The organism is Trinickia soli (assembly GCF_002879855.1).
In the GTDB taxonomy this organism is placed as follows: Bacteria; Pseudomonadota; Gammaproteobacteria; order Burkholderiales; family Burkholderiaceae; genus Trinickia; species Trinickia soli.
In genome coordinates this window covers 1-115,343 of record NZ_PNYB01000006.1, presented here as the reverse complement: position 1 = coordinate 115,343, position 115,343 = coordinate 1, and the positions used below count along the sequence as shown (strand labels likewise).

General features: G+C 64.7%; 94 protein-coding genes, 1 tRNA gene and 1 pseudogene. 51 read left to right on the top strand and 45 right to left on the bottom strand.

What is annotated here, in order from left to right; all coding sequences use genetic code 11:
- Positions 1-84: 84 nt before the first annotated feature.
- The 3 genes from yajC to queA all read right to left on the bottom strand — a co-directional run bounded on the left by yajC (position 85) and on the right by queA (position 2,994).
- Positions 85-414, bottom strand: a complete 330-nt coding sequence (gene yajC, locus C0Z19_RS08935) for a preprotein translocase subunit YajC (RefSeq protein ID WP_102609604.1) — start codon at positions 412-414, stop codon at positions 85-87.
- Positions 415-582: 168 nt separating this feature from the next.
- A complete protein-coding gene (gene tgt, locus C0Z19_RS08930) occupies positions 583-1,767 on the bottom strand; it encodes a tRNA guanosine(34) transglycosylase Tgt (RefSeq protein ID WP_102609455.1) in 1,185 nt (394 codons plus the stop codon).
- 177 nt (positions 1,768-1,944) lie between these two features.
- Positions 1,945-2,994 (bottom strand): tRNA preQ1(34) S-adenosylmethionine ribosyltransferase-isomerase QueA, encoded by a 1,050-nt coding sequence (queA, locus tag C0Z19_RS08925; RefSeq protein WP_102609454.1) that lies wholly within the window; start codon positions 2,992-2,994, stop codon positions 1,945-1,947.
- Between the two features lie 147 nt (positions 2,995-3,141).
- Here queA and recG point away from each other — a divergent pair, with 147 nt between their 5' ends.
- The 6 genes from recG to ubiA all read left to right on the top strand — a co-directional run bounded on the left by recG (position 3,142) and on the right by ubiA (position 9,980).
- The gene (recG, locus tag C0Z19_RS08920) at positions 3,142-5,352 is read left to right on the top strand and encodes an ATP-dependent DNA helicase RecG (RefSeq protein ID WP_102609453.1); all 2,211 of its coding nucleotides are present in this window, start codon (positions 3,142-3,144) and stop codon (positions 5,350-5,352) included.
- Positions 5,353-5,478: 126 nt separating this feature from the next.
- Positions 5,479-6,438 (top strand): hydrogen peroxide-inducible genes activator, encoded by a 960-nt coding sequence (locus tag C0Z19_RS08915; protein ID WP_102609452.1) that lies wholly within the window; start codon positions 5,479-5,481, stop codon positions 6,436-6,438.
- A 142-nt stretch (positions 6,439-6,580) separates the two neighbouring features.
- Positions 6,581-6,712, top strand: a complete 132-nt coding sequence (locus C0Z19_RS28900; protein WP_269844821.1) for a hypothetical protein — start codon at positions 6,581-6,583, stop codon at positions 6,710-6,712.
- Positions 6,713-6,835: 123 nt separating this feature from the next.
- Complete coding sequence (locus C0Z19_RS08910; RefSeq protein WP_102609451.1) at positions 6,836-8,287, top strand: catalase; 1,452 nt, start codon at positions 6,836-6,838, stop codon at positions 8,285-8,287.
- A gap of 205 nt (positions 8,288-8,492) precedes the next feature.
- A complete protein-coding gene (locus tag C0Z19_RS08905; RefSeq protein WP_102609450.1) occupies positions 8,493-8,981 on the top strand; it encodes a Dps family protein in 489 nt (162 codons plus the stop codon).
- Positions 8,982-9,116: 135 nt separating this feature from the next.
- The gene (ubiA, locus tag C0Z19_RS08900) at positions 9,117-9,980 is read left to right on the top strand and encodes a 4-hydroxybenzoate octaprenyltransferase (protein ID WP_102609603.1); all 864 of its coding nucleotides are present in this window, start codon (positions 9,117-9,119) and stop codon (positions 9,978-9,980) included.
- Between the two features lie 46 nt (positions 9,981-10,026).
- Here ubiA and proC read toward each other — a convergent pair whose 3' ends face one another.
- From proC to C0Z19_RS08870, 6 genes are all read right to left on the bottom strand, one after another.
- The gene (proC, locus tag C0Z19_RS08895) at positions 10,027-10,839 is read right to left on the bottom strand and encodes a pyrroline-5-carboxylate reductase (RefSeq protein WP_102609449.1); all 813 of its coding nucleotides are present in this window, start codon (positions 10,837-10,839) and stop codon (positions 10,027-10,029) included.
- Positions 10,840-10,942: 103 nt separating this feature from the next.
- Positions 10,943-11,641, bottom strand: coding sequence for a YggS family pyridoxal phosphate-dependent enzyme (locus C0Z19_RS08890; protein ID WP_102609448.1), 699 nt, complete (start codon positions 11,639-11,641; stop codon positions 10,943-10,945).
- Between the two features lie 132 nt (positions 11,642-11,773).
- A complete protein-coding gene (gene glcF, locus C0Z19_RS08885) occupies positions 11,774-13,057 on the bottom strand; it encodes a glycolate oxidase subunit GlcF (protein ID WP_102609447.1) in 1,284 nt (427 codons plus the stop codon).
- A gap of 78 nt (positions 13,058-13,135) precedes the next feature.
- Entirely contained in the window at positions 13,136-14,224 is a 1,089-nt protein-coding gene (glcE, locus tag C0Z19_RS08880; protein WP_102609602.1) for a glycolate oxidase subunit GlcE, read from the bottom strand.
- A gap of 201 nt (positions 14,225-14,425) precedes the next feature.
- Positions 14,426-15,919, bottom strand: a complete 1,494-nt coding sequence (locus C0Z19_RS08875; protein ID WP_102609446.1) for an FAD-linked oxidase C-terminal domain-containing protein — start codon at positions 15,917-15,919, stop codon at positions 14,426-14,428.
- Positions 15,920-15,940: 21 nt separating this feature from the next.
- Entirely contained in the window at positions 15,941-17,362 is a 1,422-nt protein-coding gene (locus C0Z19_RS08870) for an FAD-binding oxidoreductase (RefSeq protein ID WP_102609445.1), read from the bottom strand.
- Positions 17,363-17,660: 298 nt separating this feature from the next.
- Here C0Z19_RS08870 and C0Z19_RS08865 point away from each other — a divergent pair, with 298 nt between their 5' ends.
- Together C0Z19_RS08865 and hmpA are read left to right on the top strand one after the other, a co-directional pair.
- Positions 17,661-18,215, top strand: coding sequence for a cob(I)yrinic acid a,c-diamide adenosyltransferase (locus C0Z19_RS08865; protein WP_102609444.1), 555 nt, complete (start codon positions 17,661-17,663; stop codon positions 18,213-18,215).
- A 150-nt stretch (positions 18,216-18,365) separates the two neighbouring features.
- On the top strand, positions 18,366-19,574 hold the full coding sequence (gene hmpA / locus C0Z19_RS08860; protein WP_102609443.1) for an NO-inducible flavohemoprotein: 1,209 nt from the start codon (positions 18,366-18,368) through the stop codon (positions 19,572-19,574).
- Between the two features lie 159 nt (positions 19,575-19,733).
- On the opposite strand, the gene aroG is transcribed toward hmpA, so the two are convergent.
- The 4 genes from aroG to C0Z19_RS08835 all read right to left on the bottom strand — a co-directional run bounded on the left by aroG (position 19,734) and on the right by C0Z19_RS08835 (position 27,806).
- Positions 19,734-20,807 carry a 3-deoxy-7-phosphoheptulonate synthase AroG gene (gene aroG, locus C0Z19_RS08855; protein ID WP_102609442.1) on the bottom strand — a complete coding sequence of 358 codons (1,074 nt, stop codon included), beginning with the start codon at positions 20,805-20,807 and terminating at the stop codon, positions 19,734-19,736.
- Between the two features lie 326 nt (positions 20,808-21,133).
- Complete coding sequence (tldD, locus tag C0Z19_RS08845) at positions 21,134-22,600, bottom strand: metalloprotease TldD (RefSeq protein ID WP_102609441.1); 1,467 nt, start codon at positions 22,598-22,600, stop codon at positions 21,134-21,136.
- A 39-nt stretch (positions 22,601-22,639) separates the two neighbouring features.
- Positions 22,640-23,479, bottom strand: a complete 840-nt coding sequence (locus C0Z19_RS08840) for a carbon-nitrogen hydrolase family protein (protein ID WP_102609440.1) — start codon at positions 23,477-23,479, stop codon at positions 22,640-22,642.
- A gap of 55 nt (positions 23,480-23,534) precedes the next feature.
- Positions 23,535-27,806 (bottom strand): YhdP family phospholipid transporter, encoded by a 4,272-nt coding sequence (locus C0Z19_RS08835; protein ID WP_102609439.1) that lies wholly within the window; start codon positions 27,804-27,806, stop codon positions 23,535-23,537.
- A 200-nt stretch (positions 27,807-28,006) separates the two neighbouring features.
- Here C0Z19_RS08835 and glnE point away from each other — a divergent pair, with 200 nt between their 5' ends.
- A complete protein-coding gene (gene glnE, locus C0Z19_RS08830; protein WP_102609438.1) occupies positions 28,007-30,796 on the top strand; it encodes a bifunctional [glutamate--ammonia ligase]-adenylyl-L-tyrosine phosphorylase/[glutamate--ammonia-ligase] adenylyltransferase in 2,790 nt (929 codons plus the stop codon).
- 11 nt (positions 30,797-30,807) lie between these two features.
- Here glnE and recN read toward each other — a convergent pair whose 3' ends face one another.
- Both recN and C0Z19_RS08820 read right to left on the bottom strand, forming a co-directional pair.
- On the bottom strand, positions 30,808-32,478 hold the full coding sequence (gene recN / locus C0Z19_RS08825) for a DNA repair protein RecN (RefSeq protein WP_102609437.1): 1,671 nt from the start codon (positions 32,476-32,478) through the stop codon (positions 30,808-30,810).
- Positions 32,479-32,534: 56 nt separating this feature from the next.
- A complete protein-coding gene (locus tag C0Z19_RS08820) occupies positions 32,535-33,446 on the bottom strand; it encodes an NAD kinase (protein WP_102609436.1) in 912 nt (303 codons plus the stop codon).
- A gap of 259 nt (positions 33,447-33,705) precedes the next feature.
- On the opposite strand from C0Z19_RS08820, the gene hrcA reads away from it, so the two are divergent.
- The 3 genes from hrcA (at position 33,706) to C0Z19_RS08805 (ending at position 36,664) form a co-directional block, all read left to right on the top strand.
- Positions 33,706-34,725, top strand: coding sequence for a heat-inducible transcriptional repressor HrcA (gene hrcA / locus C0Z19_RS08815; RefSeq protein ID WP_233196066.1), 1,020 nt, complete (start codon positions 33,706-33,708; stop codon positions 34,723-34,725).
- 259 nt (positions 34,726-34,984) lie between these two features.
- Positions 34,985-36,052, top strand: a complete 1,068-nt coding sequence (gene hemH / locus C0Z19_RS08810; RefSeq protein ID WP_102609434.1) for a ferrochelatase — start codon at positions 34,985-34,987, stop codon at positions 36,050-36,052.
- Between the two features lie 204 nt (positions 36,053-36,256).
- The gene (locus C0Z19_RS08805) at positions 36,257-36,664 is read left to right on the top strand and encodes an RNA-binding S4 domain-containing protein (protein ID WP_102609433.1); all 408 of its coding nucleotides are present in this window, start codon (positions 36,257-36,259) and stop codon (positions 36,662-36,664) included.
- Here the strand turns inward: C0Z19_RS08805 and C0Z19_RS28455 are convergent.
- Positions 36,636-36,797, bottom strand: a complete 162-nt coding sequence (locus tag C0Z19_RS28455) for a hypothetical protein (RefSeq protein ID WP_175083930.1) — start codon at positions 36,795-36,797, stop codon at positions 36,636-36,638. The genes C0Z19_RS08805 and C0Z19_RS28455 overlap by 29 nt on opposite strands.
- A gap of 412 nt (positions 36,798-37,209) precedes the next feature.
- Between C0Z19_RS28455 and grpE the strand changes: the two genes are divergently transcribed.
- From grpE to pabB, 5 genes are all read left to right on the top strand, one after another.
- Entirely contained in the window at positions 37,210-37,794 is a 585-nt protein-coding gene (grpE, locus tag C0Z19_RS08800) for a nucleotide exchange factor GrpE (protein WP_102609432.1), read from the top strand.
- 31 nt (positions 37,795-37,825) lie between these two features.
- Positions 37,826-38,203 (top strand): thioredoxin family protein, encoded by a 378-nt coding sequence (locus C0Z19_RS08795; protein WP_102609431.1) that lies wholly within the window; start codon positions 37,826-37,828, stop codon positions 38,201-38,203.
- Between the two features lie 132 nt (positions 38,204-38,335).
- Positions 38,336-40,300 carry a molecular chaperone DnaK gene (gene dnaK, locus C0Z19_RS08790; protein ID WP_102609430.1) on the top strand — a complete coding sequence of 655 codons (1,965 nt, stop codon included), beginning with the start codon at positions 38,336-38,338 and terminating at the stop codon, positions 40,298-40,300.
- 238 nt (positions 40,301-40,538) lie between these two features.
- Positions 40,539-41,672 carry a molecular chaperone DnaJ gene (gene dnaJ, locus C0Z19_RS08785; protein ID WP_102609429.1) on the top strand — a complete coding sequence of 378 codons (1,134 nt, stop codon included), beginning with the start codon at positions 40,539-40,541 and terminating at the stop codon, positions 41,670-41,672.
- A gap of 88 nt (positions 41,673-41,760) precedes the next feature.
- Complete coding sequence (pabB, locus tag C0Z19_RS08780; RefSeq protein ID WP_102609428.1) at positions 41,761-43,791, top strand: aminodeoxychorismate synthase component I; 2,031 nt, start codon at positions 41,761-41,763, stop codon at positions 43,789-43,791.
- A gap of 137 nt (positions 43,792-43,928) precedes the next feature.
- On the opposite strand, the gene panB is transcribed toward pabB, so the two are convergent.
- From panB to C0Z19_RS08745, 7 genes are read right to left on the bottom strand one after another with little or no spacing between them, the layout of a single operon-like run.
- Positions 43,929-44,744, bottom strand: a complete 816-nt coding sequence (gene panB, locus C0Z19_RS08775) for a 3-methyl-2-oxobutanoate hydroxymethyltransferase (protein ID WP_102609427.1) — start codon at positions 44,742-44,744, stop codon at positions 43,929-43,931.
- Positions 44,745-44,801: 57 nt separating this feature from the next.
- On the bottom strand, positions 44,802-45,479 hold the full coding sequence (locus C0Z19_RS08770) for a deoxynucleoside kinase (RefSeq protein WP_102609600.1): 678 nt from the start codon (positions 45,477-45,479) through the stop codon (positions 44,802-44,804).
- Between the two features lie 5 nt (positions 45,480-45,484).
- Positions 45,485-46,084: a 2-amino-4-hydroxy-6-hydroxymethyldihydropteridine diphosphokinase gene (folK, locus tag C0Z19_RS08765; RefSeq protein ID WP_102609426.1), complete on the bottom strand. Its 600-nt coding sequence runs from the start codon at positions 46,082-46,084 to the stop codon at positions 45,485-45,487.
- Positions 46,085-46,138: 54 nt separating this feature from the next.
- On the bottom strand, positions 46,139-47,713 hold the full coding sequence (gene pcnB / locus C0Z19_RS08760) for a polynucleotide adenylyltransferase PcnB (protein ID WP_175083929.1): 1,575 nt from the start codon (positions 47,711-47,713) through the stop codon (positions 46,139-46,141).
- A complete protein-coding gene (locus C0Z19_RS08755) occupies positions 47,710-48,396 on the bottom strand; it encodes a histidinol-phosphatase (protein ID WP_102609425.1) in 687 nt (228 codons plus the stop codon). The genes pcnB and C0Z19_RS08755 overlap by 4 nt, the downstream gene beginning before the upstream one ends.
- 11 nt (positions 48,397-48,407) lie before the next feature.
- Complete coding sequence (gene hda, locus C0Z19_RS08750) at positions 48,408-49,151, bottom strand: DnaA regulatory inactivator Hda (RefSeq protein ID WP_175083928.1); 744 nt, start codon at positions 49,149-49,151, stop codon at positions 48,408-48,410.
- Positions 49,152-49,191: 40 nt separating this feature from the next.
- Positions 49,192-50,268: an AI-2E family transporter gene (locus tag C0Z19_RS08745; protein WP_102609423.1), complete on the bottom strand. Its 1,077-nt coding sequence runs from the start codon at positions 50,266-50,268 to the stop codon at positions 49,192-49,194.
- A 171-nt stretch (positions 50,269-50,439) separates the two neighbouring features.
- On the opposite strand from C0Z19_RS08745, the gene purM reads away from it, so the two are divergent.
- Positions 50,440-51,507 (top strand): phosphoribosylformylglycinamidine cyclo-ligase, encoded by a 1,068-nt coding sequence (purM, locus tag C0Z19_RS08740; RefSeq protein ID WP_102609422.1) that lies wholly within the window; start codon positions 50,440-50,442, stop codon positions 51,505-51,507.
- 148 nt (positions 51,508-51,655) lie between these two features.
- On the opposite strand, the gene miaA is transcribed toward purM, so the two are convergent.
- Complete coding sequence (gene miaA, locus C0Z19_RS08735) at positions 51,656-52,621, bottom strand: tRNA (adenosine(37)-N6)-dimethylallyltransferase MiaA (protein WP_102609421.1); 966 nt, start codon at positions 52,619-52,621, stop codon at positions 51,656-51,658.
- A 4-nt stretch (positions 52,622-52,625) separates the two neighbouring features.
- The gene (gene mutL, locus C0Z19_RS08730; RefSeq protein WP_102609420.1) at positions 52,626-54,659 is read right to left on the bottom strand and encodes a DNA mismatch repair endonuclease MutL; all 2,034 of its coding nucleotides are present in this window, start codon (positions 54,657-54,659) and stop codon (positions 52,626-52,628) included.
- Between the two features lie 180 nt (positions 54,660-54,839).
- Between mutL and C0Z19_RS08725 the strand changes: the two genes are divergently transcribed.
- The 5 genes from C0Z19_RS08725 (at position 54,840) to C0Z19_RS28635 (ending at position 58,503) form a co-directional block, all read left to right on the top strand.
- Positions 54,840-55,523 carry a VTT domain-containing protein gene (locus tag C0Z19_RS08725; protein WP_102609598.1) on the top strand — a complete coding sequence of 228 codons (684 nt, stop codon included), beginning with the start codon at positions 54,840-54,842 and terminating at the stop codon, positions 55,521-55,523.
- Between the two features lie 51 nt (positions 55,524-55,574).
- Positions 55,575-56,075: a ParB-like protein gene (locus C0Z19_RS08720; RefSeq protein ID WP_102609419.1), complete on the top strand. Its 501-nt coding sequence runs from the start codon at positions 55,575-55,577 to the stop codon at positions 56,073-56,075.
- A 14-nt stretch (positions 56,076-56,089) separates the two neighbouring features.
- Positions 56,090-57,799 (top strand): SulP family inorganic anion transporter, encoded by a 1,710-nt coding sequence (locus tag C0Z19_RS08715; protein ID WP_102609418.1) that lies wholly within the window; start codon positions 56,090-56,092, stop codon positions 57,797-57,799.
- A 118-nt stretch (positions 57,800-57,917) separates the two neighbouring features.
- Positions 57,918-58,247 carry a DHCW motif cupin fold protein gene (locus tag C0Z19_RS08710; RefSeq protein ID WP_102609417.1) on the top strand — a complete coding sequence of 110 codons (330 nt, stop codon included), beginning with the start codon at positions 57,918-57,920 and terminating at the stop codon, positions 58,245-58,247.
- An 88-nt stretch (positions 58,248-58,335) separates the two neighbouring features.
- Positions 58,336-58,503, top strand: a complete 168-nt coding sequence (locus C0Z19_RS28635; RefSeq protein WP_233196065.1) for a hypothetical protein — start codon at positions 58,336-58,338, stop codon at positions 58,501-58,503.
- A gap of 60 nt (positions 58,504-58,563) precedes the next feature.
- Here C0Z19_RS28635 and icmH read toward each other — a convergent pair whose 3' ends face one another.
- From icmH to tssJ, 3 genes are all read right to left on the bottom strand, one after another.
- Positions 58,564-59,343, bottom strand: a complete 780-nt coding sequence (gene icmH, locus C0Z19_RS08700) for a type IVB secretion system protein IcmH/DotU (RefSeq protein WP_102609416.1) — start codon at positions 59,341-59,343, stop codon at positions 58,564-58,566.
- The gene (gene tssK, locus C0Z19_RS08695; RefSeq protein WP_102609415.1) at positions 59,340-60,686 is read right to left on the bottom strand and encodes a type VI secretion system baseplate subunit TssK; all 1,347 of its coding nucleotides are present in this window, start codon (positions 60,684-60,686) and stop codon (positions 59,340-59,342) included. The genes icmH and tssK overlap by 4 nt, the downstream gene beginning before the upstream one ends.
- A 90-nt stretch (positions 60,687-60,776) precedes the next feature.
- Positions 60,777-61,379, bottom strand: coding sequence for a type VI secretion system lipoprotein TssJ (gene tssJ, locus C0Z19_RS08690; protein WP_233196072.1), 603 nt, complete (start codon positions 61,377-61,379; stop codon positions 60,777-60,779).
- Between the two features lie 373 nt (positions 61,380-61,752).
- Here tssJ and C0Z19_RS08685 point away from each other — a divergent pair, with 373 nt between their 5' ends.
- From C0Z19_RS08685 to tssA, 9 genes are all read left to right on the top strand, one after another.
- Complete coding sequence (locus tag C0Z19_RS08685) at positions 61,753-62,409, top strand: tetratricopeptide repeat protein (RefSeq protein ID WP_102609413.1); 657 nt, start codon at positions 61,753-61,755, stop codon at positions 62,407-62,409.
- A gap of 37 nt (positions 62,410-62,446) precedes the next feature.
- Positions 62,447-62,977 (top strand): type VI secretion system contractile sheath small subunit, encoded by a 531-nt coding sequence (tssB, locus tag C0Z19_RS08680; protein ID WP_102609412.1) that lies wholly within the window; start codon positions 62,447-62,449, stop codon positions 62,975-62,977.
- A gap of 18 nt (positions 62,978-62,995) precedes the next feature.
- Entirely contained in the window at positions 62,996-64,483 is a 1,488-nt protein-coding gene (tssC, locus tag C0Z19_RS08675) for a type VI secretion system contractile sheath large subunit (RefSeq protein ID WP_102609411.1), read from the top strand.
- Positions 64,484-64,558: 75 nt separating this feature from the next.
- Positions 64,559-65,062 carry an Hcp family type VI secretion system effector gene (locus C0Z19_RS08670; protein WP_102609410.1) on the top strand — a complete coding sequence of 168 codons (504 nt, stop codon included), beginning with the start codon at positions 64,559-64,561 and terminating at the stop codon, positions 65,060-65,062.
- A 90-nt stretch (positions 65,063-65,152) separates the two neighbouring features.
- Entirely contained in the window at positions 65,153-65,671 is a 519-nt protein-coding gene (gene tssE, locus C0Z19_RS08665) for a type VI secretion system baseplate subunit TssE (protein WP_102609409.1), read from the top strand.
- A gap of 33 nt (positions 65,672-65,704) precedes the next feature.
- Positions 65,705-67,543, top strand: coding sequence for a type VI secretion system baseplate subunit TssF (gene tssF, locus C0Z19_RS08660; protein ID WP_102609408.1), 1,839 nt, complete (start codon positions 65,705-65,707; stop codon positions 67,541-67,543).
- Complete coding sequence (gene tssG / locus C0Z19_RS08655; protein WP_102609407.1) at positions 67,507-68,610, top strand: type VI secretion system baseplate subunit TssG; 1,104 nt, start codon at positions 67,507-67,509, stop codon at positions 68,608-68,610. Before tssF ends, tssG begins: the two co-directional genes overlap by 37 nt.
- A gap of 58 nt (positions 68,611-68,668) precedes the next feature.
- Entirely contained in the window at positions 68,669-71,347 is a 2,679-nt protein-coding gene (gene tssH, locus C0Z19_RS08650) for a type VI secretion system ATPase TssH (RefSeq protein WP_102609406.1), read from the top strand.
- A gap of 1 nt (position 71,348) precedes the next feature.
- Positions 71,349-72,464, top strand: coding sequence for a type VI secretion system protein TssA (tssA, locus tag C0Z19_RS08645; protein ID WP_102609405.1), 1,116 nt, complete (start codon positions 71,349-71,351; stop codon positions 72,462-72,464).
- 64 nt (positions 72,465-72,528) lie between these two features.
- On the opposite strand, the gene C0Z19_RS08640 is transcribed toward tssA, so the two are convergent.
- The 4 genes from C0Z19_RS08640 to C0Z19_RS08625 all read right to left on the bottom strand — a co-directional run bounded on the left by C0Z19_RS08640 (position 72,529) and on the right by C0Z19_RS08625 (position 79,402).
- Complete coding sequence (locus C0Z19_RS08640; protein ID WP_233196071.1) at positions 72,529-73,443, bottom strand: OmpA family protein; 915 nt, start codon at positions 73,441-73,443, stop codon at positions 72,529-72,531.
- 85 nt (positions 73,444-73,528) lie between these two features.
- Complete coding sequence (tagF, locus tag C0Z19_RS08635; RefSeq protein ID WP_102609403.1) at positions 73,529-74,515, bottom strand: type VI secretion system-associated protein TagF; 987 nt, start codon at positions 74,513-74,515, stop codon at positions 73,529-73,531.
- Positions 74,512-78,420, bottom strand: coding sequence for a type VI secretion system membrane subunit TssM (gene tssM / locus C0Z19_RS08630; RefSeq protein ID WP_102609402.1), 3,909 nt, complete (start codon positions 78,418-78,420; stop codon positions 74,512-74,514). The genes tagF and tssM overlap by 4 nt, the downstream gene beginning before the upstream one ends.
- A gap of 118 nt (positions 78,421-78,538) precedes the next feature.
- Positions 78,539-79,402: a M15 family metallopeptidase gene (locus C0Z19_RS08625; RefSeq protein ID WP_102609401.1), complete on the bottom strand. Its 864-nt coding sequence runs from the start codon at positions 79,400-79,402 to the stop codon at positions 78,539-78,541.
- 167 nt (positions 79,403-79,569) lie between these two features.
- Between C0Z19_RS08625 and C0Z19_RS08620 the strand changes: the two genes are divergently transcribed.
- The 14 genes from C0Z19_RS08620 to C0Z19_RS08555 all read left to right on the top strand — a co-directional run bounded on the left by C0Z19_RS08620 (position 79,570) and on the right by C0Z19_RS08555 (position 99,697).
- On the top strand, positions 79,570-80,553 hold the full coding sequence (locus tag C0Z19_RS08620; protein WP_233196064.1) for a hypothetical protein: 984 nt from the start codon (positions 79,570-79,572) through the stop codon (positions 80,551-80,553).
- Between the two features lie 78 nt (positions 80,554-80,631).
- Positions 80,632-81,210: a thiamine phosphate synthase gene (locus C0Z19_RS08615; RefSeq protein ID WP_102609399.1), complete on the top strand. Its 579-nt coding sequence runs from the start codon at positions 80,632-80,634 to the stop codon at positions 81,208-81,210.
- Positions 81,211-81,442: 232 nt separating this feature from the next.
- Positions 81,443-81,937: a YciE/YciF ferroxidase family protein gene (locus C0Z19_RS08610; RefSeq protein WP_102609398.1), complete on the top strand. Its 495-nt coding sequence runs from the start codon at positions 81,443-81,445 to the stop codon at positions 81,935-81,937.
- A 49-nt stretch (positions 81,938-81,986) separates the two neighbouring features.
- Positions 81,987-82,520 (top strand): phasin family protein, encoded by a 534-nt coding sequence (locus tag C0Z19_RS08605; RefSeq protein ID WP_158242956.1) that lies wholly within the window; start codon positions 81,987-81,989, stop codon positions 82,518-82,520.
- A 370-nt stretch (positions 82,521-82,890) separates the two neighbouring features.
- On the top strand, positions 82,891-83,481 hold the full coding sequence (locus C0Z19_RS08600; RefSeq protein ID WP_158242955.1) for a GNAT family N-acetyltransferase: 591 nt from the start codon (positions 82,891-82,893) through the stop codon (positions 83,479-83,481).
- A gap of 132 nt (positions 83,482-83,613) precedes the next feature.
- The gene (locus C0Z19_RS08595) at positions 83,614-83,955 is read left to right on the top strand and encodes a DUF6916 family protein (protein ID WP_102609395.1); all 342 of its coding nucleotides are present in this window, start codon (positions 83,614-83,616) and stop codon (positions 83,953-83,955) included.
- Positions 83,956-83,987: 32 nt separating this feature from the next.
- Entirely contained in the window at positions 83,988-84,605 is a 618-nt protein-coding gene (locus tag C0Z19_RS08590) for a phage tail protein (RefSeq protein WP_102609394.1), read from the top strand.
- 50 nt (positions 84,606-84,655) lie between these two features.
- On the top strand, positions 84,656-92,674 hold the full coding sequence (locus tag C0Z19_RS08585) for a DUF4347 domain-containing protein (RefSeq protein WP_102609393.1): 8,019 nt from the start codon (positions 84,656-84,658) through the stop codon (positions 92,672-92,674).
- Between the two features lie 23 nt (positions 92,675-92,697).
- Entirely contained in the window at positions 92,698-94,302 is a 1,605-nt protein-coding gene (locus C0Z19_RS08580; protein ID WP_233196063.1) for a TolC family protein, read from the top strand.
- Positions 94,299-95,147, top strand: coding sequence for an efflux RND transporter periplasmic adaptor subunit (locus tag C0Z19_RS08575; RefSeq protein ID WP_102609392.1), 849 nt, complete (start codon positions 94,299-94,301; stop codon positions 95,145-95,147). The genes C0Z19_RS08580 and C0Z19_RS08575 overlap by 4 nt, the downstream gene beginning before the upstream one ends.
- A 9-nt stretch (positions 95,148-95,156) precedes the next feature.
- Positions 95,157-96,638: an efflux RND transporter periplasmic adaptor subunit gene (locus tag C0Z19_RS08570; RefSeq protein WP_102609391.1), complete on the top strand. Its 1,482-nt coding sequence runs from the start codon at positions 95,157-95,159 to the stop codon at positions 96,636-96,638.
- Positions 96,639-96,678: 40 nt separating this feature from the next.
- On the top strand, positions 96,679-98,790 hold the full coding sequence (locus C0Z19_RS08565; RefSeq protein WP_102609390.1) for an HlyD family efflux transporter periplasmic adaptor subunit: 2,112 nt from the start codon (positions 96,679-96,681) through the stop codon (positions 98,788-98,790).
- A gap of 206 nt (positions 98,791-98,996) precedes the next feature.
- Positions 98,997-99,200, top strand: a complete 204-nt coding sequence (locus C0Z19_RS28205) for a hypothetical protein (RefSeq protein ID WP_102609389.1) — start codon at positions 98,997-98,999, stop codon at positions 99,198-99,200.
- The gene (locus C0Z19_RS08555; protein WP_102609388.1) at positions 99,197-99,697 is read left to right on the top strand and encodes a hypothetical protein; all 501 of its coding nucleotides are present in this window, start codon (positions 99,197-99,199) and stop codon (positions 99,695-99,697) included. Before C0Z19_RS28205 ends, C0Z19_RS08555 begins: the two co-directional genes overlap by 4 nt.
- 34 nt (positions 99,698-99,731) lie before the next feature.
- Here the strand turns inward: C0Z19_RS08555 and C0Z19_RS08550 are convergent, their stop codons facing one another.
- Positions 99,732-100,652 carry a LysR family transcriptional regulator gene (locus C0Z19_RS08550; protein ID WP_175083926.1) on the bottom strand — a complete coding sequence of 307 codons (921 nt, stop codon included), beginning with the start codon at positions 100,650-100,652 and terminating at the stop codon, positions 99,732-99,734.
- 102 nt (positions 100,653-100,754) lie between these two features.
- On the opposite strand from C0Z19_RS08550, the gene C0Z19_RS08545 reads away from it, so the two are divergent.
- Positions 100,755-101,849 carry a zinc-binding dehydrogenase gene (locus tag C0Z19_RS08545; RefSeq protein ID WP_332882209.1) on the top strand — a complete coding sequence of 365 codons (1,095 nt, stop codon included), beginning with the start codon at positions 100,755-100,757 and terminating at the stop codon, positions 101,847-101,849.
- A gap of 85 nt (positions 101,850-101,934) precedes the next feature.
- On the opposite strand, the gene C0Z19_RS08540 is transcribed toward C0Z19_RS08545, so the two are convergent.
- The 3 genes from C0Z19_RS08540 to C0Z19_RS08530 are packed head-to-tail and all read right to left on the bottom strand — an operon-like array spanning position 101,935 to position 104,983.
- Complete coding sequence (locus C0Z19_RS08540) at positions 101,935-103,380, bottom strand: LutB/LldF family L-lactate oxidation iron-sulfur protein (RefSeq protein ID WP_102609386.1); 1,446 nt, start codon at positions 103,378-103,380, stop codon at positions 101,935-101,937.
- 2 nt (positions 103,381-103,382) lie between these two features.
- Positions 103,383-104,081, bottom strand: a complete 699-nt coding sequence (locus tag C0Z19_RS08535) for a LutC/YkgG family protein (RefSeq protein WP_175083925.1) — start codon at positions 104,079-104,081, stop codon at positions 103,383-103,385.
- On the bottom strand, positions 104,078-104,983 hold the full coding sequence (locus tag C0Z19_RS08530; protein WP_102609385.1) for a (Fe-S)-binding protein: 906 nt from the start codon (positions 104,981-104,983) through the stop codon (positions 104,078-104,080). Before C0Z19_RS08530 ends, C0Z19_RS08535 begins: the two co-directional genes overlap by 4 nt.
- A 165-nt stretch (positions 104,984-105,148) precedes the next feature.
- Here C0Z19_RS08530 and C0Z19_RS08525 point away from each other — a divergent pair, with 165 nt between their 5' ends.
- Positions 105,149-105,865, top strand: a complete 717-nt coding sequence (locus C0Z19_RS08525) for a FadR/GntR family transcriptional regulator (RefSeq protein WP_233196062.1) — start codon at positions 105,149-105,151, stop codon at positions 105,863-105,865.
- On the opposite strand, the gene C0Z19_RS08520 is transcribed toward C0Z19_RS08525, so the two are convergent.
- Entirely contained in the window at positions 105,862-107,088 is a 1,227-nt protein-coding gene (locus tag C0Z19_RS08520; protein ID WP_102609384.1) for a multidrug effflux MFS transporter, read from the bottom strand. The two genes, C0Z19_RS08525 and C0Z19_RS08520, sit on opposite strands and share 4 nt — an antisense overlap.
- A gap of 189 nt (positions 107,089-107,277) precedes the next feature.
- Here C0Z19_RS08520 and C0Z19_RS08515 point away from each other — a divergent pair, with 189 nt between their 5' ends.
- Both C0Z19_RS08515 and C0Z19_RS27925 read left to right on the top strand, forming a co-directional pair.
- Entirely contained in the window at positions 107,278-108,201 is a 924-nt protein-coding gene (locus tag C0Z19_RS08515; protein ID WP_102609383.1) for a LysR substrate-binding domain-containing protein, read from the top strand.
- An 11-nt stretch (positions 108,202-108,212) separates the two neighbouring features.
- On the top strand, positions 108,213-108,476 hold the full coding sequence (locus tag C0Z19_RS27925; RefSeq protein ID WP_146012024.1) for a hypothetical protein: 264 nt from the start codon (positions 108,213-108,215) through the stop codon (positions 108,474-108,476).
- On the opposite strand, the gene C0Z19_RS08505 is transcribed toward C0Z19_RS27925, so the two are convergent.
- The 3 genes from C0Z19_RS08505 to C0Z19_RS08495 form a co-directional block, all read right to left on the bottom strand.
- Positions 108,422-109,912, bottom strand: a complete 1,491-nt coding sequence (locus tag C0Z19_RS08505) for an amidase (protein ID WP_102609381.1) — start codon at positions 109,910-109,912, stop codon at positions 108,422-108,424. The two genes, C0Z19_RS27925 and C0Z19_RS08505, sit on opposite strands and share 55 nt — an antisense overlap.
- A 281-nt stretch (positions 109,913-110,193) precedes the next feature.
- A complete protein-coding gene (locus tag C0Z19_RS08500) occupies positions 110,194-110,943 on the bottom strand; it encodes an SGNH/GDSL hydrolase family protein (RefSeq protein WP_102609380.1) in 750 nt (249 codons plus the stop codon).
- A 44-nt stretch (positions 110,944-110,987) separates the two neighbouring features.
- A complete protein-coding gene (locus C0Z19_RS08495; protein WP_102609379.1) occupies positions 110,988-111,272 on the bottom strand; it encodes an alpha/beta hydrolase in 285 nt (94 codons plus the stop codon).
- Here C0Z19_RS08495 and C0Z19_RS29215 point away from each other — a divergent pair.
- Positions 111,247-111,360 (top strand): annotated as a pseudogene (locus C0Z19_RS29215) (AcrVA2 family anti-CRISPR protein); the annotation flags it as partial. The gene C0Z19_RS08495 and the pseudogene C0Z19_RS29215 overlap by 26 nt on opposite strands.
- A 325-nt stretch (positions 111,361-111,685) precedes the next feature.
- Here the strand turns inward: C0Z19_RS29215 and C0Z19_RS08490 are convergent.
- From C0Z19_RS08490 to tolA, 5 genes are all read right to left on the bottom strand, one after another.
- Positions 111,686-111,761: transfer RNA gene (locus tag C0Z19_RS08490), tRNA-Lys, on the bottom strand.
- A gap of 74 nt (positions 111,762-111,835) precedes the next feature.
- Positions 111,836-112,585 carry a tol-pal system protein YbgF gene (gene ybgF / locus C0Z19_RS08485; protein WP_102609378.1) on the bottom strand — a complete coding sequence of 250 codons (750 nt, stop codon included), beginning with the start codon at positions 112,583-112,585 and terminating at the stop codon, positions 111,836-111,838.
- Between the two features lie 22 nt (positions 112,586-112,607).
- Positions 112,608-113,111, bottom strand: a complete 504-nt coding sequence (pal, locus tag C0Z19_RS08480) for a peptidoglycan-associated lipoprotein Pal (RefSeq protein ID WP_102609377.1) — start codon at positions 113,109-113,111, stop codon at positions 112,608-112,610.
- Between the two features lie 19 nt (positions 113,112-113,130).
- A complete protein-coding gene (gene tolB, locus C0Z19_RS08475) occupies positions 113,131-114,423 on the bottom strand; it encodes a Tol-Pal system beta propeller repeat protein TolB (RefSeq protein WP_102609376.1) in 1,293 nt (430 codons plus the stop codon).
- Between the two features lie 118 nt (positions 114,424-114,541).
- A partial coding sequence (gene tolA / locus C0Z19_RS08470) for a cell envelope integrity protein TolA (protein ID WP_102609375.1) occupies positions 114,542-115,343 on the bottom strand: 802 nt, incomplete at its 5' end.

Here is a 115,343-nt window from a genome sequence, read left to right as displayed (position 1 = left end):
CGCCCGCCGGGCCGAAGGCGGCGCGCGAAGCGCCAGGCGCGCCGCGCCGCATCGGGCCAGGCAGGTCAGGGCGGCCGGGCCGCGTCAGAGCGACTTGATCGTGCCCTTCGGGAGAATCGTCGTGACGGCAGACTTTTGCACGGTGATCTCGGTGCCTTCGGCGATTTCGATGCCGACATACGCTTCGCCGACCTTGGTCACCTTGCCGACCATGCCGCCGTTCGTCACGACTTCATCGCCCTTGGCCATCGCGGCAAGCATATTACGATGCTCCTTTTGACGCTTCATCTGCGGGCGAATCATGATGAAGTACAGCACCGCGAACATGAGGATGAGCGGCAAAAAGCTCATCAGGCTCGACTCGGCGCCGCCGCCGGTTGCGCCTTGCGCGAATGCGTTGGGGATCAGCGACACGTTGGTTTCTCCGTAAATGGCGATCGGAATGATCTGAAGCGATCGAAAAATAGCCGCGTATTTTACCACCGAGACTCGCCGCGACGGCTGAGCGACCTCGGCGCGCGCTCGCCAAGGCCGCGACAGGCCCGCTGAGCGTGGCGGGAAGCGCGATTTGTGCGAGCGCCGCTATTCGACGCCGCGGGCGCGTTCGTCTCGAAAACGCTGACGAAATGCCTCGAATGCGCCCGTTTCGATCGCTTCGCGGATCTCGCCCATGAGTTCGAGGTAGTAATGCAGGTTGTGAATGGTATTGAGTTGGGCGCCGAGAATTTCGCCGACCCGATGCAGGTGATGCAGATAACCACGCGTGAAATGCCGGCAGGTGTAGCAGCCGCAGGTTTCGTCGAGCGGACGCAGCGAATTCTTATGCGTCGCGTTGCGGATCTTGATGTCGCCAAAGCGCGTGAAGAGCCAGCCGTTGCGTGCGTTGCGGGTGGGCATGACGCAGTCGAACATGTCGATGCCCGCGGCGACGCCGGCCACCAGATCTTCGGGCGTGCCCACGCCCATCAGGTAGTGCGGCTTGTGGGCCGGCAGTTTCGGGCCGATGTGCTCGAGCACGCGCAGCATGTCTTCCTTCGGCTCGCCCACGGAGAGCCCGCCGACCGCAAGGCCGTGAAAGTCGAGTTCCGACAGGCCGGCGAGCGATTCGTCACGCAGATCCTCGAACATGCCGCCCTGGACGATGCCGAACAGCGCGTTCGGATTGCCGAGCCGGTTGAACTCGTCGATCGAGCGTTTGGCCCAGCGCATCGACATGCGCATGGAGGCGGCGGCGTCGTCGTGCGAGGTCGGCACGCCGTCGGTCGCGTACGGCGTGCATTCGTCGAATTGCATGACGATATCGGAGTTCAGCACCTTCTGGATCTGCATCGATACTTCCGGCGACAGGAACAGCTTGTCGCCGTTCACGGGCGAGGCGAAGGTCACGCCGTCCTCGGTGATCTTGCGCAGGTCGCCGAGCGAGAACACCTGAAAGCCGCCCGAATCGGTCAGGATCGGCCGCCGCCAGCCCATGAAGCCGTGCAGCCCGCCGTGCGCGGCGACGGTTTCGAGACCGGGCCGCAGCCAGAGGTGAAACGTGTTGCCGAGGATGATCTGCGCGCGGATTTCTTCGAGCTCGCGCGGCTGGATCGCCTTGACGGTGCCGTAGGTGCCCACCGGCATGAAGATCGGCGTTTCGACGACGCCGTGGTTCAGCGTCAAGCGGCCGCGGCGCGCGCGTCCGTCGGTCTTGAGCAATTCGAATTTAAGGCCGTTCAGCCCCGCTGCGGCGGCTGTGGCGGGTTCGTGGGCATGACCTTCGGTCATCTTCAACTCCTATCGCTGCCGGAATGGGCCCGGCATGAGGCCCGGGTAGGCGCTCGAGCGCCAACGCTGCATCGCGCGTCCGGCGCGGGGGAAAGAAACGCCGACGGTCGGAACCGACGGCGCGTGAAATAAAGCGAAGCGCGAGGCAATCTGCTCGCCCGGCGCGGCCATGCAGCCTCAGCGCTCGGCCCGCGTCAGCAGCATCGCGTCGCCGTAGCTGAAAAAACGGTAACGCTGCTCGATCGCGTGCCGGTAGGCGTCGCGAATCGTCTCCATGCCGGCGAACGCGCTGACGAGCATGAGCAGCGTCGACTTCGGCAAATGGAAGTTCGTCACGAGCCGGTCGACGATGCGAAAGCGATAACCCGGCGTGATGAAGATGTCGGTTTCGGCGCTCGTTGCGGCGAGCGGCCGGCCGGCGTCCTCGGCGTCGCGCGCCGCCGATTCGAGCGCGCGCATCGAGGTCGTGCCGACGGCAATCACGCGACCGCCCCGCGCACGCGTGGCGGCGATTTTATCGACGAGCGTTTGCGGCAGCCGGTACCACTCGCTGTGCATCTTGTGCTCGGCGATGTTCTCGACGCGCACCGGTTGGAACGTGCCTGCGCCGACATGCAGCGTCAGCGTCGCGCGCTCCACGCCGTGCGCATCGAGGCGCGCCAGCAGCGCTTCGTCGAAATGCAGGCCGGCTGTGGGCGCGGCGACGGCGCCCGGGTTTTGCGCGAACACGGTTTGATAGCGCGTTTCGTCGGTTGCGTCGGCGTCGTGCTCGATGTAGGGCGGCAGCGGCAACCGGCCGTGGCGCTCGATCAACGACAGGCAATCGTCGGGAAAGTGCAGCGTATAGAACGGCTCGACGCGCTCGCCCACCGTGACCTCGAACGCATCGGCCAACATCAGGGTCGTGCCCGGCGCGGGGCTTTTGCTTGCGCGGATCTGCGCAAGCGCGGTGCGCTCGCCGGTCAGGCGTTCGACAAGCACCTCGATCTTGCCGCCGCTCGCCTTCTGGCCGAAGAAGCGCGCCTTCAGTACTTTGGTATCGTTGAAGACGAGCAGATCGCCGGGCGCCACACATTCGGGCAGTTCGGCGAAGCGCCGGTCGACGAGGCGCGCGGGCGCGGTAGCGCCGTCCACTTCGAGCAGGCGGCTTGCGCTACGCTCGGGCAACGCCGTCTGCGCGATCAGTTCGGGCGGCAGATTGAAATCGAAATCGGAAAGCGTGAACATGCTGCGTTGATCGATGGCGGGGCGGGAGGGGAAGCGAGCCGTTATGATCGCGAAGTGCGATGCCGATATGGCGGCGCGCGGTTCCGCACTATGGCCCCGGCTGTCGTTCGTTCAGAGAAAACCGCTATTGTACTTGCCAGGAGAGTAATGCCGTTGCCCCGATCGCGCCCGACCGATTCCGTCGACGAACGCGTGCCGCAGGCCGCGCCGCCTACGGCCGCAGCCGAATCGTCGAAAGCTGGAAAGCCGGCGAAGACGGCGAAGACGGCAAAGCCGGCAAAGCCGGCAAAGCTGGCGAAGACTGTCGATAAGCTCGCCAAGCTCGGGCTGACGCGCGACATCGATCTCGTGCTGCATCTGCCCATGCGCTACGAAGACGAAACGACGCTCACGCCGATCGGCGGGTTGTTGCCGGGTGAGACGGCGCAAACGGAAGGCGTCGTCGTCGATAACGAAATCGCCTATCGGCCGCGCCGGCAACTCGTCGTGAAGCTGCGCGATGCGCAGGGCGACGAACTCTCGCTGCGCTTTCTGAATTTCTACGGCTCGCAGGTCAAGCAGATGGCCGTCGGCGTGCGTCTGCGCGTGCGCGGCGACGTGCGGGGCGGCTTCTTCGGGCTCGAGATGGTTCACCCGACGGTGCGTCCCGTCGAGGAAGACACGCCGCTCCCACAAGTGCTGACGCCCGTCTATCCGAGCACGGCCGGCGTCTCGCAAGCGTATCTGCGTAAGGCGATCGAGGGCGCCCTCGCACGCACGCCGCTGCCGGAAATTCTGCCCGAGCGTATCGCCGGGCAATACTGTCGCCCGCTGGCGTTGCCGCCGCTCGCGCAGGCCGTGCACGTGCTGCATCACCCGAGCGCGGGCGCGGACGAAACGGCGCTGATCGACGGCACCCATCCGGCATGGACGCGCATCAAATTCGACGAATTGCTCGCGCAGCAGCTTTCGCTCAAGCGCGCGCATGAGGAGCGGCGAGCCCGCTCGGCGCCGTCGATGCCGCTCCCGGGCGCCGGCGCGCGCAGCGGCACGCTCGTCGAGCGGCTTTCGGCCGCGCTGCCGTTCGCGCTCACGCGCGCGCAGACGCGTGTGGTCGCTGAAATCTCGGCCGATCTGAGTGCGCCGCATCCGATGCAGCGGCTGCTGCAGGGCGATGTTGGCAGCGGCAAGACGGTCGTTGCGGCGCTGGCGGCCGCGCAGGCGATCGATTGCGGTTATCAGGCGGCGTTGATGGCGCCAACCGAAATCCTGGCCGAGCAACATGCGCGCAAGCTGCGCGGCTGGCTCGAGCCGCTGGGCGTCACGGTCGCCTGGCTCGCGGGCAGCCTGAAAGCGAAGGAAAAGCGTGCGGCCGTCGAAGCAGCGGCCTCCGGGGCGGCCCAGCTTGTGATCGGCACGCATGCGATCATCCAGGATACCGTCGAGTTCGCGCGGCTCGGCCTCGTCATCGTCGACGAGCAACATCGATTCGGTGTGGCGCAGCGGCTGGCGTTGCGGGCCAAGGCCGATCGCGCGTCCGACGGCGCCGTGGGCTTCCAGCCGCACCAGTTGATGATGTCGGCCACGCCGATACCGCGCACGCTCGCGATGACCTACTACGCCGATCTCGACGTCTCCACGATCGACGAGCTGCCGCCGGGACGCACGCCGATCGTGACGAAGCTCGTTTCCGATGCGCGCCGCGAGGAAGTCATCGCCCGCGTCAGGGATGCCGCGCTGAAGGGGCGGCAGGTGTATTGGGTGTGTCCGCTCATCGAAGAAAGCGAGACGCTGCAACTGCAGACGGCGATCGAGACCTACGAGACGCTCATTGCGGCGCTGCCGGAATTGCGCGTCGGGCTCGTGCATGGCCGCCTGCCGCCTGCCGAAAAAGCGGCCGTCATGGACGGGTTTTCGCGTAACGAGGTGCAATTGCTCGTGGCGACGACGGTGATCGAGGTGGGCGTCGACGTTCCCAACGCCTCGCTCATGGTCATCGAGCATGCCGAGCGGTTCGGCCTTGCGCAACTGCACCAACTGCGCGGGCGCGTGGGGCGCGGCAGTGCGGCTTCGGTCTGCGTGCTGCTTTATAGCAATCCGCTTTCGCTGACGGCGCGCGAGCGCTTGAAAACGATGCGCGAAACGACCGACGGCTTCGAGATCGCGCGGCGCGACCTCGAGATACGCGGCCCTGGCGAGTTCCTGGGCGCGCGCCAGTCGGGTGCAGCCATGCTGCGCTTCGCGAGCCTCGAGCACGACGCCTGGCTCATCGAGCCCGCCCGTGAAGCGGCGGCGCGGCTCATCGCCGACTACCCGGACGTCGTGTTGCAACACCTGGCGCGCTGGCTCGGCGGCCGCGAGCAATTCTTGAAGGCGTGAGGCCGGGCGCGAATTCGGACCCATGCGGCCCCCATGCGGCCGAGAACACGTCGTCGCCTGTTGGCGAATCGGCGTCTCGGGTGTATAAGATAAACCTATCGATTTTTCGCCCTGATTGGTCCCCGAATGACGCTCACTGAATTGAAATACATCGTGGCGGTCGCGCGCGAACGACATTTCGGTCGCGCCGCCGAGGCGTGCTTCGTCAGCCAGCCGACGCTCTCGGTGGCGATCAAGAAGCTCGAAGACGAACTCAACGTGCAGATTTTCGAGCGCGGCACGAGCGAAGTCAGCGTTACGCCGATCGGCGAGCAGATCGTCACGCAGGCGCAGCGCGTGCTGGAGCAGACGCTTGCCATCAAGGAAATCGCCAAGCAGGGCAAGGATCCGCTCGTCGGGCCGCTGCGGCTCGGCGTGATCTATACGATCGGCCCCTATCTGCTGCCTACGCTCGTCAAGCAGATGATCAAGCGCGTCCCGCAGATGCCGCTGATGCTGCAGGAGAACTACACGCTCAAGCTGATCGAACTGCTCAAGCAAGGCGAGATCGACGTCGCGATCATGGCGCTGCCGTTTCCCGAAACGGGGCTCATGGTGCGCCCGCTGTACGACGAGCCGTTCGTCGTCGCACTGCCGGCGGGCCACGCCTGGGAATCGCGCAAGAAGATCGATGCAGGCGACCTGAAACAAGAGACGATGCTGCTGCTCGGCACGGGCCATTGCTTCCGCGACCACGTGCTCGGCGTCTGCCCCGAACTCATGCGGTTTTCGCAAACGGCCGACGGCATCCAAAAGACGTTCGAAGGGTCGTCGCTCGAGACGATTCGTCATATGGTCGCCAGCGGCGTCGGGATTACCGTCCTGCCGCGCATGTCGGTGCAAGAAGTCAGGGCGCATGCGGGCGGCCCCGATGCAGGCCTGCTCAGCTATGTGCCGTTCGACGAGCCCGTGCCGGACCGACGCGTCGTTCTGGCTTGGCGCAAGAGCTTCACGCGGATGCCGGCCATCGATGCGATCAGCGAGGCCATCGCGGCCTGCGATCTGCCGGGTGTGAGCAAGCTCGACATGCCGGCGGTCCTCAACTAGCCCGTAGCCCGTGTCGGACATCCCGGTCGGGTGCCCCTATTGAATAGATAAAAACAATTAACTATAAAAAATCGATAGTTTTGTCTATTCTTTCCTCCATGGACCGCGCCATTCGAGCGCTTTCACACACGGAGGAAAAGCCATGTCGCAACTGATTACCCGAGTCATCGCCGCGCCTGCGCGTGCGCGCGTCGGTGCCCGGCTGGCTGTTTCGCTCCGTCGTGCGCGCGCCACTGCCTTTGCGGTGCTTGCCGATCGTGCGCTCGGCGCCTGAGCGCATTCGCTCACCTGCCCACCCATTCCGACTTACTCCGTTTCATTTCGCCTCGCCGATCCGGCGCGCGCCGCCGCATGGCGCGCGGCGCGCAGGCCCACTATTTCATCAGGAGAGATCACGATGTCCGACCGAAAACTGACGACCGCCGCCGGCGCCCCCGTTGCCGATAACCAGAACTCGTTGACCGCGGGCGCGCGTGGTCCGATCGCGCTGCAGGACGTCTGGTTGCTCGAAAAGCTCGCGCATTTCGACCGCGAAGTCATTCCCGAGCGCCGCGTGCATGCAAAGGGCTCCGGTGCGTTCGGCCGCTTCGTCGTCACGCATGACATCTCGAAGTACACGAAGGCGAAGATCTTCAGCGGGATCGGCAAGGAAACGCCGCTGTTCATCCGGTTTTCGACCGTCGCGGGCGAGCGCGGGGCCGCCGACGCCGAGCGCGATGTGCGCGGCTTCTCGATCAAGTTCTATACCGAAGAGGGCAACTGGGACGTTGTCGGCAACAACACGCCGGTGTTCTTCGTCCGCGATCCGCTGAAGTTTCCCGATTTCATCCACTCCCAGAAGCGCGATCCGTATACGAACCTGCGCAGCAATGTCGCGGCTTGGGATTTTTGGACGCGCCATCCGGAGTCGCTCCATCAAGTCACGATTCTGATGAGCGACCGCGGGATTCCTAAGAACTATCGACAACAGCACGGCTTTGGTTCGCATACGTTCTCGTTCGTCAACGAAAGCGGTGAACGCTTCTGGGTGAAGTTCCATTTCAAATCGCTGAACGGGATCGAAAACTACACCGACGAAGAGGCCTCGCAGATCATCGCCGGCGATCGCGAAAGCGCGCAGCGCGATTTGATCGAAAACATCGACCATGGCCAGTTTCCGAAGTGGGCGTTCCGGATTCAGGTGATGCCCGAAGCCGACGCCGCGAAGGTGCCGTACAACCCGTTCGACATCACGAAGGTGTGGCCGCACAAGGATTACCCGCTGATCGATGTCGGCGTGATCGAGCTTAACCGCAACGCAGGCAATTACTTCTCCGATGTCGAACAGGCGGCGTTCACGCCGGCCAACGTCGTGCCCGGCATTGGCTTCTCGCCCGATCGATTGCTGCAAGGGCGGCTGTTCTCATACGGCGATGCGCAGCGTTACCGTCTTGGCGTCAATCACCACCAGATTCCGGTGAATGCGCCGAAGTGCCCGTTTCATCATGCGTTCCATCGCGATGGCGCGATGCGTACGGACGGCAACCTCGGTGCGACGCCGAATTACGAGCCAAGCCGTTTCGGCGAGTTCGCGCAGGATAGCCGCGCGGCCGAACCGCCGATCGCCGCCGGCGCGATCGATCGTTACGACCATCGCGAGGACGCCGACTACTACAGCCAGCCCGGCGCGCTGTTCCGTCTGTTCGACGAAGGGCAACGGCAACGCTTGTTCGAGAACATCGCGCGTCATATCGACGGCGTGCCGGCGGACATCGTTGCGCGCGCAATCGAACACTTCACGCGTGCGGACGAAGCGTATGGAGCCGGCGTCGCTGCCGCGATCGAGCGACGCACTGCACAGGGGCGATGAACGACGCGTTTCACCTCGTTGCCAAACATACGCGCGGCAGCACTCCGGCGTATAGTGGAGCCCGATTGGGGACAGTACTCCGCGGCAGGTTGAGCTGTCGCGGTCTTGACCGGCGACTCCCGCTTTGGTGAGGATTTGCAGTCTGGACCGCCGCTGACCCCTTCGGCAGTTTCACCGTTTCGTTTCATCCTTGGAAGGAATCTCCATGGCAAAGAAAAACGCTGCAGTGCAAATCGACATCGGCATCGGCGACAAGGATCGCAGGAAGATCGCGGACGGTTTGTCGCGGTTGCTGGCGGATACCTACACGCTTTATCTGAAAACCCACAACTTCCATTGGAATGTGACGGGTCCGATGTTCAACACGTTGCACCTCATGTTCGAAGGCCAATACAACGAGCTCGCGCTGGCTGTCGACGCGATCGCCGAGCGCATTCGCGCGTTGGGCGTGCATGCGCCGGGTAGCTACAAAGACTTCGCCAAGCTGTCGTCGATCCCCGAGGCCGACGGCGTGCCTGAGGCCGAAGAAATGATCCGTCAACTCGTGCAAGGGCAGGAAGCCGTTGCGCGCACCGCGCGCGAGGTATTTACGGCCGCCGATACCGCCAACGATCAGCCGACGGCCGATCTGTTGACGCAGCGTATGCAGACGCACGAAAAGACCGCGTGGATGCTGCGCTCGATGCTCGCTTAAAGCACCGCGCTGCTACGTCGCCATGAAGAAGGCCTCCCGCTCGGGAGGCCTTCGTCGTTTCGGTTCTACAATACGGCGTTAGTTGTTCGTCCGCTTCAGTTTCAGGCTTCGGCTGTTTCACCTATGTACGCGCCCATATTTGCTCGCCTCCCGCTTTATCTGCGCTTGATCCGCATGGACAAGCCGATCGGCAGTCTCCTGCTGCTCTGGCCCACGCTCAACGCGTTGTGGATCGCCTCGAACGGCAGGCCGTCGCCGTCGCTGCTCGTCATCTTCATCGTCGGCACGGTGCTCATGCGCTCGGCCGGCTGCGCGATCAACGATTACGCCGATCGCGACTTCGACCGTTACGTGAAGCGCACCGAATCGCGCCCCCTCACGTCGGGCAAGATCCGCGCGTGGGAAGCGCTTGCAATCGCGGCGGCCTTATCGATCGTTTCGTTTCTGCTGATTCTGCCGCTCAACAGCCTGACGAAGGAGTTATCGGTCGTGGCGCTGTTCGTGGCCGGCAGTTATCCGTTCACGAAGCGATTCTTTGCGATCCCGCAGGCCTACCTCGGTATCGCGTTTGGATTCGGCATTCCCATGGCATTCGCGGCTGTGCAGAATCACGTGCCGCCGATCGCGTGGAGCATGCTCGTCGCGAACGTGTTTTGGTCGGTAGCGTACGACACCGAATACGCGATGGTCGATCGCGACGACGACATCAAAATCGGCATTCGCACATCGGCACTGACGTTCGGCCGTTTCGACGTCGCCGCCGTGATGCTCTGTTACGCGGCCACGCTGGCGATTTACGCGGCCATTGGCGTGATGCTGCGTTTCGATTGGCTCTATTGGGCGGGCTGGGCTGCGGCGCTCGGCTGCGCGCTTTATCACTACACGCTCATTCGTGGCCGCGAGCGGATGCCGTGCTTTGCGGCGTTCCGCCATAACAACTGGCTGGGCGGCGCGCTATTTGCCGGGATAGCCGCACACTATGCCGTGTCGGCGCTTTGAGGTCGGCGTCGAGTCAGCATCGATTAGCACCACCCGGCGACGAAGCTTATTGGTTTCCCAACTCGTCGCCCATCACTTTCGCTCGGGCTTCGGCCGCAAGCGCGCCTTTGACGATGGCTTCCTTGACGCCTTGCGCGTCGAACGCGGCGAGCGCGGCTGCCGTGGTGCCGCCCTTCGAGGTCACGCGCTCGCGCAACACGGCGGCGCTTTCATCCGACTGCACGGCCAATTGCGCAGCACCTGCGAACGTGCCCAGTGCAAGCGCGCGTCCTTCTTCGTCGCTCAACCCCAGGCGCCGCGCCGCCTCTTGCATTGCTTCGATGAAATAGAACACGTAGGCAGGCCCGCTGCCCGAGATCGCCGTAACGGCGTCGATCTTCGATTCATCGTCGAACCATACGGTCGTTCCCACTGCGCCGAGGACATCGGTGGCGAGCGCACGTCCCGCTTCGTCGACACCCGCGAGCGCCGCCAATCCGGTCACGCCTTGTCCGATCAGCGCCGGCGTATTCGGCATCGCGCGCACGATCCGCGTGTAGCCGCCGAGCCAGCGCGAGAGGTCGGCGCCGCGAATCCCGGCTGCGATGCTGACGACAAGCTGGGTGGACAGATGCGGCGCCAGCGAAGCGGCGACGGCCTTGAGCACTTGCGGCTTCACGGCGAGCACGATGGCGTCGTATCCGCCCAGCGTCTCGTCGGTTTGTGCACCTGTCGCGACGCCGAACTGCGTATGGGTGCGGGCGCGGGCGTCTTCGTTGACGTCGATGGCGTAGAGGTGCGCCGGTGCAACGCCGCGCTTGATCAAGCCACCGATCAGTGCCGCGGCCATGTTGCCGCCGCCGATGAATGCGATCTTCATAATGATGAGAAGGAGAGGGTGGGAGGCAGCGGCCGATTATAGACCGCTGCCGCGCCTCATTCTGTCGGGTGCAACCCGCAGTGGTAGTGGTGCAACCGTGGGGTTAGTGCGTGTAACCGCGCTGTCCGAAGATGGCGGTGCCGATCCGCACGATCGTCGCCCCTTCTAGCACAGCGGCTTCCAGATCGCCCGACATGCCCATCGACAGCGTGTCGAGTTCGATTCCTTGCGCGCGCAACGTTTCGTAGAGTTGCCGCAGTCGGCGATGCGGCTCGCGCTGCGCCTGCTGATCGCTGGCCGGTTCAGGGATCGACATGAGGCCGCGCAGCCGCAGCTTCGGCAGGGCGGCGATCGCGCGTGCGAGCGCGAGGGCTTCCTCCGGCGCGACACCGCTTTTCGACGACTCGCCACTGACGTTCACCTGCAGGCAGACATTCAACGGCGGCAACGCATCGGGCCGCTGCTCGGACAAACGCTCAGCGATCTTGAGGCGATCGACGGAATGCACCCAATCGAAATGCTCGGCCACGGGGCGGGTTTTGTTCGATTGAAGCGGGCCGATGAAATGCCATTCCATGTCCGCGCGGAGGTCGCCCAGCGCTTCGATCTTGGCGAGCGATTCCTGCACGTAGTTTTCACCGAAGGCACGCTGGCCGGCGGCGAACGCGGCGCGGATGTCGGCGGCGGGGAATGTCTTGGAGACGGCCAATAGGCTGATGGAGTCGGGCGCACGATTCGCATTGCGAGCGGCGTGCTCGATGCGGGCATGCACTGCCAGCAGGTTGTCGGCGATATGGGACATGGGACGTGAGCGAGGGCCCGAGACAACTGCGGATTATACGGCCCGAAGCAGCCGGGCTGTCCGCTGAGGCGCGATGCGACGCGGCGCGACGCGACCAGGCATCGAGCGTCGACGCTGCCACCGCGCTACCGCTCACCCATAAATCAAATGCTCGACTAGCTCGACCCAATGCGCCACCGGCATGGACGTTCCGCTTTGCAGATGCGCGATACAACCGACATTGGCAGATACGACCATCTGCGGTTCGAGCGCCTCCAGATTGCGCAGCTTGCGATCGCGCAGCGTATAGGACATCACGGGCTGCGTGACCGAGTAGGTGCCCGCCGAGCCGCAGCACAGATGGCTGTCGGCCGGCAGCCGCGTCTCGACGCCAAGCGTCGTCAACAAGTGCTCGACCGTGCCGCGGATCTGTTGCCCATGTTGGAGCGTACACGGCGGATGAAACGCGACCGTATGCACGCCGCGACGGCGTGCGAGCCCCGCCAGTTCGGCCTCGAACCCGCTCAGCACCTCGGCGATGTCGCGCGTGAGCCCGGTGATCCGGCGGGCCTTCTCCGCGTAGGCCGGGTCGCCCCGGAGCAGATGGCCGTATTCCTTGACCGTTGCGCCGCAGCCCGAAGCATTGATGACGATCGCTTCGATGCCCGCTTCGACGTGCGGCCACCAGGCGTCGATATTGCGCCTCACATCGTCGAGCGCTTCGTCGCGGTAGCCCAGGTGCAGACGGATGGCGCCGCAGCACCCGGCCTCGGGTTCGATTACCGTCTCGATACCGAGCGCATGCAGCACGCGCGCAGTCGCGATATTGATGTTCGGCAGCATAGCCGGCTGCACGCAGCCGGCGAGCATGAGCATGCGGCGCGTTTGTGCAGGCGAATCCGCGTCGGCGCCGGCGCCAGCATGGAGCTTGACGCGTGTCGGCGTCTCCTTCGTCGGCCATTCGAGCATGCGCTGACGCGCGGGAATTTTGTCGCGTACCCGTCGCGGCAAAAACGGGCGCACGAGCTGACCCAGACGCATGGCCGGTGTGAACACGGCGCTGTTCGGCAGCACGGTGGCCAGCAAGCGCCGCAGTAGTTGTTGACGCAGCGGCCGCGACACGGCCGCTTCGACATGCTGCCGCCCGATCTCGACAAGCCGGCCGTACTGCACACCCGACGGGCACGTGGTTTCACAACTGCGGCAGGTCAGGCACCGGTCGAGATGCAGCTGCGTGCTGCGCGTGACCGCTGCGCCCTCGACCATCTGCTTGATGAGATAGATGCGCCCGCGAGGACCGTCGAGCTCGTCGCCGAGCAATTGATAAGTGGGACAGGTGGCCGTGCAAAAACCGCAGTGGACGCACTTGCGCAGGATCGCATCGGCTTCTTCGCCGTCTGGGGTGTTGCGGATAAAGTCTGCGAGTTGGGTCTGCATTGCTTCGCTCTTATCCCTTGCTCCATCGCGTCGTTCGTGAAGACACAGCGCTCCTTGGCGACGAAAAGACGTATCGCATCACAAATCGGGATACATGCGCGCGCGGTTGAAAATACGCGCCGGATCGAACGCCGCCTTCAGCCCTCGATGAATCTTCATGAGCGGCATCGGCAACGGTGTAAAAACGCCGACGCTGCGATCGAATGTGCGACCCGCGCGGAAGACCGTCGCATGCCCGCCCGCTTGCTTTGCGCTGATGCGCACCGTTTGCGCATCGGTGTCGGTCACCCACCAGCGTTGCGCGCCGCCCCATTCCATCAACTGCGCACCGGGCAACTGCAACGGTTCGGTGATCGACGGCAGGGCGAGCCGCCAAAGCGCCGAATTCGGCGGGATGGACGCAAAGAACGGGTCGGTTTGTTCGCGCAATCCCTCCCAGAAACGTTCGGCCTCGACGGCATCGACAACTTCCCCGCCGATCGCATTGCGCGCTGCTTTGACACCACTTTCGGCGCCGGACAAGCGTACGGCGAGCGTGCCGTTGCGCCACGCGCTGGCGGTGATCGGGAGCGGCCGGCCGCCCCATTCGTTGAGCTTGCGCACGGCGTCGGTGCCGTTCATGTCGAACTTCAGTGTGGCTTCGACCGCGGGGCGCGGCATGACCTTGATCGAGAGATCCAGCATGAGCCCGAGCGTGCCGAGCGAGCCTGCCATGACCCGGGCGACGTCATAGCCGGCTACATTCTTGACGACGCGGCCGCCAAAGCGCAGCACTTCGCCCGCGCCGTTCATCATCGTGACGCCCAGGACGAAATCGCGCACTGCGCCGGCTTGCGCCCGCCGTGGCCCGGATATGCCTGCGGCGACACAGCCGCCGAGCGTCGATGCCCGGCCGAAGTGAGGGGGCTCGAACGCGAGCATCTGATCGTGCTCGGCAAGCGCGGCTTCGATTTCGGCCAGCGGCGTGCCACAACGCGCCGTGATGACGAGCTCGGCCGGGTCGTACTCGACGATGCCCTGATAGGCGCGCGTATCGAGAATTTCCCCCTGCAGCTGCTGGCCATACCAGTCCTTGGTTCCTGCGCCACGCACGCGCAGCGGGCGCGCTTCAGCTGTGGCCGACCGGATCCGCTCGGACCAGTAGGCCACGATATCCTCTTGTTGCATGGCTTCCCGCTTCGTCGTGTCGTTCATCCGGTTGGGCCGGCTTTTCGCAAGTCATGCCGTTGTTCGCTTCGTTCCAGATTGTACCGACCGAGCGCCCCGAGACAAGCCGCAGAAGGCAGGCCTAGGGGTAAGTACGCGTAAGTGACGCGCGCCGCAGGGCCGGGCGAACCAGGTCGGCATCCAGGCAAGCCGGGCTGCGGGCTAGAACCGTGGCAACTCCGGATGCGGTAGCAAGCCTCCGCGCACGTGCATCTTGCCGTACTCGGCGCAGCGCGCCCGTGTGGGTATGCCCTTTGTGGGATTGAGCAGTTCGGCCGGATCGAACGCGCGCTTGACTGCGAAGAACGCGTCGCGCTCCGCCTCCGAAAACTGCACGCACATCGAGTTGATCTTCTCGACGCCGACACCGTGCTCGCCCGTGATCGTGCCGCCGAACTCGACGCACGTTTCGAGAATCTCGGCGCCGAATTCTTCGGCGCGCCGAAGCTCGTCGGCGTCATTGCCGTTGAACAGGATCAGCGGGTGCATGTTGCCGTCGCCCGCGTGGAACACGTTGATGCAGCGCAGCCCGTACTTGCTTTCCATCGACTCGATGCGGGCGAGCAGCGGGCCGATGCTGCGGCGTGGAACCGTGCCGTCCATGCAGTAGTAGTCGGGCGAGATGCGGCCTGCGGCCGGGAAAGCGTTCTTGCGGCCGGACCAGAACCGCAGCCGCTCGGCTTCCGTGCGCGAAATCTGCAGCCGCGTGGCGCCGTGCTCCCGCAGCACGGCCGTCATGCGCACGATTTCATCGGCGACTTCTTCAGGCGTGCCGTCCGATTCGCACAGCAAGATCGCGGCTGCGTCGAGATCGTAGCCCGCGCCGACGAACGCCTCGACCGCGCGGGTCGCCGGCTTATCCATCATTTCGAGGCCGGCGGGAATGATGCCCGCCGCGATGATGGCCGCGACGGCCTGTCCGCCCTTGACGACGTCGTCGAAGCTGGCCATCACGACCTGAGCCAGTTGCGGCTTCGGGATCAGCTTCACCGTCACTTCGGTCACGACCGCGAACATGCCCTCGCTGCCGATCATGACGGCAAGCAGGTCGAGCCCTGGCGCGTCGGGCCCGAGCGAGCCGAACTCGACAATCTCGCCGTCCATCGTCACGGCCCGCACGCGCAGCACGTTGTGAACGGTCAACCCGTACTTCAGGCAATGTACGCCGCCCGAATTCTCCGAAACATTGCCGCCGATCGTGCAGGCAATCTGCGACGACGGGTCGGGAGCATAGTAGAGGCCGAAGGGCGCCGCAGCCTCCGACACGGCGAGGTTGCGCACGCCGGGCTGGACGGTAGCCGTGCGCGCGTAAGGATCGACCTCGACGATTTTCGTGAAGCGCGACAACGAAAGCACGACCCCGTGCGCGATCGGCGTTGCACCGCCCGAGAGCCCCGTACCCGCGCCGCGTGGCACCACGGGCACACCGAGCCGCCTGCAGATTTGCAAAATGCGTTGCACTTGCGCTTCCGTTTCAGGAAGCGCGACGGCGAGCGGCAACTGGCGATAGACGCTCAACCCGTCGCACTCGTACGGCGCCGTGTCTTCATCGCGGTGGAGCAGACAATGCGCAGGCAACGTGGCCATCAACGCTTGGACGACCTCTCGTTGGCGCTCGGCCCGAATATCGTTTGCGGGCGAAACAACGGCTTCCATACGCGCTCTCCGTTGGCCGAGTCAGGCCGTGTACGAAAAAATCTTGCCCGGATTCATCAGATTGCGAGGATCGAAGGCATGCTTGACGGCACGCATGGCATCGACGGCTTCGGCGCCATGCTCTTCGAGCAGGAAATCCATCTTGTGAAGCCCGATGCCATGCTCGCCTGTGCAGGTGCCACCCATCGAGAGCGCACGCTCGACCACGCGGCGGTTCAGTCGTTCGGCCTCGACGAGCTCTTCCGGCTTCGAGGGGTCGATCAACATGGCGACGTGAAAATTCCCGTCGCCGACGTGGCCGACGATGGGGCACGGCAGCGGCGAGCCAAGCAGATCCTGTTCGGTCTGCTCGACGCAAGCGGCGAGCTGCGAGATCGGCACGCAGACATCGGTGGTGACCGCCCGGCAACCGGGCTTGAGCTGCAGCATCGCAAAGAACGCCGTATGACGCGCGTTCCAAAGCCGATTGCGATCTTCGGGCCGCGTGGCCCAGGCAAAACCGCTGCCGCCGTGATCGCCGGCGATGCTTTCGACGCGCTCGGCCTGTTCTTTGACGCTCGCCTCGGTGCCGTGGAATTCGAAAAACAGCGTGGGCGATTCGGTCAGCGTCAGATTCGAATGCCGATTGATGGCGCGAATCGCCAGCGTATCGACGAACTCGACGCGCGCGATCGGCACGCCGAGTTGGATCGTTTCGATGACAGTGCGCACGGCTTCACCCATCGAAGGGAACGCGCAAACGGCAGCCGATACCGCTTCGGGCTGCGGATAGAGGCGCACGGTGACTTCCGTGATGATGCCGAGCGTGCCTTCCGAGCCGACGAACAGCCGCGTGAGGTCGTAGCCGGCCGACGACTTGCGCGCGCGCGTGCCGGTTTTGATGACGCGGCCGTCGGCGAGCACGACGGTGAGGCCGAGCACGTTCTCGCGCATCGTGCCGTAGCGCACGGCGTTCGTGCCCGACGCGCGCGTGGCGGACATGCCGCCGAGACTGGCGTCGGCGCCCGGATCGATCGGAAAGAACAAGCCCGTGTCGCGTAGCGCTTCGTTCAGCGCTTTTCGCGAGACGCCCGCTTGCACGGTGGCGGTCATGTCTTCGGCTGCGACCGAGAGAATGCGATTCATGCCCGACAGGTCGATCGTGACTCCGCCTTCGACCGCAAGCAACTGCCCTTCGAGCGACGAGCCGTTGCCGTAGGGGATGATCGGCACATCGAAACGGGCGCACAGCTCGACCGCCGCTTTCACCTCTTCCGTGCTCTCGGCGAAGACGACGGCGTCGGGCAATTGCGGATCAAACGGCGATTCGTCACGGCCATGGTGGGCGCGCACGGCCTCCGAAACCGACACGCGCGTCCCGAACGCCGCCTGCAACGCCGCGAGCAGTTCGGCGGGGAACGGACGACGTGGGCGAACGGCGGCGGGGGGAATGGGCTGATTCACGAATGGCGTCTCCTCGCGCGCACGCCGGCTGAGGCGCGCGCGTCGATTTATCAGGGCGAAGGGCGCTGCACCGGCCGCGGCGGGCAGGGACGGCGACCGACACCCGGGTCTCGGTTGCTCAGTTCAGAAGTCGCTTCATTCTACGCTGATCCCCTGGGCGTCAGAACTGGCCGCACGGCCGAGTCTCATCAGTGCCGAAAGTGCTTCCCGGCATGCCTATAATGGCTCGCTTTACGTATCGCGGCCCGATGCAGATGAGGCGCGGATACGTCACCAACGGAAAAAGGGAGTGACGACAATGGGCCACCGGCTGAGCAAAATCGCGACGCGAACCGGCGACGACGGCACGACGGGCCTCGGCGACGGCAGTCGCGTGTCCAAGGACGACGCCCGCATTGCCGCCATGGGCGATGTCGACGAGCTGAACTCGCAGATCGGCCTGCTCCTCACGGAGCCGCTGCCGGCCGACGTTCACGATGCGCTGACAGCGATTCAGCACGATCTGTTCGACCTCGGCGGAGAGATCTGCATCCCCGGCCACACGGTGATCGGCGACGCTCACCTTGCGCGGCTCGACGGCTGGCTCGCGCACTACAACGCCGATCTGCCGCCGCTAAAGGAATTCATCCTGCCCGGCGGCTCGCGCGCAGCGTCGCTCGCGCATGTCTGCCGCACGGTGTGCCGGCGCGCCGAGCGAGCGATCGTCACGCTCGGCGCCACGCAGGCGCTTGCCGACGCGCCGCGCCGCTATGTGAACCGCCTGTCCGATCTGCTGTTCGTGCTGGCGCGCGTCCTCAATCGGGCGGACGGCGGAAGCGATGTTCTTTGGGAGCCCGGGCGCCGCGTGCAATAACGCGGCCGCAGCAGGGCGGGGGCGCCGAACGGGAGCAAACGACGGGCGGCCGCGACCTGCGCGGCATGCTGCCCTGCGACAAAGTGTCGTATGGAGCGCGCAGTCAGTTAAAATGTATTCTTGATACATCTTAACGACGAGCGCCAATCGATGACTTCTGCCCTTACGCCCGACCAGATTTCCCGTGTCAAAGCCACCGCCCCCGTGTTCGCGGAGCATGGCGCCACGATCACGAAGCACTTTTACCGCCGCATGTTTGCGAACCGTCCCGAGTTGAAGAACCTGTTCAACCAGACGCACCAGACGAGCGGCAGCCAAGCCGACGTGCTCGCGCACGCCGTCTACGCCTATGCGGCCAACATCGACAATCTCGGCGCATTGGGCGCCGCCGTCGGTCGCATTTCGCACAAGCATGCGAGCTTGAACATCCGCCCCGAGCATTACCCCATCGTCGGCGAGAACCTGCTGGCGTCGGTGGTCGAAGTGCTCGGCGACGCTGTCGACGAAGCGACGCTCGAAGCCTGGCGCGCCGCTTACGCCCAGCTCGCGCAGATCATGATCGGCGTCGAGTCGAAGCTTTACGAGGCCGCGGCATGGAGCGGCTATCGTCCGTTCGTCGTGTCGCGCAAAGTTGTCGAAAGCGACGAGATCACGTCGTTCTACCTCACGCCCACCGACGGTGCGCCGGCTGCCGGCTTCCAGCCCGGCCAATTCGTCACGGTCAAACGCTACGTCGGCGAACTCGGCGTGGATCAGCCGCGTCAGTACAGCTTGTCCGACGCACCGCACGGCAAATGGCTGCGCATCTCGGTCAAGCGTGAAGGCGGCAGCGAGGCCGTGCCGGCCGGCCGCCTCTCGACGTTGTTGCACGACGGCGTGGAAGAGGGCGCGATCGTCGAGGTCACGGCGCCGATGGGCGACTTCCATCTCGACCGCAAGAAGTCGACACCCGTCGTGCTCGTCTCGGGCGGGGTCGGCATCACGCCGATGGTGTCGATGCTCTCGACGTTGGTTGCCGACGAGAGCGACCGTCGTGTCGCGTTCGTGCATGCCTGCCGTAACGGCGGCGTCCACGCATTCAAGGAGTGGCTTGCGGAAGTCGGAGCGACACGCCCGAACGTTTCGCGTGCGGTGTTCTACGAAGAAGTGGGCGCGGCCGATCGCCAAGGCGTCGATTACGACTTCGAAGGCCGCATCGACTTCGGCAAGATTGCCGGGCAGGCCGTGTTGCCCGACGCCGATTACTATCTGTGCGGCCCGATGGCCTTCATGCAGGCGCAGCGCGATGCGCTCGTCTCTCGCGGCGTCGATCCCGCGCGCATTCACAGCGAGGTGTTCGGCACGGGTGCGCTGGCCTGATTGCCGGTCGCCGATAGACGACATGCGTCGCCGCGTTGCGCGCTCGTATCGTCCTCTCACGCGCTGCAGCGGTGCTCCGCAACGGGCCGCCTGATTCCGAGGGGAGATTCCCGCGGAGCCAGGCGGCCCGTTTTACCTGATGTGTTGCGCCGATGTCGCTCAGTTGCCGCTGCCGCGCGCGATGCGGCGTTGCTTGACGCTGTCGGCCAAGCCTTCCAGGACGGCGACGCTTTCATCCCAGCCGATGCAGGCATCGGTAATGCTCTGGCCGTATGCGAGCGGGCAGTCCGGTTGAAGATCCTGGCGTCCGGCCACGAGATGCGACTCGACCATGACACCGACGATGCGTTCGTCGCCTGCCGCAACCTGTCGGCCGATATCGGCGCAGACGGGAATCTGGTTTTCGTGCTTCTTCGAACTGTTCGCGTGGCTCGCATCGATCATCAGGCGGGCTGCGAGCCCGGCGCGGCCGATATCGGTGCAGGCGGCGTCGACGCTGGCGGCGTCATAGTTCGGCGTCTTGCCGCCGCGCAGGATGACATGGCAATCCTCGTTGCCGGCCGTCGAAACGATGGCCGAGTGGCCGCCCTTCGTGACCGAGAGGAAGTGGTGCGGCTGCGAGGCGGCCTTGATCGCGTCGACGGCGATCTTCACGTTGCCGTCGGTGCCGTTCTTGAAGCCGACCGGACATGACAAACCCGACGCCAGCTCGCGGTGGACCTGCGATTCGGTCGTGCGCGCGCCGATCGCGCCCCACGAGACGAGGTCCGCAATGTACTGCGGGCTGATCATGTCGAGGTATTCGGTGCCGGCCGGCAGCCCGAGCTGGTTGATGCCGAGGAGCAGTTCGCGCGCCGCGCGCAGGCCATCATTGATCTTGAAGCTGTTGTCGAGATACGGGTCGTTGATGAGCCCCTTCCACCCGACCGTCGTGCGCGGTTTTTCGAAGTAGACCCGCATGACGATTTCGAGCTCCCCCCCAAAGCGTTTGCGCTGTTCGACGAGCCGATCGGCGTATTCGAGCGCCGCTTTCGGATCATGGATCGAGCACGGGCCGACGATGACGATGAGACGATCGTCCATGCCGTGCAGAATGCGATGCAGCGCGCGTCGCGTGCTGTAGATCAGGTCCGAGACTGCTTCGTTGCAGGGAAACTCGCGGATCAAATGGGCTGGCGGCGTCAGTTCCTTGAGTTCTCGGATACGAACGTCGTCGGTATTGTGCGGGGGCATGCTGCGGTTCTCCTCATCGGTTCGATACGGTTTTCGCCGGCGCTCCAGATGGCCGAGGCGAAAAAAAACCGCCAGGCTCGCTGGCGGTTTTTCGGGAATTCGGGTTCGCGTTACGCGCTAACACCCCTCTCGATCCGCCAGCGGACTGAGATGCCAAAAGAAGTAAAAGTAAAACTTCGTGGACATGACGGGGGTGTTGCTCATCAAAAAGGTGCGTCCCACTTTATACGCCGGTTAAGCGCAGTCGACAAGCACGCAGAGGCATAAATGCGGTTCCTCCGCGCAAATCAGCGAAACGATGCAGGAAAATTGCATGCGCTCGGAAATCAGACGGTTCCACCCACGGTCAGGTTGTCGATGCGCAGCGTCGGTTGGCCCACGCCCACGGGCACGCTTTGCCCTTCCTTGCCGCAGACGCCGACGCCCGTGTCGAGCGCCATGTCGTTGCCGATCATGCTGACGTACTTCAGCGATTCCGGCCCGCTGCCGATCAGCGTCGCCCCCTTGACGGGATAAGTGACCTTGCCGTTCTCGATCATGTAGGCCTCCGATGCCGAGAACACGAACTTGCCGTTCGTGATGTCGACCTGGCCGCCGCCGAAGTTGACCGCGTAGAGCCCGTGCTTGACCGATTCGATGATTTCCTGCGGCGCCTTGTCGCCGGCCAGCATGTACGTGTTCGTCATGCGCGGCATAGGCAGCGCGGCATACGATTCGCGCCGGGCATTGCCCGTGACGGGCATCTTCATGAGGCGCGCATTGAGCGTGTCCTGAATGTAGCCCTTGAGCACGCCGTCTTCGATCAGCGTCGTGCATTGCGTCGGATTGCCTTCGTCGTCGATATTGAGCGAGCCGCGGCGGTTCGGCAGCGTGCCGTCGTCCACCACGGTCACGCCCTTTGCAGCCACACGCTCGCCGATCCGGCCGGCGAACGCCGACGACCCCTTGCGGTTGAAGTCGCCTTCGAGCCCGTGGCCGATCGCCTCGTGCAGCAACACGCCGGGCCATCCCGGGCCGAGCACGACCGTCATCGCACCGGCCGGAGCCGGCCGCGCTTCGAGATTGACGAGCGCTGCCTTAACGGCGTCGTCAACGTAACCGGACAGGATGTCGTCGGTGAAGTAACCGTAATCGAAACGTCCGCCGCCGCCGCCGCTGCCGATTTCCCGCCGCCCGTTCTGCTCGGCGATGACGGTCACCGATACGCGCACGAGCGGGCGAATGTCGGCCGCGAGCGCGCCGTCGCTACGCGCGACGAGCACGACATCGTATTCGCCGGCGAGCCCGGCCATCACCTGGGTGATGCGGGGATCGCGGCCGCGCGCCATTTGCTCTACGCGCTCGAGCAGCTTGACCTTCTCGGTCGCGTCGAGCGAGGCCAACGGGTCGGCCGTCAGGTACAGATCGCGGCCCGCCACGCCCGTGAGCGAAGTCGCCACCTTGATTTTCTGCCTGCCGCCGCCCGCTTTGGCGATCGAGCGCGTCGCCTGCGCGGCCTGCGAGAGCGCTTCGACGGAAAGATCGTCAGAGTAGGCGAAGGCCGTACGGTCGCCGGCCACGGCGCGTACGCCGACGCCCTTGTCGATGCTGAAGCTGCCCGACTTCACGATGCCTTCCTCGAGGCTCCACGCTTCGCTGCGCGTTGCCTGGAAGTAGAGGTCGGCGTAGTCGACGCGATGCGTGAAGATATCGGCGAGCGTGCGCGTCAAGCGCGCTTCGTCCAAGCCGTAGGGCGTGAGCAGGATGTCTTTCGCGGTCGCGAGATTGCGGATGCCGGGTTCGATGAGATTCATTCGTTCGGTTCGATGCGGAAAAGTTTAAGCAAGCACACGCTAAGCAAGCACGCGATGGCGCCACGCAGGCAGGCTGCGCCGGACTTCTTCGATGCGCGCCCGGTCGATCTCGCCTGCGACGACGCCGGGGCCTTCCTCCAGCACGGCCACGATCTCGCCCCAGGGGTCGATCAACATACTGTGGCCCCACGTGCGGCGGCCGTTTTCATGCGAGCCGCCTTGAGCCGCGGCCAGCACGTAGCACTGATTCTCGACGGCGCGAGCGCGCAGCAGCATCTCCCAGTGCGCGCGGCCCGTCGTATAAGTGAACGCCGAGGGCACGACGATCAACGCGCAATCGCCCATGCGCCGATACAGCTCCGGAAAGCGCAGATCGTAGCAGACGGACAACCCGACGCGCCCGAACGGCGCCTCGAACGTGCGCACTTCGCCGCCGGGCGCAATCGTGCGCGCTTCGTCGAACGATTCGGCGCCTTTCTCGAAATTGAAGAGATGGATCTTGTCGTAGCGCTGTATCTGCGCGCCGCTCGGGTCGAACACGAGCGTGCTGTTCAGCACGCGCGTAGCGTCGGGCGCGGGCGCGGTGACGGCCAGCGGCAGCGTGCCGCCGATCACCCAGACGCCGTGACGGCGTGCGCTGTCGGCCAGAAAACGTTGAATGGGACCGTCGCCGTAGGTCTCGCGCACGGCCAGCTTGTCCGAATCCTTGTGCCCCATGAAGCAGAAGTATTCGGGCAGCAGGACGAGCTGCGCGCCTTGCTCGCTGGCTTGTGCGATAAGCCGCTCGGCGTCGTGCAGATTGCGCTCGCGCTCGGGCGTGCTGACCATCTGCAGCGCGGCGACGCGAAACGGCGGCGTGGTGACAGGTCGGTCGCTCATGAATTCGGTGTCGGATGCCGCCGGGCGGCGGAAGCAGCCCGGCCTGCAGGCGACGCTACTTGCCCTTCGCGTCGGCTGGAGCAGCCATCTTACCCCGATCGGCAGCGACCCGCTCAACGAGCGGGTGCGACCATGACCCCGTGATCGCATAGTCGTGGGCGAATGCGTGCGAGATCGATTGCGAGAGCGCGACATTGGCGACCAGTGCGCCGAGACCGAACAGCGGATTGACGACGGTCGCAGCAATCACGGCCGAGCCCGCGTTCAGCGTCGGCGTGACCGCGACGCGCAGATGCTGCGTTTCCTGTGCGAGATCGACGGAGCCCGACAGGTCGGCACGCATCGGCGCCGTCACCATGCGGAAATCGTTGGTGCTGGCGATTCCGTTTTCGATCAGCGCCGTGCCCGTCACGCTCTGGAACGGCAACCCTTCGCCGATGACATCCCGGAAATTGAGCGTCAGCACGCGCGTCAGGCTTTGCAGGCTCACCACGCCGAGCAGTTTCGCGACGGCCGGATCGACCTTCAGGATTTGGCCGTGATGCAGATCCATGGTCAAGCGGCCGTTGAGCGTCGGATAGTCGATCGCCGTCGGCCCGCCGTGCCAGACGACCTTCCCCGCGAGCGAGCCCGATCCCGCCTTGACCGTGCGCGGCAGGCCGAATCGATCGAGCAGGGCGCCCGCGTCGGCCACGTCGAGCTTGAAGTCGACGATCGTGCGGCGCGGCGTGCCCGCGTCGACGTCGCTGCCGAGCCGGTGCGAAGTTCGCCAATTGGCCGTGGCCAGCAGATGCGCGGCCGGATTCGACACTTCGAGCTTGTCCACCTGCCAGACCGGCACGCCGTCTTCGTCGAAATTGCGCGCATTGACGGCCAGCCGGCCGACGTCGTGTTCGCGCACCTTCAAGTCGTCGATGACGAGGTCGATGGCCGGCATATGCTCGTTCGCGCCCGGCGTCAGTTGTCCCAGCAGATCGTGCCCGACGGCCACCGGAATCGCGGCCTTCGACATTCGGGCATGCAGCCGGCCCCCGGGGGCATCGGCGTCTCCAGGTTGCCACGACACATTGCCGACGACTTCGTCGGAGGCCACATCGGCGTGCCAGCTCGAGTCGGCGCTCGTCGCGTCGACCGCCACGTTCGACCATTGGCGGTTCATCAGCTTCAGCGCCTTGAAGCGAGCGGCGATGCGGCTCGGCATGAATGGCGATGCGGCGGTGCCCCCACTGCCCTTGCCTTGGGACTGGCCCGCGCCAGCGGGCGCTGGGGCGGGCGAGGCGCTCGCCCCTTGCGGCGCTGTGCGGCCGCCGCGCAGATCGGTCGCGAAGGCGCGCCAGGCGTCGGCGTCGAGCGAATCGGCCGTCAATGATGCGGTGACGCCGCGCGCCGGCAGTTCGGCGGGTTCGTTCAGTCCGATCGCACCTTGCAGGACGGTCAGTCGCGGTGTGCCTGCGCCGCTCGGCTGCGGGCGTTGGACGACATAGGCGGCCTGCAAGGGCCCGAGGCGCAGATCGGCCCGCGCACGGACGCCTTCGCCGCTCGCTGCCTCGCCGCGGTTCGTTGCGGTTTCGGCGTCGAGCGGCTTCAGTTCGAACGAAAACGGCATCGGGGCACCGAGCGGCTTGCCAAGCGGCGCAGGCAGATCGAGCCCAAGGCCGGAGAGATCGGAATTGGCCGAGACCGTCGGGAGCGAGCCTCTCGTACCGCGCACGCTGACGGCATAGGGGGCGTCGCCGAAGACGTGGCCGAGCAGCTTCCCGGCGGGACCCTCCAGATCCAGGCGACGCGTACTGTCGGCAGCAATATGGCCTTTGACGTCGAACGCGAAACGGCCGTTTTCGCGCAGCGCCCCGTCCGCCCGTACGTCGCCGCCGAGCCAGCGGCCCGCCACGCGATCGAGCGAAACCGTTTCTTTCGTGAAATGCACCTGTCCGGCCAGCGCTTCGAGCGGCGGCATCTGCGGGGCCGACAATGTGTTGCCCTGCAGCCCGACTGTGCCCGAGACGCCGACGTGCGGGTCGTGCGTGCGCGGCACGGTCAGCGTCAATGCCAGCGTGGCCGGGCCCGTTGCGCTCACCTTGCCGCCGATATGGCCCGACAGACCGCCGAGCGCGCTGCGGTCGACATAGTCGAGCATATCGGCGAGCGGGCCATGCGCGGCGCCATCGATAACGAGATCAGCGCCGCGATTGCCGAGATCGTCGATACGTCCCGCGACGCGCGTGATCGCGACGCGCTTGTATCGCGCGCGCGCAATATCGAAGCGCAGCACGTTTTCCTTCAGCGTGAAGACGCCGTCGATGCCTTCGAGTGCGGGCCAGATATCGGGCGTGCCGTTCTTCAGCGTCTTCAACGGATAGGGGGAAGGGTCGAACCTGCCGCCGGCAAACGGCGCGACGATGCGGAAGATTCCGGCGCCGGGATCGCGCGAGTAGGGGAATTTGTCGAGGCTGCCATGCACTTCGATCGTGGCATTGCGGGCTACGCCTTCTTGCAGACCATGGCCCAGATAATGGCGCAGGTGCTCGCCGATGCTCGTGGGCAGATAGCGCGGGATCATCCGCGCGTTCGCGCGCGCGATCGTGGCCGTCAGGTCGAGCGCGCCGCGGCCGTGGCCCGGATTGGTATAGGTGGCGTTGAGACTGCCGGCCGTATCGGCGTTCTCCAGGCTCAGCTCCGGCACCGTGACCGAGAACGCTTTGTGCGCTTCGCCGGGCGCGCGCGTGGGGCTCACAGTCCAGGTGCCGCGCATGCGCAGGCGGTCGAACGCGAGTCGCGGATCGTCGAATTCGCCTGGAATCGTGACGGTCGCATTGACGGTGTCGAGCGTCAGCGTGCCGTGCCGTTCGTCGGCATCGATGCTGCCCCAGAGGTTTTCGAAACCGGGCAGGCCGGCGCGCGGATGGCCGGCAGGGGAGAGGCCGGGCGGCGGCTCCTGCGCGGCGAGGCTGATGCCTTGAAGGTCGCCCTTGAAGCGATAGCGCACGATCGGCGCCTGGCCGGCGACGCGCTCTTCGCTGGCAGCGAGTGCGCTTTCGGGGCGCGCTCGTTCGACTGCGATCGTGTAGTTGGCGACCATGCCGCGCGGATCGAAGCGCACGAGTTCGTCGAGAAAACGGCGCGGCACGGGCAGCGTGCGGCTGAATTCGGCGAGGATCCCAAGATCGACGCGATCTCCGGTTACGCTCATCAGTTGGCCATGCTCGACCGTCGGCACGCGATATTCGCCCGTCAGCGTCGCGAACGTCAGCGTGCGCGAGACGGGCGTGCCGTCCGCCAGCGGCGGTTGACCCAATTCGGCGCGAAGGTCGGTCAGTCGTAGCTTGTAGTCGCGTTGCGCCTGAACCTGCAGCGCCCAGCCGAAGCTCGCAACGGGCATGTCGAGCTTGGGCTGCGTCGGGCGCACGCGCAGCGCAATATTCGTGCCTCGCAGCGCTCCGTGCGCCGAAAGGATGTGCCCGCCGCCAAAGCGCGCCCAAATCTCGTTGTCGACGCGGCCCGCATAGGTCGTCACGGGCAGTTTCACATACTGCGCGAGCATGGGCAGCGCGACGGTGCCTGTCGACAGGTAGGCGTCGCCCGTCCAATTCTGCGGTTTGCCGACGGCCATCAGCGGCGTATGACGAAAGCGCGCGCGAAAATCGAGCGGACCTTTGAGCAACGCGCCGTCGGGCGGGGCCTGCAACGCTGCGCGATGGACGAGGCCCTGGTTAAGAATGGCGATCCGCACGTCGTGCAGCGCGAGTTCCGGCGCGCCCCGCTGCGCATCGCGCCAGCGCAATGTGCCGCCGCGCACCACGATCGCGTCCTGCGAAAGCAGCCAGGTGGAAAACGTGTCGTTGCCGGAATGCGTCGTCGGCACCTGCACGCCGGCGACCCACAGCGAACCGTCGGCTTCGCGCGCGGCCAGGACGTCGGGCCGTTCGATGACGAGAGTCGCCAGCGCCGGCTTGCCGCGCAGCAGGGATGCCCACGACAGCGTGGCGGTGGCGTGCGGCACGGTTAGCGCGGGGGTGTCGCTGCTTCGATCCCGAATGGACAGGCCCGTGACGTCGATGCCCGGCTCGAGCCCGGACCAATCGGCGGCAAGCCTGCCGATGCGTACATCGGCGTGTAGCTTCTGCGAGACGATGGCTTCGATGCGCGGGCGGAAATCGTCGATGCGCGGTAGCACGACGTAGCGCAGGCCGATGAAGACGACGGCGACGGCGAAGTAGACGAGACACGCCGCGACCAGCGCGATGCGTAGCGTTCGGCGCAGCCCCCGATGTTCGTGACGCGCGTGTCCGGCAACGGCGGCTTCGGCGGATTCCTTGCTATCGGACATACTGCGGCGAATCGGGTATGGGTATGGTAGTTTGGCGGCTCGGACGACGAAATGTATCACAGCGGCCGGTCGCCTCCTTGCAGGCCACACATGCCGCCAGGCCATGCAGCGGCGCGCGGGAGACGATCGTGCCCGAATGCGGCAGCCCGGCATTCGGCGCGCCGCCGTTAGCTGTCGCAACAAGCGAGCCACACCTTCTCATGACTGCTGCCGATCTGCTGAGTTCCAGTTACTCCTCTTTTGCCGCCCGGGCCGTCGCCGCTCGCCCCGGGCTTGCCGGGCGCATCGCCGCATGGGCCGAGGCGCCGATCACGCGCGCATGCATTGACGAGCGGTTGCGCGAGCTGATCGCAGAACAAGGCGGGTCGCGTGGCGAGGAAACCTTGCGTTGTGCGCTGCGCCGCTTGCGCACCGAGGTCTTTTGCGCGGTGATGGAACGGGATCTGGCGGGGCGTGCCGATGTCGCCGAAGTAACGGGCGCCATGACCGACCTCGCCGAAGCCGCGATTCAGTGCGCGCTCGACGTCCTGTCGGTCGAGCTGGAAGCGCTCTACGGCGCGCCGCGCGCAGCGGACGGCAATCGGCTTACGCTCGGCGTGGTCGGCATGGGCAAGTTGGGCGGTCGCGAGCTCAATGTGTCCTCCGACATCGATCTGATCTTCGTGTACGAAGACGACGGCGAGACCGAGGGCGGCACGCGCTCCGCCATCTCGACGCAGGAGTTCTTCAACCGGCTCGGCCGGCGTCTGATCGGTGCGCTGGCCGAGCAGACGGCCGATGGGTATGTGTTTCGCGTCGATATGCGGCTGCGACCGAATGGCGATTCGGGGCCGCTCGTCTGCAGCCTGGGGATGCTCGAGGAATATTTCTACGTGCAGGGTCGCGAATGGGAGCGCTACGCCTGGATCAAGGGGCGCCTCGTTTCGGAGCCGGACAGTGACGCGGCCCGACGGCTGGCGGAGCAGCTCGATGCGCTCGTCAAGCCGTTCGTCTATCGGCGGTACCTCGATTTCGGCGTGATCAGCGCCATCCGCGCGCTGCACGCGCAGATTCGCGAAGAAGCGCAGCGGCGCGCCACCATGCGGCCCGACAAGGCCGACGACATCAAGCTCGGCCGCGGCGGCATCCGCGAGATCGAATTCAGCGCGCAGGTCTTTCAACTGATCCGTGGCGGTCAGGATTCGGGCTTCCGCATTCGGCCTACGCTGGCGGTGCTGCGCCATGCCGCGGCGCGCGGCTTGATCGCACCCTCTGTATGCGCGGAGCTTTCGGACGCGTATCGCTTCTTGCGCGCGCTGGAACATCGTCTGCAATACCGCAACGACGCGCAGACACACGCGCTGCCCGTCGATGCCGAGGAGCGGGCACGGCTCGCCGCCTCGCTCGGCTTCGCCGACTACGCCGCCCTCGCTGCCGTGCTTGAAGGGCATCGGGAGCGCGTCGAGGCGCAGTTCGACCAGATCTTCGCCGACAAGGCGAGCGCGTCGCAGTCTGCCGCCGCTGCACGCGGCGGCGATGCGATGCGCGCGGGCGAACTCTGGAGCAGCGCACTCGAGGATGAAGCGCAGGACGAGGCCGTGATCGAGCGTGCCCGAGCGGCTGGCTTCGACGAGGCAAGCCAGGTTCATGCGCGCCTGAGCGCGGTGCGTCGCTCCACGCGCTATCAGCGGCTGCCCGAACGCAACCGCGATCGCTTCGACAAAATCGCGGCCCGCGCGCTCGACGCCGCCGCGGCGATGGAACCGTCGGACAAGCGCGCATCGACGCTCGCGCGCATGATCGATTTGCTTGAGGCGGTGAGCCGGCGCGGCGCCTATCTGGCGTTGCTCAACGAGTACCCGGCGGCGCTGGAGCGCGTGCTGGCGGTGCTCTCGGGCTCGCGCTGGGCGGCGGGCTATCTGATTCGACACCCGCAATTGCTCGACGAATTGCTCGACGACGAAGCGATCGGCAGTCCGTTCGATTGGCCTGCGTTCAAGACTTCCCTGCGGGCCCGCTTGACCGCCGCCGACGGCGTCGAGCAACAGATGGACTTGCTGCGCCATGCGCACCAGGCCGAAGTGTTTCGCATCCTGCTGATCGATCTGGCTGGCCGCCTGAGCGTGGAGCAGGTCAGCGACCGCTTGTCCGAGCTTGCCGATTCGGTGCTGGACGTGACGATCGAAGTCGTATGGGGGCAGCTGCCCAAGCGGCACTGCGAGATCCCGCGCTTTGCCGTCATCGCGTACGGCAAACTGGGCGGAAAGGAACTGGGCTACGCGTCCGATCTCGATCTGATCTTTCTATATGACGATGCGGACGATGCCGCGGCCGATATCTACTCGACATTCACGCGCCGGCTCATTACCTGGCTGACGACGGCGACCGGCGCGGGCACGCTGTTCGACATCGATCTACGGCTGCGCCCGAACGGGGAATCGGGCCTGCTTATCACCGATCTCGACGCATTCAGGCGCTATCAACTGCGCGAGGGCGATGCGGCCAACACCGCCTGGGTGTGGGAACACCAGGCGCTCACGCGGGCTCGTTTCTGTGCCGGCGACGCGCAAATCGGCCGCCAATTCGAGCAGATCCGCGAACGCGTGCTGAGGATGCCGCGCGAGGCCGGGCCGCTCGCAGCTGAAATCGTGGCCATGCGCGAACGCGTGGCGGCCGGCCATCCGAACCGAAGCGATTTGTTCGACGTCAAGCACGACCGCGGCGGTATGGTCGATATCGAGTTCATCGTCCAATACTGGGTGCTGCTGCATGCCGCGCGCGACCCCGAACTGATTCGCAATACCGGCAATATCGCCCTGTTGCGCGAGGTGGCGCGCTACGGCCTCATGAGTGCGGACGAAGCGGAAACGGTCGGCGCCGCCTATCGCACTTACCGCAAGCTGCAGCACCAATTGCGGCTCGACGGGATGGAGACGGCGCGCGTGCCGCACGAGCGCATCGAGCGCGAACGCGACGCCGTGCTGAAGCTATGGCAGCGCGTGTTCGGGTGACGGGGGCACGATCAAGCCGCGAGCATTTCCTTCGCGTGGCGGCGGGTCGTCGCGGTAATTTCCAGCCCGCCGAGCATCCGCGCGACTTCCTCGATGCGGCTCGCGTGATCGAGGGCGACCACGGTTGAAAGTGTCGCGCCGCCATGGTCGGCCGCCTTGACGACTTGAAAGTGATGATCGCCGCGCGCCGCCACTTGCGGCAGGTGCGTGACGCACAGCACTTGCCGGTCGCGCCCGAGCTGATGCAGCAAACGCCCGACGACCTCGGCCACCCCGCCGCCGATACCGGTATCGACTTCGTCGAAAATCAGCGTGGGGGTAGGGCTGGCCGTGCTTGCAATCACGGCCAGCGCCAGGCTGATCCGCGCGAGTTCGCCGCCCGACGCCACCTTCGCGAGTGGCCGTAGCGGTACGCCGGCGTGGCCGGCGACGCGAAACTCGATTTGTTCGAGCCCGTGCGCGCCGCCTTCCGCGACGGGAACGAGCGCGACCTCGAAGCTGCCGCCCGCCATCGACAATTCCTGCATACCGGTCGTGACCGCCGCGCCGAGCGCTTTCGCCGCCTTGGCCCGCGCTTTCGACAACTGCTTCGCTTCGGTCATATAGGCTTGCCGCGCCTTTTCGACGGCGGCTGTCAGCGCGTCGAGATCGGCTGCCGCGTCGAGTGCGGCCAATTGCGTCCGACGCGCTTCGTGCTCCTGCGGCAACGTTTCGGGCTGCAGGCGAAACTTGCGCGCGAGCGAATGCAGCGCATCGAGGCGCTGCTCGACCTGCGCGAGGCGATCGGGATCGAGTTCGAGACGCTGCGCATAGTGCGACAGCGAGTAGGCCCCCTCGCGCAGTTGGATCTCGGCGGGCTCGAGTGCGGCCAGCGCATCGCCGAGGGCGGGATCGATCTCGGCCAGATCGCGCAGCTTCGAGATGATCGAGCCGAGCAGCCCGATCATGGCGCCGTCCGCTTCCGACAGTGCATCGAGCGCGCCGCGCACGCCTTCGATCAGGTTCGCCGAGTGCGCAAGGCGCCGATGCTCGGCGCTGATTTCTTCCCACTCGCCGGGTTGCGGCGCGAGCTTGTCGAGCTCGGCGAGTTGCCAGGCAAGGCGCTCGCGCTCGAGTTGCAGCTCGCGGTCGCGCGTCGACGCGTGTTCGAGCGCCTGCGCCGCGTCCCGCCAGGCCCGGTGCGCCCGAGCGACGCCGCCCGCGATCGCTGTGAGCCCTGCGTGCGTGTCGAACAGCGCGCGCTGTGCATCGGGCCGCATCAGCAACTGGTGCGCGTGTTGCCCGTGGATGTCGACGAGCATTTCGCCGACCTCGCGCAGTTGCGCGAGCGTGGCCGGCGTGCCGTTGATGAAGGCGCGCGAGCGGCCGCTGGCATCGACGACGCGGCGCAGCAGCACACGGCCTTCATCGTCGAGGCCGGTGTGCTCGCCGCCGAGCGCGTGATCGTCGAGCCAGCGGGCAACATCGCCGCCGGCGTGAAATTCGGCCGTGAGGTCGGCGCGGGCGGCGCCCGTGCGCACGACGTCGGCATCCGCGCGGGCGCCGAGCGTCAGGGCGAGCGCATCGATGAGAATCGATTTGCCCGCGCCCGTTTCACCGGAGAACACGGTAAAGCCGCGGTCGAACTCGAGGTCGAGCGCGGCGACGATGACGAAGTCGCGTATCGAGAGATGGCGGAGCATGGGAATCGTGTTAGCGGCTTTATTGCGCGATGGGGCACAGCGCGGAAGCAGGTCGGCTACAAGGACTTGGCATTGTCGTCTTCCTCGTCGGACGGATGCTCGTTCCAATGGAGCTTTTGCCTGAGCGTCGCATAGTAGCTGTAGCCGACGGGATGAAGGAACGGCACGGTATGCCGCGAGCGGCGCACTTCGATCGTGTCGTTGAGCTCGAGCGCCGTGAACGACTGCATGTCGAAGTTCACGTTGACGTCGCGGCCGCCGATGATCTGGATGCCGACGTTGCAGTCGTCGGGCAGCACGATCGGGCGATTGGACAGCGCGTGCGGGGCGATCGGCACGAGGACGAGCCCCTGCAACTGCGGATGCAGGATCGGGCCCTGCGACGACAACGCATAGGCGGTCGAGCCCGTGGGGGTGGCGACGATAAGCCCGTCCGAGCGCTGGTTGTACATGAAACGGCCGTCGACCGACACGCGTAACTCCGCCATGCCCGAGAAGCCGCTGCGGTTGACGACGACGTCGTTGAACGCCAGCGCGTGATAGATCGGCTCGCCTTCGCGCACGATGCGCGCTTCGAGCAACGTGCGCTCCTCGCGTTCGAAGCTGCCGGCCAGCATTTGCGGCACGCGCTGGCTCATTTCGGACACGGGAATATCGGTGATGAAGCCCAGCCGCCCGAGATTGACCCCGATGAGCGGCGTTCGATAGGGCGCGAGCTGGCGGCCGATGCCGAGCATCGTGCCGTCGCCGCCGAGGACGACGGCCACGTCGGCGCGGGCGCCGATTTCGGCGGGCGTGAGCGTCGGATAGCGGTCTACGCCGATGTCGTTCGCCGTATCGACTTCGAACACGACGTCGAAGCCGCGCTTGGCGATACAGGCGGCGAGCGCCGTCAGCGGCTCGCCGATGCCTGGCGTATTGCTGCGCCCGACGAGCGCGACGGTCTTGAATTGGCTACCAATTTCCATGCCGGCATTACACCATAGCTGTGAGTCGAAAAGAACTTTCGTCGAAGCATGCGGGACGGGGACGGCGCGACGCTCGTCCCTCGACCGCGATTTGTCGCTAGAATGGTGTTGTCCCGATAAGACGCAGGCGGCCAGGCGTGCCCGCCGTCGGCGCAGCATCGCATGCGACCTGCTCATCTATGAGCCGGGTGCGCGGGCGAACGCTCGAGCGCGGTTGCGCGCTCGCCGGGGGTGCGCCGTTCGGCTAAAATTTTGCGTCATGTTAGAACCCCGCGCACAAACTCTCCTCAAAACGCTGATCGAGCGCTATATCGCCGAAGGCCAGCCGGTCGGCTCGCGCACGCTGTCGCGGTACTCGGGGCTCGAGCTGAGCCCCGCGACGATCCGCAACGTCATGTCGGATCTCGAAGAACTGGGGCTCGTCGCGAGCCCGCATACGTCGGCCGGCCGCATTCCGACGCCGCGCGGCTACCGCCTCTTCGTGGACACGATGCTGACGGTCGAGCCCGTGCAGGACGAACAGGCGGTCGAGCGCGTCGTGCGCAAAACGCTGAAGCCGGGGGAGCCGCAAAAGGTCGTCGCGGCTGCCGCGAGCGTGTTGTCGAATCTGTCGCAATTCGCGGGCGTGGTCATGACGCCGCGCCGCAGCCACGTTTTCAAGCAGATCGAATTCATGCGCCTGTCGGACAAGCGCATTTTGCTGATCATCGTGACGCCCGAAGGCGACGTGCAGAACCGCATGATGGCGACGCAGCGGGACTATTCGCCTTCGCAGCTCATTGAAGCCTCCAATTACATCAACGCGCATTTCGGCGGTCTTTCCTTCGACGAAGTGCGCCGGCGTCTGCGCGAGGAAATCGATCAATTGCGCGGCGACATGACCGCGCTCATGCACGCGGCCGTCACGGCCAGCACCGAAGAAAGCGACGACAGCGAGACCGTGCTGATTTCGGGCGAGCGCAATCTGCTTGAAGTGGCGGACCTCTCGTCCGACATGGCGCGCCTGCGCAAGCTTTTCGACGTATTCGATCAAAAGACGAGTCTCCTTCAATTGCTCGACGTATCGAGCCACGCGCAAGGCGTGCAGATCTTTATCGGCGGCGAATCGACGCTGGTGCCGATCGAGCAGATGAGTGTCGTGACGGCGCCCTACGAGGTGAACGGCAAGATCGTCGGCACGCTCGGCGTGATCGGGCCGACCCGCATGGCGTACAACCGTGTGATTCCGATCGTCGACATCACCGCGCGCCTGCTGTCCACGGCGCTCAGCCAGCAATAAAGAACAGACGAACCCGCCGCCTGGACCGCCGCGGCTTGGCGCAGAGGCCGTGGGCGGGCTCACCGATCGGGAGGGCGCGCCACATCGCGCTGTTTGCCACCATCCGCACATCGTGCGCTCCTTCGCGTGCGCTGACCATCGGCCGAACGGACGAGGCGACCGCATCCGGGTGCGCCGCTATAATGCCCTTCACGTTCAACTCAAGCCGTGCAGCCTCCTGGCCGCGCGTCGCCTTGCCCTCGGGCGCTTTCTATTGCACATGCGATTCGATCTCGAGTTGCCGTCTCAGCCCGCCACCTCGCATCGCGTCGCGGTGCTGCTGATCAACCTCGGCACGCCGGACGCGCCGACGCCGCGCGCCGTGCGTCGCTACCTCGCTCAGTTTCTGTCCGATCCGCGCGTCGTCGAAATTCCGGCGCTGCTCTGGCAGCCGCTGTTGCGCGGGCTGATCCTGCCGCTGCGAGGCCGCTCGTCGGCGAGAAAGTACGCGTCGGTCTGGATGCCCGAAGGCTCGCCGCTGCGCGTCTACACCGAGAAGCAGGTCGAGGCGCTGCGCCAGCTGCTGCATGCGAACGGCTACCCCATCCTCGTCGAGTACGCGATGCGTTACGGCACGCCCGGCATCGGCGCGATGCTGGGGCAGCTCAAACTGGCCGGTGCCGAGCGCGTGCTGTTGATGCCGATGTACCCGCAGTATTCGTCGTCCACGACCGCGACGGCCTTCGATGCCGCCTTCGCGGCGCTCGGGCGCATGCGTAATCAGCTCGAGGTGCGCACGGTGCGCCACTATGCCGATCATCCGGCCTATATCGCGGCGCTGACCGATCAGGTGCGGCGTTATTGGGCCGCGCACGGCCAACCTGATTTCGCGGCCGGCGACAAGCTCGTGCTGAGCTTTCACGGCGTACCGAAACGCACGCTCGATCTGGGCGATCCCTATCACGATCAATGCCGCACCACGGCCGCGCTGTTGATGGGGGCGCTCGGCCTCACCCCCACCGAGTGTCGCGTGACGTTCCAGTCGCGGTTCGGCCGTGCAGAATGGCTGCAGCCGTATACGGCCCCGACGTTGCGGGAACTCGGCGCAGCGGGCGTGCGCCGTGCCGATGTGTTCTGCCCCGGATTTACGGCCGATTGCCTCGAGACGATCGAAGAAATCGGCCTCGAAGTGCGCGACGAGTTTCTTCATGCCGGCGGGAAGGAATTTCATCGCATCGCCTGCCTGAACGCTTCTCAGGCGTGGATTGGCGCCCTCGGAGAGATCGTCGCGCAGCAGCTGCAAGGCTGGCCGGTCCAGGCGGGTGCGCCGCTGGGCGTCCCGGCATGAGAGATCTTGCGAGGTTCTGCGCGGGAAGCGTCCAAGGCGGGTGCCGGCCGGCGCGTGTCGGTCAGTGCGTGCCCGCAACGGGCCGCGCCGGGCGGGGCGGCCGTTGCCACGGGCGACGTTGTTACGATGAACGACGCGCAGGCAAGGTCATTGCGTGCTCGAATCCGCGGGCTTGAGCCCACCTGTTTTGCTGTTGATATTCGGATGAACTACAAGATTTCGACTGAACCCGACGCGCGCATGCGCATCGACAAGTGGCTTTGGGCGGCGCGTTTCTTCAAAACGCGCTCTCTGGCCGCGGACGCCCTCGAGAAGGGCCGCGTGCGCGTGGGCGGCGCCGCCGTGAAGCCGGCGAAAGACGTGCGCGTGGGCGATCTCGTCGTGGTCGAAATCGAGCGGGTCGTATGGGAAGTGCGCGTGTTGGGCGTTTGCGAAGTGCGCGGGCCGGCGAGCGTGGCGCACACACTGTACGCGGAAACGCCTGACAGCCAAACCAAGCGCGCGGCGGAGGCCGAGCGGCGCCGAACCTACCGCGAACCGGCGGCTGCGCTGCAGGGACGGCCGACCAAACGCGACCGTCGCATCATCGACAAGCTTTCAGGTGGGGATTGAACAGTGAGTCGATCGCGGCGTGCGCGCCGCCGTATTCCGTCGTGCAGTCGGTCAACGCGCCGGACAGGCAGATGGTGGTGGTGCCCGCGACGAGTACCAGCGCAACCACCGCGATTGCAAAGGTCAGTTTCACGGTACTCCCCTTCGGAGAAAGGCGATACGGACGCGAGCGCTTCGGATGGGCAATGCTGACGCGTCCCGCGTGGCCTTGGGGATTCAGCCTGACCCGGTCGCAAACCCGGACGCACAACGCATGAGAGAAGTTTAGGGCAAACCAGGATGGTGCTCAACGCTGTTTTCGGTCTGTCGCCGTAACCTCTGTTACCGTTCGTTTCGGATTCGCGCAAATGGTGCAAAAAGGAGGCGTCCCGGGCTTGAAATGCGTCCGAGCGTCCCCAACTGCCCCCGCGATGCGCGGTGGCACGAGTCTGGCGCGGTTGTATCCGGGCGACGGGCACCAGACCTTTCCGGCTGCCTCGGCCGGTACGACAAAGGGCGGATCGGCTACCGCTTCGACTTCACTTTTTGGACGAATTTTCAGCGACATGGAACCTACGCAAGACAATCCGGCCGGCCAACAACCGCAATCTCCCGAAGAGGCTGCTCTGGCATCGGCTGCCGAGAACGTCGCAGCGCATGCTGCCGCTGCGCCAGCCCAACCGGAAGCGCCCGCTGCAGCGGGCGACGCCGCGCTTGCCGAAGTGCAGGCGAAACTCGCCGATCTCAACGAGAACTTCCTGCGGGCCAAGGCCGAGACGGAAAACGTTCGTCGCCGCGCCGCCGAGGACGTGACCAAGGCGCGCAAGTTCGCGATCGAAAGCTTCGCCGAACACCTGCTGCCCGTGCTGGACAGCCTCGAAGCCGCGCTGGCCGATACCTCGGGCGATGTGGCGAAGCTGCGCGAGGGCGTCGAACTCACGCTGCGTCAGCTCTCGAGCGCGATGGAGAAAGGCCGCGTCGTGGCCGTCAATCCGGTCGGCGAAAAATTCGACCCGCACCGCCATCAGGCGATTTCGATGGTGCCTGCCGAGCAGGAGCCGAACACGGTCGTCTCCGTGCTGCAAAAGGGGTACGTGATCGCCGATCGCGTGCTTCGCCCTGCGCTCGTCACAGTCGCGCAGCCGAAGTAAGCGCACAGCGTATCCGCCCGAAGGAGCCACGATGAGCGTCGACGCCAGCGCATTTTCGGTTTTCGAGATGCAGGAGGTCAGCGCCGAAACGATCGACGAGGCGCTGGCGTCGGCCGGCGACGCATTGGCCGTTGTGTTCTTCTGGGGCGTGGATTGCTTCAACTGTGAGATCGCCAAGAAGGCGATGTTGGCGCAACCCGAGGCGATTCGCTCGCTCGGCCTCGCGTGGTTCCACGCGAACGTCTACGAGCACCGCGAGCTCGGGCGCCGTTTCGTGCTCCACGGCGTGCCGACCTGGTTCTTTTTTCACCGGGGGAAACGGCTGGGCCGCGCGACGGGCTGGCACGGTTTCGCGCAGTTCGCGGCGGCCGTCGATGCGGCGCGCGCGAAAGTCGCAGAAAAGCAATGACCGCATCGATCTTAGGGGCTTGAAATCGGTGCGGCGGCACTCATGTTGAGTGCAAGGTTTGAATTGAGCGGGTGGGCGCGGGAATGAAGCGCCGTCTCGTCTAAGCGATCAAAATCCAGGAGATTAGGAAAAATGGGCAAGATTATCGGTATCGACCTCGGCACCACGAATTCGTGCGTGGCGCTGATGGAAGGCAATCAGGTGAAAGTGATCGAAAACTCGGAGGGCGCACGCACGACCCCGTCGATCATCGCTTACATGGACGACAACGAAATTCTCGTTGGCGCGCCTGCCAAGCGTCAGTCCGTGACGAATCCGAGGAACACGTTGTTCGCGGTCAAGCGTCTGATCGGCCGCCGCTTCGAAGAGAAGGAAGTGCAAAAGGACATCGGCCTGATGCCCTACAAGATCGTCAAGGCCGACAATGGCGATGCCTGGGTCGAAGCCCATGACCAGAAGCTCGCGCCGCCGCAGATCTCGGCGGAAGTGCTGCGCAAGATGAAGAAGACGGCCGAAGACTACCTCGGCGAGCCGGTCACGGAAGCCGTGATCACGGTGCCGGCGTACTTCAACGACAGCCAGCGCCAAGCCACGAAGGATGCCGGTCGCATCGCGGGTCTCGAAGTCAAGCGGATCATCAACGAGCCGACGGCAGCCGCGCTCGCGTTCGGGCTGGACAAGGCTGAAAAGGGCGACCGCAAGATTGCCGTGTACGACCTGGGCGGCGGCACGTTCGACATCTCGATCATCGAGATTGCCGACGTGGACGGCGAAATGCAGTTCGAAGTGCTTTCGACCAACGGTGACACCTTCCTCGGTGGTGAAGACTTCGACCAGCGCATCATCGATTACATCATCGGCGAGTTCAAGAAAGAACAGGGCGTCGATCTGTCGAAGGACGTGCTCGCGCTGCAACGCCTGAAGGAAGCGGCCGAAAAGGCGAAGATCGAACTGTCGTCGAGCCAGCAGACCGAAATCAATCTGCCCTATATCACGGCCGACGCGTCGGGTCCGAAGCACTTGAACCTGAAGATCACGCGCGCCAAGCTCGAGGCGCTCGTCGAAGATCTGATAGCACGTACGGTCGAACCGTGCAAGATCGCGATCAAGGACGCAGGCGTGAAGGTCAGCGACATCGACGACGTGATCCTGGTCGGCGGCATGACGCGCATGCCGAAGGTGCAAGACACGGTCAAGGAATTCTTCGGCAAGGAGCCGCGCCGTGACGTGAACCCTGACGAAGCCGTGGCCGTTGGCGCAGCGATCCAGGGGCAGGTGCTCTCGGGCGACCGCAAGGACGTGCTGCTGCTCGACGTGACGCCGCTTTCGCTGGGCATCGAAACGCTCGGCGGCGTGATGACGAAGATGATCAACAAGAACACCACGATTCCGACGAAGCACGCGCAAGTGTATTCGACGGCGGACGACAACCAATCGGCCGTGACGATCAAGGTGTTCCAAGGCGAGCGCGAGATGGCCGCGGGCAACAAGCTGCTCGGCGAATTCAACCTCGAAGGGATTCCGCCGGCGCCGCGCGGTGTGCCGCAGATCGAAGTGACGTTCGATATCGACGCGAATGGCATCTTGCACGTCGGCGCGAAGGACAAGGCGACGGGCAAGGAAAACAAGATCACGATCAAGGCGAACTCGGGCCTGTCCGAAGCCGAGATCGAAAAGATGGTGAAGGATGCCGAGGCGAATGCCGAGGAAGATCACCGTCTGCGTGAACTGGCCGATGCGCGCAACCAGGGCGATGCGCTCGTGCATAGCACGAAGAAGTCGTTGACTGAGTACGGCGACAAGATCGATGCCGGCGAGAAGGAGAAGATCGAGTCGTCGCTGAAGGAACTCGAAGAGACGCTCAAGAGCGGCTCGGCCGATAAGGCCACGATCGAAGCGAAGATCGAAGCGGTTGCGACCGCGTCGCAGAAGCTCGGCGAAAAGATGTACGCCGACATGCAAGCGCAAGGCGCCGCGGGCGCGGCGGCCGGCGGTGCTTCGGCCGGCGGCGGTGCGGGCGCGAGCGCGGGCCAGGCTTCGAGCAAGCCCGAAGACGACGTCGTCGACGCCGAGTTCAAGGAAGTGAAGAAGGACTGACCGACGGCAGCAGCAGCGCGCCGTGAGGCGGCTGGCGCTTCTTTCTGGAATACAGAGGGGAAGCGCCGGCCGCACCAACGCCTGGCGGGCCTTCGGGTTCTCCGGGCACATTTGTTTTATGGAGGGCGGGGTGTCTGGCCGGACGACACGGCCTGGTGATGCCCGCCTAACGAGTCGCAAGACTCCACAGTATGCAAAAGGAGCGGTCGCGCCCAAAAGCGCGAGCCGGCGGTAATCGATGGCGAAACGGGATTACTACGACGTTCTGGGCGTTGCGAAGAACGCGAGCGACGACGAGATCAAGAAGGCGTATCGCAAGCTCGCGATGAAGTACCACCCCGACCGCAATCCAGACAACAAGAACTCGGAAGAGCATTTCAAAGAGGCGAAGGAAGCCTATGAAATGCTCTCGGATTCGCAAAAGCGTGCGGCCTACGACCAGTACGGCCATGCGGGCGTCGACCCGAATATGGCGGGTGCAGGCGCGCAAGGTTTCGGTGGCTTTGCCGATGCGTTCGGCGACATCTTCGGCGACATTTTCGGCCAGGCGGCCGGAGGCGCGGCCCGCGGTCGCGCGGGCCCGCAGGTTTATCGCGGCGCCGATTTGCGCTACAGCATGGAGATCACGCTGGAGCAGGCGGCCCATGGATGCGAGACACAGATTCGCGTGCCCAGTTGGGTGTCATGCGAGGTGTGTCGCGGCTCGGGCGCCAAGCCAGGCACGAAGCCCGAAACCTGCCCGACCTGTAACGGTTCGGGCGCGGTGCGCATGTCGCAGGGCTTCTTCAGCATTCAGCAGACGTGCCCGAAGTGCCATGGCACCGGCACCTACGTTCCCGATCCTTGCACGAACTGCCATGGCGCCGGCAAGGTGAAGGAGACGAAGACGCTCGAAGTCAAGATTCCGGCCGGGATCGACGACGGCATGCGTATTCGCTCATCGGGCAACGGCGAACCGGGCGTGAACGGCGGGCCGCCGGGCGACTTGTACGTCGAGATCCACATCAAGGCGCATACGGTGTTCGAGCGTGACGGCGACGATCTGCATTGCCAGATGCCGATTCCGTTTACGACGGCGGCGCTGGGCGGCGAGATCGAAGTGCCCACGCTTGCCGGTCGGGCCACGTTCACCGTGCCGGAAGGCACGCAATCGGGCAAGACGTTCCGGCTGCGCGGCAAGGGCATCAAGGGGCTGCGTTCGAGCGTGCCGGGCGATCTGTACGTCCACGTGCAAGTCGAGACACCCGTGAAGCTGACCGAGACGCAGCGCGACCTGCTCAAGCAGTTCGAGCGGTCGCTCGTCGAAGGCGGCCCGCGCCACAGCCCGCAAAGCAAAAGCTGGTTCGATCGCGTGAAAAGCTTCTTCGATTGAGCGATTTCGCCGATCGAGCGATCCATCCATTGAACGATCGGCTCAGCGGTGGCATGGCGCGGCTCGCGCAGCGCAGACGGATAAGTAGATGAAGGCAGAACAACGCGGCGCCGTTTTCGCGCTGCTCGACGATTGCGAGGCGAGCGCGGCCTCGGCCACGAGCCGTCTGTACACCGGGTTCGTCAGGGAGCACGTCTGCACCGATGCTTCGATGCTCGATGCTGTCTGCGCCGCGGCGCAGCAGGATATGCGTGCGGGCTTGCACGCGCTCGTGCTCGGCGATTACGAGTTCGGCCGCGATCTCGAATCCGGCAGGCGAGCCGGCGCTCACTTTCGGATCCAATCTCCGCGCGGCGATGCCTCGTTGCGCTTCCTGCTGTTCGAACGGTGCGACAAGTACGCTCGCGCACAAGTCGATGCGTGGTTGTCCGAGATCGATGGCGCGATGTGCGACGAGGGCTCGCACGACTACTGCGCACCGGCGGCACCCGCGGCACCGGCCGCGGCGACTGTGGTGAGTAAAGGCGGGGCGCTGCTGCAACCGTCTGTTGCCGGCGCCGCGAACGTCGTCGAAAGCGTCACGCCCGAAGCGTTCGCCGCTGCGATCGCCGCCGTGCATGACGCTTTACGGGCGGGCGAGTCTTACCAGATCAACTACACCTATCGTCTTGGATTCGACGCGTTCGGCTCTCCGGTCGGGCTCTATCGGCGGCTGCGCGCACGACAGCCCGTGCGCTACGGCGCGCTGATCGCATTGCCCGGCGACGAGTGGGTGCTCTCGTGCTCGCCGGAACTGTTCGTCGAGAAGACCGGCGAGCGCCTGCGCACACGACCGATGAAAGGGACGACCGCGCGGGGCGCTTCGCGCGAAGCCGATGCGCGTGCCGAGGCGTTCTTACGCAGCGACCCGAAGAACCGCGCCGAAAACCTGATGATCGTCGATCTGCTGCGCAACGATTTGTCGCGCATCGCTCGGACGGGCTCGGTTAGCGTGCCGGCGCTCTTTTCCGTCGAGCCGTATCCGTCGATCTGGGCGATGACTTCGACGATCGAAGCGGACGTGCGCGAGGGCGCATCGTTCGCGGATATTCTGCGCGCGCTATTTCCATGCGGATCGATCACGGGCGCGCCTAAGCATCGGACGATGCAGCTCATCGACGAAATAGAAACGACGCCGCGTGGGCTGTATACGGGGATGATCGGCTGGATCGATGCCCCGAGCGCTGCGCCGGTGGACGACGCAGGTTGCGGCGACTTCAGCCTGTCGGTTGCGATTCGCACGCTGACGCTCGACACGCCCGACGACGACGCGGGCGGCACGCGCCGCGGCACGATGGGCGTGGGCGGCGGCATCGTGCTCGACAGCGTGGCCGCCGACGAATATGCCGAATGCCGGCTCAAGGCGAAATTCCTGACGGGCGCAGACCCGGGCTTGCAGTTGTTCGAAACGATGCATGCGACGCGTGACGACGGCGTGCGCTATCTGGACCTGCATCTCGCACGCCTGCGCGGTAGCGCGGCCGCGCTCGACTTTTCCTTCGACGAAGCCGAGGTGCGCCAACGTCTCTCTGCCCATTGCGCAGGTTTGCCGGCTGGCGTGGCGCACCGGGTGAAGCTTGCGCTGAGCAAAAGCGGATACATCGACCTCACGGGCGGCCCGCTCGGCGAGCTCGCCCGTCTTACCGATGCGGAAAACGCGGCGTCCGAGTCAGCGGCGCCGGTCGGCGTGCTGCTCGCATTCGAACATGGTTTCGCCCCGATGCGCTCGCGCGACTTTCTGTTGCGGCATAAGACGACCGCGCGCGCCCGGTACGATCGCGCATGGCGGCTTGCCGAAGCCAAGGGCGGTTTCGATATGGTGTTCTTCAACGAGCGCGGAGAGTTGACCGAAGGCGGACGTTCGAACGTTTTCGTCAAGCTCGACGGGCGCTGGTACACGCCGCCGTTGTCGGCCGGGTTGCTGCCGGGCGTCATGCGTCGGGTGCTGCTCGACGATCCGGCCAGACAGGCCAGCGAGCGTACGCTGACGCACGCCGACCTGCTGGCGGCGGAAGCGCTCATCGTTTGCAATGCGTTGCGGGGTGCGTTGCCGGCGCGCATTATGCCAGCGACCGAATAGCCGCCGCGTGCCGGCTCGTTCTTCATGACGCTCGCCTGCTCGCCCCTATCCGTGCCCATTCACCGACCGTCGTCAGGGCAACGTCGCCCTCCGACGGTCGAAGCCAGGATGCTCAACGGCATCCTCCGGGCACATCGTTAAAAGACGTGCTCGGCTCCAGGGAACGTACCGTCTTTCACGGCCTTCACGTAGGCCTCGATGGCCGCGGCGATGCTCGGCGCGCCGGCCATGAAGTCCTTGACGAAGCGTGCCGGTTTGCCGGGGAAAATGCCGAGCATGTCGTGCAGCACGAGCACTTGGCCGGAGCAATCGACACCGGCACCGATGCCGATCGTCGGGATGCCGATGGCGTTCGTGACACTGCTCGCGACGGCCGCCGGCACGGCTTCCAGCACGAGCAACTGCGCGCCCGCGTCTTGCATCGCCCGGGCGTCGATGAGCAGCTGCGCCGCCCCTTGCTCGGTCTTGCCCTGCACCTTGAAACCGCCGAATGCATGCACCGATTGCGGCGTGAGCCCCAGATGGGCGCAGACGGGCACCGACCGTTCGACGAGAAAACGAACCGTGTCGGCCAGCCATTCGCCGCCTTCGAGCTTGACCATCTGTGCGCCGGCGCGCATCAGTTGCACCGAGCTGGCAAACGCGTCGGCCGGCGTCCCGTAGGTGCCGAACGGCAGATCGGCCACGATCAGCCCGCGCGGCTGCGCCCGGGCGACGCAGGCGGTGTGATAGGCGATATCGTCGAGCGTGACGGGCAGCGTCGTGCTCTGGCCTTGCAAGACGTTGCCTAGCGAATCGCCAATCAGCAGCACGTCCACGCCGCAGCGGTCGAGCAACGAAGCGAAGCTCGCGTCGTAACACGTCAGCATCGCGATCTTCTCGCCGGCTTCGCGCATCGCTTGCAGCTTCGGCACGGTGATCTTCGGCCGATTGGATTCCTGCAGGTAAGTCATCGGGAGTCTCGTATTCGGAAAGGAAAAATCAGCGCGAGCGCGCCGTGGGGCCGGATCTTACCCGGCTTTGACGAAGCTCGCCTTGCGTCCGCGCATCGTCTCGATATGGTCGAGCAACAGCGCGAAATCCGCATCCGATTCGAGCAGATTCAGGTGCTCGGTGTTGACGGTCAGCACGGGGCTGTCGTCGTAGTGATAGAAAAACTGGTCGTACGCGTCGCTCAGTTGGCGCAGGTACGCTTCCGAAATTCGGCCTTCCTCGGCGCGGGCGCGCTTTTCGATTCGCGCGAACAGGGTCGGCGCGCTGGCCTGCAAATGGATGACGAGATCGGGCACCGGCGCTGCCGCGGTATCGATATGCTCGGTGAGCGCCCGATAGAGCCGCCACTCGTCGTCGGGCAGCGTCAGACGAGCGAAGATGGCGTTCTTGCGAGCGATGAAATCGGTGATGACGGCCACACCCTGCGCGAGCCAGTCAGCCGTTTGACGGCCTTCTTCGGCGCGTTGCAGCGCAAATTGCAGTTCGGTGGCCAACGCGTAACGCGGCATGTCGCCGTAAAAGCGCGCGAGGAAGGGGTTCGCTTCGGGGCGCTCGAGTAGCGTGCGCATTGGCCAGCGCTCGGCGAGGCGCTGCGCGAGCGAGGTCTTGCCGACGCCGATCGGCCCTTCGATCGCGATGTAGCGGTGCGGGGCACGCAGATCGGGCGCGGTGACGGTCACGGGCGTGGAATTCATCGACATCAGGTCTTGTCGGCCTTCACTGCCGTCGAGGAGTGTGCCGCGGCGGCGACAGCGTCGCGGCCGCCTTCGGCGCTGCTCTGCGAGGCCGCGCCTGGCGCGGCGTCGGCCTTCGGACAGCAGCAGGTCTTCACTTTCTCGATGCGCTGGTGCGCCACGGCCGCCAGCAATGCGTCGGCGCGCCCGTGGCCCGGTATCGAAATGTCAGGATCGATCTCGACGAGCGGCACGAGCACGAAGGCGCGCTCGAACGCGCGCGGATGCGGAACGATGAGCTCGGGATCGTCGATGCGTGCGTCGCCGTAGAGGACGATGTCGAGATCGAGCGTGCGCGGCGCGTTGCGAAACGGACGCTCGCGGCCGAAGTGATGCTCGATTCGATGGCAAAGCGCCAACAGGGCCGATGCGCTCAGCGTCGTCTCGAGCTTCACGACGAGGTTGTAGTAATCGTCGCCGCCCGCGTCGATTGGCGCGGTGCGGTAAAGGCTCGACTTCGCGAGTACGGTGATGGCGTGCTGCTGGGCGAGGCAGACGACAGCATCCTTCAGGGATTGGCGAGCATCCCCGAGGTTTGCGCCTAGACCGAGATAAGCAACCGTCATGGCATGGCTTCCTACGACTTCACGACCTGGCATGCGCGACGCGCCGCCGCCGGTTCATTCCTCGTGCGAGGGCGGCGCCGGCTCTGCGCCGGCCGATTCCACCTCGCCGCTCTTGCGGCTGCGCCCACCACGGCGACGCCGCTTGCGCGGCGCGGCGCGTTCGCGGCCGCCTTGCGACAGCAACTCTTCGCGTTCGCCCGGACTGCCTTCGATGAAGGCGCCCCACCACGCGCCGATCGCGGGATCGAGTTCGCCCGATTCGCACCGTAACAGGAGGAAATCATAACCCGCTCTAAATCTTTGGTGTTCGATGAGCTTGAGCGGGGTGCGGCCGGAGCGCTTTTCGAGGCGCGCCTGAAGGCCCCAGATCTCGCGCATGTCGGCCGAAAAGCGTTTGTGGATCGCGAGCTTTTCGGTCTGCATGTCGAGCACGTCGTCCATCGCGTGATGGAGCGCCGGCACCGGATATTCGCCGTTCGCTTCGAACTGCTGCGCGCGTTGTTGAACGTCGTGCCACAGCAGCGTCGCAAACAGGAAGCCGGGCGAGACCGGTTTGCCGGCCCTGACGCGCGCATCGGTGCTGTTGAGCGCCAGCGTGATGAAAGATTCGCCATGCGGCTGCTCGAGCACGACGTCGAGCAACGGCAGCAGGCCGTGATGGAGGCCTTGCTTGCGCAGTTGCTTCAGGCAGGCGAGCGCGTGCCCCGACAGCAGCAGCTTGAGCATCTCGTCGAACAGGCGCGCCGCAGGCACGTTGTGGATCAGATCGGCAAGCGGCTGAATCGGGTCGCGCGTGGCATCGTCGATCTCGAAGCCGAGCTTGGCCGCGAAGCGCACGACGCGCAGCATCCGCACCGGATCTTCACGGTAGCGCGTGACGGGATCGCCGATCATGCGCAAGACGCGCGCACGCATATCGGCCATCCCGTTGTGATAGTCGAGCACCGTCTGCGTAGCCGGGTCGTAGTACATCGCGTTGATCGTGAAGTCGCGCCGCGTCGCGTCTTCGTGCTGCTCGCCCCAGACGTTGTCACGCAGCACGCGACCGCTCGCGTCGACGGCATGGGTGCGGCGATCGAGCTCGTCGCGGCGCAGCCGCCTGGCCGGCGCGGCGGCAGCCGGAGGCGCTTCCTTCGGCGCTTCCTTCGGCGCATCCATCAGCGCACGGAACGTCGAGACCTCGATGATCTCCTGCCCGAATTGCACATGCACGATCTGGAAGCGCCGGCCAATCAACCGTGCGCGGCGGAACAGGCGTTGCACTTCCTCCGGGGTCGCGTCGGTGGCGACGTCGAAATCCTTCGGGGCGATGCCGAGCAACAGATCGCGCACGGCGCCGCCGACGATGAACGCCCGATAGCCCGCCTGCTGCAACGTGTCCGTCACGCGCACGGCGTTGCGCGAAATCAGCGCGGGATCGATGCCGTGGATGTCGGACGACAGGATGACAGGGGCGTCGGGCCCGCTCGGGCCCGTGCGCTTGTCGGCCTGCGCTTTTTTGCGGCGCGGTTTGGCCGCTTCTTCGTCCGCAGCGGCATCGAGCCGGGCCGCTTCTTCGGCGAGCGAGTCGTCTTGGGCGGCCGGGTCCGTGTCTTGGCCGAACAGCTTGCGAATGAGTTTCTTGATCACGACGGTTGGAAGAGATCGAGGATGCGCCAGCCCTTTGCTTGTGCGTGTGCGCGTAGCGTGGCGTCGGGGTTGGTCGCGATCGGATCGGTGACTTTCTCGAGCAACGGAATATCGTTGTGCGAATCGCTGTAAAAGTAGCTGTGCTCGAAATCGGCCCAGCTTTTGCCGAGCGAGGCGAGCCACGACTCGACGCGCACGATCTTGCCCTCGCGATAGCTGGGGGTGCCCGTGCCGCGCCCCGTGAACGGCGAGTGGGGCTGGCCGTCGACAGTTTCGACTTCGCAGGCGATCAGCATGTCGACGCCGAATGCATCGGCGATCGGACGCGTGATGAACTCGTTCGTCGCCGTGACGATGCAGCACAGATCGCCTTTGTCTTGATGCTCGCGCACGAGTTCGAGCGCGACGGGCACGAGGGCCGGGCGGATGACTTCGTGCATGAACTGCTCGTGCCATGCGGCCAGTTCGGCGCGCGAACGGTGCGCGAGCGGCGAGAGGATCGTTTCCAGATACGCGTGGATGTCGAGCTGGCCACGCTTGTAGTCCGCATAGAAGCGATCGATGTCACGAAGATAGGTTTCGGAGTCGACGATGCCGAGCTTCACGATGAAGCGACCCCATTCGTGGTCGCTGTCGGTCGGGATGAGCGTGTGATCGAGGTCGAAGAGTGCGAGATTGGTCATGAGAGCGCATTTTACTTGAAGCGGCCCGAGCTGGAGGGCGAGCCTTCGGGGGCGGCCTCGACGGCCGGCTGGGCGAGCATGGTACGCAGGAGCGGCAGCGTGATCGCGCGCTTCTGTTCGAGCGAGAAGCGGTCGAGCGCATCGAGCAGCGCCATCAGGCTCGGCATGTCACGCCTGAAGTGCGTGAGCAGGTAGGCGGGTACGTCGTCGGCCAGCGCGATCCCGCGCTCCCTGGCCGCGTGCTTGAGCACCGCACCCTTGCGCTCGTCGGGCAGCGGAGCGAGGTGGAACACGAGGCCCCAGCCCAGGCGCGTGCGCAGGTCTTCCCGCACGGCCAACGCGATCGGCGCCGCGTTACCCGTGGCGACGAGCGCGCTCGTGGGATGCGCGCGCACCTCGTTGAACAGGTTGAACAGCGCGATCTGCTGCGCGCCCGAGAGCTTGTCGCAATCGTCGACGGCAAAGATCGCGACGCTCGGATCGAAGGCGAACGCCGCCAGCGCGCTTTGCGGCCCGAGAAACGAGACGCGTCCGGGGGCTGCGCTATGAACGAGCGCCGACAGCAAATGGCTGCGGCCGCTGCCCGGGTCGCCCCAGACATAGAACGTGCGATCGGCGAGCGGGCCCGCGGCGAGCGCGCTGTCGAGTTCAGCGAGCCGCGCGACGAGTTCGGCGTTCGCGCCGGCGAAAAAGTTGTCGAACGTCGACGGTGGCGGCGTGCCGAGGTCGAGCGTCAATTGGCGATGCACAGTCACGATAAAAAACGCAAATCGATCGGTTCTTTCCGAATCAGGATCAGTTCTTGTAAAGCGCGCTCGCGAGATAGCCGCGGCGCATTTCACGTAGCGCGGTGGAAAGAATCGCGCTCACAGGCAGCGCGAGCAGCACGCCGAAGAAGCCGAACAGTTGGCCGAACGCAAGCAAGGCGAAGATCACGGCGAGCGGGTGGAGCCCGATGCGTTCGCCGACGAGGCGCGGCGTCAGGAACATGCTTTCGAGAATCTGGCCGATGCCGTAGATGATGGCGATGGCCACGAAGCCGTAGAGGCTGCCGAATTGCAGCAACGCCGCGAGCAGCGCCAGTGCGAGGCCGGTCGCGAACCCGATATACGGAATGAAGACGGCGAGCCCCGTGAAGATGCCGATCGGCAATGCGATCTCGAACCCCGCGATCGTCAGCGCCAAGCCGTAAAACACGGCGAGCACGGCCATGACGAGCAATTGGCCGCGCAAATACTGCGAAAGCGTGCGATCCATTTCGACGGCGAGCTCCAGCGTCTTGGGCAGCCAGCGCCGCGGCACGACCGCGGCCAGCCGCGCGAGCATCGTGTTCCAGTCGTAGAGCAGGTAGTAGAGCACGAGCGGCACCATCACGACATCGCCGATCACGGTGATCATGACGTTGCTGCTCGTGCGCAGCGATTTCCAAGCCGCGAGCGCGACCGTTTGCGCGCTGCCCTCGAGCTGGGTCGTCAGCATGTCACGCAGGCTCGAGAAGTCGAAGACGTCGGCGAAGCCGAAGATCGCGAGCTTCGGCTGGGCCCAGTCGTGCAGATGCGAGATCAGCAACGGCACCTGCGCTTTCAACTGCGGCCCTTCCTTTTGCACGACCGCGAAGACGAGCAGTGCGAGCAGCGAGACCAGGATCGCGAACACGAGCATCATCAACAGCGCTGCAATGCCTCGGGGCACGCGGCGGCGGACGAGCCAGGCCACGCCCGGCTGCAGGATGTAGGCGAGGATTGCGCCGAGCAGAAACGGCGTGAGCACGGGGCTGAGCAGCCACAGCAGGATGCCGAGACTGAGTGCGACGGCACCCCAGAAGAGGGCTTGGCGCTGATAGGGCGTAAGAAGCGAAGAGCTCTGCGACAAGGGCGGGTACCTGGGTCTGTTGACTCGTGTTGTCAGGAGGGCGGACAGGGCGCTGGCCGCCCGGCTGCCGGGCGTCGGGCGTCGAAGCCGGGAAGGGCGCGAGGCGCCGACTCTCGATCGACAATCGACATCGGTTAAAATCGCATTTTACCGACCTTCTCGCCCTTCCCCATGAATCAACCGAAATCCGCTCCGGATGCCAAGGCTGGCGCCCAGGGTTTGTCGTACCGTGACGCGGGCGTCGACATCGACGCCGGCGATGCGCTCGTCGACGCCATCAAGCCGTTCGCGAAAAAGACGCTGCGTGACGGCGTGCTCGGCGGCATCGGCGGGTTCGGCGCGCTGTTCGAGGTGCCGAAGAAGTACAAGGAGCCCGTCCTGGTCTCCGGCACCGACGGCGTCGGCACGAAGCTCAAGCTCGCATTCCATCTGAATAAACACGACACGGTCGGCCAGGATCTCGTCGCCATGAGCGTCAACGATATCCTCGTCCAAGGCGCCGAGCCGTTGTTCTTCCTCGATTATTTCGCCTGCGGCAAGCTCGATGTAGCGACGGCCGCCACGGTCGTGAAGGGCATCGCGCAAGGTTGCGAGCTGGCCGGCTGTGCGCTGATCGGCGGCGAAACGGCCGAGATGCCGGGTATGTATCCCGACGGCGAATACGATCTGGCGGGCTTCGCCGTCGGCGCGGTCGAAAAGAGCAAGATCATCGACGGCAGCACGATCGCCGCTGGCGACGTCGTGCTCGGCCTCGCATCGAGCGGGATCCACTCGAACGGCTTTTCGCTCGTGCGCAAGATCATCGAACGCGCGAATCCCGATCTGTCCGCCGATTTCCACGGGCGCTCGCTGGCCGATGCGCTGATGGCGCCCACGCGGATCTATGTGAAGCCGCTGCTTGCGCTGATGCAGAAGATCACCGTGAAAGGCATGGCGCACATCACGGGCGGCGGGCTCGTCGAGAACATCCCGCGCGTGCTGCGCGAGGGCTTTACCGCCGAATTGCAGCAATCGGCTTGGCCGCTGCCGCCGCTGTTCGCCTGGCTGCAGCAGCATGGCGGTGTGGCGGATGCGGAAATGCATCGCGTCTTCAACTGCGGGATCGGGATGGCCGTGGTCGTCGCGTCGGCAGATGCCGATGAGGCGCTGCGCGAATTGACGGCCGCCGGCGAGCAGGTCTGGAAGATCGGCGTCGTGCGCGCCAGCCGCGAGGGCGAGGCGCAGACCGTCGTCGTGTAGGCGGGGACGGCCTGACGGCCGTTCGCGCATCGACCGCGGATCGATCCGCACATCAATCCGCATGTCACTCGCGCGCGATGGCCAGGCGCGCTTGGCCGATAGCGATGGGCACGCCGCGGAGCAGCCGGCAAAGCGTCGGCGTGTCGTTCTATGCCGAAGCGCCCCCGCTTTCGCCGACAATCGATTCAATCGCCCGGACCGCCTCCTCGGTCGCGCCCGGGGCGCAGCAATCAATCACGATCCGCTCGGGCATCGAACGTAGCCAGGTCAGTTGCCGCTTGCAGAGCTGACGCGTGGCGAAGATGCCCTTATCGCGCATCGTGGCGTAATCGATCGAACCGTCCAGATATTCCCAGGCCTGTCGATAGCCGACGCAGCGCATCGACGGCAAACCGGGATTCAGATCGCCGCGCGCGCGCAGATGCCGCACTTCGTCGATGAAGCCGGCCGCGAGCATCGCGTCGAAGCGCTCGGCGATTCGCGCGTGCAGTACGGCCCGGTCGCTCGGTTCCAGCGCAATCGGCACGAAGCGGTACGGCGTGTCGTCGTCGCGCTCGGCTTGCGCCAGCAGCGTCGACATCGGCGTGCCCGTCAGCGTGATGACTTCGAGCGCCCGTTGGATGCGCTGCGCGTCGTTCGGCGCCAGGCGCGCCGCCGTGGCCGGATCGACGCTCGCCAAGCGTGCATGCAGCGCAGGCCACCCATCGCGCGCCGCCTCCGCTTCGAGCGAGGCACGCACGTGCGGATCGGCCGATGGCAAATCGTTCAGTCCTTGCGTCAGCGCCTTGTAGTACAGCATCGTCCCGCCCACCAGCAGCGGAACGTGGCCGCGCGCGAGGATTTCTTCTATGACTCTCAAAGCATCGGCGCGGAAATCGGCCGCCGAATAGGCCTCGGTAGGATCTCGAATATCGATCAGATGATGCGGCGCGAGCGCGCGCTCGTCGAGGGTGGGTTTGGCGGTGCCGATATCCATGCCGCGATAGACGAGCGCCGAGTCGACGCTGACGATCTCCGACGGGTGTCGCGCTGCAAACGCGAGTGCGGCAGCCGTTTTGCCGGATGCCGTCGGGCCCAGCAGGCAGGCGATGGCGGTGCGGTGCAACGCGTTCACGCGGTTATTGTCCGCGCAGGAACAGCCGGTCCAGATCGGCCAGCGTCAACTGATACCAGGTGGGCCGGCCATGATTGCACTGGTCGGCGCGCTCGGTCGCTTCCATCTGGCGCAGCAGTGCGTTCATCTCGTCGAGCGTCAAGCGCCGGTTCGCGCGCACAGCGTGGTGGCAGGCGAGCGTGCCGAGCAACTCGTGCTGGCGTTCGGTCAACACACGCGAGCCGCCGTAGGCGTGCAGATCGGCCAGCACGGCCCGCGCGAGCGCGGGCAGGTCGGCGTCCTTGAGAAGCGCCGGTACGGCGCGGATCGCGAGCGTGGTCGGTGAAAGCGGGGCGAGATCGAAGCCGAGCGCATCGAGGGCGTCGCGCTCTTCCTCGACGGTGCCGATCTCGACGGCGTCGGCCGTCATCGAGATGGGAAGCAGGAGCGGCTGCACGGCCACCGTTCGCTCGGCCAGCGCGCGTTTGAACTGCTCGTAGAGGATGCGCTCGTGCGCGGCATGCATATCGACGATGACGAGTCCGCGCGCGTTCTGCGCCATGACGTAGACGCCATGGATCTGCCCGATGGCAAAGCCGAGCGGGTGATCGAGGTCGGCCGGCACGGCGGCGGGCGGCAGGCCGAACATGGGCGCGGCTGCGCGCTCGCGCGCTTCCAGGTCGGGACCGGATGCGGTGGCCAGCCACGGCGCATCGTTGGGCTGGTCGCCGTTCCGATCGGCCGCACCGCCCTGCGCACCGGCCGCGTCTTTGCGTCCGAACAACGCGTCGTAAAGCGCGAGTGGTTGCGCAACGGGCAGCGTTCCCTGCGTCATGCGCGAATCGCGCATCCAGGTAGAGCCGCTGCGACCTGCGGCCGAAATCGACAGGCCGCCAAGCGCGGAACCGGCAGCGCCCGGCGTACCGGCTGCGCCCGCAGCGGCTTGCGCCGGAGCGACGCCGGGGTGCGCTTCGATCTGCGCGGCGTGGCCCAGCGCCGTGGTCTCGGGGGAAGCGCCCGCATGCCGGGCGAGGGCGCGCTGCAAGGCGTGAAACACGAACTGGTGGACCGCGCGCGAATCGCGGAAGCGCACTTCGATCTTCGACGGATGCACGTTGACGTCGACCGCTTCAGGCGGCAGATCGAGAAACAACACGTACGACGGATAGCGATCGCCGTGCAGGACATCCTCATAGGCCGAGCGCACGGCATGCGTGAGCAATTTGTCGCGCACGAACCGGCCGTTGACAAAGAAATATTGTTGGTCGGCCCGCCCCCGGCTCGCGGTCGGCAGCCCGGCGCAGCCGTAGAGGGCGATGTCCCCGGCGACTTCTTCGAGCGGCAGGTGCGCGTTCGCAAAGGCTTCGCCGAGAATCCTGGCCACCCGCGCGGGGGGCTCGCTTGCATTCCAATGCTCGAGCGCGCGGCCGTTATGCATGACGGAGATCGCAACGTCGGGCCGCGCGAGCGCCGCGCGCCGGATCATCTCGATGCAGTGGCCAAGCTCCGTTTGTTCGCTTTTAAGGAACTTCCGGCGCGCCGGCGTGTTGAAGTAAAGCTCGCGCACTTCGATCGTCGTGCCGATGCCGCCCGCCGCGGGCGTCAATGCGCCCGTTTGCGCATCGATGCGCATGGCATGCGCGGCGTCGGGCGTGCGGCTCGTAATGAACATTTCGGCCACGGATGCGATCGAAGCGAGTGCTTCGCCACGAAATCCGAGCGTGGCGACGGCTTCGAGTTCGGCGAGCGAGCGGATTTTGCTCGTCGCATGGCGCATCAGCGCCAGCGGCAGCTCGCCGGAAGGAATGCCGCAGCCGTCGTCGGCGATCGAAATGCGTTTGACGCCGCCCGCATCGAGTAGGATGCGCAGCGTTTTTGCGCCAGCGTCCAGTGCGTTTTCGAGTAGTTCCTTGACGACCGAGGCCGGGCGCTCGACGACTTCACCGGCAGCGATCTGGCTGATCAGCTGATCGGGCAGTGGGGCGATCGCACGGCGCGCGCCGGGGCCAGCCGGCATGGTGCGTACGGGATCGGCCGGCGATTCGGAGAATTCGGACATGCCGCGATTATAGCGATTCGCGGCATGGCCCAGCGCCGCGACCCGCGTTCCCTATGGCCCGTTTCGAGATTGGTCGTGCGGTTTCGGTATCATGGCGCGATTGTGTCGGGCACGCGGGCACGGGGCAGGCCCGACTACGCACGATCGCGAAACGGTTCTCTTTTTTTGGAAGGAATGCCTTTGGACACGCTGCTTCATTTCGTCGCCCTGATTCTGCACATCGACAAGTTCCTCGGCGATTTCGTCCACCAATACGGCGCGTGGGTCTATGCCGTGCTGTTTGCGATCGTCTTTTGCGAGACAGGGCTCGTCATCCTGCCGTTCCTGCCGGGCGATTCGCTGCTGTTCATCGGCGGCGCGTTTTGTGCGTCCGGCCAGATGGATCTGGCGTCGCTGATTCTGTTGCTGCTTGTCGCGTCCATCGGCGGCAATACCGTCAACTATGTGATCGGCCGCGCGATCGGGCCGAAGGTGTTCAACACGCGTGTGCCGGTGCTGGAACGTTTCCTCGATCGGGCAGCGCTGCAAAGGACGCACAATTTTTATGAGCGGCACGGCGGCAAGACGATCGTCCTCGCCCGCTTCATTCCCGTCGTGCGCACGTTTGCGCCTTTCGTAGCGGGCGTCTCCGAGATGCGCATGGGCCGCTTCCAATTCTTCAATGTGACCGGCGCCGCAATGTGGGTGTTGCTGCTCGTGTTGGCCGGCTATTTCTTCGGCAATATTCCTTTCATCCGGCAATACCTGAACCTGATCGTGCTGGTGGGCGTGGGCGCCGCGGTCGTGCCGGTCGCGCTGGCCGCGCTTTGGAAGCTGATGCGCAAGAAATCGGCTGGGGACGTGGCGCGCAACGGGACCCGCTGAAGCCCGGTCGCGCCGGCGAACAGAGGTGCAACGAACGAAGAGGGGCGCAAGGTGAACGGTCCGACCGCCGATGTTCGCTTGATTTCGGCCAAGCTCGAAACGCTGCGGCCCACGCAGATCACGGTGGGCTACCACGAGGTGCGCGCCAAGCGTGCCCATTGGAAGTCGCTCGACAAGAAGGCGCGTGCGCAGGCGATTGCGACGCACTGGTTTGCGGCCGTGCTCGGCCCGGGGCACCAGCATTTCGTCGTCGATCACCACCATCTCGGGCTCGCGCTCATCGAAGAAGGCTTGAGCGATGTGAAGGTCATGTTGCTGCGCGATCACGATCCCTACCGCAGCCTCGCCGGCGAACTGCGCCGCCTCGGCGGCTATGCGAAGGACATGACGCCGTTCAGCGAATTTTTGTGGGCCGACTACTTGCGCCTGAAGCTCCCCGAAAAGCGCGTTCGCAAGGATTTCGACAAGGCGCTCAAAGAGGCGCTCGCTTGCGCGCACGATCCCGAGGCGCGTTATCTCCCGGGCTGGTCCGGCAAGCTGCCGGTTTCCTGATCGGCACCGCCCGTATGACGATCGATACCGGGCACGCCGCCGCTGCCCATCTCCAAGAGCCCAGCCATTACGCTCAGCCGAGTGCGCCCCGGCCGCCCGCTTGGCGCGCGACCAAGGACGCGCTCGCGGGCGTGTCGATTGCCGGGCTGCTGCTGCCGGAAGCCGTCGCCTATGCAGGCATCGCCAATCTGCCCCCGCAAGCGGGCCTCGTCGCCCTGATCGCAGGCCTTGCCGTTTACGCGTTGTTGGGCAGCAGCCGCTTTGCAATCGTTTCGGCGACCTCCTCGTCGGCCGCAGTGCTGGCCGCGACCGTCAGCGCGCAAACGGGCGGCGGCGGGGCGCAGCTCGCGTACGCAGCGGCGCTCGTGGCCGCAACGGGCATCCTCTTCGCGCTCGCCGGGTTTGCGCGGCTCGGCGGCATGTCGGACTTCATCGCGAAACCCGTCCTGCGCGGCTTCGCATTCGGTCTTGCATTGACGATCGCAGTCAAGCAATTGCCGAACATCCTCGGCGTGACGCCGCACTATGCCGACGCGCCGCGGGTGGCGTTCGATCTTGCGCGGCAGCTGCCCCGATGGAACAGCCATAGCGTCATGCTTGGCGGTGCGGCGCTCGCGATCTTGTTCGCGCTCGGCAGACGCGCGCGCATTCCCGCGACGCTCGTCGTCATCGTCCTCGGCATCGGCGCCGGCTACTTTATCGATTGGCACCGATGGGGCATTGCCGTGGTCGGTGCGATCGATGTGCGCGACGTGCGCTTCGGACTGCCCGCGATCGCGCGTGCGCAGTGGCTGCAGACGACCGAACTCGCATTCGCGCTCATGCTTATTCTGTATGCCGAGTCGTATGGCTCGATCCGCAGCTTCGCGCTCAAACATGGCGATTCGGTTTTGGCCAATCGCGATCTCGTCGCGCTCGGCGGCGCGAACATCGTCTCGGCACTGCTGCAGGGCATGCCCGTTGGCGCCGGCTATTCGGCCACGTCAGCCAACGAAGCGGCCGGCGCGCAAACGCGTCGGGCCGGGCTTATCGCCGCAGCCGTCGTCGCGCTGATCGTTGTGTTCCTGCGGCCGCAGCTTGCGCGCATTCCGGAGCCGGTGTTGGCGGCCATCGTCATTTATGCGGTCAGTCATTCGCTGCACCCGGACGTATTTCGGCCGTACTGGGCATGGCGGCGCGATCGACTCCTGACCGTCGCCTCGCTGTCGGGTGTCTTGCTGCTCGGTGTGTTGCATGGTCTGCTTGTCGCGATCGGCGTGAGTTTGCTCGTCACACTGCGCAATTTTTCCGAGCCGATGGTCAGCGTGTTGGGCCGCTTGCGCGACAGCCACGATTTTGTCGATCTCGCCGCGCATGCCGACGCTCGACCCGTAGACGACATCATGATCGTGCGGCCCGAAGCGCCGCTGTTTTTTGCCAACGCGGATCGCGTGCTGGGCGAGGTCCGCAAGCTCGCCGCCGCGCAAACGCGGCCGCCCACCACGATCATGCTGAGTCTCGAGGAGACGCCCGACGTCGACGGCACGGCCATCGAGGCGCTGCGTGTGTTCGCGGCCGAGTTGCGCGCGCACAACCAGCGGCTGTTACTCGCTCGTCTCAAGCCGCGCGCGCTCGACGTGCTCAAGCGGGCGACCGATGACACGCTGCCGCTCGATTCGCTGCGCGAGCTCAGCGTCGACGAATGCGTCCAATCGGTGCTCGCCGGCGCTCCTTCAGCGCAATAGGGCGGGGCCGCGCCGGTGCTCGCGAATGCGGTGATTTGCATGCATCGTTCGTCGTTCTGTCAGATGATGGCGCGGGCGAGGCAGGCTGTCTGCCACTCTCGAACAGGAGCGATTTCCAATGAAGATGAGCGGCATCCCATTTGGCGTGACCGACTGGTCGGGCGTCGAAGCGCAAGCGCATCCCGGGGATTCGGGCACGGCCCTTTGGCGCATGCGCGCGTTCGGCGACATTCGCGTCCGCCAGGTCGAATACACGCCTGGCTATGTGGCCGACCATTGGTGCGTAAAAGGACACATCCTTTACGTGCTTGCAGGCGAGCTGCACACCGAGCTCGAAGACGGTCGTCGATTCGTATTGAAGGCCGGTCAAAGCTATCAGGTTGCGGACGGAGCCGAACCGCACCGTTCGAGTACGCCGGTGGGCGCGACGTTGTTCATCGTCGATTGATCCAGGCCCTCGGCAAGGCAAAGGCGCAATGCGCGCCGGTTATGGGAGCCTCCCCCTACACGAACGAAACAGAGGAGACATGGCAAAGATGAAACTTCGATGGATTGCGCCGTTCGCGGAGAAGACCATCCTCAACCGCCGACGCGTTGATCGCCTGTGCGAGGCCGCGTTCGTGACGCATCAACCGCGGCCTGACTTTCCCGGCAAAGAGAACGATTGGCCGAAGGGCGGCAAGCCGGTTGACGCGAGGTACTGACGCGCCCGATGCCGCTGGAGCGGACTTGCAGCTCGCGGTTCGCCCTGCCTGCGGCTGTGCTTACGGCAACGAGATCGTGAGATTGGCCGATTCGGCTTCGGGCTTGACGAGCTGAGAGTACGGCGCCAGCGTACGCAGCGTCGAATCGCGCAAGTAGGTGTTCAGGCCGAGATACGCCCCGAGCCCTACCAGCGCGAAGACGGCGCCGATCGTCCACAGCGGCAGTTCGTGCTTGAGCCGGTGCGCGATCTGATCGGGCAACGGCCAGTGCGGCGCGAACGGGGCGCGCTTGCCTTTCATTTGCGCGATTTCGTCGCCAAGCCGTCCCGTCAGATAGGCAAGCTTTTCCGGCCCTTCCAGCAGGTATTTGCCCTGGAAACCGAGCAGCAGGCACATATGGAACACCTCGAGCGACTGCAATCGCGCAGCGCCTTGTGCGCGACAGTCCTCCAACAATTCGAAGAACTTCTCTCCCGCCAGTTGCTCGCCGAATAACACCAACTGCAGCGGCCGGCGCTCCCATTCGGCGCGGATCTTGAACGACGACGCGAGCACGGCTTCGTCGATGGCCGCGCAAAACGCGAACTTCGACGCGTAGACGTCGTCGGCCGGCACATTGAGCTTTTTCGCACCGCGTTCGAAATCGGCAAGGAACGCTTGCACGCGCGCGACAAACTCGCTCGCGCCGTCAGGCTCGCGGCCTTCCTTGAGCAGGAACAGCATGAAAAAGCCGTCATAGAGCAAATCGCGCAACGAGCGCGCCTGGAAACCTCCTTCGGTCGAAGCCGAAGACGGCGCGGACGGTGCGCTGGCGCTGAACAGCGAAGGCATTTGAGTCATGACGTGACCGCGATCAGTTCGAGTTTGAGTTCGTTGATGCCCGAGGGCGCGTAAATCATGGCCGACTGCGCCTGCAGCATCCGCTCAAAGAGGCTGCTGCGCGATTCGAACGCGAAATAGCAGGCGCCGGGACGCACCGGCACGGCCGGTGGCACTTGCGGCGTATAGACGAGCCGTACGCCGGGCATGGCCGAGAGCACGAGCTTGTCGACGTCGTCGGGCGCGCCGACCTTGAAGCGCGCCGGCACGGCTTCGACGAGTTCGACTGCCGGCATGTCGGCCGACACGGCCAGGAAGAAGGTGGTCTTTTCGTCGATCTTGCCCGAATCGAGCCGGCCCGCGTAAAACGACGGGCGCACTTCTTCGAGCGCGATCGCGAAGTAGCGCGTCGAGATGACCGTTTCGAGCAGATCGCGCACGATCGTGTCGAGTTGCGCAAACCCGGGACCGGGATCGTCATGGCGATAGGCGGGCAACTCGGCGAGCGTGTAGCGCTTCGAGAACGTCATCAATTGCCCGGCCAATCTCAGCAGTTCCTGGAAGAGCCGTTCGGGGTGCAACGTAGGCTGTTGCAGCAAATGGACGAGCGAGGCGACGGCGCCGTTGGCCGTATGCAGAAGCCAGAACGAGGCGATGTCGCCCGAGCGAAACTCGATGATGTTCTTCGTCGGCTCGCGATGAAAGCCGTAGAGCGCGCTGACCTTGGCCTGCAATGCGTCGATCAGTTGGCGCAACCGCTGGTGCAGAATGGGCGACGCCTCGACGGCAAGGCAGGGCGGCACGAACGTGTCGTCGAACTCGAACCCCGAGGTGGCCGTGCGCCGCAAACGCGCGAGCGGAATGGCCAATAGTTGGGCGCGCGGCTCGGTATGGCTGATCAGCTTCACGCGCGTTTTGAGAAACGTCAGGTTCGCGACGGCGGCGTCCGTGAACTGATCGGCGACATTTTGCTGCTTGGGCGCATAGCGCGAGACGAACGAGTCGGCTGCTTCGTCCGCATAATTGCCGCCGGTCTCGCGCAGCGGATGCAAGGCGAGATAGAACGTGAACTCGCCCACACCTTCGGGCAGCGTATCGAGCGCGACCGGTTGGGGCAGTTCGTCGGCGAGCGGCGCCGCGTAGAGCGTGCCGTCGGGAAAGACGAGCGAGAGCTCGCTCAGCCGAAGCAGATTGTTGCCGAGCGAATCGGCGTCGAAGCGCACGCTGCGCACGCCCCAGTTGAACGGCTGGACCGCCCGGATCGATTCGAATACGCGCGCCTCATGATAGGCGTCCTGTTGCTGGAAATGCTGGGGTCTTAAAAAGAGCCCCTCGCCCCAAAGCAATTTCGCCGAATAACTCATCTCAAATTCACTATCCCGGTTTCATTTATCGCGCGCCCGGCCGCCATGGCGTGGCGATTGGCCGGCGCGTCAAAGATCATTACCCATTCGCTAGCCGCAACTGACGGACGAAAGCATATTGAGCTGCTGCATCGGCAATCGCGGGTCGGGCGCAATGACGACGCCGCTCGTGACGGTCATCGCGCAGTTGTGAAGGCCGATCATTATGCCGGATTTCTCGGATTTAGCCGGATCGAAGGCGAATTTCCAACGTTGCAGCGCCGGGTCGCGAAACAACGCGACGACGCCGAACGCCTGCGCTTCGCGCGTGACCTTTTCGGTCAGCTGGTAATGCTGGCCAGGTATCAGCGTCACCTCGCGCACGTTCAGCAGATCGGCGCCAAGCGTGCTTTTTTCCTTGGCCGGATCGGTAAAGGTATCGAACGGCGCCTGTTGGAACGACGTGGGATCCTTGAGCGCGTAAAGCCGCACGACGAGCGCCAGCGGGTGGTTGTCGTCGGCCGCATTGAGATTGGACGCGGCGGCGAGCGTCAACGGGATGTCGCGCGGCGGTTTTTGCGAATCGGGCACGGGTGGCTTGCCGATGCCGGCGGCCTGCAGCGCCGTGGAGGCGGCGGCCCCCAGCACGGTAACGCCGGCCGCGCATCCGCCCAGAAGCAGGCATAGCGCAAACGGCCATACGAAGCGCGATATACGCGAATAACTCAATCTTGAAGCTCGACGACTCACACCGGCACCCCGTTCATGATGGCGCATTGCTAACGCTTAACAACGATTTATGACACTTCCTGGAGATCTTGACACCAGAAACGCTATACAGATTTGTCTAGTTCGAGGGATAGGAAATTTTTGCCGTATTTAATTCAACTGTCATTGATTCGGAAATTATTTCAGTATCGCCTGCCTGGGATATCAAAGATCTTCAAAGAAGGACGAATCTGATTCGTAGTCAACACTGTTGAATTATCGAAAATTGGCCGGTACTATACGCCGCACTTGCCGCAAAGCAAAGTTGCGGTTTCCCTCGGCGAATTAATAAACCGTTTCGCGGTTAGAAGAAAGAACGATGAAACAACGAATCTTCCAATTTTCCGCGGCAGCGCTCGTATGCGCCGCTATGGTCGGCTGCGCGACGCAAAATTCCAACCCGGCCTCGAGCCCCGAGGTCTTCAACAAAGCACTGGCTGATGCCGATGCTGTCGCGAAGGGGGGTGATCAAGCGCGTGCGCTCGCGCTATACGATCAGTTGACGAAGGCCGATCCGACTCGCGAGGAGCCTTGGTCCCGGATCGCGCAGATTCAATTCGCGCAATCGCACTACGGGCAGGCGATCGTCGCCGCGCAAGAGGCGCTTTCGCGCGATCAGACCGACCGCGAAGCAAAGAGCGTGCTGGCCGTCAGCGGCCTGCGCGTCGCAACGGAATCGCTGGGTCAACTGCGGCAGGATTCGGAGCTCGCGGGCGACGCGAAGGCCGACGCCCAGGTGCTCGCACATCAACTGCGCGATACGCTCGGTCAAAACGCGCTGTTTCCCGAAGACGAAGAAAAGAAGCCGGCCGCGAAAAAGCGCCGCGTCGTTCGTCATCCGGTCGCGTCCGCGCAAAGGCCCGCTGCGAAGCCGGCTGGCGGCGCGGCCGCTGCACCCGGCGCGCCGGTTCAAAAACCCGCGCCGGCTCAATCCGCCAAGAGCGGCGGCGCAGATCCTTTCAGTGCGCTTCGCTGATCGGCTCATTTGATTCAGTTTCCTTGGGGAGCCATCGATGGCGAAGAAAGAAAGCATTCAGAAGCGCCTGCAAAAGGTGAGGCCGCCGCGCGTTCAGCTGACCTACGAGGTCGAGCGCGGCGATGCGATCGAAGTCAAAGAGTTGCCGTTCGTGGTCGGTGTCATCGCCGATCTGGCCGGGCAGTCCGAGATCGAGCAGCCGAAGCTGCGTGATCGCAAGTTCGTCAGCGTCGACCGCGACAATTTCGACGACGTGATGAAAGGCGTCGAGCCGCGCGCGGCTTTCCAGGTGAAGAACGAGCTGACCGACGCGGGCGGCTCTTTCGGCGTCGATCTGCGCTTCCGTTCGATGGACGATTTCGGGCCCGACGCCGTCGTGCAGCAGATCGAACCGCTCCGGCGTTTGCTCGAAGCGCGTTCGAAGCTTGCCGATCTGCGCAACAAGCTGGCCGGCAACGACAAGCTCGAGAGCCTGCTCAGCGAAGTGCTCGCCAACACGCAGCAGCTGCAGGCGCTTGCGGGCGAGACGGGCGCGCGCGGCGATGGCGAAGACAAGCAAGGCGACTAACGTAAGCGGGGTGTGAGGATGAACCAGCAAACGGCCACGGCCCCCGTCGGCGCCGCGCAAGCGGCAGCCCCGACGCTGCTCGATGAAATCGTCGAAAAGAGCAAAGTCGCCAAATCGGATTCCGAGCATGCGCGTGCGAAGGATTTGATCGGTGAACTCGTCCATCAGGTCATGGACGGCACGGTCGTCGTCTCCGACAACCTGTCCGCGACGATCGACGCGCGCATTGCAGAGCTCGACCGGCTTTTGTCGGCACAACTGAGCGAAGTCATGCATGCGCCCGAATTTCAGCGCATGGAAAGCACCTGGAGCGGTCTGAACTACCTGGTCAAGGAGAGCAACACCGGTTCGTCTATCAAGATCCGCGTGCTCAATGCGGGCAAGCGCGAGCTGGTCCGCGACTTCAAGTCTGCCTCGGAGTTCGACCAAAGCGCGCTGTTCAAAAAAGTCTACGAAGAAGAATTCGGCACGTTCGGCGGTGCGCCGTTCGGCGCTTTGATCGGCGATTTCGAGCTGACGCGCCAGCCTGAGGACATGTATTTCATCGAGCAGATGTCGCATGTGGCCGCGGCGGCGCACGCGCCGTTCATTGCATCGACCTCGCCCGAGTTGCTCGGTCTCGAATCGTTCGCCGATCTGGGCAAACCTCGCGATCTCGCGAAAGTGTTCGACACGGTCGAATACGCCAAATGGAAGTCGTTCCGCGAATCGGAGGATTCGCGCTACGTCGGCTTGACGCTGCCCCGCTATCTGGGCCGCCTGCCGTTCAATCCGAAGGACGGTCTCGTCGCCGAGACGTTCAACTTCGTCGAAAACGTCGACGGCTCCGATCACAGCAAGTATCTGTGGTGCAACGCTGCGTGGGCGTTCGCTGCCCGGCTGACGGCGGCATTCGACGATTTTGGTTGGTGCGCGGCGATTCGCGGCGTGGAGGGCGGCGGGCTCGTCGAAGATCTGCCGACGCACACGTTCAAGACCGATGACGGCGAGATCGCCCTCAAGTGTCCGACCGAGATCGCGATTACCGATCGGCGCGAAAAGGAACTCAGCGATCTGGGCTTCATCCCGCTCGTGCATTGTAAAAATTCCGACTACGCGGCGTTCTTCGCGGCGCAGTCGGTGCAACGGCCGAAGAAGTACAACACCGACAGCGCGAATGCCAATGCCGTGTTGTCGGCGCAGCTGCAGTACATCTTCTCCGTATCGCGCATCGCCCATTATCTGAAAGCGATGATGCGCGACAAGATCGGCAGCTTTGCTTCGGCGCAAAACGTCGAGCAGTTCCTGAACCGTTGGGTGATGCAGTACGTGCTGCTCGACGATAACGCTACGCAGGAGCAGAAGGCGCAGTTCCCGCTGCGCGAAGCATCGATTCAGGTATCCGAGATCCCCGGCAAGCCCGGCTCGTACCGGTCGGTCGCGTTCCTGCGTCCGCATTTCCAGCTCGACGAGCTGTCGATCTCTCTGCGTCTGGTTGCCGATTTACCGAAAGCCGCCGGCGCATAACAAGCTGTCATTCCGAGCGCGGCACGGGCGTCAGCTCCGCGCCGCTTATAACCGCTACCTGGGAGTCGTGAAGTCATGAAAGACATCTATTTGAAGTTTGGCAACCCCGCCATCAAGGGCGAGTCCGCCGATAAGGATCACAAGGATTGGATCGAGATCAATTCCTGGAATCACACGATCACGCAGCCGCGCTCGGCTATGTCCGGCACGGCCGGCGGTGCAACGACCGAGCGCTGCGAGCACGCCGACATGGCTTTCTCGAAGGATCTCGACGTCGTCAGCCCGCTGCTTTACCAGCACGCGTCGGGCGGCACGACGTTCGATGAAGTGACGGTCGATTTCATGCGATCGGACGGTGAGGGCAACCGCGTCAAGTACCTCGAGATCAAGATGAAGTACGTCATCATCTCGTCGGTCAATCCGAGCGTCGTCGGCGAAGGGCTGCCCACGGAGCAGTTTTCGCTGAAGTATGCCGCTGTGCAATGGAAGTATACGCAGCAGCAAGTCGGCGGCGGTGCCGGCGGCAATGCACAAGGCGCCTGGAGCCTGACGAAGAACGACAAGACCTACGCCGTCTGACCTTTTCGCCTATGCGCCGCTCGCTTCGGTCATGAAGCGGGCGGCGCGTTCGTTCTCCGTTCCGCACCATTTGCCGGTATACGTTTCACGATGAAGCGCTTCGAACCGAGCTTGCTCGACAAGCTCTTCGACGACGACCCCCGCTCGCCTGCGCCTGCCGCCATGCGCCAGTGGTCGATGGACGAGCTCAAGGGCCGCGTTGCGCGCGATGTCGAGGCGTTGCTCAACACGCGGATCGTGCTGACCGAACACGAATTGGCGAAGCTGCCCGAATGTCAGCGCTCCGTGCTGACATTCGGTTTGAACGATTTTTCAGGCTTGAGCCTGGCGAGCCACGTCGATCGCACGTTCATCTGCGATTCCATTGCGCAGGCCATCGCGCGCCATGAGCCACGCCTGCGCGACGTCCGCGTCTCGCTGGAAATCAACGAGCAGTCGACGAACGTCCTGTATTTTGTCATTCGCGCGAAGCTCGTCGTCCACCCGGCCGAAGAGCCGGTCAGCTTCGACGCCATGCTGCAAGCGTCCACGCTGCAATATTCGGTCACGCGATCGCGGCGCGCGGTAGATGCGACGCGCTCGCGCGGGCGCGAATCCGGACTCGGCTAGTCGACATAAGAGCGGGCGCGCTCGGGGATATCGATGGAAGCGTTGCTGCCTTATTACGAGCGCGAATTGGCGTTTTTACGCCGCTACTCGCGCGATTTCGCCGAGCGATACCCAAAAATCGCCGCCCGTCTTGCACCGCTCGGCGAGCAGGGCGACGACCCGCATGTCGAGCGCATGATCGAGTCGTTCGCGCTGCTGACCGCGCGCATCAACAAGAAGCTCGACGACGATCTGCCCGAATTTACCGAAGCGCTGCTCGAGGTGCTCTATCCGCACTATCTGCGGCCGTTCCCGTCGTGCTCCATTGCGCAATTCGGCTTGCCGCGCGACGGCCGGCCGCTCGAGCCGGCCACGATCCCGCGTGGTACTGCGCTCGCGGGCCGCGAGATCCGCGCAGTGCGATGCCAATTTCGCACCGCATACGAGGTGACGCTGGCGCCCGTGCGCCTCGCGCACGCGCAGTACACACCGCTTGCCGATGTTTCCGCCTCGGCCATTACGCTGCCCGGCGACGCTTCCGCGCTGCTGTCGTTTACCTTTGAGACGACGTCGCGCGAGCTGATGCTATCAGCACTCAATCTGGCCAAGCTGCGGGCCTATCTGCACGGCGAGCAGTCGTTCATCGCGGCGCTGGCCGACTCGCTTTTCATGAAGTCGATCGGCGCCTATATCCAAACCGACGAGAGCCGCCTTTGGCGCCCGCTCGCGGCGGTACCGATCGAGTTGGCAGGCTTTGACGAGGCGGACGCGCTGATCGATTATCCGGCCAGGTCGCACCCCGCTTATCGAGTGCTCAGCGAGTACTTCGCGTTTCCCGAGAAATTCAACTTCGTCGACTTCGACTTCGGCGAGATGGTCCGCGTCGCAGGGCGGTGCCGCCGCCTGACACTGCATGTCGCGCTCGGCGAACTGCGTGACGAACCGACGATCGAGCGGCTCGTGGAATCGCTGAGCGTCAATCATGTCAGGTTGTTCTGCACGCCGGTCGTCAATCTGTTCGCGCAGCGCGGCGAGCCGATCCACGTCAGTCACGAGGCGGTCTCGTATCCGGTCGTTGCCGACGCGCGACACGCCCGCGCTTACGAAGTCTATTCGATCGATCATGTCTGCCGGGTCGAAACACGGCAGAACGGGCAAACGATCACAGAGTTTCGGCCGTTCTACTCGCTTCATCACGACGAGGCAGCGCGCGTGGGGCGTTACTGGTTTGCACGCCGCAACGAATGGGTCGCGCAGCACAGCCCTGGCTACGAGACGGAAATTTCGATCGTCGATGCCGATTTCGATCCGCTCGACGCCTGCACCGATACGCTGAGTCTCGCGCTGACCTGCACGAATCGCGACCTGCCCGCGAGGATGGCCGTCGGTCTTGAAGGCGGAGATCTATTTGCGCAGCCCGACCTGCGCACCGGCACGATCCAGCTGCTGTCGCGGCCGAGCGCGAGCGTGCGCGTGGAGCGCGGCGCGCCGCTGCGATGGCGGCTCGTGTCGCATCTGTCGCTCAACCACGTTTCGCTGGCCGCGGGCGGCCTCGCCGCGCTCAAGGAACTGCTCGCGCTTTATGACATTCGCCGCACGCCCGTGTCCGCCCGACACATCGCAGGCATCGTCGGCATCGAGCAACGGCCGGCGGTGCATTGGCTGGCCGGGCGCCCGTTCGCGACCTTCGTGCGCGGCGTCGAGATCCGGCTGACCTTCGACGAGTCGCACTATGTGGGCACCAGCCTCGCCACGTTCGTGCGCGTGCTTGATACGTTCTTCGGCCTGTTCGTTCGCTTGAACAGTTTTGTGCAACTCGTGGCCGTGGCCGGCCGCACAGGCGAGGAGATCTTGCGATGCAAGCCGCGCAGCGCGGAATCGACGCTGGCGTAGTCGAGCGCCTGCTCGACGAGCCGTACCGGTTCCAATTCTTTCAAGCGGTAAGGATGCTGGATACCTGGTTCTCGCGCGAGGCCGCGAAGGCCAGCGACGATGGACGCCGGTCCAGTGAGCGCGGCGCGAACGGTGTCGTCTTTCGCAACAGCCTTGCCGTCACGTTCCCGCCGAGCGAACTCGAGCACGCGCTGCCATTCGGCATCGACGGGGCCCCGCTGGCCGAGCCTGACGCCCGGCGCTCGGCGCTGGGGCAGCGCAAAATCGACCGCGTTGAATTGACCCCCGCCTTTTTCGGCTTGCTCGGTGGACAGGGCACGTTACCGCTGCACTACACCGAGCAGTTGATCGGACGCGCTCAGATCCAGCGCGATCATGCGGCGCGCGAGTTTTTCGACGTTTTTTCGAATCGCGCGACGGCACTCTTTTACGCGGCGTGGAAGAAGTATCGGCTGCCGTTCCATTACGAGCTCGATCGCGACGAGCGCTATCTGCCGTTGCTGCTGGCGCTGGCCGGCGTGCCCGATGGGCCGACGCGTGCGCACATGCAAGCGGGCCGCGGCGCGTTGATCGACGAAGCGATTGCGGGCTACGCGTTGCCGGCGCGGCATCGACCGATGTCGGCTGCCTATCTTGCACAGGCGCTGGCCGAATACTTTCGTGTGCCCATACGCGCGGAACAATATGCCGGCAGGTGGTATGCCGTCCCGCCCGAACGGACGACGGTGCTCGGCAAAGTGAATGCGACGCTCGGTGCGACGGCGCTCGCCGGCGAGCGGGTCTGGCAGCGCGACATGCGCGCCCGTATCGTCGTCGGCCCGCTGACCAAGCGCGAGTACGAAGCGTTCCTGCCGGGCGAATCACGCGCGATCGCGCTCGAACGCATGTTGACGCTGCTCGCCGGCATCACGATCGAATACGAGGTGTCGCTCGTTCTTGCCCGCGCAGAGGTCGGCGCGAGCCAGCTTGGCGGCGGCGCGCGGCTCGGCTACGACGCGTTTCTTTGCACACGCGAAGCCGAGCGCGACCGCGACGACGCACGCTACGAGTTGAACGTCATCCACTAGATCCGGATTTGCCTTCGAGCAGCCCCGAACTCTCATTCCATACGAGAAGCGACTCACTATGAGCACTCCCCTGAAGACTCTCATCGCCAAGCTCGATACGCTGTGCCTGAACGCTGCGACACGCTCCGCAAGCGTGTGTCTGGCGCGCGGCCATTACGAGGTCGACCTCGAGCATCTGCTGCTGGCGCTCATCGAGGAGCGGACGAGCGATGTCTCGGTCGTGCTGCGTGCGAATGGGCTCAGCGCCGAAGCGCTGCGCACCGATCTCGAACGCCAACTCGAACGCATGAAGACGGGCAATACGCGCACGCCCGTGTTTTCGCAGCACCTGATCGCGCTGTTCGAGCAGGCGTGGCTCATCGCTTCGCTCGATTCGCACGTCGCTCGCATTCGCTCGGGGCACCTGCTGCTCGCGTTGCTCACGTCGCCGGAACTCGCGCAGTTCGCCGAGCGGATGTCGTCGATTTTCTCGCGTGTGCCGATCGACCAACTCAAGCATCGGTTCGATGAAGCGACAAGCGGGTCGATCGAAGCGGAGCAGGTCGCCAACGCCGCAGCCAGCGGCGAAGCCGCGCGCGGCGCGATCGATCCTACCCTGCCCGCGGCGCCGTCCAAGACGCCGGCGCTGGACACCTACACGACGAACCTCACGCAGCGCGCGGGCGAGGGCCACATCGATCCCGTCATCGGGCGCGAAGCGGAGATCCGGCAGACGATCGACATCCTCATGCGCCGCCGCCAAAACAATCCGATTCTGACGGGCGAGGCGGGCGTGGGCAAAACGGCCGTCGTCGAAGGCCTGGCGCTGCGCATCGCGGCCGGCGACGTACCGCCGCCGCTCGTCGGCGTCGCGCTGCACGTACTCGATATGGGATTGTTGCAGGCGGGGGCGAGCGTGAAGGGCGAGTTCGAGAATCGCCTGAAGAACGTCATCGACGAGGTCAGGAAAAGCGCGGTGCCGATCATTCTTTTCATCGACGAAGCCCACACGATTATCGGCGCGGGCGGGCAGGCGGGCCAAAACGATGCGGCGAACCTGCTCAAGCCGGCGCTGGCCCGCGGCGAGCTGCGCACCATCGCGGCGACGACGTGGAGTGAATATCGCAAGTATTTCGAAAAGGATGTCGCGCTCGCGCGGCGCTTTCAGGTCGTGAAAATCGACGAACCGGGCGAAACGCTCGCCTGTGCGATGGTGCGTGGCCTGGCCTCGCGGATGGAGTCGCATTTCAACGTCCGTATTCTCGACGAAGCGATCACCGAGGCGGTGCGCTTGTCGCACCGGTACATCACGGGGCGGCAGTTGCCTGACAAGGCGATCGGCGTGCTGGACACCGCCTGTGCAAAGGTGGCGCTCGCGCAGGGTTCGACGCCGGCCGCGATCGACGACACCCGAAAACGGATCGAGCGTATCGACGCCGAGATCGCCGTGCTCGAACGCGAGCGCGCGACGAGCACCGCGGCGCAGCCACACGAGGAGCGGCTCGCGCAGTTGCGTGCGACGCGCGAGGCCGATCTGACGTCGCTTGCCGCCGATGAGGCACGCTACGAGCAAGAGCGGGCACTGGCGCAGCAGATCGAGGCGTTGCGGCGCGAACTATCGCCGCAGGCGACGGATGATGCCCAGACGACCAGCGCCGACCTATCCGCGCAACGCGAGACGCTTGCGAGGTTGACGTCGGAGCTGGCCGCCTTGCAACAGTCGAGCCCGATGGTGCCGTTGCAGGTCGACGGCCACGTTGTCGCAGAGATCGTTGCGGGCTGGACGGGTATTCCGCTCGGTCGCATGGTCAAGGACGAAATCGATACTGTCCTGTCGCTCGACGCGTTGCTCGCCGCGCGTGTGATCGGTCAAGACCACGCGCTCGACGCGATCGCGCAGCGCGTGCGCACGGCGAGCGCGAATCTCGAAGATCCGCACAAGCCGCGCGGCGTGTTTCTGTTCGTGGGCCCCTCCGGTGTCGGCAAGACGGAAACGGCGCTTGCGCTTGCCGATATTCTGTACGGCGGCGAGCGCAAGCTCATCACGATCAACATGAGCGAGTATCAGGAAGCGCACAGCGTGTCGGGCTTGAAGGGCTCGCCGCCGGGCTACGTCGGCTACGGAGAGGGCGGCGTGCTGACCGAAGCCGTTCGACGCAATCCGTACTCGGTCGTGCTGCTCGATGAAATCGAAAAGGCCCACCCCGACGTGCTCGAAATGTTCTTCCAGGTGTTCGATAAAGGCACACTCGACGATGCCGAAGGACGCGAGATCGACTTCCGCCATGCGTTGATCATTCTCACGTCCAACGTTGGCTCGGCTGCCGTCATGCAGGCCTGTCTGAATCAGGAGGACGATGCGCTACCCGACGCGCAAGCGCTCACCGAGTTGTTGCGGCCGCAGTTGTACAAGGCTTTCAAGCCCGCGTTTCTCGGCCGCGTCAAAGTCGTGCCGTACTACCCGATCTCTGACGATGTGCTGGCGCAGATCATCGAATTGAAGCTCGAGCGCATTCGCGAGCGCGTCGCTGCGAATCATCGCGCCACATTCTCGTGGGACGAATCGCTCATCGACGCAGTACACGCGCGTTGCACCGAAGTCGATTCGGGCGCACGCAACGTCGACCATATTCTGAACGGCACGTTGTTGCCCGAACTCGCGCAGCACGTGCTCGGCCGCATCGCTCAGGGCGAACGCATCGAACGGATCGACGTGCGTGCGCTCGAATCGGGCGACTTCGAATACAAGGTTTGCTGATATGCCGATCGACCTCGCACCACTCGTCGCACCGCTCGAAGGCGCATCGCCATGCGGAGAAGACCTGCTGTTTTCCACCGAATTCGACGCGATCCAGCACGCCCGCCGCTTCGACGACCCTTCGCTCGATCAAGGCGAATGGGTGACCGACATCAAAGAGGCCGATTGGGGCTTCGTCATCGAGCGCTGCACGCTGTTGCTCACGACGCAAACGAAGGACCTGCGTTTGGCCGCGTGGCTGACCGAAGCGCTGGCGATCAAGCAGGGCGTGGCGGGACTATCGCAAGGGTATGCGTTGATCGCGGCGCTCAGCGAGCAGTTTTGGGACAGTGTGCACCCGCTGCCCGAAGGCGACGACACCGAGTACCGGCTCGGCAATATCGGCTGGCTTGTCGGTCGCAGCTCGCAGTTGCTGCGTGAGGCGCCACTGACGCAAGCGTCGGCCGGCGCCTTCACCGGGCTTGATTGGGAAGTGGCGATGAACGTCGCACAGGCGATCCGTCGCGAGCCCGATCGTGCCGACGAACTCGCGCGCGGAAAACCGTCGATCGAGCAGATCGAGGTAGCCAAGCGCGCGACGCCGGCGGCGTTCTATCGAACGCTGCTGACGGATCTGAAAGCGTTCGAGACCGCCATGCTCGCGTTGGAGCGGGAACTGGACGCGCGGGCCGGCACCGCGGCGCCCAGCTTCCGGCAGGTGAAAGACGCTTATGAGTTCGTCTTCGGGCTTGCCGAGCGATTTGCTCGCGATGTCGGCGCAACGCTGGAGCCCTCGGCGCCGCCTCAACCTCCGGCCGCCCATGGCGAGCGGGCCGAACCCAGCTTCAAGACAGCTCCTTCCCTCGAGACTTCGATGCAAGCCCAAGCCGACGCGCGTGCTGCCGTACCTCATACCGGCCCGATTCAAAGCCGCGCCGATGCCGTCGCGCAGTTGCGCGCCGTCGCGCGTTTCTTGCGCGCGACCGAGCCGCACAGCCCGGCCGCGTATCTCGCCGATAAGGCCGCCGAGTGGGCCGATATGCCGCTGCATCAATGGCTCGCGGCCGTGGTCAAGGACGACGGCTCGCTCTCGCATATCCGCGAGTTGCTGGGCGTGAAGCCCGACGAGGGGAATTGAGCCGTGAGCAGAGGGGGCAGGGCAGGGCGCCGAGGTGCGGCCCTGTTGCCCCGGCCCTGTCGCTTTATTGACCGACGCGGAATTCGATGCGTCGATTGCGGGCGCGGCCATCGTCGGTGTCGTTCGACGCGATCGGCTGGTCGGGGCCCACGCCCATTGTCATCATCGACCGCGGCGCGACGCCTTTCGTGACGAGATAGCCCTTCACGGCATCGGCGCGCGCCTGGCTCAATGTGATATTGGCCGCGCGGCTGCCGGAATTGTCGGTATGGCCGATGATCTCGATCGTCTTGCCCGACATCCTGGCAAGTACGCTCGCCATTTGATCGAGAATCGCACGGCCTTGCGGCGCGAGCGTCGCGCTGCCCGTTTCGAATTCAATCGTGCGGTTGGCGAGCGTCGTATCGAGCAGTCCCTGCTCCGACGCACTGACACGCAGCCCGTTGCGGATCGTATAAGTCGGGTTCAGCGCATTGGCCATGTCGCTCGCAATCTGCTGGCGCTGCGACTCGTTCGATACTTCGCCTTTCACGTCGATCTGCGTGCCGTCGATTTTGAGTTGCCCTTTGCTGATCTGCTTGAGTTGCGGCCCGAGCAGCTTCTGCACATTCGCACTCCAGTTCGGCGGCGTCGCGACGCTGCCCACCTCGATCTGATCGACGACGCTGCCGGCTCCGTAGGTTTCGCGCAGACGTTGCAGGACGGCGCTATGCGTGGCTTCATCGGGCACCTTGCCGCTTACGACGACTTGTCCCGGCGCCGCATCGGCGGGGGCCGGCATGCGCCCGCTCGCATTGGTGGCGCCGGCCATGCTCGTGGCCGTCGGTTGTCCCGGTGCGGGCAGCGCCGCGACGCGGACGCGGGCGCCGCCGTTGTCGACGGGCGTAACCGTGGCAGGGGTGCTGTCGTCGGCGTGCGCGGCGACCGTCGCCACACAGCCCGTTGCGACGAGGATGGCGGCCAGCACGCCCGACGCGATGCGGCGCGCGTAGGCCGGACTTGCCGGAGGAGAATGTCGTTGCGAGTCGCGACGCAACTTCGCAACCAGGCCGCTCGTCGTCACGTCATGCTCCGACGAACGCTTCGCGGAACGTATCGACCGCGATGCGCAGCGACAGCTGCGGTTGTTCGAGATAGCTGACGAGCTTGCTGATTCCATGTTCGTTCTGGGCGTGGTCGTCGATCCATTCGGGATCGTCGATGTCGATGTTGTGAGCCGCATAGGCCTGCGGATCGATGACGCTATGCAGTGTCTTCGCCGATGCGCCGTTAAAACCGATCACGAGCCGTTCGCGTTCGGCGATCGTGCCGATGAATACAGCGAGCTCGAAGTCGGCCTGCGCGAGGAACGGCGCGATCAGTTCGAGCCAGAACGCGGCGACGAGGCTGCGATAGAACGTATCGTTCGGCAGCGGCAACGTAAGACCGCGTTCGAGGTTCGGCGCATGGCTGAGCATGACAGGCTTGAGCAGCGAACCGAGCGCGAGCATGGCGCCGCGCAAGCGCACGGGATGGCCGCTCCCGAGCAACATCTGCTCGAGGCCGGCCAGTGTTTGATGTTCGAGGAAGTCGGAAAACGTGCCGTCGTGCGAGTTCGTGTAACCGACATCGATCGGCACCTGCGTATCGCCGAGCGCTTGCAATGCGGCGCTCGGTTCGTCGCAATCGTAGAGCGTGCGCATTTGCGTCGAGGCGCGCGTCCAGAGGCGCGCGAACGCGAGCGGGCTGCGGGCGAGGAAGGCAAGCGGGCGCTCGACTTCAAGCGCCGTTGCGGCCAACAGCGGGAAACGACGCGAGGAGATATCGTGGCTCGACATGAAGTGGCCCGCGATCGCGAGCCGGCTTTGCGAGCCGAGGAAGGCGAAATGCATCGGCTTCGCGTTCTCGTACACGATCTTCCAGCGAGGATCTTCGGCGAGCAGCTCCAAGGCTTGCGCGACCCATTGGTCGAGCGTCTGCAGCAGTTGCGGATTGTGCGTGCTCTTAACGAAGTCCCCGCGCGACGGGATCTTGCCGAAGTAGGCGAGTTGCGCCTGCACGGTTTGCGTCATTGCGCGGCTCCTGTATTCGAGACCGTCGCGTTGACGGCCGAGGGGGAGGGGAGGGGCGAAGGCGCGGCGGCATTGGCCGTGGCGCCGGACGCGACCGGCGCCGGCGCCGATCCGCTTGCTTGCGCGGCGGCCGTGCGTGCGGCGGCAACGTCGGCGACCGACTCGGGCAGACGCGTGCCGCGCAGGCTTTGCTGCTGCGGGGCGTTGCCGCTGCCGCCGCTCGTGGGCTGCGAGGTGCTGATGATCTTCATGCTGAGCGCGACGGTGACGCTGCCTTGCGTCCATGACAGCGAGAACGTGCCGTCGGGATTGCGCGTGCGCTGCGCCGAATTGATGAGCTTCTCCAAACCGTAGCGGCCCGGTTCGTTGACGAGCTCGATCGTGCGGCCGTCGAACGACGTCGCGGTCAGCGTCGCGCCGGGCGAGCCCGCCGGGTTGGGCCAGACGAAGTTCGTCCATTGCGGCGGCGTATTCCGATAGCGCAATTGCTGGCCGTCGATCACGATCGTGTACTCGGTCGTGCCCTGGCCCGGCTGCGGCATGATCTGGAAGACGGTTTGCGGTTCGGCCGCGCCGCCGCCGCTCGTCGCCGCCGCGCCCGCCAGCGGGGCGACCCAGCGAGCGAAGCCGTTCGTGAAGTCGGGCGAGAGCACGATGCCCATGCCACCCCACGTGCGTGGCGAAAGGGTGTCCCCGCGCCGCACGGCAAGCGGGCCGAGCGTCGTGCCGACGAACTTGGAAATCGCACCGTCGGGACCGAACACCTGCGCGATTTCGCTTGCGCCGGCTTCGACCTTGGCGTCGCCCGAGAACGGGTACTTGTTGGCCAGCGACGTTTCGAATGTCTGGTAGACCTGTGCGTTCCAGACCTTGTTGACTTCGTTGCTGGCCGGCTCGATGGCGACGGCGAACGCCTGCATCAGCGGCCGCACGAGCAGCGGACGCAGCGACTTGCGTTGATCGTCGGTCAGCCCCGTCAACATCTGTTCGTCGACGAATTTGAGCGAATCGGCAAGTTCCGACCCGCTGCCGTCGAGCGTTTGCTGTATCAGCTCGCGTGCGCCGGGACCCGGATCGCCTTGATTCTTCAATACGTTGAAACGCGTACGCACCTTCGAAAGCGTGTCCATGTAGCCGTTCAGCAGCGACGCGTTGTCCTGCTTGGCGACGATGCGTGCAAGCCCGCTGAACGCGATGCCGACCGGGCCGGCCGTGGCCGAGCCGCCGCTCAGATTGACATCGAGATCGACTCCGGCGTTCTGCGCCGCTTGCGTCTTCGACGAGAACAGCCGCTTGAACCAGCCCGTTACACCGTTTTGAGCCTTCTGCAACGTAGTGGATGCAAGCGCCGGGTTATCCCACGCCGTTTGGTCGTAGGCCGTTTCGAGGATCTTGCGGATCGGCGAATCTTGCGGGTCGCCCAGGCGGTTCATGGCGTCGACGGCCTGACCGAAGCTGCCGAAATCGCGCACGGCGATCCCTTGCATGAAGCGCTGCCAATGCTGCGCGTATTCGGTCTTGTACATGCCGACGAGCGCCTTTTGGATCTGCTCGGGGCTGCCTTCGAGCGTGAGATCGTCCTGCGACGCCGTGTTGAGCACCCAATCCTTCGCTTGGAGTTCCTTCGTGGCGGCGTCGCGAATCGCGGGTTTGACATAGTCGAACCACGCTTCGCGCGTGAAGGTGCCGGGGATCGCGTAGCTGCCGCCGACGAGGTTCGTATTGTTTTCGCCGACGATGCGCGCCACGGTCATCGGCGCGAAACGCGTCGAGGCGCGCGCTTTGATCTCCTCATAGACGCGCTGACGAGCCGGCATCCCGCGCACGACCCGGCGCAGGTTTTCGCGCGTCTGATCGATCAGCGAAAGATTCGCATCGATCATCGGCCAGTCGTCGTCCGACACGCGCGAGAGGTAGAACGTGATCATCCGCTCGGCGCTCTTGATCATCTCGTCGCGCGACATGTTGCCGCGATTCGTTTCGAGCCAGCCGCGCCAGAAGCGTGCGAGCTGGTCCGTCAGATGCGCCGCCTCGACATGCCGCTTGTCCGACAGCATCAGGTACGTCTTGAGGGCGTTATAGGCATCTTCGACATTGGTGGGCGACGCATCGCTATACAGTCCGCCTTGAGCGCCGCCGGCCCCTTGGCCCATAGCGTTCGCACGCGTCGACACGGGGATCGCGCCGGACTCGGGCGGGCGCGTCAACGGCGCCAATTGCTCCGGATGCGCATCGACGTCTCTGAGGAACGAGGCGAGATTCTGCGAGACGGGGTCGAGCATCAACTGCTTGACGCCACGGTAATACTCGGCCAATAAGCGCTGCTCCATCCGGTCGCCTTGATAAAGACCCAGCGAGACCGAGAGCGGGCGATCGCGACGGAACTGCTCGAGTTGCGCGATGCGATCTTCGAGAATGTCCATTGCCTGCAGCCGCGACTGCAGATCGTTGCGGTTTTGCTGCAGACGCACGATGTTGTCGAGATCGGCCTGGACGTTCGCGGCGAGTTGCTGGTTGCCGAGCGTCGACCACGTCCAGCCGCCCAGCGCCAGCGCCAGGGCGGCCACGAACGCGAAGAACGTGCCGTAGCGCAGGCGCGTTTTGGCCGGGCTGGCGAATTGTCGGACCGTCTGGCGGTCGGCAAAGATGACCTTGGAGAACAAATCGCGCAGGAAGAACCCGTTTTTCGAGGCGGCGGCTTGCGGTTTGGGCAGGTTGTCGACGGCCAGCCCGAAGCGATGGCCGATGCGCTGCGCAGCGGCGCTGCTCGTCTCGCCCTGTTGCAGCGCGCTCGTGAAATAGAAGCCGCGCAGGATCGGTTTGTATTGGAACGGGTTGTTTTCGAACAGCGTGGCGAGGAAGACCCGCAGCGCGGGCTTGATCGCGAGGAATTCGAGCGGAAAACTCAGTTGCCCCGGCGACAGCATGGCGCCGCGATTGATCGACATCTGCGCGACGCTGATTTCCTTGAGCCCTTCGTAGAGTTCTTCGAAACGCTCGTCGAACAACGTGACGATGTCGCGTTTCTCGTCGGGCTCGTACGGCAGGGTGGCGCCCCAGACGCGCTCGTATTCGTGACGCTCGCCGCCGCTGAAGAACTCGGCGAAGCCCGTGATGAGGTCGGCCTTCGTGAACATCACATAGACAGGCGCGAAGACTTCGAGCTTCTCGGTCAGTTCCTGTACGCGCTGGCGCAGGCTGCGGGCGAGGTTGATCGTGGCATCGGGGCGGCTGCTCGTCAGCTCGGCGATGCTGGCTGTCACGATGATGCCGTTGATCGGCGCCTTCGGGCGGTGCCGCTTGAGCAGATTCAGGAAGCCGAGCCATTCGGTGCGGTCCTCTTCCTGCACCGAATAGCGACCGGCCGTATCGAGCAGGATGCCTTCGGTCGTGAAGAACCAATCGCAGTTGCGCGTGCCGCCGATGCCATGCACCACGGCGTCGGTCTTTTCGGCGAACGGAAACTGCAGCCCCGAATTGAGCACCGCGCTGCTTTTGCCGGCTGCAGGGTTGCCGATGACGATGTACCAGGGCAGTTCGTAGAGCGCCGAGGCGCCCGAGACCTGGCCGATCTTGGAGGTCTTGATCGTGCGGACGGCTTCGGTCAGCCGCTTGCGCAGCATGTCGAGATCGGCCGGCTGAGCGCCGGCAGCCTGGGGCGCCTTGCCCGTCTCGGCCTGTTGCTCGAGCACCTCGCCGAGCTTGCTGCCGGCCCGCCGCGCAGCGATGCGCCGCCACAGCCAGCCGGCGAAAAGCAGCGCGAGCAATGCGGCGAGCGCCAGCGCGGGCCATAGGAGTGGAAGCTCGAGCCAGATCGAGAGGCTGAACACCAGAGCGGCGAAGACGATGACCCCGACGACGGTCATCGTCCGTTTGCTGAACAGCGCATTGAGGAAGCGTTGCATAAGGCTTTAACTTTCTAAGTCTGCGAATGGGCCGGCGCACGGGCGGCGTAAGGCATTGCTTAACGGTGCTGAACGGTACTTAACGGTACTTATCGGTGCTTGGCGGAGAATGTTCGCCTTATTGCCCGGTTGCCGCACCGACTGGCGGGCGTCCTAGGACGAATCCGGGCTTGTGATATTCAACGTGTCCGAGATCCATCAATTTCCATCGTCCGCCCCATGTCAAGCCGACTTGCTCGGCTGTTTTTCCGTACAGCTGATAGCCTCGCATGGCCCACGGATCTTTCTCGGAAATGACGATCTTGCCGTCGCGCAAAAACGCGTTGTCGGCGGCAAGGCCGTATTGGTGATAGCTCTGATATGCGGCCGCATTGGTCACGCCCCCCAGCTGCGCGAGTCGATTCTGCCTCTCCGGGCTTCGATAGCCTTCCAACAGCGCCATTTCATACCCGTACTGCTCGCGCATGATCTTATAGACGAGCAATAGGCGTGTTCTGAAATCGGCATCAAGCAAATTCCAATCGCGGCTGGCGTCGCGCAATGCTGGACGGACCTGTTCGACTTCCTGTGTCGCGAAAACCTCGGGCGGCAACGGCGGCGGCGGAACGAGCTGCTCGCCATTGAGCAATGCGGCGATTTTCTCGTCCGGTACGCGAGTACCGCCATCAAACTGAAATAATTGGCGACCGCGCAACGCAATTGCAATCAACGGAGGCGCCGCAAGGATACCTGCCGTAATCAAAATCAGCAAGCGTTGCCGAATCAGTATTTTTTTCGTGTCTTTAAAAGTGAGGTGAGAAATTCTTACTGATTTGTCGATACCACTGCGCGCGTGCGAGAGTCCGCGCGAAGTGCGTTGTGATATGCGCCTATGGAATTCGAGTGCGGCCGACATTATCGCGGCACGCGCCGGAGGCAACAGGAACAATGCCGCGATGGTGACGGCGATAGAGAAATAAGCGGCAAGTGCGACGGCAATCAAGTTCGGCCCCGGCAGGGAAATGAATTGTATTTTGTAATGCTTGCTCTTAGAATCTGGCCTGCCTGTCAAGGGAGGCCGGCGTGTATTATCGCGGTGAATTAAACAAGGATCTAACGAGATACTGAATGAGTGCGCCGGAAAGTTCTAGTTCTAAAGGGCGGCCAAGCTTGCTTTCCGAGACGGCCCCGGGGGGCGCGAACAACAACGCCCGCATTCTGGCGAGCCTGGAAGGGCGCGTGGTGGCGCAGCAGCCTGTGCGTCGCCGTTCGAAAATGCCGCTGGTGGCCGTAGCGTTGGCCGTGCTCGGCCTCGGCGCGTTCGGCGCATGGCAATGGCAGCGCAGTCAGGTTCAAGTCAGTGAGCATCCCGAGCTGACGCAAAGCGCCGCTTCCGACACGACGCACGCTGCCACCGGCGCAAGCGCGGTCGCCGGGGGCGCTGCGCTCGTCGCAGCCAGTGCTGCGAGCGCAAGCGCCGCCGCTGCGACGCGCGTGGCGCAGGGCGAGGCCGCGTCGGCACCGCAGCCGGCCGTAATCGTCGCCGACGATTCGGTCGGTGGCAATCCTGCGGCCGCGCCGGCCGACTCCGACGCGGGACGGTTGTCGCGCGCGCTCGCCAGCGGCACGACGACAGGGCAGAGCGCCGCGCAAGTCGCGCAACAGCCGGCGTCCGCGACGGGGGGGACGGCGGCGCATCCGGCATCGGGCGTAGCTTCGACTGCGCTCGCAGCGGCTTCGGCCGCGCCCGCCGCTCCTGTTTCGAAGCGTGCGCAAGCGAAGGCTCTGGCGTCGCGCACGCAGCATGAAAGCGCCAAAACCCGTCGCGCCGAAAAGCTTGCGGCTGCGCACGCGCGCAAGCGGGCGAAAGCTCGGGCTGCCGCGGCCAAGGACGACCCCGACGCCGATTTGCTGGCCGCGCTCATTGCGCGCACGAAGCCGTACGACGCCAAAGCGCCGCACGGCGCGAGCGATGTGTCCGCCAAGGGTGCCTCGTCGGCAAAAGGGCGCACGGTCAGCCTCGGCGATCAGATCAAGGCGTGCGACAAGGGGAACTTCCTCGAAGCGCAGAGCTGCCGCTGGCACGTCTGCTCCGGCCACTGGGGCAAAGACCCGGCGTGTCCGGGCAGCGCGCCTGCAGCGCAAGCCCATTGAGACAACCGTTGTCTCGCATCGCATTAACGCGAGACATGCCAGGTTGGCGCGTCGGGCAACTTTTGATAGCGTGGGCGGATGCCGATCGATCCCCCACTTCCCGACGCTTTGCTGATTACGCCCGAGCCGCCAGACCCGGCTCATTTCGAGTGGTTTCTCGATCGACTGGGTCGCGCGCTGTCCTCGGGCATTGCGCTGGTGCAGCTGCGCGCGAAGACACTCGATGCCGTTGCCTATCGCGAACTGGCGCGCCGTACCTGCGCGCTTTGCCGTCGCCACGGTGCGCGCATCGTTCTCAACGGGCCGCTTGAGAGCCTCGGCGATCTCGATGCCGACGGCTTGCATTTGCCGAGCGCGCGACTCATGCAATTGACCTCCCGCCCCCTGTTGCGGCCGAAGCTGCTTTCGGCCGCATGTCATTCGCGCGACCAACTGCTCCGCGCGCAGGCGATCGGCGTCGACTTCGTCACGCTTTCCCCCGTTTTACCCACTAGGAGCCACCCCGGCGAACCGACGCTCGGCTGGCAGCAATTCGAGACGCTTGCCGCGCAGGTGACCCTGCCCGTTTACGCGCTCGGAGGAATGACGCGTGCGATGGCCGCCACGGCGCATGCGCACGGCGCGCACGGCATCGCCGGCATCTCTGCGTTTTGGTAACGAACGGCGGCGCAGCTCCCGTTAGACCGGAATAGCCGGACAGGGCCGCCGTGGTTTCGAGGGCCGCCGCAGCAGGCGAGCAACGGCTGTTCCCCTGTTTTCGCGCGCACGACGCCGGCGGCACGCGCGTTGCGGCAGTGCGTCAGGACCTCGGGTTCGGGGAGGCGATCACAGCCGTTTCGTCCGCGCCGATCTTCGGGGGCACTCACTGCTGACATAGAGGACCACCACCATGGCACGCAAGACAGTCGAAGATCTTTTCGTTCATTCCCTATCCGATATCTACAGTGCAGAGAAGCAATTGACGAAGGCGCTCGGCAAGCTCGCCCGGGCGGCGACCAACGAACAGCTGTCGCAAGCCTTCGAGACGCACTTGCAGGAAACGCATGGCCAGATCGAGCGGATCGACCAGGTCGTCGAAAAGTCCGGCCTTCGTTTGAAGCGGATGAAATGCGCGGCGATGGAGGGCCTGATCGAAGAAGGCGCGGAGCTGATCGACGAAATCGAGAAGGGGCCCGTGCTCGACGCCGGGCTGATCGGTGCGGCGCAGAAAGTCGAGCACTATGAGATCGCCTCGTACGGAACGCTCTGCGCGCTGGCAAAGCTGCTGGGCAGGCAGGAAGCCGTGACGCTGCTCAAGGAAACGCTCGAAGAGGAAAAGGCCACCGACAAAAAGCTCACCGAGTTCGCCGAGAAAGTCGGCAATCCCGAAGCGGCAAAACGCTGAGCGCTGCGCGTCGGTTCTTATGCGTTTTACTTTCGATTGGAGTCAAACGATGACCTCACCTGCAATTGGGCATCCAGGCGAAGCCGGGCATGCCGGATATGCGGCCTTTGCCGCGATGGCCGACATCGCCAATCAAACATTCGACGGATTCGAGCGCCTTGCGCGGCTCAATCTTCAGACCATGAAGACGACGTTGGCCGAGCAGCACGGTACTGCGATCGAGGCCGTCGATGGTCGAACGTTCGATTGGGTCTTTACGCTTCCCGTAATGGGGGCGCAAGCCGGCTTCAAGAAGTTGCTCGCCTATTGGCAGCACGTTCATTCAATTGCGATCGAGACGGCCTCGAACAATGTGGGGGCCGGTTGGGAGGGCTTCACCGAATGGTCGCGCTGGTTCACGTGGGCGCCCGTGAGTTCGACGCGGACACGGCTTGGCGCGTCGCTCGTGTTGTCGGCGCAGGACGCCGGGCTGCCGGTGCCGGTCGCGGCCGATGCGCCGGAAGCCGCCAGGCCGGGAGGAAAAAAGCGTTCGGTCGATATCGTCGATAGCGCCGGCCATGTCGTTTCCTCGGTGAAGCAGTAGCGTTCGAGCAAGCCGCGGCAATCGAAGCCGACGCCAATCGAAGCCGAAACGGCACTAGGAATTTCAGGGTGGCATGGCGCCAACGTTTGCGGGGCGGGAAATCGATTATCCGTAACCAACCATCAAATCGTCATTAACGCACACGGTTTGATCAGAACGGCGGCCCTTGCGCCGCCGTTGTTCGTGTCGCGCTTCGATCGATAAAAAGTCGATCGGGGTATATACGGAGAAGCACGCCAAGGCGCGCGGTTGCTAGTACCGTTTCTCTAGACTAATATCCGCATCGCGATCAGGTATTTTGATATAGGCCATTCGACCCGCGGACCAATCGATTGGCTGTCTTCGTTTGCGCAGGAAAATGAGATCTCAGATGGCCGAAGATTGCGGCGCCGGTTCCGATGCGCAATCGCGTTGCTGTGAGGATACGGGGCTTTTGCTGCGGCTTCGGCCCGCGCACGATCACGACCGCGGATTCCTGCAGGCCGTCTTTGAAAGCACGCGCGCCGACGAGTTCGCGCAAACGGGGTGGGATGCACAGCGCATCGCGGCCGTGCTGGCCCAGCAGTTTTTGGCGCAGGACGCGTATTACCGGCAGCACTACCCGCGCGGTCGCTTCGACGTGATCGTGCAGGGCGCGACGGCCATCGGCCGTCTCTATCACGATTGGTGCGGCAGCGAGGCGCGCTTGATCGACATTGCGCTGCTGCCGGCGTATCGCGGCGCGGGCCTCGGAGGGCGGATCGTTCGCGCGTTCGTGGCCCGGGCGGCCGCGAGGGCGATGCCGATCGTTCTTTACGTCGAAATGAACAACCCCGTGCAAGCGCTTTACCGGCGGCTCGGGTTCGAGCCGATCGGCGAGAACGGCGTGTATGTGCAGATGCGGCGCGCGGTTGCGCCGTTTGCCGATGCCGATGCGATGCCCGTGGCAGGGCTTGCGTCGGACGCGGCTGAGCAGGACTGACCCGTGCGCGCGGTATGCGCAGCCTGCCTCCGCGGCGCGCGGGCGCGGCAGGTCGCCCAGATAAGGCGGAAAGAATCATAGACCAGGGCCAAGGCATCGGCCCCAGAAAACGAACAACGAGCGGGGGCTTGCTTGCTGTCCATCCCTACCCATCACGAGTTGCTCGACGCCATCGGGCAACGGTTCACGTTCGGCGCGGCCGACGGGCAAACCGTCGACGCCGTGCTCTCGCATGCGCCGGCGGGCGTTCCCATGAGCGACAGTTTCGTCTGCTACGCAGCGACCTTTGAGCTGCCCGCAGGCGTTGCGCTGCCTCAGGACGTTTACCGCATCGGTTCGCCGACCGGCCGGACGTGGGATCTGCTCGCGACGCCGACGCGGCCGACCGAGGACGGGCGATCGACGCTCACTGTCGTCGTGCATACGCGCGCCGATGAGCTGGGCAAAGCGGCCGGCTCGCCGGACGCGACATAAGCGTTTTTCTCTTTTTTGACAGGAGGCGTGTGATGAGTGATCCGTTTTTGGGCGAAATCCGCATGATGGGGTTCAACTTTGCTCCCACCGGCTGGGCGCAGTGTCAGGGCCAACTGATGCCGATCTCGCAGAACCAGGCTTTGTTCGCGCTGCTTGGCACGTTCTACGGCGGTAACGGCACGTCGAACTACCAACTGCCGAACATGCAGAGCCGCACGCCTGTAGGCATCGGGCAGGGAGCGGGGCTTTCGACCATCGAGATCGGCGAGCAAGGCGGCACGGAGAGCGTCACGCTGACGACGGCGAACATGCCGCAGCATACGCACGTGGCGACGCAAGGGCCTGGCACTGCGACGGGCAACATCGCGCTGCCCGCAACGACATCGACAGACACGACGAGCGACGGCGGCGTGCCCGGCCCCACCGCCGTGCTGGGACCGCTCAGTTCCGGCGGGCGTCCCCTTGGTCTGTACAGCACCGCAACCGACCACGCCACGACGCTCAAGCCTTTCAGTGTGACGCTGCAGACCACGGCGCCGACGATTACCAACAGCCTTGTCGGGAACAACATTCCCGTTGAGACGCGTAATCCGTATCTGGGTGTCAACTTCTGTATTGCGCTGCAAGGGATTTTCCCGTCGCGCTCGTAATGAAATGAGTGCGTGCCGCGCGAGCGGCACGCCTTTAAGGATGTGAAGCGATGAAACTCGCCGCCAGCCTCTCCAAACTTCTCGGCGCCATGCGCTCGCCTGCCACGCACGCACGCAGGGAACGCGCAGCGCTTCCCGCGCCGCTGCTCGTTGCGCTCGAGCCGCGCATCGTCTATGACGCATCGGCTGCGTCCATCGGTGCGGCGGCGGTGGTCGCGCAGCATCACGCGAATGTCGATGGCCATCCGGCGAGCCTTGCGCAAGAGGGGGCATCCCCGGCTGCCCAGGCGCAGAGCGCGACGGCAGCGCGCACGTCGAACCTGTCGGACGCGACGCCTCGTCATGGGTATATGACGCCAGCTGCGGGCGACGCCACGGCTGCGTCGTCGACGATGCGGGCGGTGCACGGTTTCACCGATGCGGTGGCCCAGTCGGCGGAAAAACAGGTCGTCTTCATCAATTCGAACGTCACCGGCTACCAGACACTCGTCGCGGGCCTGCCGCAGGGCACGCAATATGTGATCCTCGATTCGACGAAGGATGGCCTCGCGCAAATCGAGCAGTATCTGCAGCAGCACTCGGGTGTCAGCGCGATCCATCTCGTTTCGCACGGTTCCGACGGCAACGTGCAGATCGGCAGCACCTGGCTCAACCAGGGCGATATCGCGGCCTATAGCGCGGAACTCGCGCAGATCGGCGCGGCGATGCGGCCGGGCGGCGACTTCTTGATTTACGGCTGCGATGTCGCCCAAAACGCCGACGGCAAGGCGCTCGTGCAGCAGATTGCCTCGATCTCGGGATTGAACGTGGGGGCATCGACCGATGCCACCGGGGCGGCCGCGCTTGGCGGCGACTGGGCGCTCGAGTACGACGCCGGCGCCGTGCATACGTCGGTGATTTTTTCGCAGGCTGCCGAGCAGCAATATGCCGGACTATTGGCCGTCACCGATGAAACATACGATGGACAGATCGGCTATGACACGGCCGGCGGTGCGGCGGGCGTCACATCGTTCGACCTGGACGGCATCCACTACACGTTGGACCAGGCTGCGGAATTCGCCGTCGACAGCACGACCGTCAACCAGTTCGGCCCTCCGCCGCTCACTACAGGGCCGACCGATGGGGTGTTGTTCGGCAACGTGCAAGGCACCTCGCTGACATCGATGACCATGTCGCTGCAAAACGGCGACAAGATGGCCGTCCAGAGCTTCGATGTCGACATCAATGCGCCGTCGGTAGTCGCGGTCGAGGCGCTGAATTCCTTAGGAAGCGTGGTAGGCACGCTCACGCTTGATACGTCGACGAATGGCGGCAGCTCTGTGTTTCACGTCAATGTATCGGGCAACGCTGCTTTCGCAGGCATCACGAGCCTGAGATTGCGCGAGACGGATTCGGCGTTTCTCACGCCGACGCTCAACAACTTTACGTATGTCGACCTTTCTTCACCACCGGCCTTGACGGCTTCCGGCGGCAGCACGGCTTTCGTCGAAGGGGATAACGTCGCGTCCACGCCGGTCGCGGTCGACAGCGGCGTCACGTTGACCGACGGCGACGCAACGACTGCGAAGCAGGGATCGGTCAGCATCACCGGCAACTTCGCGAGCGGGCAGGACGTACTGGGATTCACCAATACCAGCGCTGCGCAATACGGCGACATCGCTGGCTCTTACAACGCGGCCACCGGGGTGATGACGCTTACGTCGGCGAGCGGCACCGCCACGATCGCCCAATGGCAGAACGCGTTTCGCGCGGTGACCTACACCGATACGGCTGTAACGCCGACCACTAGCACGCGTACGGTCAGCTTCCAGTTGACGAGCGACGCCTACCAATCGTCCAGCAATGCGGTCACGAAAAGCGTGACCGTCACGGGAACCGATCAAACGCCGATTGTGACGACGACGGGGGGCACAACGAGCTACAGCGGTGGGGCGTCCGCCATCACCATCGACGGCGGCATCACGGTCAGCGATCTCGACAATACGACACAATCGTCGGGAACGGTGTCGGTTTCGGGCGGCTTCCATAGCGGCGATACGCTGAGCTTCACGAACGATGGCGCGACGATGGGCAACGTCTCGGCCTCGTACAACGCGGCGACAGGCGTGTTGACGCTGACCTCGGCGGGTGCGACGGCGTCCGATGCGCAGTGGGCCGACGCGCTGAAAGCCGTGACGTTCTCGAGCACGAGCACGACGTTCGGCACGCGGACGATTTCGTTCGCGACAAGCGACGGCACGAAAACGAGCACTGCGGCGACCGATACGATCAATGTCGTGAACCCGGTGCAAGTGACGACCGATTCGGGTTCGGCCGCGTTCGTGGCCGGCGACAACACGGCATCGACGCCGGTGGCAATCGATTCCGGCTTGACGGTGACCGACACCGCCGCCACGACGCTCGCGTCCGCGACGGTCGCGATCACGGGCGGCTTCGCGAGCGGTCAGGATGTGGTGGCGTTCACGAACGATGGCGCGACGATGGGCAACATCGCGGCGTCGTACAACGCGGCGACGGGCGTGTTGAAGCTGACCTCGACCGGCGCGACGGCGACGCTCGCGCAATGGCAAAGCGCGCTGCGGTCGGTCACGTACACCGACACGGCGGTGACGCCGAACAGCGCGACGCGTACCGTGAGTTTCACCGTGGTCGACAGCGCGAGCAATACCAGTAGCGCCGCCACCCGGACGGTGACGGTAACGGACACCGACCAAACGCCGATCGTCACCACGACGGGCGGCACGACAAACTACGTCGGCGCGACATCGGCGGTGACGATCGACACCGGCATCTCGGTGAGCGATCTGGACAACACGACGCAATCGTCGGGAACGGTGTCGGTAACGGGCGGCTTCCACAGCGGCGATACGCTGAGCTTCACGAACGATGGCGCGACGATGGGCAACATCTCGGCGTCGTACAACGCGGCGACCGGCGTGTTGACGCTGACCTCGGCGGGCTCGACGGCGTCCGATGCGCAGTGGGCCGACGCGCTGAAATCCGTGACGTTTTCGAGCACGAGCACGACGTACGGCAGTCGCACGATTTCGTTCGCGACGAGCGATGGTACGAAGACGAGCACCGCCGGCACCGATACGGTCAACATGACGGCGCCGCCGACGATCACGACTGACTCCGGTTCGGCTTCGTTCGTGGCGGGGGACAACACGGCATCGACGCCGGTCACGATCGATTCGGGCTTGACGGTGACGGACGGCAGCGCGACGACGCTCGGTTCGACGACGGTGGCGATCACGGGGGGCTTCCACAGCGGCGAAGACGTGCTGGCGTTCACGAACGATGGCGCGACGATGGGCAACATCGCGGCGTCGTACAACGCGGCGACGGGCGTGTTGACGCTGACCTCGACCGGCGCGACGGCGACGCTTGCGCAGTGGCAAAGCGCGCTGCGGTCGATCACGTACACCGACACGGCGGTGACGCCGAACAACGCGACGCGCACGATCAGCTTCACGGCGGTCGACGGCGTCAGCAATACGAGCGCCACGGCGACGCGCAACGTGACGATCACAGACACGGATCAAACGCCGATCGTGACGACGACGGGCGGTACGACGAACTACGCCGGCGGCACCTCGGCTACGACGATCGACGGTGGAATCACGGTCAGTGATCTGGATAACACGACGCAATCGTCGGGAACGGTGTCGGTTTCGGGTGGCTTCCACAGCGGCGATACGCTGAGCTTCACGAGCGATGGCGCGACGATGGGCAACATCTCGGCGTCGTACAACGCGGCGACCGGCGTGTTGACGCTGACCTCGGCGGGCTCGACGGCGTCCGATGCGCAGTGGGCCGACGCGCTGAAATCCGTGACGTTTTCGAGCACGAGCACGACGTACGGCAGTCGCACGATTTCGTTCGCGACGAGCGATGGTACGAAGACGAGCACCGCCGGCACCGATACGGTCAACATGACGGCGCCGCCGACGGTCACGACTGACTCCGGTTCGGCTTCGTTCGTGGCGGGGGACAACACGGCATCGACGCCGGTCACGATCGATTCGGGCTTGACGGTGACGGACGGCAGCGCGACGACGCTCGGTTCGACGACGGTGGCGATCACGGGGGGCTTCCACAGCGGCGAAGACGTGCTGGCGTTCACGAACGATGGCGCGACGATGGGCAACATCGCGGCGTCGTACAACGCGGCGACGGGCGTGTTGACGCTGACCTCGACCGGCGCGACGGCGACGCTTGCGCAGTGGCAAAGCGCGCTGCGGTCGATCACGTACACCGACACGGCGGTGACGCCGAACAACGCGACGCGCACGATCAGCTTCACCGCGGTCGACGGCGCCAGCAATACGAGCGCCACGGCGACGCGCAACGTGACGATCACCGACACGGATCAAACGCCGATCGTGACGACGACGGGCGGTACGACGAACTACGTGGGCGGCACCTCGGCTACGACGATCGACGGCGGAATCACGGTCAGTGATCTGGACAACACGACGCAATCGTCGGGAACGGTGTCGGTAACGGGCGGCTTCCACAGCGGCGATACGCTGAGCTTCGTCAACACGAACCCGACGACGTTCGGCAACATCGTCGGCTCGTACAACGCAGCGACGGGCGTGCTGACGCTCACGTCGGTGGGTGCCGTCGCCACCGATGCGCAATGGAGCGCCGCTCTGTCGGCCGTGACGTTCTCGGCCGGTTCGAGCGCGACGCCGGGCAATCGCACGATCTCGTTCACGACGAGCGACGGCACCAAAACCAGCACGGCCGCAACCGACACGGTAAGCGTGCTCGGCCCCCCGACGATCACGACTGACTCCGGTTCGGCTTCATTCGTGGCGGGTGACAATACGGCCTCGACACCCGTTGCCATTGACTCGGGGCTGACAGTGACGGACGGCAGCTCGCCGACGCTGGCCTCGGCCACCGTTGCGATCACGGGCAACTTCCACAGCGGCGAAGACGTACTGGCGTTCACGAATACAAGTTCGACGACTTACGGCAACATCGCGGCGTCCTACAACGCGGCGACAGGCGTATTGACGCTGACGTCGTCGGGCGCATCGGCGAGCCTTGCGCAATGGCAGGCGGCGCTCGATGCGGTGACTTACACCGACACGGCCGTCAAGCCGAACAATGCAACGCGCACGATCAGCTTTGCGGCTGTCGATACGGGCGCCGTGACGAGCAACACGGCAACACGCGCGGTTACGGTGGCCGACACCGACCAAACGCCGATCGTGACGACGACGGGGGGCACGACGAACTACGTGGGCGGCACCTCGGCCGCGACGATCGACGGCGGCATCTCCGTCACCGACCTCGACAACACGACGCAATCGTCGGGAACGGTGTCGGTAACGGGCGGCTTCCACAGCGGCGATACGCTGAGCTTCGTCAACACGAACCCGACGACGTTCGGCAACATCGTCGGCTCGTACAACGCAGCGACGGGCGTGCTGACGCTCACGTCGGTGGGTGCCGTCGCCACCGATGCGCAATGGAGCGCCGCTCTGTCCGCCGTGATGTTCTCGGCCGGTTCGAGCGCGACGCCGGGCAACCGCACGATCTCGTTCACGACGAGCGACGGCACCAAAATCAGCACGGCCGCGATCGACACGGTAAGCGTGCTCGGCCCCCCGACGATCACGACTGACTCCGGTTCGGCTTCATTCGTGGCGGGTGACAATACGGCCTCGACACCCGTTGCCATTGACTCGGGGCTGACAGTGACGGACGGCAGCTCGCCGACGCTGGCCTCGGCCACCGTTGCGATCACGGGCAACTTCCACAGCGGTGAAGACGTACTGGCGTTCACGAATACAAGTTCGACGACTTACGGCAACATCGCGGCGTCCTACAACGCGGCGACAGGCGTATTGACGCTGACGTCGTCGGGCGCATCGGCGAGCCTTGCGCAATGGCAGGCGGCGCTCGATGCGGTGACTTACACCGACACGGCCGTCAAGCCGAACAATGCAACGCGCACGATCAGCTTTGCGGCTGTCGATACGGGCGCCGTGACGAGCAACACGGCAACACGCGCGGTTACAGTGACCGATACCGATCAAACGCCGATCGTGACGACGACGGGCGGGGCCGCCTCGTATGTGGCCGGCGCGACGGGCGCGGTCGTCAATCCGCATGTCAGCGTGAGCGACCTCGACAATCCGACCCAGGCTCTAGCAACGGTGTCGATCACGGGCAATTTCCATAGCGGCGAAGACGTCCTCGCTTTCACGAACGGCAACGCAACGGCGTTCGGCAACATCGCCGCTTCGTACAATGCGGCGACGGGCGTGCTGACGCTGACTTCGGCCGGCAGCACGGCCACCGACGCGCAGTGGGCAAGCGCGCTGTCCGCCGTGACGTTTGCGAGCAACGGTGCGCACTTCGGCGATCGCACGATTGCGTTCGCAACGAACGACGGCGCGAAGACGAGCGCCGCGGCGACGGCCACGGTCACTGTCCTCGATCGGCCGCACATCGGCACGGATTCCGGCGCAGCGTCGTTCACGGCTGCCGACAACGCGCCCCCGACGCCGATCGTCGTGTCACCTCATCTGACGCTGACCGATGCGAGCAGCACGACGCTGTCGTCGGCCACGGTGGCGATCACGGGCGGCTTCCATGCAGGCGAAGATGTGCTCGCGTTCAACAACGACGGCGCGACGATGGGCAACATCGCCGCGAGCTACAACGCGAACACCGGCGTGCTCACGCTGACGTCGGCCGGCGGCACGGCCACGCTCGCGCAATGGCAGGCGGCGCTCGCCTCGATCAGCTATACGGATACGGCGGTCACGCCCGATCACGCAACGCGCACGGTCAGCTTCACGGTAACGGACGGCAACGGCACTGCGAGCGCCGTGCAAACGCGCGACGTCACGGTGACCGATACCGATCAGACGCCGCTGCTGACGGTGGGCGGCACTGCCACCTTCACGGCGCGCGGAAACGGCTCGACGCCGGTGGCCGTGGCGCCGCAAGTGACGCTGAGCGATCTCGACAACACGACGCTCGCCTCGGCGCAGGTGACGATCAGCGGCGGCTTCGATCCGGCGCACGATACGCTTGCGTTCGTGGGCAGCACCGCGACGACGGGCAACATCGCTGCGAGCTACAACGCCGCGACCGGCGTACTGACGATGACCTCGGCCGGTGCAACGGCAACGCTCGCGCAATGGCGTACCGCGCTGCAATCGGTGACCTATTCCGATTCGTCGATGCGGGCGGGCGATGGCCGCACGGTGACATTCACGGTCAGCGACGGTGCGAAGACGAGCGCCGCGGCGTCGAACACGATCACCATCGTGAAGGGGCCGGCGTTCCCGCCGATTCTGCCGCCGCCGCCGCCCATCGTAGAACCGCCGGCACCGACGCCGCCCGTGCCGTTTGTCGGTTCGGACAACACCTCGCCGCCCGACGTGCTGCAAGAGTTCAATGCGCCAACGCCGATCGGCTCAGTACCTGTCGTGCCGACGATGACGTTCTCCGATCCGAGCGCGCCACAGAACGCGTTCTCGCTCGATCGCGCCACGGTGAGCCACTTCGACCCGACTGCGCTCAATGCCGCGATCGCGATCACGCCGGTCCCGATGCCCGAGTCGTTGCCCGATGTGTCGTTCACGCTGGCACCGAGCGATCCGTTCTCGATCAGCGTGGCGACGCTGTTGCCGCCATCGGAAGCGATGCATGGTGGCTCCGACGTGACGGTCATGCTGGCCAACGGACGCACGCTGCCCGGTTGGATTCACTACGACGCGGCGAACGGCGTGTTGCGCGGCAAGGTGCCGCCGGGCGTCGAGGATGTTCGCATCGTCGTGCAAACACGCGATGCGTCCGGCCATGAGACGCGCCGCGAGATCGTGCTCGCACCGCACGACAAGCACGCCGGGCCGCACGCGGGTTCGCACGGCGTGGCCCATCCGAAGCCGCAGGGGCATGCATCGCGCACATCGGGCGAACCGTCGATCGCGCGCGCCGCGGTGCCTGTCGGCAAACCTTCGCTCGATCAGCAGTTTGCGCAGGCACGTGCTGCGTTGCACGTGTCGCGTCCGGGCGGCGCAGCGCGTCGCGTATGAATTCCCGTTATCGATCAAGACCAATGAGACCACAACCGTCAGTTGCCGCAGTGATGCCTTCGCCCGCGTATGGGCCCACCCTTGCGCCCGGCTCGGAAGCCACGCGCGAGACCCGCGCGAGGCGGGCTTTGCGACCCTCGCTGATCGCGATCTCCGTGGCCGCATTGTGGCTGTCGGGCTGCGCGGTTCATCCGACGCCGTTCACCGACGCCGAGCGCGTGCAGAATGCCCATGCCGAACGCACGGCGATGTTTGCGGATCAACCGCCGCTTGCCGGGCCGGTGACGCTGGAAGAAGCGATGGCGCGCGCCATTCGCTACAACCTCGACCATCGCTTGAAGATGATGGAAGAGGCGCTCGCGCAGAAACAACTCGATGTCGCCAACTTCGACATGCTGCCGCGCCTGACCGCGGCGGCCGGCTACACGCATCGTGATCATCCGCTCGCGTCGGAATCGATCTCGCTGCAGACCCATCAGGTGTCGTTGGAGCCTTCGTATTCGACCGATCAGAACGATCGCACGGCCGATCTCACGTTCTCGTGGAACGTGCTCGATTTCGGCGTGAGTTACTTCGAAGCCAAGGAGCAGGCCGATCGCGTGCTCGTCGTCGAACAGCGCCGACGCAAGGTCGTGCAGCTGATGATGCAGCAGGTGCGCGAAGCCTATTGGGAAGCAGTGGGTGCGCAGCGGCTTGAAAACCGCATCGCGCCGCTGCTCGCGCAGGCGCGGCAGGCACTCGAGGATTCGCGCCGCTCGCAATCGGAAGGCTTGCGCTCGCCGCTCGACACGCTCGGCTACCAGCACGCGCTGCTCGACATCATGCGTCAGCTCGAAGCCGTGCGCGATCAACTCGACGAGGCCAAGCCGCGCCTTGCCTCGCTGATGAATATCGCGCCCGGCACCGACATCACGCTCGCGCCGCCCGAAGGGTTCTCGGTGCCGAGCTTCGATATGCCGATGGATCGCATGGAAGAGACGGCGCTCGAGCGCCGTCCCGAACTCGTGGAAGCGAGCTACAACGAACGCATCAGCATCAACGAAACGCACAAGGCGATCGCCAGGCTGTTGCCCGGCATCGAATTCCAACTGGGCACGCATTACGACAGCAACAGCTTCCTCGCGTATCACGCGTGGCGCGCGGCCGGCATCAACGTGAGCTGGAACCTGTTGAACCTGCTCAACGCCAAGAACATTCGCGGCATGGCGAACGCCCAGCGCGATGTCGCACACGCGCAGCAACTGGCGCTGTCGATGGCTGTGCTGACGCAGGTTCACGTCGCGCGTGCGGAATTGAGCGCGAAGCAGCGCCAGTTTGATCTCTACAAGCAGATCAACGATGTCGACGGGCAGATTCTGCAGCACACGCACAACGCCACCGTGGCAAACGCCCAAGGCAAGCTCGAAGAGATCCGCGCCGCGACTTCTGCGATGATGTCGGAACTGCGTCTCTATCAAAGCTACGGCGAACTCGAAAGCGCCTACGGCCAAATGCTGGCGACGCTCGGTCTCGATCCGGTGTCGGTTGACGCCGGCAAGGGCGATTTGACCTCGATCGAGCAATCGATCGACAAGGAGCAAACGCGATGGGCGCAGTTCGGCCACGCGGACGGAGTTAAAACGCAATGAATCGATGGTGTAGGGCAGGGCTGCGCAGCGCAGCCTTGATGGTGGCGGCTCATACTGCTTGGGCCGCCGGGTTGCAAGCCGGTACGTCCACTTCGGGGCTGCATGCGGCGACCCCCGCGCCCACGGGGGTCAATATGACGGTCGCGCCGGCCGGTGCCTCGGCCGGACGTGCTGATGACCAGGGTCGCATCCGCATCCAGCTCGTCGCGCGCGATCAAGTCGACTTATCGAGCGAAATCAGCGCGAAAATTTCCGCCATGCCGTTTCGCGACGGCGATGCTTTCCGCGCAGGGCAGACGCTCGTCGCGCTCGATTGCTCGCTCTACGCGGCGCAGTTGCATAAAGCCCAAGCCGAGGCCGATGCCGCTGTGCAATTGAAACGCGTCGACGATCGACTGTCGCAGCTTCATTCGATCGGCGAAATCGAGGTGCAGCAGGCCGACGCGAAGGCCAAAGCGAGCGCCGCCGAAGTCGCTTATATGCAGGCCACGGTGCGCAAGTGCGGCATCGCCGCGCCGTTCGACGGGCGCGTGGTCAAACGCAGCGCGTCGGCGCAGCAGTTCGCCGAACCGGGCAAGACGCTGCTCACGATCGTCGATACGAGCCGGCTCGAACTGAAGATGATCGTGCCGTCCAAGTGGCTCGCCTGGCTCAAGCCGGGCCATGTGCTGACGGTCACCGTCGATGAAGTCGGCAAGACGTATCCGGCTACCGTTGCACGCATCGGCGCGCGCGTCGATCCCGTCACGCAGACCGTCGACGTGACGGCGGCACTGTCGAGCCACGCCCCCGAGCTGCTGCCGGGCATGAGCGGCTGGGCGCACTTCGCCGACGCCGGCCGCTAGAGTCGCGCCATGAACGCTCCGCTGCGAATCGAGGCGAACGCGCTCGCACTGCTATGGCAATTGTCGGCGCGTGCGCGGGAAGCCGCGAGCGAGGAGACGCTCGGCTTTGTGATCGTCAACGAGACGCTCGCGCTGACGCCCTATCGTCAGGCCGCGTGGTGGCGTGCGCCGGCGCCCGTGCCCGGAGCCGTCGCCGCCGTGTCGGGGTTGCCGCAGAGCGATCCGGGCACGCCGTACGTGCAATGGCTTGGCGAAGTGTGCCGCGTGCTTGAACGTCGTTGGGCGCAAGCCTCGACACAAGGGGCGGCGGCCGGCACATCCCCGCAGGCGGGAACGCAGTTTCACGCGCAAGCCGTGCCCAATGGCGAATTCAGCGGCGAAGCCGGTGCGCCTGCCCAGCCTGTCGACCCGGCGGCGCTCGCGTGGCCCTATCCGTTCACCGCCGACAGTCTGCCCGCGGCGCTGGCCGCCGATTGGGCCGCGTGGTGGCCTACGCATGCGCTTTGGACGCCGCTGATCGATCGCGCCGGCCGTTCCTTCGGCGGCATCGTCTTCGCGCGCGAGGAACCGTGGACGCATGTCGACGAAGCGCTGCTCGCCGAACTCGCGCGCGTCTGGTCGCACGCGTTGGCCGCATTTGCCCCGCGGGTGTCGTGGATCGAGCGGGCCAAGCTCACGCTCCGCGCGGGCAGGCATCGCCGCCGCGTGCTGGCGGCGCTGGCGATTGGGCTTGTCGTCCCGGTGCCGTTGACGGTGCTTGCGCCGGCGGAAGTGACGCCGAAAGATCCGTTTGTCGTGCGCGCGCCGCTCGACGGCGTCATCGATCGACTCTTTGCGCAGCCGAATCAACGCGTCGAGGCGGGTACGCCGCTGTTCGCGCTCGACTCGACGGCGCTTGCTTCACGCTATGCGCTGGCCAACAAGAACTATGCGACGGCGCAGGAAGAGTACCGGCAAACCGCGCAGCTCGCCGTCACCGACGACAAAGACCGGCTTGATATGGCGCTGCGCAAGGGTAAGCTCGACGAAAGCGCGGTCGAGCTCGACTACACCGCGCGGGAGCTCGCGCGCGTGCGCGTGAATGCGCCGCGCGCGGGCGTCGCCGTCTTCTCCGATCCGAACGATTGGAATGGCAAGGCCGTCTCGATCGGCGAGAAGGTGATGTTGCTGGCCGACCCGGCGCATGTCGAGCTGACGGCCTACGTGCCGGTTGCCGACAATGTCGATGTCGTCCCGGGCGCATCGGTCACGCTTTATCCGAAGAGCTCGCCGCTGGCCTCCTACGACGCGCGCATCGATACGGTCGCTTATCGCGCCGAGCCTACCCCCGAAGGGGTCGTGGCCTACCGCGTGAAAGCAACGTTCGTCGGCGCCGTCAAGCCGCCGCTCGGCGTGATGGGCACCGCGCGCATCCATGGCCACTGGACGCCGCTCGCGTACTATCTGCTGCGCCGGCCGCTGGCCACGGCGCGGCAGTGGCTCGGGTGGTAGACGATGCGCCGCCCTGGCCCTTACCTGACGTAGCGCTTCGATGTCCCGCCTTCCGCCCCTTCGCCAAGAACTGAGTCTGATGCCCGGCGCCGCGACCCCGGATGGTGCGCCGAGCTGGATGCTGCACGACCCGGCGGCCAATCGTTTCTTCCAGATCGGCTGGCCTGCATTCGAAATGCTCTCGCGTTGGCCGCTCGACGACCCTGAAGCGATCGTCGCCGCGGTCAACGCCGAGACGACGCTGCATCTGTCGATCGACGACTTCGAGGTGCTGATAAAGATGCTGCGCCACCAGCACCTGCTCGTGGCGGCCAGCCCGGCCGATACGGGGCGGCTGGCGAGCGCGGCTGCGGCGGGCAAGCTCTCGCACGCGATGTGGTTGCTCAAGCACTACCTGATGATCCGCGTGCCGCTGTGGCGGCCGATGCCGTTCCTGAACCGGTTTGCGCGGTATGCCGAGATTGCCTATCGGCCTGCGTCGTGGGTCGTCGTTGCGCTCGTGGCGCTGACGGGCCTCGTGCTCGTTTCGCGCCGGTGGGACGAATTCATCCATACATTCCACGGCTATGCCGATCTGCGTGGGCTCATCGCGATCGGCGTGGCGCTCGGCTGTGCAAAGGTGCTGCACGAATTCGGCCATGCGTTCACGGCGTATCGTTACGGCTGTCGCGTGCCGACGATGGGCGTCGCACTGCTCGTCATGGTGCCGGTGCTTTACACCGATACGACCGAAGCGTGGAAAGTGCCGGGTCGCGCCGAGCGCCTGCGGATCGGGGCGGCCGGCATGTTGACCGAACTGGCGCTGGCCGCGTTTGCGACGCTCGCCTGGAGCGTGCTGCCCGACGGGCCGATGCGCGCAGGTGCGTTCCTATTGGCGACGACGACCTGGATCGGCACGCTGACGATCAACGCGAGCCCCTTCATGCGCTTTGACGGCTACTTCCTGCTGTCGGATTGGCTCGACATGCCGAACCTGCACGACCGCGCGTTCGCGATCGGCCGGTGGTGGGTGCGCGAGCGGTTGTTCGGCTTCGACGATCCGCAGCCCGAACCTTGCGCGCCCGGTCGTCGGCGCTTTCTGATCGGGTTTTCTTTCGCGACATGGCTCTATCGGCTCGTCGTGTTCTTCTCGATCGCGCTCGTCGTCTATCACACGTTCTTCAAAGCGCTGGGGTTGATGCTGTTCTGCGTCGAGTTCGGATGGTTCATCGCGCGGCCGATCGTGCGCGAAGTCGCTGCATGCTGGCATCGTCGCGGGGATTTGCATTGGCGTCGCGAGACGCGGCGCTCGGCGTTCGTCGGCGCGCTTTTGCTCGGATTGTTCGTGCTGCCGTGGCACGGCGGTGTCAGCGCACCGGCCGTGCTCGGTCCGCTGCGCGCGCAAGGGCTCTATGTGCCGGAGGCCGCCTACATGACGAGTGCCGCGCCGATCGCGCGCGACGGTCAACGCGTGCATGCGGGGGACGTGCTGGCTGTGCTGGCGTCGCCCGATCTCACCCATCGGCTGCAAGCCGGCGAAGCCGAGGAAGCGTTATTGCGCTGGCAGGTCGAACAACAATCGTTCGACAATCGCTTGCTCGATCAGGGCGTGGCGCTGCGTCGACGTTGGGAGGCGGCGCGCGAAACGGTGAGCGGCCTCACGGCGCAAGTCGCGCAGTTGACCCTGCGCGCGCCGTTCGACGGCGTCGTGCAGACCGACGAAGCGCTTGCCCCCGGCACGTGGCTGCCGCGCGGCGCGCATCTGTTCGATGTCGTCGGGCCGATCGGCGTGAAAGGCGAAGCCTTTGTCGGCGAAGACGACGCCGCGCGCGTCGAGCCTGGCGATCGCGTGAGCTTCGTCGCGTCGTTGCCCGAACTCGGTGCGCTGCATTGCCGTGTGACGGCTGTCGATCGCGTCAATGTCGCCACGCTCGATGCGCCTTCGCTCGCGAGCGTCTACGGGGGGCCGCTGCCCGTGCAGCTGCAGCCGAATACGCATCAACTTGTGCCGCTGACCGCCACGTATCGCGTGCGGATTGGCGATTGCCCGGCAGAACAGGCATGGCCGCGCGAAATCGTCGGGACAGCGACGATCGGCGGCGCGCGGCAGAGCTTTGCCTGGCGCGCGCTGAAGCGGCTGGCTTCGATCTTCGAGCGCGAAGGCGGGGCGTGACGACGCCGCGGCGCTACCGTGTGAGTCAAGTCGCACCGGACTTCTCCGTGAACGCCGGGCATGGCTCGTTCCTGCCCCGCAGAAGCCGAAGGCGCGCGGCAGACGAAATCGGCCGTGCGGGGCGCAGGGCATGCCGAATGCTTGCGGGGTGAAAGAGACAGAGTTTCCTTCGACGCGGGAGCGCGATATGCCGGATTTGCAAGAACGTGAAGGCGGACGACAGCGGGGGCACGCTGCCGGGCCAGACGCAAGATATGCCGTCAGGACTGGAGATGCCGCAGGCGCCGGGCGCAGCCTCGATCGAGGACGCGACGCGCTCAGGGGCACCCGCTACGACGCCCGGGACGCCGCCGGGGACGCAAAACGAGCGCAAACCGTTTGCGCAGCAGCAGGTGAGGCCGCGCTCATGAAAGAGGCGAACGCATGGGCCCGTGCGGCCGGGTGGCTACGGTTGCTCAACCCGCGGCGAGCATGGCTATCGGGCACGGTAGCCGGTCTGTGCGCGGCAGCCGCCGCCGCTTACTGCGCACGTCGGGAAGGCAGCACGGCGTGCGCGCCGATCAACGCGGTCACGCATTCTCTATGGCCGCAGCGAGCCGTGCGCGAACGGGGATTCAGCGTTCGTCATACGGTGCTCGGCCTGGGGATTCATCAGGCGGCCGCCGTGTTTTGGGCGTTGATGTTCGAACGCATCGTCCCACGTGCGCCGCGGGCAGATCCGGCAGGCGTAGCGGTGGCCGCAGCCGCCACGGCGGCGACGGCCTACTGCGTCGATTACCACGTCGTGCCGGAACGCTTGACGCCCGGATTCGAAGCTCATCTTGGCCCACGCTCGATGACGTGCGTCTATGTCGGCATCGCCGTCGGCCTTGCGGCAGTCGCGTTGCTGCGGCGGCCGCAAGATTAGGGCGGCGCTGACGTCTTTCTTGCGAATGGCGCCATCAGGCCGGGCACGCGCCCGCCACTTCGGCCAGCAGATCGCGCAACCATACGCCGGCCGGATCGAGATGGCCGCGCGGGTGCCACGCGGCGAACATCGTGAAGCCGCGTGCATCGAACGGCAATTCGAACATTTCCAACGCATCGCGGTAGCGCGCGACGAGTCGCGCGGGCAACGTCGACACGTAGTCGGTCCGCGCGAGCAATTCGGGCACGACGGTGAAGTGCTGCACGGAGAGCGCGACGCGGCGCGCTCGCCCCAGCGCTTGCAGATGCTCGTCCATGAAACCGAAGAAGCTGCCGCCGCTCGTCGAAACGAGCACATGATCGAGCGCGCAGTACGTGTCTAAGTCAAGCGGCCCGCTCCCGCGCGGATGCCCCTTGCGTTGCACGAAGACGAAACGCTCGTCGTAGAGTTTGCGCGCCTTGGCCCAGCCGGGAACCATCCGCTCCGAGCCGATCAGGAGATCGATCTCGCCGCGCTCGAAGCGCTCGACGCTCGCCGCCGATTCGGGAGCCACGAAAGCGAGCTGCGTCGCCGGACCCGCGTGCTCGCGCCACACCTGCATCAGTTGAAAGCCGAGCACGGCCACGGCTTGATCGCTGCCGGCGATCACAAAACGGCGCGCATCGACGAAAGGATCGAACGAAGGCTGTTTGCGCACGACGGCTTCGAGCTGCGCGAGCGCCGCTTTGAGCGGGGCCATGAGCTCGGTCGCGCGGACGCTGCGCGTCATGCCGCGGCCGCTCGTCGCGGGAATGAGAAGCGGGTCGCCGAACAGCTGTCGCAAGCGCGCCAGCTGTGTCGAGACGGCCGGCTGCGTGAGATGGAGACGTTCGGCCGCACGCGTGACGTTCGACTCTTCGAGTAGCGCATCGAGCGACACGAGCAGGTTCAGGTCGATGCCTCTGAGATCAATCACGTTGATGGGTCCAATCTTGACAATTGATTTCAAGAATATGTCGGCCCTCGGTAAAGTTCAATCGTCCGATCCAACTCGAACGACGACATACCGAACGGAGGAATGACGATGAAAGCCTGGATGCTCGACGAACCCGGCAAGCCGTTGGCGCTGCGTGAAGTGTCGACGCCGCAACCGCGCCGCGGCGCCGTGTTGCTGCGCATGGAGGCCGTGCCGTTGCTCAGTTACACGCGCGCTTATCTGGAAGGCAGGCTGCCGTATGCGTTTCCGCCCGGGCCGTTCTCTCCGGGCACGAACGGCGTAGGCCGGATCGTAGCGGTCGGCGAGGGCGTCTACGGCTTTCGGTCAGGCCAGCGCGTGGCCGTGAACCCGTATTGGCGTGCCGACGAAACCGTCGCGGAACCGGAGCAGGTTCTGATCGGCCTGACGGGCATCAGCACCGCCAGTGCACCGATGCTGGGTGACTTCCCCCATGGCACGTTGCGCGAACTGGCCGAATTCCCGGCGTCGACGATCGTCGCCCTGGACGGGCTCGATGCAATCCCGTCATCGAGACTGGCTGCGCTCGGAAAGTTCTCCGTGCCGTTCGGGGGCTTGCGCCGCGGCCGGCTGGCCGCGGGCGAAGTGGTGGTGATCAACGGCGCCACGGGGTATTTCGGCTCCGCGGCCGTGCTCGCGGCGCTCTCGCTCGGTGCGAGTCGGGTCGTTGCGCTGGGCCGTCGGGCAGAAGCGTTGAGCAAAGTGGTCGAGCTCGGTGCAGGGCGCGTGAAGCCGGTCGTCCTCACGGGAGAGGGTGTGCGCGACATTGCTGCGATCCGTGAAGCGGCGGGCGGCGGCGCGGACCTCGCGTTCGACATGGTCGGCCATGCGAGCGACGCCAATGCGACGCTCGCCGCGCTGCGCAGCTTGCGCCGCAACGGCCGGCTCGTGCTGATGGGCAGCATGCAGGTGGAACTGCCGATTCCCTACGGCGAGATGCTGATCAACAACTGGGAGTTGATCGGTAACTTCATGTACACGCGGGCCGATTACCTGACGCTCGTATCGCTCGTTGCGTCGGGGCAGTTGTCGCTCGAAGGCATCGAGCTCACGCGCTACCCGTTCGCAGAACTCGAAGCGGCGATCGACCGTGCCGGCGCGGCACAAGGGCTGCAATGCACGGTTGTTTCGGCAGAAGACGAGCGCGCTTGGGGCTGATGCGCGTCTGTGCGATTGCATCGGCGTATGTCGACCCGGGGGTTGGGGGCCTCCGGCCGACGGCCGACGGTGTGTGGCGGTCGGATTATTCCGGCTGGCCGCGCGCGCGCAGCAATTCGGTGAGGCTGCGCGACGCGGGCTTGAGCGGCGTGCGATGCTGCGTCCACCCCATCTGCCGTGACGGCGCAAACGCTGCGAAGCGCGTCGCTGCCCAGCGGAAAAAACGGTAGACGCGCGGATGCGCGAACGCCCCGCGCCAGAACCGCCAGACGATTTGCTCGGCCGCGCTGTGGTTCGCGCCTTGTCCTCGCAACGGGTGCGCTACAGCTTCGCCGGGGGCGCGGTTCGCTTCCGTGCGCAGGCGGATCAGCAATTGCGGAATCGGAATGCGCACGGGACACACTTCACCACACGCCCCGCACAGCGAGGACGCGGTCGGCAGGTCCGCGGTTGCGTCGAGTCCGAGCAGGTGCGGCGAGATGATCTTGCCGATCGGACCGGGATAGGTCGTCCCGTAGGCATGTCCGCCGATGCGCGTATAGACGGGGCAGTGATTCATGCATGCGCCGCAGCGAATGCATTGCAGCGTCGCGCGCAACTGCTCGTCGGCGTAGGCTTGCGTGCGGCCGTTGTCGAGCAGCACGACGTGCATCTCGCGCGGCCCGTCTTGCTCGCCTTCGCGACGCGGCCCCGAAATCAGGTTGAAGTAGGTGGTGATCGCCTGCCCCGTTGCCGAGCGCGTGAGCAAGCTGGAGAGCGGCACGATGTGTTCGAGCTTCGGCACGACCTTCTCGATGCCCATGAGCGCGATATGCACGTCGGGCACCGTTGTCGAAAGCCGGCCGTTGCCTTCGTTTTCGACGAGCCACAACGTGCCGGTATCGGCCGCCGCGAAGTTCACGCCCGATAAGCCGATGTCGGCCTCGACGAAGGCATGACGCAGCGCGCGCCGCCCCGTTTGCAGCAATTCGTCGACGTCCTCGGTGTAAGTCGCATCGGCGATCCGCGCTTCGAACAGGCGCGCGATATCGCGTTTGGTCTTGTGAATCGCAGGCATGACGATGTGAGACGGCTTCTCATCGGCAAGCTGAACGATGAACTCGCCGAGATCGGATTCGGTGCATGTCACGCCATGTTCGGCAAGGTAATCGTTGAGCTCGATCTCCTCGCTCGCCATCGATTTGCCTTTGATGATTCGTTTCGCGCGATGCGCTTGCGCAATTTCGAGCACGATGGCGTTCGCCTCGGCGGGAGTGTCGGCCCAATGCACATGGACGCCGCGCGCGGCCAGCTTGGCCTCCAATTGTTGCAGCAGCTCGGGCAGGCGTGCGAGCGCATGCTGACGGATCGCTTCGCCAAGGTCGCGCAGCGCTTCGCGTTCTGCATCGTCGGGAAACTGACTGGCGCGTTTCGTTTGCAGGAAATCCATCGCGCCGCGAAAGCTTGCACGCAGATCGGGATCGTCGAGCGCGGCGCGTGCGCGCGCTTTGAAGTCGCCCGGCGGTACGAAGTGAAGCGCTTGCGTAGTCATCGTCAGGCTCCTTGCTGTTCGTCGGTGACGATAACGACCCACAACCGACGCGGACCGTGAGCGCCGTAGGCGAGGGTCTGCTGAATGTCGGACGTTTTCGACGGGCCCGAGACGAGCACGAGGTTGGTTGGCATGCCGTCGCCCCAGCGTTCCATGCGGGCTGCGCTATGCAAATCGCGGTGGAGCGTATTGGCGTGGACGAGGGCGATGTGCAGCGGCGGAGCGAGCGACATCGTCCGGGGCGAGCCTCGGTCGGGGCACAGGACGAGCGTGCCGGTCGAAGCGATGCCTGATCGGGCGACAGTGAAGCCGGCTTCGACCGTATCGAACAGTTCGGACTTCCATTGCTCGATAGGGCGCGCGAACGCGAGCGGTTCGACGGCGGCCGGCAACGCAGCGGCCAGCGCGGCGCCTTCGGTGCGCCCGGTGTCGACCAGCAGGCGCCGCACGCCGGCTTGCGCGATTCGTTGCGCGAGTTCGGCGGGCCAGTCGGCTGCGTTCGCGCGCCACACTTCGGCGTGCGATGCGACCAACGCGGCTTCGAAAGCGTCGATACGCTGCACGTCGGTAGCGTCGCGCAGCGCGGCCCATCGAGCGTAGTGTTCGTCGATGTGTCGATCGATCGATGCGTCGTCGTCGATCTGCTGCGTGGTCGTGGCCGAACGCAGCCGCCCAAGAATCCGCTCGCGTGCGCCGATCATGGTTGACGATCCTCGATCGAAACTGCTGCATCTTGTGGTCGGTGCGGTCTCGGCGCTTCATCGGCGTTTCGCGTGCTTGTCCCCGCGATCGCATCGCCGCGCGCGGGCCGAGCGTCGCCGCCCGTGCGCCGCCACAGGAAAGTGGCCAGATGTTCGACGGCAAGCGGCGAACCCTGATGCTCGGCCGCATGGCCGATGTTGAGCAGGCAACCACAGTCGGCCGACACGAGCCGCTCGCATCCCGTCGCACAGGCCGAAGCCACTTTGTCGTGCACCATGGCGCCCGAGATGTCGGGATGCTTGAGCGAGAACGTGCCGCCGAAGCCGCAGCATTCCGACTCGCGTTCATGCTCGACGCGCGTTACGCCAGGCAACGAATCGACCAGTGCGATCCCATGCAGACGCGTGCCCATTTCGCGCCGCGCCGCGCACGACGTGTGCAAAACGACGCGCTCTTCACCGGGCGCGCCAGCGTCGGCAGTTGGGAGCGACGCGTCGCCATAGTCAACTTCGAGCACGTGAACGAGAAATTCGGCGAGTTCGAAGACGCGCTCTGCCAAGTCCACCGCTTTGCGCTGATCGGCCGGATGATCGGTGAACAATTGCGGCCAGTGATGGCGCATCATGCCGGCGCACGAACCCGAGGGCACGACGATGGGCCACGGTTGATCGAACAGATCCAATTGCGCCCGCGCGACATCGCGCGCCTGCTTGGGGTTGCCGCTGCTGTACGCGGGCTGGCCGCAACAGCTTTGCCCCTTCGGAAAATGGACGGTGAGCCCTTCGCGTTCGAGCAGACGTACGGCATCCAGCCCGGCTTGCGGACAGAACAGATCGACGAGGCAGGTGGCGAACAGATAGACGTGCGTCGGTCGACGCGTGGGGTAGTGCCGTTGCGACATGTCTCTCTCCTGGGCCATTCGAGGCGCGGCGAATCGGTGATCCGGTGCTCGCGGCGATGGCAGCGTCGGTGCATAATCGCCGCATCCGCCGCGCGGACGCAAATTGGTTGGACCAATGTCTGCGAATGCGGGGCCTGGGTCGGACTGGATGAGACGGGAGCAGTGATGGCGGAAATCGGAGCGACGCGCTCACGCGTGGAGGCGACGATGCGGCGGCTCGAAACGGCTCTGCTCGGCGGCACATGCGCCGCGGGAACGCACCTGCCGGCCGAGCGCGTGCTGGCGGAACAGTTTGGCGTCTCGCGCAATACCGTGCGTGAGGCAATCCAACGCTTGGCGGCACGCGGGCTTTTGCACAGTCGCCGCGGGGCCGGGGTCTATGTGACCGATCGCTTGCGCACGAGCGTGGCCTCGCCTTGGGGCGAGCTCGTCAGCGATCATCCTGCGCTGCGCGAAGACATCCTCGAATTTCGCCGCGTGCTCGAAGGCGCGACGGCTTACTTCGCCGCGATGCGGGCGACGAGGCAGGAGCAGAAGGCCATCGCCGCTCTACTGCGAACGCTCGAGACGGCACGTCGCGCCGACGACAAGGCGGCCGAGGCGCAGGCCGATGCCAAGTTGCACGAAGCGATTGCGAAGGCGTCGCACAACGCGATGTTTTTGCATTTGCACGCGGGCGTCCTGGGCGTGCTGCGCGAACACATTACGGCGAGCGGTACGGGTCTGCGCGAGCACGAAGACGGCGCCGCGGAAGTGTTGCTTCAACAACATCGCGTGCTCTGCGAAGCGATCTGCTCGCGCCGGCCGGAGGAGGCGCGCACGGCGATGCAGGCCCATATCGACTTCGTGCGCAGCAAAGTGGGCGAGGGGCGCCCCCGCTAGTTCGACGAACAGGCGACCGGGACGACAGCGCGCGGCTGGTTGGACCAACGCAGCAGAATCGGGAAGGCGATGCATCCGGCCGTCGTGACGACCGCGATGAACGCCGCGAGTGCCGACACGGTACCGGGCATGGCGGCGATGAGGTAGATCGCGAGCGAGCCGGCGATGAGATGCATCGCACCCATGAGCCCGGAAGCGGCTCCTGCGTTATCGGGAAAGCTCGTGACGCCGCCTGCGAACGACAGCGGGATGAGAAACCCGTTGGCGAGCGTGACGATCGAGATCGCGAGGATCATCGGCAGCGGCGACATGCCGCCGAGCCAGCCGGCCAGGAGCAGACTTGCCGCGCCCGTTGCCAGGATGGCGAAGCCGACGCCGAGCAGCCGATCGATGCGATGCGTCTTGGCGAAATGGCGGGACGTGAGATTGCCGAAGATATAGGTGACCGACAGGCTGATGTAGCAGTAGCTGATGGCCTTCGTCGACAGTCCCATGTTGACGAGAATCACGGGTGACGCGGCGAGGTAGCCGAGGTAGGCCGCGTAGCCGACGCAGAGATTGAGCGCGTACGACCAGAACCGCGGCTGTGCGAGCAACATCGGATAGCTGCGGAAGGTGCGGGCGACGTTGTTGTGGCGGCTCGACTTCGGCGCAGTCTCGGGAATGTAGGCGGCCAGCAGCACGACGGCCAAAACGCCCAGCGCGGCCGTGAACAGAAACGGCGCGCGCCACGAAACATAGGTGGTGATATATCCGCCGAGCAGCGGCGAGAGTGCCGGCGATGCACCGACGATCGGCATGATCGTCGTGAATGTGCGGGCCGCGGTCTTCGCGTCGAAGATATCGCTGACGATCGCGCGGCCGATCACCATGCCGGCGCCCGCACCCAGTGCCTGGACGATGCGCGCGAGGCCGAAGGCCGTGACGTTGGGTGCGAGCGAGCATGCGACCGAGGCGACCGTATAGAGCAGCATGCCGCCGATGACGAGACGCCGTCGCCCATAAGCATCCGAGAGCGGGCCATAGAGCGCCTGCGCTACGGCGAGTCCGACGATATACACGCTGAACGTGTGTTGCAACGCCGAGATCGGCGTGCCGAAGGCGTGGGCGGCGAGCGGCATGCCCGGCAGATTGATGTCGGACGCGACGAGTCCGCTCGCGCTGAGCAGCACGAGCGTCACGAGTAAGACGCCGTGGGCAACGGCAAAGCGTGGTTGGTTCATTTCAGGCTTTCCTTGTTATGCATGACCGATGACGGCGGCGGCTCCGGCTCCGGCCGCCATCTTGTCCTTGAGCCACCTCGCACCGCCATGACAGTGGCGGTGCAACGAATTCAGCTGAAAGCTTATCGGCTGGATATAATGCCGTCCAAGACTTAATTAGTCATAGATGATGCAATAAAGGACATAACAATGGAGCTGCAGCAGTTGCGGTATTTCGTGGCCGTCGCGGAGACCGAGCATGTCGCGCGCGCGGCGGAGCGGCTGCACATTTCGCAGTCGCCGTTGTCGCGTCAGATTCGCCAACTCGAAGACCATCTCGGCTTGCAGTTGTTCGAGCGCATCAAGCAGCGCGTGCGTCTGACGCCGGCCGGGCGCGACTTCCTGGTGCAGGCGCGCGATTTGTTGAGCCAGGCCGAACGGATGGAAGAGCGGGCGCGGCAAGTGGGCAAGGGCGAGGCATGTGCGTTGTCGATCGGCTATTGCGAAGGGATCATCCACAACGGCCGTCTGCCCGCGGCGCTGCGCCGTTTTCGGTCGGCGCATCCGCGCGTGTCCTTGAAGCTGGCTGCAATGCGTTCGGGCGAGCAAATCGAGGCGCTGGAGCGGTCGCTGATCGATGTTGCATTGGTCTATAACCTGCCTCAGCCGAGCGAATCGCTGCAGAGCCGGTTGCTGACCAGCGAGCCGTTCGTCCTCGCGCTCGCGGACGATCACCCGCTGGCCAAACGTGCGACTGTGAATGCGAAAGACCTCGACGGCATGCCATGGATCGCATTGCCGAAGTCGATCAATCCGGCGGCGCGCGAACGGTTTTTGGCGGCGTGCGCATCGTGCGGTTTTACGCCCGATATTCAATTCGAAGTCGCCCAGGTGTCGACGACACTCGGACTCGTCAGTGCCGGACTCGGGGTTGCGATCATGCAGTCGAGCATGCGGCGCATGAGTCCGCCCGGCGTCGTGTTCAAGCCGATGGACTGGTTGCCGCTCACGGTCGAGATACACCTGCTCTGGCGCACTCATGCGCAGACGGCGGGTGTGCGGCATTTCATGCGGGCGTTGGAGGAGACGGGGGTGGTGGTCGATCCGCTTCCAACCTTGCATGTGATTCGCTAAGGGTTGGGCGCGTGACTGCGCGCAACGTGGTCGACGGCCTGCCGGAACCGGTGGAGGTCGCTCTGCGCGAGGTTCCGGAGGTCAAGCGCCGGATTCTCGAGCAGGCCGAGTTCGACCGCATCTTCGACGAGTTGGCGCCGACGGAGGATCCGATGGGCGTCAAGCTCACCGTGCCGCGGCATCAGCGCGGCCACTTTGCGCGGTACCTGCCGCCAGCAAGTCACACTTTCAGTGAAGGCACCCGATTGAACCACGGTTGTGCTTCTTCGAGTTGAGCTGCAAGCCGAAATAGCACGGCTTCCTGCGACGGACCAGCCATAAAATGGACACCAAGCGGCAAACTGTCGGCCGTCCAATGCAATGGCACGGACATCGCAGGTGTCCCAGTGAGATTTGCTAATTCGGTGAACGGGACATGCATCAAGGTGTCGAGAACCTTTTGCTTCAGCTTTGACGTTTTCAACAACGTTCTCGACAGGCCGATCGATTGTAAAAAATCCACGACAATCTGCTCACGCCTCGGTGTCGCATTCGTTCCCGTCAGCGACGGAGGATAGGCAACCGTCGGTGTCATATAGACGTCGTACGTTGCAAGGAATTCGTTGGTAATCCGCTGATAGTCTTGCCATCGGGATAGGCTCGTGACGTACTCATCGGCACGAATAGCTTGGCCGAAACGAGCCATTAACCATGTGTCCGGCTCGAATCCATCTTTGCCGCATCCCGTCATTTCCTGGGTCTTTGTGACGAAATGGGCGGCGTTCGCATACATCATTGTCATCACGTCGTCATACATCTGATCCCAGTTTATTCTCGGCTCGCGGACCTCCACATAATGTCCCATGGACTCGAGAAGTTTCGCGGTGTTGTTGACCGCAAGAGTGGCCTCCGAAGATATTTCTGTTCCGAGTGGGGATCGTGAGGAAAATGCTATACGGAGCCGGCCAGGGGAGGTGCCGACTTCTTCGAGATACGGGCGCTCAGGTGGATGGAGATGGAACGAAGCCGGCAATTCCTTGCCATGGCTTGCATCGAGCATAGCTGCGCTGTCTCTCACGCTTCGGGTCAGTACGTGATTCACGGCAGCGCCGTGCATCATTTCGCCCTGTTCGGGTCCCCACGGCGTTCGGCCGCGGCCAGGCTTGAAGCCGAATAGTCCGCACGCGGATGCCGGAATACGGATCGACCCGCCGACATCGTTTCCTCCCGCCATCGGCACGATACCCGCTGCGATGGCGGCGGCAGACCCGCCGGAGCTTCCACCTGGTGATCGCTGGAGATCCCATGGGTTATTCGTGGGGCCGAACAGCAAAGGCTCGGTGATCGGGGGCAAGCCAAACTCGGGCGTGTTGGTCTGGCCAAACATGACGATACCGCTCTTTAGCCATCGCGCAGTGATCTCCGCATGTCGGTCCGGATATATGCCCGAGCGGAAGATGCCTCGGCAGCCTTGGGCCGACATCACCCCAGCATGCTGCTGCTGCAGATTTTTCGACAGGAAGGGGACACCTGAAAACGGGCCTGCCAGTGTTTCGCGAGCGCGCTCGCGGGCGAGTTTGTCCATGCGGACAACTATGGCATTGATGCTTGGGTCTATGGCATCCGCGCGCGCTATAGCAATCTCGAGAAGTTCCGCAGGCGACGTTTGCCGGGTGGCAACGAGGTTGGCCAAACCAAGGGCATCGTATTGTCGATACTCGGAAAAATCCATTCTTGTTTCCCGCCTTCACGCTCATCCGAAATAATGGCCTATGGTTTACTAGGAGGTGTGGAACTCGATGCAACAATCTTGGATTTCGCAATAGTACCAACCCAGCGATCACCTTTTCCCGTAAAACTTTGGCGTCGTAAAGCACTTCGTCGGCCGGTTCGGCGAGCTTCTTCGGCTCCAGGGGCACCTATTTCCTGATGAAAAAATAAGTTCGTCATCGCTTTCGGAGCCGCTGGTCCAAATTGGCCGCGCCAGCCGCATCGGATGCATTCGTCCCCGCTCTAGCTTCCCTGGGCGAGACCGGATTCGGACACGGCGAGCAGCGACTGAATCTTTTCGGTTACGAGTTCGGCCCACTGGCGGTACTGACGGGGTCCCGGGTGAAACCTGTCCTGCGCCATGTCTTCCGGGCGCGCGGCCCAGTCCAGCGAAACGTAGCGCATCATCGAATCTTGTTCGGTCCACTCGCGCAATGCTTGGTCCAACTGGATTGCGTAGCGGCCGAGGTACCAGCGCAGAGGATGAGGCGCGGCGGGAAGAATGCGTAATGGCGGCAGCCCGGTGACGACTAGCCCAACGGCACCTGTGCGTCCGCGGAGCATATCAGCGAGTGCAACGTAATCGTGTAGAAACTGAGTGGGCCGCCGCTGCGAAGTGACATCGTTCGTGCCGAGTGCCGTTACCAGATAGTCAGCGGGGCACAGCTGACTGTGTTTCAAAAACTCTAGTGCTTCGCGCGTGTTGACGCCGGACTTGGCGACCAGTTGCCACGCGACGCGCTTGCCGGTTCTCGCGGTCAACAGCTTTGCTACCGGCTGTGCCAACGCGTGGGCCTGCTCGCTGACCCCCACGCCGGCTGCCGAGGAGTCACCGACGACCAAGATGCGCAACGGCTCCCCCGGGGAGTCACTTTCCCCTTCGACACCTTTGCGTGGGCCGGCGGCTTCCGGCAAGCGAAGTGCAGTCCGTCGTAACCATCGGGCCTGCGCCAGCAAAATCGGACCCAGTGCGGCCTTATATACGTTCAGCATCGAACAGCGCTATGAGAAAGAGTAAGGCCGCCCATCATAGCTGACTAAAAGAAACTATTTGGTTTCGGCCAGGAACTGGACGGCAGCCGTGATGCCGCGACTTTGTCGCGCAAGATCTTGCGATGCGTTTGCTTCTGCGTGAAGACGAGCTGCGCATTGACATTGTTCGATTGAAGGATTTGCGCATGCTGAACCGGTACTTCCTCATCGTGCTGGTCGTGAATCAACAAGATGGGCTGGTCGTAGGAACGAATCAGGAGCGTCGGTGCTATGCGCTCCCAACTCCACGTGTTTTGATACTTCAATTGGCGCCGTGCACACTTCCGCATGCAGCCGCATGGGCCGAATTCGTCGTTGCGAAAGCTGGCGTTCATCGGGCCAACGATAGTGAGGCCGGATCGGCTGGGGCTGTGCTAGTCCTGTTATTTGGAACGTCGCATGCAGGGAGTCTGGTCCGCCGCGCTTATCAGGATATTCAGTTGACGAGCCTGCGGACTCGATGACCGCGCCGCCATCTGCTCGGTGCCGTGGCGAGTTGGCTGCGACAGCGGGAAGTACAACGCAAGGTGGCTGGCGCAGGGCGGTACACAGGACATATGCGGTCGTCCCACCCGCCGCCGGCCGCGTCGACATGGACCGGCATTGATTGATGCAGCCCGAAAATGCCTACACCGTGCCTACACGGCGCCAGAAACGACAAAGGGTTACAGCGCGAGAAGCACTGTAACCCTTTGATTTTTCTTGGTAGGCCGTACTGGATTCGAACCAGTGACCAACGGATTAAAAGTCCGCTGCTCTACCAGCTGAGCTAACGACCCGAAGAGGCGAGAGTATAGCGGGGCTGATATGGCTCGTCAATACTGCGCTGGCGCGCCAACCCCCATCCCTCAGTTCACTTCGTCTGCGCGAGCTTCTGTTGCGCAGTTTGCGCAACGTCCGATCCGCTGTACTGCGAAACGATCTGCTGCAACGTCTTGCGAGCGGCAGCCTTTTGGCCTTGCTCCAATTGGTTGTTCGCGATCGCCAGCAGCGCTTCCGGTGCGCGCGGGTGCTGCGGGTAGTTCTTCACGATGCCTTGCCAAACGGCCGTCGAGCCCTTGTAGTCGCGCAGTGCGTACAACGCGTTGCCGAGCCAGTACTGCGCCGTCGGCTGGTAGGGGCTTTGCGGATACTTGGCGATGAAGTCGCGAAACGCCGCAGCGGCGCCTTTGTAGTCGCCGCTGCGAAACTGCTGCGACGCCGCGTTGAACGCCTCCGTCTCACCGGGCTGCACGGTGCCCTGGACGCCGTCGACCGTCTGCTGCTGCGGCTCGAATTTCTTCAGGCGCGTGTCCAGATCGGTGTAGTAGTCCTTTTGCTGTTTCTGCAACGTCGTGACCTGGTTCGTCAGATCCTCGTTCTGCCCGCGCAGCGTCGCGACCTGCTGGTTCAGCTGGTCGATGCGCCCCTGCTGGTCGAGCAGCGTGCGCTGCGCCGCCGACAGTTGGGTCGTGAGGTTGTCGGTCTTCGCGCGCAAGTCAAGAATCGCTTGGCGCGCCTGGTCGTCGTCGAACAGACCCGCGTGCGCCGGCCCGGCGACAAGCGCCGAGGCGGCTACGCATGCGGCTGCGGTGCCTCGCAGCCAGGAGAAACGGTGCGTCATACGCGTTGTCATCCGTTACGAATTACTGATAGACGATGTCCGCGCGGCGGTTTTGCGCCCACGAAGCTTCGTCGTGACCCGTCGCCAGCGGCTTTTCCTTGCCGAGGCTGACGGCTTCGATTTGCGAATCCTGCACGCCCAGCGTTTCCAGGCCTTGCTTGACCGCTTCCGCACGCTTCTGGCCCAACGCGAGGTTGTACTCGCTCGTGCCGCGCTCGTCGGTGTTGCCTTGGATCAGGATGTGGCGTTGCGGATGGCTCTTCAGGTAGTTCGCGTGCGATTGCAGCAGGCTTTGGTATTCGGGCTTGACCGAGTAGCTGTCGAAGTCGAAGTACACGCTACGCTTCGCGAGCGGGCTGTTCGGGTTGTTCAGCTCGTCGACCGTCACCGGCGCGACCGCGTTCGGGCTCGGTTGCGTGCCGACCGCTCCCTGGTTCGCGTTCTCGTTGAGCTTCGTGCCCGAATGGCAGGCAGCCAATGCGCCGACCAGCATCACCGCAAACGCCATACGAAGTTTGGACATCATTTTTTACTCTCCTTGTGTGTCATTGCATAAATGGGCCCCAGGACGGCTCACGCACGCTGCCGCCCTGAACGGACAGGATTTGCCGGGTCCGACCATCGGTCGAAACTGCGGCCAGCACGCCACGGCCGTTCACCTGAGTGGCGTAAAGAATGTACTGACCGTTCGCCGCAAAGCTCGGCGATTCGTCATGTGTCGTGTCGGTCAGCGCCGTGGCGACGCCGGTCTCGAGATCCTGCACGTAAAGCTTGAACGCACCGCCGACGCGCGAGATATAGGCGAGTTGCTTGCCGTCCGGGCTCACGCGCGGGCTCGTGTTGTAGTTGCCCGTGAACGTGACACGCTGCGCCGCGCCCGCGCGTTCGCCCGCCGCCGGCATCTTGTAGATCTGCGGTTGGCCGCCACGGTCGCTCGTGAAATAGATCCACTGGCCATCGGGAGAGTAGAAGGGCTCGGTGTCGATCGACGTGCTTTGCGACAAGCGACGCAAGCCGCCGCCGTTCGCGTTCACGGCCCAGATCTGGGTATTGCCCGTGCGCGACAGCGCAACGGCGACCGTGCGGCCGTCGGGCGACCAGGCCGGCGCGCTGTTGTTGCCTTTCTGGTCGGAGATGATGACGCGGCGGCCCGTGGGCAGATCGTGAATGTAGACGATCGGCTTACGCTTTTCGAACGAGACGTACGCGACCTTCGTGCCGTCGGGTGACCACGCCGGCGAGATGATCGGCTCCGGGCTCGACAGTGCGACGTGCGCGTCCTGCCCGTCGGAATCGGAGATCTGCAATTGATAACGGTTGCCGACCTTGATCACGTACGACAGCCGCGTCGCGAATACGCCGCGCGTGCCGAGCAGCTTTTGATAGATGTAGTCGGAAATCTTGTGGGCTGTCAAACGCAGGCTGTCTTGCGGCGTCGTGAACGACAAACCGCCGAGGCTTTGCCCTTTGACCGTGTCGTACAGGCGGAAGCGGACGTCGTATTGACCGTTCGCCGCACGTGTCACGCTGCCTGCCACGAACGCATTCGCGCCTTTGGCCTTCCAGGCGCCCAAATCGACGGAATCGGTTTCCGAGACGGGCGCGGAACCGGCGTCGATGTTGGTGAACTTGCCGCTGCGCTGCAAGTCCTGGCGAACGATCTCGCTGACCGACTGCGGGGCGCTCGTTTCACCGGCAAAGTTCGCCGTCGAGATCGGATACTGTGTGGAGCCGACGCCCGTCACAAGCACATTGAGCTGCGCGTGTGCCGCCCCGGCGGCCGCGATCAGGCAAGATGCCAGCAAAGTCCTCAAGCCCGGTTTCGTCATCAAACTCATGCTGAAAATCCCATAAAACGAAAAGATGGCACGACAGCCAAGAGACTGCGCGATGCATGAATTGTTCCTGATCGGCCCGTTTTCGTCGCGATTTGCATGCTCTTGCCTGTCATTTGCTTCATCCGCCGGCCGGCCGCAACGTAATGAGGAACGAGGCCGGCGCTTTTCCGTTGAGGTCGACCGGCATCGGATTAGACGCATTGACCGCGTTCAGGGCGGCCGTGTCCCACTGCGGATTTCCGCTGCTCTTTTGGACCGAAGCGGACAGCAACTGGCCGTCGGGCGCGCAATGCACGGAGATGACCGTTTCGAGCCCCTCGGTCGCGCCGCCCCAAATGATATGAGGACGCACGATCCGCCGCACCTTGTCCGCATATCCGGGGGATGCGGCCGTGCCGCCCGAGCCGCTGCCCGTGCCGCTCTTGGCGAGGCCATTCCCGCTTTCGCTTTGGCCCGCCATGCCTTGCAGCTGCGCGAGCCGCGCGCGCCGCTCCTGCTCGAGCTGCTGCTTCTGCTTCGCTTGCTGTTGCGCCAATGCCTTCGCCTTGGCCGCCTTTTCCTGAGCGGCTTTGTCCGCCTCCGCCTTTTGCTGGGCTTCGAGTTGCTGTTGTTTCAGCTGCGCCTGCTTCTGCTGCTGGGCCTGTTGCTGGGCCTGTTGCTCGCGCAGCTTCGCCGCTTGCGCCTGCTGTTGCTTGAGCTTTTCGGCGGCGGCCTTTTGCGCGGCGAGGCGTGCCGCTTGTTCGCGGGCAGCCTGCTCCTGCTGCTCCTGAAGCGCCTTTTGGCGCTGCTGCTCGGCGAGCTGCGCGGCGCGTTGAGCGGCCTCCTGCTCCTTACGCTTCTTCTCCTGCAGCGCGATGTCGGCCTGCTCCTGATCGACGGGGGGAGGCGGCTGCACGCGTACGGGCGGCGCGGGAGGAGGA

Bases quoted from the DNA above. Each gene is read 5' to 3' on its own strand.
- C0Z19_RS08615 (WP_102609399.1), top strand. From the start codon at position 80,632: ATGCCGATCGATCCCCCACTTCCCGACGCTTTGCTGATTACGCCCGAG.
- tgt (WP_102609455.1), bottom strand. From the start codon at position 1,767: ATGACCGAAGGTCATGCCCACGAACCCGCCACAGCCGCCGCAGCGGGG.
- proC (WP_102609449.1), bottom strand. From the start codon at position 10,839: ATGAAGATCGCATTCATCGGCGGCGGCAACATGGCCGCGGCACTGATC.
- C0Z19_RS08545 (WP_332882209.1), top strand. From the start codon at position 100,755: ATGACGATGAAAGCCTGGATGCTCGACGAACCCGGCAAGCCGTTGGCG.
- tssA (WP_102609405.1), top strand. From the start codon at position 71,349: ATGCCGATCGACCTCGCACCACTCGTCGCACCGCTCGAAGGCGCATCG.
- hmpA (WP_102609443.1), top strand. From the start codon at position 18,366: ATGACTTCTGCCCTTACGCCCGACCAGATTTCCCGTGTCAAAGCCACC.
- C0Z19_RS08805 (WP_102609433.1), top strand. From the start codon at position 36,257: ATGAACTACAAGATTTCGACTGAACCCGACGCGCGCATGCGCATCGAC.
- tssG (WP_102609407.1), top strand. From the start codon at position 67,507: ATGCAAGCCGCGCAGCGCGGAATCGACGCTGGCGTAGTCGAGCGCCTG.
- C0Z19_RS08495 (WP_102609379.1), bottom strand. From the start codon at position 111,272: ATGCGGAAGTGTGCACGGCGCCAATTGAAGTATCAAAACACGTGGAGT.
- tssE (WP_102609409.1), top strand. From the start codon at position 65,153: ATGAAGCGCTTCGAACCGAGCTTGCTCGACAAGCTCTTCGACGACGAC.
- C0Z19_RS08715 (WP_102609418.1), top strand. From the start codon at position 56,090: ATGACGATCGATACCGGGCACGCCGCCGCTGCCCATCTCCAAGAGCCC.
- C0Z19_RS08795 (WP_102609431.1), top strand. From the start codon at position 37,826: ATGAGCGTCGACGCCAGCGCATTTTCGGTTTTCGAGATGCAGGAGGTC.
- C0Z19_RS08525 (WP_233196062.1), top strand. From the start codon at position 105,149: ATGGCGGAAATCGGAGCGACGCGCTCACGCGTGGAGGCGACGATGCGG.
- C0Z19_RS08565 (WP_102609390.1), top strand. From the start codon at position 96,679: ATGTCCCGCCTTCCGCCCCTTCGCCAAGAACTGAGTCTGATGCCCGGC.
- C0Z19_RS08540 (WP_102609386.1), bottom strand. From the start codon at position 103,380: ATGACTACGCAAGCGCTTCACTTCGTACCGCCGGGCGACTTCAAAGCG.
- tssK (WP_102609415.1), bottom strand. From the start codon at position 60,686: ATGAGTTATTCGGCGAAATTGCTTTGGGGCGAGGGGCTCTTTTTAAGA.
- mutL (WP_102609420.1), bottom strand. From the start codon at position 54,659: ATGTCCGAATTCTCCGAATCGCCGGCCGATCCCGTACGCACCATGCCG.
- C0Z19_RS08670 (WP_102609410.1), top strand. From the start codon at position 64,559: ATGAAAGACATCTATTTGAAGTTTGGCAACCCCGCCATCAAGGGCGAG.
- tssH (WP_102609406.1), top strand. From the start codon at position 68,669: ATGAGCACTCCCCTGAAGACTCTCATCGCCAAGCTCGATACGCTGTGC.
- panB (WP_102609427.1), bottom strand. From the start codon at position 44,744: ATGACTTACCTGCAGGAATCCAATCGGCCGAAGATCACCGTGCCGAAG.
- tssC (WP_102609411.1), top strand. From the start codon at position 62,996: ATGAACCAGCAAACGGCCACGGCCCCCGTCGGCGCCGCGCAAGCGGCA.
- tssB (WP_102609412.1), top strand. From the start codon at position 62,447: ATGGCGAAGAAAGAAAGCATTCAGAAGCGCCTGCAAAAGGTGAGGCCG.
- C0Z19_RS08875 (WP_102609446.1), bottom strand. From the start codon at position 15,919: ATGGAAGCCGTTGTTTCGCCCGCAAACGATATTCGGGCCGAGCGCCAA.
- C0Z19_RS08685 (WP_102609413.1), top strand. From the start codon at position 61,753: ATGAAACAACGAATCTTCCAATTTTCCGCGGCAGCGCTCGTATGCGCC.
- C0Z19_RS08590 (WP_102609394.1), top strand. From the start codon at position 83,988: ATGAGTGATCCGTTTTTGGGCGAAATCCGCATGATGGGGTTCAACTTT.
- C0Z19_RS08520 (WP_102609384.1), bottom strand. From the start codon at position 107,088: ATGAACCAACCACGCTTTGCCGTTGCCCACGGCGTCTTACTCGTGACG.
- C0Z19_RS08755 (WP_102609425.1), bottom strand. From the start codon at position 48,396: ATGACCAATCTCGCACTCTTCGACCTCGATCACACGCTCATCCCGACC.
- recG (WP_102609453.1), top strand. From the start codon at position 3,142: ATGCCGTTGCCCCGATCGCGCCCGACCGATTCCGTCGACGAACGCGTG.
- C0Z19_RS08570 (WP_102609391.1), top strand. From the start codon at position 95,157: ATGAACGCTCCGCTGCGAATCGAGGCGAACGCGCTCGCACTGCTATGG.
- recN (WP_102609437.1), bottom strand. From the start codon at position 32,478: ATGCTCCGCCATCTCTCGATACGCGACTTCGTCATCGTCGCCGCGCTC.
- folK (WP_102609426.1), bottom strand. From the start codon at position 46,084: ATGACGGTTGCTTATCTCGGTCTAGGCGCAAACCTCGGGGATGCTCGC.
- tssF (WP_102609408.1), top strand. From the start codon at position 65,705: ATGGAAGCGTTGCTGCCTTATTACGAGCGCGAATTGGCGTTTTTACGC.
- C0Z19_RS08710 (WP_102609417.1), top strand. From the start codon at position 57,918: ATGAAGATGAGCGGCATCCCATTTGGCGTGACCGACTGGTCGGGCGTC.
- C0Z19_RS08610 (WP_102609398.1), top strand. From the start codon at position 81,443: ATGGCACGCAAGACAGTCGAAGATCTTTTCGTTCATTCCCTATCCGAT.
- C0Z19_RS08770 (WP_102609600.1), bottom strand. From the start codon at position 45,479: ATGAATTCCACGCCCGTGACCGTCACCGCGCCCGATCTGCGTGCCCCG.
- C0Z19_RS08555 (WP_102609388.1), top strand. From the start codon at position 99,197: ATGAAAGAGGCGAACGCATGGGCCCGTGCGGCCGGGTGGCTACGGTTG.
- C0Z19_RS08865 (WP_102609444.1), top strand. From the start codon at position 17,661: ATGGGCCACCGGCTGAGCAAAATCGCGACGCGAACCGGCGACGACGGC.
- C0Z19_RS08580 (WP_233196063.1), top strand. From the start codon at position 92,698: ATGAGACCACAACCGTCAGTTGCCGCAGTGATGCCTTCGCCCGCGTAT.
- C0Z19_RS08500 (WP_102609380.1), bottom strand. From the start codon at position 110,943: ATGCTGAACGTATATAAGGCCGCACTGGGTCCGATTTTGCTGGCGCAG.
- dnaJ (WP_102609429.1), top strand. From the start codon at position 40,539: ATGGCGAAACGGGATTACTACGACGTTCTGGGCGTTGCGAAGAACGCG.
- glcF (WP_102609447.1), bottom strand. From the start codon at position 13,057: ATGCAGACCCAACTCGCAGACTTTATCCGCAACACCCCAGACGGCGAA.
- hemH (WP_102609434.1), top strand. From the start codon at position 34,985: ATGCGATTCGATCTCGAGTTGCCGTCTCAGCCCGCCACCTCGCATCGC.
- C0Z19_RS08505 (WP_102609381.1), bottom strand. From the start codon at position 109,912: ATGGATTTTTCCGAGTATCGACAATACGATGCCCTTGGTTTGGCCAAC.
- C0Z19_RS08905 (WP_102609450.1), top strand. From the start codon at position 8,493: ATGGCAAAGAAAAACGCTGCAGTGCAAATCGACATCGGCATCGGCGAC.
- glcE (WP_102609602.1), bottom strand. From the start codon at position 14,224: ATGCAACAAGAGGATATCGTGGCCTACTGGTCCGAGCGGATCCGGTCG.
- hrcA (WP_233196066.1), top strand. From the start codon at position 33,706: ATGTTAGAACCCCGCGCACAAACTCTCCTCAAAACGCTGATCGAGCGC.
- ybgF (WP_102609378.1), bottom strand. From the start codon at position 112,585: ATGACGCACCGTTTCTCCTGGCTGCGAGGCACCGCAGCCGCATGCGTA.
- C0Z19_RS08835 (WP_102609439.1), bottom strand. From the start codon at position 27,806: ATGTCCGATAGCAAGGAATCCGCCGAAGCCGCCGTTGCCGGACACGCG.
- C0Z19_RS08575 (WP_102609392.1), top strand. From the start codon at position 94,299: ATGAATCGATGGTGTAGGGCAGGGCTGCGCAGCGCAGCCTTGATGGTG.
- glnE (WP_102609438.1), top strand. From the start codon at position 28,007: ATGACTGCTGCCGATCTGCTGAGTTCCAGTTACTCCTCTTTTGCCGCC.
- C0Z19_RS08890 (WP_102609448.1), bottom strand. From the start codon at position 11,641: ATGTCCCATATCGCCGACAACCTGCTGGCAGTGCATGCCCGCATCGAG.
- C0Z19_RS08605 (WP_158242956.1), top strand. From the start codon at position 81,987: ATGACCTCACCTGCAATTGGGCATCCAGGCGAAGCCGGGCATGCCGGA.
- C0Z19_RS08820 (WP_102609436.1), bottom strand. From the start codon at position 33,446: ATGGAAATTGGTAGCCAATTCAAGACCGTCGCGCTCGTCGGGCGCAGC.
- icmH (WP_102609416.1), bottom strand. From the start codon at position 59,343: ATGACTCAAATGCCTTCGCTGTTCAGCGCCAGCGCACCGTCCGCGCCG.
- C0Z19_RS08530 (WP_102609385.1), bottom strand. From the start codon at position 104,983: ATGTCGCAACGGCACTACCCCACGCGTCGACCGACGCACGTCTATCTG.
- C0Z19_RS08535 (WP_175083925.1), bottom strand. From the start codon at position 104,081: ATGATCGGCGCACGCGAGCGGATTCTTGGGCGGCTGCGTTCGGCCACG.
- queA (WP_102609454.1), bottom strand. From the start codon at position 2,994: ATGTTCACGCTTTCCGATTTCGATTTCAATCTGCCGCCCGAACTGATC.
- pabB (WP_102609428.1), top strand. From the start codon at position 41,761: ATGAAGGCAGAACAACGCGGCGCCGTTTTCGCGCTGCTCGACGATTGC.
- C0Z19_RS08915 (WP_102609452.1), top strand. From the start codon at position 5,479: ATGACGCTCACTGAATTGAAATACATCGTGGCGGTCGCGCGCGAACGA.
- C0Z19_RS08515 (WP_102609383.1), top strand. From the start codon at position 107,278: ATGGAGCTGCAGCAGTTGCGGTATTTCGTGGCCGTCGCGGAGACCGAG.
- tagF (WP_102609403.1), bottom strand. From the start codon at position 74,515: ATGACGCAAACCGTGCAGGCGCAACTCGCCTACTTCGGCAAGATCCCG.
- purM (WP_102609422.1), top strand. From the start codon at position 50,440: ATGAATCAACCGAAATCCGCTCCGGATGCCAAGGCTGGCGCCCAGGGT.
- aroG (WP_102609442.1), bottom strand. From the start codon at position 20,807: ATGCCCCCGCACAATACCGACGACGTTCGTATCCGAGAACTCAAGGAA.
- C0Z19_RS08600 (WP_158242955.1), top strand. From the start codon at position 82,891: ATGGCCGAAGATTGCGGCGCCGGTTCCGATGCGCAATCGCGTTGCTGT.
- C0Z19_RS28900 (WP_269844821.1), top strand. From the start codon at position 6,581: ATGTCGCAACTGATTACCCGAGTCATCGCCGCGCCTGCGCGTGCGCGC.
- tldD (WP_102609441.1), bottom strand. From the start codon at position 22,600: ATGAATCTCATCGAACCCGGCATCCGCAATCTCGCGACCGCGAAAGAC.
- C0Z19_RS08585 (WP_102609393.1), top strand. From the start codon at position 84,656: ATGAAACTCGCCGCCAGCCTCTCCAAACTTCTCGGCGCCATGCGCTCG.
- tolB (WP_102609376.1), bottom strand. From the start codon at position 114,423: ATGAGTTTGATGACGAAACCGGGCTTGAGGACTTTGCTGGCATCTTGC.
- grpE (WP_102609432.1), top strand. From the start codon at position 37,210: ATGGAACCTACGCAAGACAATCCGGCCGGCCAACAACCGCAATCTCCC.
- dnaK (WP_102609430.1), top strand. From the start codon at position 38,336: ATGGGCAAGATTATCGGTATCGACCTCGGCACCACGAATTCGTGCGTG.
- tssM (WP_102609402.1), bottom strand. From the start codon at position 78,420: ATGCAACGCTTCCTCAATGCGCTGTTCAGCAAACGGACGATGACCGTC.
- C0Z19_RS08840 (WP_102609440.1), bottom strand. From the start codon at position 23,479: ATGAGCGACCGACCTGTCACCACGCCGCCGTTTCGCGTCGCCGCGCTG.
- C0Z19_RS28635 (WP_233196065.1), top strand. From the start codon at position 58,336: ATGAAACTTCGATGGATTGCGCCGTTCGCGGAGAAGACCATCCTCAAC.
- pal (WP_102609377.1), bottom strand. From the start codon at position 113,111: ATGATGTCCAAACTTCGTATGGCGTTTGCGGTGATGCTGGTCGGCGCA.
- C0Z19_RS08910 (WP_102609451.1), top strand. From the start codon at position 6,836: ATGTCCGACCGAAAACTGACGACCGCCGCCGGCGCCCCCGTTGCCGAT.